Source organism: Paenibacillus tritici (assembly GCF_018207515.1).
Classification (GTDB): domain Bacteria; phylum Bacillota; class Bacilli; order Paenibacillales; family Paenibacillaceae; genus Paenibacillus_AQ; species Paenibacillus_AQ tritici.
The window spans coordinates 3,113,589-3,228,931 of record NZ_CP073365.1; the positions used below are offsets into that span (position 1 = coordinate 3,113,589).

Sequence of the window (115,343 nt, forward strand, 5' to 3'; positions counted from 1 at the left end):
GCAAAGGCGAAGACGGCTACCATCCAGAAGGATGATGTAAAGGTTATTTTCACCATTGGTTCAAAGAATGTTTCGGTTAACGGGGTTGCCGGGTCGATGGACACGGTTCCGGTGATGGAGCAAAATTCGATGTTCATCCCGGTCAGTGTGCTGGCCGGCCGTTTGGGAATTACGAATAAATGGGATCAGGCGAACCGGCTGTATACGCTGACGGGTGAATCCTTAATGCAGACGGATATGATTAAATATACCTTGGAGGATATGGAAGGAGGACCATTTACAGCACCCCCGGGAAAGATTATCAGTAACGATGCCTTCCGGCCAGTCTCGTACACCTATGATTCCGGGAAAGGCAGCTTTACAGTGAAGTCGAAGAATATAACCGGAAAGGATATTCCGGCCGGGGCAGCAGATGTAGCGGCTTATATCCTTTATGATGATACGCTTCAGTTCCCTCCGCAGGAGCGCCAAAGACCGGCTGTCCGCAAGGAGGGTACCCTGGAGGTTACGGTTAAGACCGAAACGCCGAAGGCTCCTGCTTATTTACTTGTAAAAGGCCGGCTGCTCGATGGCTCCGGGAAATAAAGTTCAAGTCTGAGGTGAATGTGAATGAAAGATATACTGGCGATCAAAAAAGCTGTGAGCACTTTGAGGGAAGATGAAGTGAAGCTGTATCTGATTCGGATTCTGGCGCAGATCGGACGGGTAAAGGAGCAGAGTAAGCTGCTTGAAGAGCCGCTTGAACAACAGATTGCAGAACCCGTTGCCTCACTGCTGGAATACTACACAAGTCTGATGGAGCTTCCGGCCAAACGGGCATTCTGGGACCCCTCGCCGGATTGTACCCATGTACATATCTTGTGCGGCGACTCTTTCACCGGCAGTATGAAGCAGGCATTGAGAGGACTTAGCTGGATGGATACGCACAAGCTTGTAACGATGCGGGAGAATTACGCTATAGGTCTGCTGGGCCAGTTGGACACGCCGGCGGGCAGGAAGCTCAGGAGCGATTGGTTCCGCCAGCATATCCAGGAATATTTCACTATCTCTGATGAGTATGAACGGGAGTATACAGAGCTTCTCGGCAACCTGGAGCTGATCCCCGAACAGGCCAAGGTCGTCATCTGGACGAGCAGAAGTGCTTCCGAGCAGACGGCGCTGCGTCTTGCTGTGCATCTGCTCGGGAGCAGACCGAACGAAATTATAGTGTGTGATGCCAGTGCAATCTGCGAGGAGCTGTATAACCGTCCGGATGCCTCCTGTATCTACCGTAGTTCAAGTGAGATTCCGGCTGACAAGCTGCGGGAAGCCCTGCTGCGAATCGGTGCAGGCAGCAGACTGGCTTCTGCAGATATCGCAAGGCTCACGCGGGAATGGCAGGAGATGTCGGAGCAGTCCGGCGTACTGCGGATTTGGCAGGATGAGGCTGTACTTGAGGTGCCTGCTGATTATTATGACAGCTACCTGCTGGAGAAGCTGGACTCGCTGAATCCGCCGCCAGGGGAAGACGGTTTTCTGAAATCGGCCCGGCTGGTGGGAGAGGCGCTTGGAAACTGTGAGCAGGATATTGGTGACGCTTATTATGAGTCCAGGGTAAGAGAACTGATCTATAGCGGGGTTCTGGAGATCAAGGGCGTCCCGACTGCGATGAGATTCTACAGCATTAGACGGAAGCAGGGCAGGGGCTCATGGGATTGAAGGACGGACATGGGAAGAGAGAGAATGATATAATCATGTGAAACGATAACTATGGAGGAGGCAAACGATGCAAACATTATTCCGGTATAACTGGAGGGTCCGCGAGGAATGGTACAAATGGTGTGAGGAGCTGCCCGAGGAGGAGCTGGTGAAGACACGCATAGGCGGAATGGGCGGGATTCTGCAGACGCTTGTGCATATTGTGGATGTGGAATTAAGCTGGGTCCGGGATATGGAGGGCAAGCCTGATCTGCGGGCGGACTTCACGGAGTATAACAGTCTGCAGAAGATCAGAGAGCTGGATGCACGGTTCCGGCCGGAGGTGGAATCCTTCGTACTGGCCTGGCATGAGGGGCTGGAGCGGAAAATTCTAAGGGACGAGCGGCCGGATGGACGGGTGACAGAAGACGCCTGGGGCGAGATCATGCGTCATATTATCGCTCACGAGATCCATCACATCGGCCAGCTCTCGGTCTGGTCGAGGGAACTCGGCAAGAAGCCGGTATCCGCGAACCTGACCGGCAGAGGGCTGGCAGCGTATTTACCCGGCAAAGTTTAGGTGGACATGTCCTCTATAAAATAACGGCTTATCCGGTCCAGCCTGCCCTGATGGGATTATAACTCCGGCGGGAACCAGAGGTGGCGCAGATCTACCCAGCCCTGGCTGTTGAACGTAACCCCGCGCACGCTGGGCAGATAAGCGGTCTCGGCAGGCCGCTCGTAGAGGATATGCAGCTGATGATCCTGCGTCAGGGTATCTTCAATGACCTTGAAGCCCTCAGCCCGCACTGCGGAGTCGGGCTCCCGGGAGATCAGGTGCAGCCTGCCCTCAATGCTCGCACGGGTGCGCGGTTCAATGTGCTGCGAGAGGGTCAGATACAGATCGTACAGCCGCAGCTGCTCGTCCTGATCGCGGAGCAGCGAGAAGACAATCAGGTCGGACTTCAGACGGATCGGGCCTTTGAATTCCTCTGGCGACACGGATAATACCTTGCAGGAATATCCGTGCTGTGTGAGCCTGGCGGCAATATATTCGGCATCCCCGGTATACTGCGGGATGGTCGCAATCTGGAGTGTCGCAGCCGGAGGCTCCACAGCATGCCGGAAAGGCTCCCGGGGAGTCTCCTGCAGACAGGACAACAGCTCGGCACGGAGAAGGGGATCGCTCAGCGGTCCCTTTTTTTTGGTGTTGCAGGTAACGAATTTGCGTACGAAGGACTCGGAATGGATTCTGCTTAAGGAGCCTGCGCCTGCTGCTGACGGGTTCGGGATGATATGGAAGGCAGAGCTGGTCTCCGGGGATTCCGGTTTCAAACTCCACGGCACATAGATAATCTCCACGCGGTCCAGATGGGCCCGTCCCTGAAAATAATAAGGAAACACCTCCAGCACACAAGTATCCTTGTTCATCTCGACTACCTTGAAGGGGCCGGTTCCTACCGGCCTGCGTCCAAACATATCCTCCCCGATGGATTGCAGATCACGGGGCACAACAGCTGCCCGGCTGGTGCAGAGGAAGGGCAGGAAGAGTTCGTTCGGCTTCTTCAGCAGAATGCGGACGGTAGAGGTATTCAGCGCTTTGACCTCCCGGATTTCCTTGAAAATATAGCTGTACAGCGTGCGCTGCGAGGTAGACATCATTCGTTCAAATGAGTAGACTACATCCTCGGCGGTCAGCACCTTGCCGTGATGGAATAACACTTCCTTGCGCAGGTGAAACGTCCACGCTGTCCGGCTCTCATCGGTCTCCCAGGCATGGGCCAGGCCGGGAATGACCTTGCCCCGTTCACCGCTGCGCCCGACCAGACCGTCGAAGACATGGCTTGCGACAAAGGACTCCGCCAGCAAATTCATATACAGCGGATCGAAGGTATGGAGCTGCTGGGTAACCGGCAGCCGCAGCGTATCAATCCGCTTGTCGCTGTGCATCTCGGCGTGATGCCCGAAATAAGCCAGCAGCCACCCCTGAAGCGTATCCTGCAGCGATGAGGTGCGGGCATGTCCACGGATACCTTCGAGGGCACTGCTGATATCCTTGCTGCTTATGGCCTGCTTCATGGATTCCAGGGCGATGTCCTCGGCGGCCGCGAGGAATACCAGCTTGGAGCGGCGTCCCCGTCCCCGGCTCGGTGTCCAGGTGATCCAGTGGAGATCGGCCATTTTGCGGATCACATGCAGTGCATTACGGTGGGTACAGCCCAGGGTCAAGGCCAGCTCATCCAGGGTGACGGCAGTCTCCGGCGGACCTCCATGATGCGAGTGCAGCTTCAGGTATTGGCTGTGCAGCTTCAAATTGAGTCTCTCCTTTCATTAAAATAGGAAATTAATAATATTATATTTCTCTTTTTCTTCTTATTTTATCAGCTAAAATCAGGATAAGATAGTTAAAAGATGGAGGAATTTACCATGGACGATCAAACCGCTCACAGACCGGGGTTTGCGCGTATGGCCTTACTGGCCGCGTTTCTGCTTGCGCTTGTGCATCAGTACTTGTTCTACGGCAAGATGCCGGGGATTTCTTACCCGATTTTTGTCAGCTTATTCTATACGTTTATATTCTATTTCGCCAAGGAGAGGATGCGTAAGCAGACCTGGTTCAGCTACGTTTGGACGGGCTCGATTGGTCTGTTGTCTCTGACTTATGCGCTATTTGGCAACTGGTTTTTCTTTGTGCTTAATTTCCTGGTCATTCCGGTATTGATTCTATTACATATGACCTATATGTTCAGTTACCGCAAGCCTGCCTGGAGCGGGTTCGGGCTGATCTGGGCTGCCCTTGAGCATCTGTTCCCGCAGAGTCTGCGCAACTGGGGCACTGCACTGAAGCTGATGCGCCGTGGCAAAGGGACCATTCCAAATGAACGCAAGCAGGTGCTGATGCGTGTGCTGATCGGCCTGCTGATTTCCGTTCCGCTGCTGCTGGTTGTCACCTCACTGCTCTCCACCGCTGATGGGGTGTTCAACCGGCTGCTGTCCACGCTCCCGGATTACTTTTACAATATCTCATTGGGAGACTGGATCTTCAGAGCGCTGTGGATTCTGCTGCTTGGCCTTGGCATGTTCGGCTTCGTATGGGGGTTCGTGCACAGCAAGTCTTATATCCGGACGGCTCCTGCCAGTGAATTTGATGCCATGGCAGGGAAGCTGGAAGCAGCTGAAGCAGGGGATGACGGTATCGGTATTGATGATCCGGTTATCATCACTACGGTTCTGGCCGCGATCAATGTCGTGTACATGCTGTTTGTGAGTGTACAGTTCTCTTACCTGTTCGGGGCATGGGAAGGTATTCTGCCCAAGGACAGCACCTATGCGGATTATGCACGGAGCGGTTTTTTTGAGCTGATTCTGGTAACGTCGATCAATTTCGCCATTCTGCTGCTGTCCCTGCTGGCCGTACGCAAAGCGGGCGGTAACCTGAAACGGGCGATCCAGCTCCTGCTGTATATCCTGGTGCTCTGCTCGATGGTCATGCTGTATTCCGCTTACTCCCGGCTGACTCTGTACGAAGAGGCCTACGGATACACCTATATAAGGTTCCTGGTACATGCTTTCATGATCTTCCTCGGACTGCTGCTTATACTCGCTGTAGTGCGGATTAGCCGGGAATCCTTCCCGCTGCTGAAATGCTACATCGTGCTCGGCCTGCTCTCCTACGTGCTGATGAACTATATCGGCATGGATCATATCATTGCGAAGCAGAATATTCAGCGTTATGCCGCAAGCGGCACTCTAGATGCCCCTTATCTGACCGAACTCTCGTCAGATGTGGTTCCTAAGCTGATCGAATTCAGCCAGCGGGAGAAGGGGATTCTGGATGAAGAGCTGCGCAGCCGGCTGTCTGAACGCGCACGGCCGGTGCAGAATTGGCCTTCATTCAATCTGGCGAACTACCGGGAGTGGAGAGCGTTGGAGGATTATTTTGCGGACGGCGCTGTACACTGACTAACTTAGATAGCTTCCTCTCCCGGACTTGTGTTACAGTGATTCCAGAAGGACACATGTCCTACAGCGGCCGAAAGTCCAAATGTTCACCGCAGTGACGACGAAGCTTCAAGTTCAAAACTTAAGTGCGTCTTTTATAGATAGACTTAGAGTGGGAATGACACAAGGAGAGGAAGAGCTTCATGCAGTCGATATTGAATCCAGAGGCCGTGCGCGCGCTTACGGAGCAGAATGGGCTTACAGCGATGTTCAGCAGCGGCGCCATTGCCCGGATGGAGCTGCGGCGTTACGGCGACGGGGAGGCGATCTGCTCCGTGGGCGACCGGCTGGAGCATATGTTCTTTCTGGTACAGGGCAAGCTGAAGATTCATACGCTGCTGCCTAACGGCAAGTCGATGCTGGTCCGGTTCGCCCGGCCGATGTCCGTGATCGGGGATGTGGAGCTGCTGCGCCAATATCCGGTCAAGAATGAGGTGGTCTCTGTAGGGGACAGCCTGCTGCTGGTCGCGGGAAGGAAGCTGCTGCTCCAGGAACTTGAAGACAATACGGCGCTGCTGCGGTTCCTGGTCGGAGAGCTGAGCCACAAAATGTATACGCTGGGCCAGACCTCAGCCCTGAATGTACTCTACCCGGTAGAGAACCGGTTCGCCAGCTATCTGATGTCGCTGTTCTCGGACAACACGGGTGCTCAGCGGGTAGAGGAGATCCGCACCTCCACGCTGACAGAGACCGCCGATCTGCTGGGCACCAGCTACCGCCATCTGAACCGGGTGGTGCGCCGCCTGATCGAAGAAGGAATTATTGAACGCAGGAACGGACGGCTGATTGTGCTGGATGAAGAACGGCTGGCGATGCTGGCTAACGGGAATCTGTATGATTGAATCTGCCGGGCTGCAAAGTCAAGAGGCACGCATATGACCCCCGCCGTAACGAAACGGTGGGGGTCTTTGCTGTGTCTATTATTATAGCTTCATATACTGGCTGTACAGCTCCTCAAAAGTATCGTACCGCGCAACCTTCCGCCCGGCCCGGTGATATTCTTCCAGATATTCATCCATCGCCTTAAGGAACTGCTCCTTAAACAAATCCAGCCGGTCGGCATCGAAATACGGCATGATATCGAATTTCCGGGTTCCCAGTGAATCTGTCATATCATCCAGGAACTCCTGTGCTCCCATTGCGGCATAGAAGGCGTAGGAGGCATCCTTCGCTTCAGTGCTGGCAATCACCTTGTTGCGGTAGTTGCACCATAACTCTTCATAGCTGCCTGCAAGATTATCATAGGTCGGCACAGGCTGATTTGCGTATTCCTGAACCATGGTATGGTATAGATCAAGAATGCTTTTAAGGAGAAGTTGAGAGGTGCTTCTGATCTCATCCACACTTTTGGCGCGAATCACATTCATATAGATCGCTTCATAATTCTCAGGAATATAGCGGTAGGCTGCGCTATCTTCCAGGTATCTCTTCAGTCCTCTTTTGAAATACGTATTATTCATATGCGACAATGCATTAACCAGATTGTATACAACCTCGGCTGAGGCTAGCCTAACGGCCCCGAGATCCTCAGCAAGCAGGGTATTCGCGTATTCCTGTTTGGCAAGGTCAATCCACTTCTTCGCTCTGCCGAGACATTCGCTGCCGATAGGCTTATCCAACGCCTCCAGCGCACGCTGCTGATACGCACTCAGCTTCTCCAGATATTCAGGCTTGGCACAATAGAGGACCTGCAAATCCACCAGACTTGCGATCATCGGATGCTCAAGCGCTGCCTGCTCTTCAATCCTGGTCTCCCACGGTGTGCAGTAGATATCATATCCGACATCACCCAGAATGAAGCAGGAAGAGATGCCCCAGCCTTGGTTGTTATTATTGATGATAATCAGATCCAGGTCGCTTTTGTCATGGAAATCCCCGGTCCGAAAAGACCCCGTAAGCCCAATAATCGCAATCTCCTCCGGATAATCCCGTTTGGCCCGTTCAATCACCATGTTGATGAGTTTTTCATTTTTGGATAATAGCTCCTGCTTGTCCGTAGCATTCATAATTATTCCCCCCTAAGCTGTGTCTTGTTGTATTTATTGTAAAAGGAGCCAGTAACGAAGGATATACCGACTTCAATTAGGTTCATTCTCTGCGGGCCGTATGTACGCACATACTATGCATAGGATACGCCATCGACCTCAGCCAAGCATTATCTTATATTATTACCATTATTAGTTATTATGTAAGCGCATACCTGAAGACGGCACCATAAATTTATTGGGAGGTGGCTGTTAAATGATTAGCAGAACCAAGGCTTTGCTGCAACAGAAATTCCTAATGTACGGTCTGATTCTTGTGTTATGTGTAGGACAGTTAGCGTTGTTTCCGGCAGTGGGGGCGGCGGCAGGCAATCTGGCTCAAGGCAAGACGATCAGCGCAAGCTCTGTCGGTGATGTGTACGTGGCAGCGAATGCCAACGACAGCAACCAGGGCACGTATTGGGAGAGTGCCGGTAATGCTTTTCCGCAATGGATCAAGGTTGATCTCGGTGCCAGCAGCAGTGTGAATCAGGTTGTACTTAAGCTGCCGGCGGCGTGGGAAGCAAGAACACAGACTTTGTCTGTGCAAGGCAGTACGGATGATGTCTCTTACAGCAATCTGGCTGCTTCTGCGGACTATACCTTCAATCCTTCCAGCGGCTCCAACGCCGTCACTATCCCATTCACAGCAGCAACCGCCCGTTATCTGAAAATAAATTTCACCGCCAACACCGGCTGGCCTGCTGCCCAGCTATCCGAACTTGAGGTGTACGGAACCACGGTTTCTCCGCCCGGAACTTATGAAGCGGAAGCAGCCGCCTTATCCGGCGGGGCCAAGACCAACACGGACCACACCGGCTATACCGGTTCGGCGTTTGTTGACGGCTACCTGACTCAGGGAGCAGCCACGACCTTCACCGTATCCGCTGCATCGGCAGGTAATTACAGCGCAGCACTGCGGTACGCCAATGCTTCCGGCAGCACCAGGACGCTGAGTGTTTACGTAAATGGGACGAAGATCAGGCAGACCTCGCTTGCCAATCTGGCGAACTGGGATACCTGGTCCACGCAGGCTGAGACGCTTGCCTTAACTGCCGGAAATAACACGATTGCCTACAAATACGATGTGTCCGACTCCGGCAACGTGAATCTGGATCAGCTGGTCCTGACCGTCTCATCGGCCCCGACCGCTACGGCAACACCCACACCCGTTCCGACAGTAGCGCCGACTGCGGTGCCAACCGCAACACCAATACCGACTAGCGCACCGACGGCAACGCCAACCGTAGCCCCGACTGCTACTGCGACGCCAACACCGGCTGTAACGCCAACGCCTTCACCATCTGCTGCACCGACGGCTACTCCAAGCGCAGGCCCCGGCTCGAACTTAGCCATCGGCAAAACGGTTAATGCCTCCTCTTCCGTCTTCACGTTTGTCCCCGCCAACGCGAATGACGGAGATGTGACCACATACTGGGAGGGAGCAGGGGGAAGTTATCCGAATACGCTGACTGTGAACCTTGGGTCGAACGCCAATGTAACCTCTGTAGTCGTGAAGCTGAATCCTGCAGCGGCCTGGGCTACCCGTACCCAAACCATTCAGGTACTGGGTCATAACCAGTCTACAGGAACCTTCACCAGTCTGGTGGCTGCTGCGGTGTATACCTTCAACCCGGCCAGTGGCAACTCAGTGACCATTCCGGTCTCGGCAACGGCCAGTGAACTGCAACTGAAATTCACTGCGAACTCCGGCTCAAGCGCGGGGCAGGTGGCTGAATTCCAGATTATCGGCACACCGGCTGCGAATCCTGATCTGACGGTAACCGGCATGTCCTGGAGCCCGTCTGCACCGGTAGAGACCAATGCCATTACACTGAATGCCACCGTAAAAAATACCGGGTCTGCTTCTTCGGCAGCAACCACTGTTAGCTTTTACCTTGGCAGCACGCTTGCCGGTACTGCGCCAGTCGGTGCTCTGGCCGCAGGTGCATCGGCTAATATATCGTTCAGTCTCGGGGCGAGGGATTTCGGAACCTATGCCTTAAGTGCCAAGGTTGACGAGAACAACACCGTCATTGAAATGAATGAAGGGAATAACAGCTACAGCCATCCGTCTTCTCTTACCGTAAATCCGGTATCCAGCTCGGATCTGATCGCGTCTCCAGTCAGCTGGTCTCCGGGCAATCCGGCAGAAGGCAACACGGTGAGCTTCACGGTCGCTATTAAAAATCAGGGAACGGCGGCCTCCGCAGGCGGTGCGCATAACATCACGCTGACCCTTACGGATACAACCAGCGGTACAGTTATCACAACACTAACCGGTTCGTATAACGGTGTCATTGCCGCCGGAAGCACTACGGCTCCGGTTGCGCTCGGGACCTGGACAGCAGTGAACGGGAAATACAATGTGAAGACAGACATTGCCGTAGATCAGAACGAACTGGCAGTGAAGCGGGCCAATAATATCCAGAACCAGCCGCTCTACATCGGACGCGGGGCCAATATGCCATACGACATGTATGAAGCGGAGGACGGAGTGACCGGCGGCGGGGCGGTCAAGCTGAATCCGAACCGTACGATCGGCGATCTTGCCGGTGAAGCTTCGGGCAGAAGAGCCGTTACGCTGAATACAACGGGCAGCTACGTCGAATTCACAACCAAAGCCAATACCAATACGCTGGTCACCCGGTTCTCCATCCCGGATTCGGCAAGCGGAGACGGAACAACCGCTACGCTCAATATTTATGTGAATGGTGTTTATAACAAAGCCATTACTCTGACTTCAAAGTACGCCTGGCTCTACGGGTCAGAGGTTAGCCCGGGCAATTCACCAAGCGCAGGCTCACCGCGTCATATCTATGACGAAGCAAATATCATGTTCGACAGCACCATTCCGGCAGGCAGCACGATCCGGCTGCAAAAGGATGCGGCTAATACTTCACAATATGCCATAGACTTCGTCAGCCTGGAGCAGGTAGCTCCGGTTGCCAACCCGGACCCGTCCAAATATACGGTACCTCTTGGATTCACCCACCAGGATGTGCAGAATGCCTTGGATAAGGTGCGTATGGATACTACGGGGAACCTAGTTGGCGTGTATCTTCCTGCGGGAACGTATGAGACCTCGAACAAATTCCAGGTATACGGCAAGGCAGTGAAGATCATTGGAGCCGGCCCGTGGTACACGCGGTTCTATGCTCCAGTCAACCAGTCGAATACGGATATCGGCTTCAGGGCTACTGATTCTGCGAATGGCTCGACATTCTCGGGTTTTGCTTACTTCGGCAACTATACTTCGCGGATTGACGGCCCCGGCAAGGTGTTTGACTTCTCCAATGTGGCGAACATTACGATTGACAACATCTGGACGGAACATCAGGTATGTATGTACTGGGGGGCGAATACCGATTACATGGTGATCCGCAATTCGCGTATCCGCAACACCTTCGCCGACGGCATCAATATGACCAACGGCAGCACCAACAACCTGGTGTCCAACAATGAAGCCCGGGCGACCGGAGATGACAGCTTCGCGCTGTTCTCGGCCATTGATTCCGGGGGCTCTGACATGAAGGACAATGTCTATGAGAATCTGACCTCGATCCTGACCTGGCGTGCAGCCGGTGTTGCCGTCTATGGCGGTTATGCCAATACCTTCCGCAACATTTATATTGCGGATACGCTCTGCTATTCGGGAATCACGATCAGCTCGCTCGACTTCGGCTATGCCATGAACGGGTTCGGGGCTTCCCCGACGACGAACTTCCAGAATATCTCCGTGGTCCGGTCGGGTGGACATTTCTGGGGCGCACAGACTTTTCCGGCCATCTGGGTATTCTCCGCCTCCAAGGTATTCCAGGGTATCCGGGTCAGCGATGTGGATATCCTTGACCCGACCTATCACGGGATCATGTTCCAGACCAATTATGTCGGCAATTCGCCGCAGTTCCCGGTAGCGGATACGATCTTCACGAACATTACGATTTCCGGTGCGCAGAAGAGCGGAGACGCCTTCGACGCCAAGTCCGGGGTCGGCATCTGGGCCAATGAATCGGCCGAAGCGGGTCAAGGCCCTGCGGTAGGCAACGTTGTCTTCAACAACCTGAAGATCCAGAACACAGTCACGCCTATCAAAAACACAACGTCTACGTTCACGATTACGGTGAATCCATAGAGAGAAACATTTATCAGAGCATGTGGCAGAGACTTATAATGCTTATCTGAGAACAGGTTCAGCCGGATACGAATGAGTTGAAAATAGAGCCATCCGTAGCTCAGAGCCGTACAAGAAGCGGCACTCGTAACTCAGGACTGTACAAGAACTTCTTCCCATCACTTAGGACTGCGCAAAGAGCCGCACAACAATCGCCCCCGTATATCCGGGGGCGATTGTTGCGTTGCATGTGCTTCACAGCAGCATTACAGGAACAATCATTGACCGATCTGCTATGGCATCCGGATAGGCGTTATGCGAGATAGGCTTGTAAATGGGGCATGAAGGTAATGCCGGACAAGCTCAAAGAGAGAAGCATCTGAAGCAGTTGGATTTCCTCCATTTACTGCTGAAAGAATGGGCGATGTTGTAACAGCAGTTGGATAAACGGCACTTAAATTCTTCCATTTCATCCATTCCAGCTAAAACCAACCTGATTAGATGTTGTATTTCCACTTGCTTCCGATCATCGCACAGAAATGGAGAATTTAAGATACGTTTTTCCATTTGCTTGGTACAACAGGTATAACCGTTACAATGGTCTGCGAATGTCCCGGAACTCCGTCAAGCCAAGCAAACCCTGCATGTTTTACAACAAATCAATCTTTTCTTAGCCGAATGTAGAGGATTCCTGCACAAAGTGCAGCACTTCGGGTGCTGAGCGGCTGATCTGTAAGCATTTCCTGCAAAATATACAACAATCCCCGGTCTGATTCGATCCCCCGCCGGACATCCTGCATTTACTACAACAATTCCATTTCGATTAGCACCACTTCTAGCACTACTTCAAGCACTATTTCAAATCAAATCCCTATCCGCCAAATCGACAAGCGGCATACGTTAGCGATACAATGGAACCTATATCATATATAAGAACGAGGGAGGCGCGCATATGACGAAGCGGGTAGTTAATAATATCACGGAGCTGATCGGTGGAACGCCGGTGGTACGCTTGAACCGCGTGACCGGACCGGAGGATGCGGAGCTGTATGTGAAGCTGGAGATGTTCAATCCCAGCGGCAGCGTCAAGGACCGGGCAGCCTATAATCTGATCCTGCAGGCGGAGCTGGACGGACGGCTGCAGCCCGGCGGTACGATCATCGAGCCGACGAGCGGCAACACCGGCATCGGTCTGGCGATGAATGCGGCGGCGAAGGGGTATAAGGCAATTCTGATTATGCCGGATAATATGACGAAGGAACGGATCAATATTCTGAAGGCTTACGGTGCGGAAGTGGTGCTGACCCCGGCGGCGGAGCGGATGTCCGGCGCGATTGCCAAGGCGGTGGAGCTGGGGCGTGAGATTGCCGGGAGCTTCATCCCGCAGCAGTTCGAGAACCAGGCGAATCCGGACATTCACCGCACCACCACCGCTCCGGAGATTCTGGAGCAGATGGAGGGCCGGCTGGATGTCTTCGTCGCCACCTCCGGCACCGGCGGGACTATTACCGGCACCGGTGAGGCACTGCGGGAACAATTGCCCGAGCTTCGCATAGTCGTCGTGGAACCGCAGGGTTCACCGGTGTTGTCCGGCGGCCAGCCCGGACCGCATAAGCTGGTGGGAACCAGCCCCGGCTTCGTACCGGCGATTCTGAACACTAGCATCTACAATGAGATCGTGCAGGTATCCGACGAGAATGCCCTGGAGATGGTAAGAGTACTTGCCAGCACCGAAGGAATTCTGATCGGCCCTTCCGGCGGAGCAGCAGTCTGGACGGCATTGCAGGAAGCACGGCGCCAAGGCCGGGGCAAGCGGGTATTGTGTATTGCTCCTGATACTGGAGAACGATATCTCAGTATGGGGATTTTTGACTAAATTTCACTGGAGGTACGCTATGAATCAAGTGAAGGGCCGCAACCGGTACCGGGTCAGAGCGGCCGGAACCCTTATTCTTGCAGCAGCAGTTGTCTTAGTCTTCAGCCTATCCGGGTGTTCCAGGCCGGGCGGCAATGACGATACAAGCGGTGCAGAAGCTTCGGCCATGCCATCCCCTGCCGTGACGCAGCCCCCTTCACCTGCCGCCGGGCAGACGGATGCCCCGGAAGGGACGGAGCCTGCTGCAAGCGCCCCGGATTCCAGTCCGTCCGTACTGACGGCATTCATGGACCCTGACAAGCTGCAGCCTGTTTTCGGATTTGCCGACGAGACCGGGAGTCATATTCTTGTAACCAGGGAAGAGGAGGGGAATGAACAGCAGATGCAATCCCTGAATACAGCGATCGGCAACGGAGGCCAGGAGCTGGCCGTGAAGTTCGAGAAGTGGCAGGCGGGGAGTGAGGACAGCAACGGACGGGAGCTGGCGAATAATATTCCCCATCTGTCCGGTTATCTGTTCAAGGTTGAGGGTGGCTCGGCTGAACAGAATGAAACCTATTATCTGGCCGATTCTGCCCAGTTCCCTCAGGCTGCCTTGCTGGCGATTCAGCCCGCCGACCCGGCGGCTCCACAGCTTGCCCCTGAAGATCCTGTGCGACAAAGTATAGCGGCCGTGAAGCAGCGGAAGATTGAGTCGGTGTGGAAGCTGGCTGATCTGGGCCCGGACAGACGGCTCTATGTCGTCCAGTTCGTTAGAATGGATAAGGATATGCTCTTCAGCCTTGTGCTGGAGGAAGACGGGAAGCTCAGCTTCAAGGATTATCCCGCTGTGCTTCAGGACAATGAATATTCAGTCTGGCGGGTCGATGACGGCGGTGAGGTGATTCCGCAGATGTTCTCCTTGTTGTTCGCGGCGCAAGCAGCAGACGGATTGCTGATTGGGCTGAACTGGTGGGGAGCGGAGGGAGTAAGCAGCTTTTTCCTGTCCCAGGAAGGTGGTGGCTTCACAGAACTGAAGATCGAGTACAGCCGTTATATCTCTCCCTTGTAGAGCAGAGGGAACGGCAAGCAGACAAGGCTCCCCGTCACTTCTGGGTGACGGAGGAGCCTTGTCTGCTTGTCATATAAATACTCATTAAAGGGCGGATCAACAGATAGCCGAGCAGCCCGCCGAACGTATTCAGGAGCAGATCGTCCACATCCAAGGTTCCGATATAAAAGACTGACTGGGCCCCTTCCAGCACGGCGCTTAATGCGAAGGACCAGAGCAGCACACCGCTGAAGGAGCCGCTGCCTTTTCCAGTTGGGGACAAGAGCACCAGGAATATGCCAAAAGGTATAAACAAAGCGATATTTCCCGCGAAATTAACAAAGCTGTGAGGGGTGACATGGTGATAGGTGCTGGACAGCGTAGCAAGCGGCGTCAGGTTGCCTCTCTGCAGACTTCCTATAATGTTCTCCGGGCCGTGCTGGAGCTGCTGCCAGAGAAAGCTGAGATCAATCGAACCAAATTTGAACAAAATGATTTTGAACAGGATATAGATATATACGGCTAATAGTGCCTGTACACCGTACATTCTCCGATTATGTGCCGGGTTCATTCCGCATCACCGCTTTCTGCCGTCATAATCACACCGTCCATATTATCTCCAGAGAGCTCTATGTGTTGACCGGCAGGCACAGGAACCGGGGTATTTCCCTTGACCTCTATATAAGAGATCTGATAGTGGGTACCGTTAACGGTAGCGGTGATCGTCTGCTGCTGCTTAAGGAATTCGAGGTACTCTTCCAGGGTGAAATTCTTATCCCGCATAATAATGCTGTGCGGCAGCCCTACATAACGGAAATGCCAAGGCTCATACTGGATGCCGGTAATCTCTGTTTTATCTTCAGGATAGCGCAGAATGAAGCCGTAATCCCATGCGTTATCCCGCAGCCATTGGCCTTCAGGGGCCTGGCTCATGGACATCTGTGAGGAGCCGATGTCGAGCGACAAGCCTAGATTATGTTCGCTGTATCCGGGCGGCAGGGCGTAGTCAGCCCCTTTTTCCTCATAGAGCTGCTTCTGCTTCGCATTGTCCCTATAGCCGCTGCTAATCAGGAAATGGTTGATATCCTCCCCGGAAGCGGCCTGCACCATTTCGGCGAATTTCTCTGCCACTTGCCTGGAGAGCTGTGTTTTGTGGTCCAGCAGCCCGTACCCTGCGGTCAGCTCCTCATGATCCAACAGACTGACAATGTCCTGGCTGACGCCCGTTTCATGTACGGGATAATCCTTGTTGACCAGCAGCAAATCACCTTTGTAGATCTGGCCTTTGGGAATCAGCGTCAGATTCTTTGAACCTTTATCTGTAGAGACTTGCACGGTGCCGATGTTCAGTTCAGCCTTATCATTCTCCCGGTCCCGCGAAGCCCATTCATAACCGGCCAGCCCGACAATTACAATCACTAATAACCACTTCTTCATGTTATCTTCCTCCTTGGCTCTATGAATACAGCATAAGGGAGTGTGTTTAAAAAGAAGTGGGGTAAAGTTAAAGTTTTTCTTAAAAGATGTCCTTACTTGATCAGACCCGGCAGCCGCACCTCGAAAAGCGTACGGATGGTATCACTCTGGACGGAGATCGTCCCCTGATGCTGCTCTACGATATTCTTGGCAATGAACAGGCCCAGGCCGGTGCTGCCTTCCTGATGGGTCCGCGCCCGGTCGCCCGTATAGAACATATCGAATAGAAAAGGCAGGTCCTCCTCAGGAATCCTGTCTCCATAGTTGATAACCTGGACAACGACCTGATCTTCCTCCGGATGGCAGAGGATATCGACGTAACGGCCGTCTTTGCCATAACGCACCGCATTGGTCAACAGGTTCTCGAATACCCGGGCGAGCAGCTCCCCGTCCCCGGTAATCGAAAGGTGCGGGGTCAGCTCAAGGCGGGCCGTCAGCCCGTTGTTCTCCAGCACAGGATATAGCTCCTCGTTCAACTGGACCAGCAGCTTGCTCAGATCGAGCGGGAGCTGTTCCACGGTCATCATGCCGTAATTCATCCGGGTAATCTCAAACAGCTCATCGAGGAGCTTCTCCAGCCGCTGCGATTTGGTATAGGCAATTGTTGTGTAGTGTTTGACCTGTTCATCGGTTAATTGTCCGTCCTTCAGCACCAGATCCAGATAGCCGAGCACGGAGGTCAGCGGGGTCCGCAGATCATGCGCCAGATTAAGCACAAGCTTGTCCTTGCTGTTCTCAGCGAAATCCCCGCGTTCCACCGCTTCCTGGAGCTTATCCTTAGCCAGATTGAGATCGGCGGCAATATCCTCGAATTCATCATTGGATTGAATGCGGATGCGGCTCTTGAAGTCTCCGTTGGCCAACAGGCGGATATGCTGCGAGATTTCTTTGAAATACCGGGCATACGGCTTGGTGAACAGGAAGAAGAACAGCAGCGCCAGCGGGATGAAGAAGATCAGGAAGAAATTGAGGTCCCCGAAGTCGGCAATCAGATAGCGGAAGCGGGTCAGCTTGTCCTCGAACTTCACCTGGGAGGTATAATAGCTTTGCAGGATTTTATACAGTACATAAGTAACAATGCCGGAGCAGGCCATGCTCAGCACAAGCAGAAAGATCATTTTGAAGCGGAAGCTGCGAAAAAGGTTAGCCATTGAACGTATACCCTACCCCCCAGATCGTTTTGATCCACGTATTTTTGGTCTGCTCTTCCCCCAGCTTTTTGCGCAAGGTGCGGATATGTACCATCACAGTGTTCCCGCCTTCATAATAAGCCTCACCCCAGACCTGGCGGAACAGATGCTCTGCACTGAATACTTTTTTGGGGTAGCTGGCGAGCAGATACAGAATATCGAATTCCTTCGGCGTCAGCTCAACGGGATTCCCGTACAGCGTCACCGAGCGGCGGTCCGGATCAATCGTCAGTCCACCGGCTTCCACCACGGCCTTCTGCTCGGCAACCGGCTGATTCAGCTGCATGGAACGTCTAAGGTGCGCATTCACTCGGGCCACCAGCTCCATGGGGTTGAAGGGCTTGGTCATATAGTCGTCGGCGCCGATGACAAGTCCGGTGATTTTATCCAGATCCGAAGTCTTCGCGCTCAGAAAAATAATCGGCAGCCCATGCTGTTCACGGATCTGCCGGGTCACCTCATACCCGTCCAGCCCGGGCATCATGATATCCAGAATAGCCAGGTCGATATGCCTGGACTGGACCACCTGCACAGCCGCTGTGCCATTCGTAACCTTGATGGGATGATAGCCTTCCTTTTCCAAATGCAGTCCGATCAGATCGGCAATTTCCGCATCGTCATCGGCGACAAGAATCGTAATTCGTTTCATTTCATTATCTCTCCTGTAGTGTCAGCATGAAATTATCCTTGATTGTGCGTCAATCCTAGTGTAACCTATCGGATATTGTTTCGCTAACTGCTATGATAGTAAGACTAACATTTTAAATACTTAATTTCGTAACAATTACCTGCGGGTATAGCCCGAAAGAGTCATGCCGGAGCATGTCCGGGAATGATAAAGTAATCCATAGTAATTAGGGAGGGGACAGTGACGTATACCCGGATTAAAGTGCTCATCCTGCTGATTCCGACCGTGATGGTCGGCATATGGGAATGGGTGCGGCATCAGTTCCTGATGTCGTACATTTCCATGGACACGGGAAACTACTTAACACCTGTATTGGTTTTTATGTTCAGTATTATTCTGCTGCTGCCGCTCTTTCGGATCATGGAGCGGAACCAGCGGGAGCTGGAGCAGGAGCGGGCGGCAACAGGGGCGATGGAAGCGCGGGAGGCTCTGGCCAAGGAGCTGCATGACGGGATGGCGCAATCCCTGTTCCTGCTCTCCGTGCGGATTGACCGTCTGGAGCAGAGCCGTAAGGACGGCAGCGTCAGCGCGGACAGTGTGGATCAGATCAAGAAGACCGTCCATGAGGTCAACCGTTATGTTCGTCAGGCCATTGCCAATCTGAAGGTGCCGGTCAGCGGTGAAGAGAGCTTTTCGCTGGAGCGGTCCATTAAGGAGCAACTGGCCGGAATTGCCGGAGAAGTCATGATTGAGGTGTCGCTGGACTGGCATCTGGAGGAGCAGGCGCTGACGGCGGCGGAACAAGCGGAGCTGTTATCCTGTATCCGCGAAGCGATTATCAATGTGCGCAAGCATACACGTGCAGGCAGGGTGTCCGTGTCCGGACAGGGCAATGAACTCCATTGGACGGTGACCATTGCCGACAACGGTGCCGGGATTCAGCATGACGATCCTTTTGCGGTGATCGGGAGCTATGGCTTGCAGATTATGAGGGAACGGTCCCGCAGTATGGGCTGGAGGCTAGACATACAGTCAGGGAGTGACGGAACCACCGTGGAAATTGCCAAAGGAGGTGCGCAGAATGGAACGCTGCCGGGTACTGATCGTCGATGACCATGCACATGCACGGGAAGCGATGAGTGAGATTGTGGCGCTGGATGAACGGTTCGAAGTGATCGGCGCGGTTGCCAGCGGAGCGGAGGCCATCGTCTGGACCGGGCAATGGATGCCGGACCTGATCCTGATTGATATCGAAATGCCGGGAATGGATGGTCTGGAGACCACGCGCCGCATTAAGCTGGAATATCCGTATGTGAAGATCGTCATCGTCACTGTATCGGATGAGATCTCGTATTTGTTTGAAGCGCTCAAGCAGGGGGCTCAGGGGTATCTCCTGAAGAATCTGGCTCCGTCCACCTGGATTGAATATTTGCTGGCTATTGTAAGTGAGGAGGTGCCGCTGAGCCGGGAGCTGGCTTTTCAGATTCTCAAGGAGTTCGCTGTTACCTCCGTCAAGGAGGAGCGGGAGGCATTAACGGCGCGGGAGAAGGAGATACTGGGCTGTGTGTCTTCAGGGTCCACCAATAAAGAGATTGCGGCCACCCTCGGCATCTCCGAGCATACGGTCAAGAATCATCTTAAGAATATACTTCAAAAGCTTCAGCTTCAGAACCGCACGCAGCTTACCAGATACGCGATGGAGCAGGGGCTGGCTTCGCGGGAGCGGGATTTTCCGGGGAAAAGATAGAGCTTAAGATAGCGTAGACAGTCCCAATATCCATTATTAGAGAATAGGGGAGATTTCATTGAATAGAATGTTTCGCAAAATAGCAGCACTGGCTGCACCGGCAGCCGCAGCACTGATGCTGTTCGCCGCCGTGGCGAGTGCCCATGTAACCGTCAGTCCTGCACAGTCCGGTACGGGGGCTTGGGAGACGTATACACTGAAAGTACCGTCTGAAAAAGAAAGCGCCACCGTCCAGGTGGATCTGCGGATTCCGGCAGGCGCAGAGTTCAAGCAATACGAGGCCACACCCGGCTGGGAGGTAACGATTGAGGGGAATAAGGTGAGCTGGATTGCGAAGGATGGCGGCATTCAGGCCGGACAGTTCCAGCGCTTCTACTTCACAGCCAAGAACCCGGACTCCGCAGGCGATATCGCCTGGGATGCCTATCAGCACTATGCCGATGGCAGCCTCGTGCAATGGTCCGGCGAACCCGGCTCGGAATCCCCGCATTCCATCACCGCCATCGCTGAAGCCTCCGGCAGCGCCGATGGCGGTCACGGCCACGGTGCCGCAGACAAGGCTAGCAATGATACCATGACAATGGACGAGCATCAGGCCATTGTGGACAATGAAGGCGCCAGCACCGGCACCTCGCCGATGCTCTATATTACCCTCGGCATCTCGCTGGTGTCCTTCCTGCTGGCAGCAATAGCCTTGCTTCGGGGGCGGAAGGAGTAGGCGGAGTTTTGGAGTACAAAGAACCCCATACCGGATGGTGGGATTGTTCACCAACCGGCATGGGGTATTTTCCAGGGCTTAAACCAGAAAGTTGGTTGTCACAAAAAGCAAAAGTATCTGGTCCGAGACAGTTTATTATTTACAAATTGGATCTCTAGAAATACCTTGTCCGTGTTCATTACATCTAAATCTTTTACTGGCCCTTGCTACTTACATCCAGTGCACTTGATGATGTTATCTATGTTATCTAAAATGGATCTAAAGTTAGTAAAATCAATAGAGGAGTAGTTTTTTGAAATGTATTTGGAGAATATTTCTTTCCCATAGTATTTCGAAATATCATACTCATCCTTTTTTGTGAATTCTCTGCCTTCAATTTTATGCGAAATAACACTGTCCTCAAACAAGTCTTCTATATCACATTCGGATTTACCACCAATTAAAGGTATGGTTAAAAGATACAAGTTGTCAATAATGTTAATAAAGTATTTTTGTTTTAGATCCATCTTTGTTCTATCATCTGCTTTTGTATGATTAAGGAAGTTACCTATCGGTTTCTTATTCCCACTTTCGATTTCATTATCAAACATTAAAATTACAGGATTATTTGGTGATTTATTACTTGTTTTTTTGAAATAACTCAAATAGTTGATGTTAGACTTACTGGAAGCGAAGAAGTCATATATATTCTTTAATGCAGTACCGCCGTCCTGGAAAATACCCATAAAGTGTTTTAATCTTTTCGTTTTATTAAGAAAGGATACCTTGAATTCAAATTCTTCATTACTTTTTTTTATAATTAAACTAGGATAATCTTTATGGAGCTTTTTTAAAGCTGATTTTAAATAAACCACATCTGTTTTCCCTTCAGTTACAATCAGTGGCTTAGGGTTAGCGAAGAAATATTTATAAAATAGAAACTTTTGATATTGTCGTTCTCTTGAGCATAAGTGTTGGAAGTGATGTTTTTCTCCATCAATTTTATTATTATACCAGGTTAATTGATTAATAAATGAAAGTCTGCCTTCTAATTGTTTTAGAGTAGCGAGATTACCATTAATATTAAACTCACCATACTTATAGAGGTTATGAGCCATTGCCCTAGTCTCTTTATAATAAACGCTACTTACATTTATCTTCTTATTCACGACAAGTCCTGTAACGACTTGTTGTGAATCTTTATGTTGTAACCTGGTCTTTTTATCATTTATTTTAAATCCAGCACGATTGATCTCTTCAGATATTCTTTTATATAATTCAGTTTGCGACTCCAGAAAGGTTTTGTCATTGGTTGAAAATGTTAAATCATCTGCATAACGAGTGTAATCCAATCTATATTGTTTTGTAATTTTCAATATCCTGTGGTCTAGTATCTCGCAAATTAAGTTCGTAATTATAGGGGAACTAGGTGAACCTTGAGGTAAACTTCCTTCATAGCAAGATATTTGTGCTATAGCTGTAGCAACTTCTAGAGGTAGTGAAAAATGGTCATTTTTGTGAAAATATCCCCTGACACGTCCAAAGTGAAAACTATCAAAGAAGTCCTCTAAATCAATATTTAAAACAAAACGTTTATTTCGATGATTTTCAGCATTAGTTATTATGCCTTTGTCTATTTCAAAAGCATGCGAAATTTTCTCTAAACTCCCCCGCTGCTTCTTTTTCTTATGATTATATAGAGCCTCAGCAAGTTTTTTTTGAATATCCTTGAGTTCTTCCGATGGAGCATTAATTTTACGAGTGCCACCATTTTTCTTGTTGATCTCAAATGAAGAATATAAATTGTTAGTGCCTTTTACAAATAATATGTAGCTAAGTTTCTTCCTAGGGACTTTCAGGAAATCTGCGAGTCCATTACGTGTTTTTATATTATTAAATTCGCCCACATGAAACTCTCCCTAATCTCATAAGTACGTGCGGCTACTCCTTATGCGATGAAAACGCGATGATAAGAGATGACTATTACGGCTAATACTAATATGAGAGGAAGCAAACAATCCCACCATTTATGCCAACACTTGCGAAGCACAAGTGAAAAATCTAGCCGCACGTTTATAAAATTATATAGTAAATTTAAGCAAATTAAAACAAAATCTCTTTATTGATAAAATTAGCAGTGTGAGCCGTAATATATTTTACATAATTTTTTGCTTTTATTATGAGGAATGATACGTTTGAGAGGAGTAATAGATCTGACTTGGATTTCAGAGAGAAATAATGATGTTTGGTGATATAGTAATAAATTTTGACTATGGGAAGCGAATGCAACAGTAGCCTCCAGCAACTTCCCAGTTGGACTGATGAAGGCAAAATTCTACTTATTCGCTCCCAACTTTTTTTGCCGGTAAATTTTCAGAAGAGATCTGTGAAACATTTGTCAGACTTATTGTTATCTTCCGAACTAGTGAATGATTTCCTTGTTGCTGCATTAGGTGTCGAAGTGATGGTAGACTACGACACCGACACAAATAAGATGATGCGCAATAGCCACAATGTGCTTAAGTGGGTATTTGAACCATAAAAGGAGGCCCCCAAAATTTCCCTAACCCGACAACAACTTATCGAACTCGTCACCCGGATCGTTAACGCCGAAGGAACAGAGGCAGAGCTGGATCAATGGCTGGAGATCGTTGTGAGAAACGTGCCTCACCCTGGCGTGAGTGATCTGATCTTCTGGAATGAGCCGGAGCTGACGCCGGAGGAGATTATAGATGCTGCGTTAGTGTATCAGCCGATTGTGCTGTCGCCCCCAATGGAGAACTAGCGCTAGAACTGCCTTGCGATTGCTGATCGCGAGGTTTTTTTGTGTACTGCTCTATCGCAAATATCGTCAAATGAGAAAACGGTACGATAACAGATGACAATTTTCACACATAATCAACCGTTTTCTCTCACGGGACGGGTAGGACAGGTTTTATAATGAAAGCGTTATCAAAGTATGCTATGGGAGGTAGGAATCATGACTCGAAAACGTATCCGAAGACTAGGAATACTCGTCCTGCTGACAGCGATGTCAGGCTCTTTGTTTAACGTTGCTCCCGCTGTAACCCATGCCGCAGCCAGTGAAGACTACAGCTGGAACAGTGTGGTTACCGGGGCGGGCGGCGGTTTTGTGCCGGGGATTATTTTCAACCAGAGTGAACCGGATCTGATCTATGCGCGGACGGATATTGGCGGGGCTTACCGCTGGAATGAGACGAGCGGGAGCTGGATTCCGTTGAATGATACCGTCGGCTGGGTGGACTGGAACAAGAATGGTGTAGACGCGCTGGCTACCGATCCGGTTGATCCGGACAAGGTGTATATGGCAACCGGGACGTACACGAATTCCTGGGATGGCAATGGTCAAATTATGCGCTCCGACGACCGGGGGGATACCTGGCAATCCACGCCGCTTCCGTTCAAGGTGGGAGGTAATATGCCTGGACGTTCAGCCGGAGAACGGCTGGTGATTGACCCGAATAAGAACAGTATCCTGTTCTTCGGGGCGCGGAGCGGGAACGGTCTGTGGAAGAGTGTGGACTCCGGGGTGACCTGGTCCAAGGTTACCTCCTTCACTAACGTTGGGACGTATGTCCAGAATCCTGCGAATGAGTATCAGAGTGATATCGTGGGCCTGTCCTGGATTACTTTTGATAAAAGCACGGGCTCTGCTGGACAAGCTACCCAGACGATCTATGTCGGAGTCGCAGATACCGCCAAAAGTGTGTTCCGCAGCACAGATGGAGGTGCAACCTGGTCTGCGTTGCCGGGTCAGCCGGTAGGCTTGCTTCCGCATCATGGGGAGCTGTCCGCAACCGGCGATCTGTACCTTACCTACAGTGACGGGGTCGGGCCGTATGACGGACGCAAGGGCGAGGTCTGGAAATACAACACAACCAGCGGCGTCTGGAAAAACATCAGCCCGTCGACCGGAGCAGACAACTTCTACGGCTTCGGGGGACTTGCGCTGGATGCCCAGCATCCGAATACGCTTATGGTCGCCAGCCTCAATGCCTGGTGGCCGGACGAAGTGATCTTCCGCAGCAAGGACGGCGGGGAGACCTGGAGCCGGATCTGGGACTGGGGCAGTTATCCGGAACGTAATTATAAGTTCGAGATGGATATCACGGCGGCCCCGTGGCTTGATCACGGATTGACCTCAACTTCCCTTGATCCCGCGCCGAAGCTGGGCTGGATGATGGGGGATCTGGAGATTGACCCGTTCAACTCGGATCGGATGATGTACGGTACAGGTGCTACAATCTACGGTACGAATAATCTGGGGGCCTGGGATACCGGCGGCAAGGTTAAAATATCCGTGATGGCCAAGGGAGTAGAAGAGACTGCGGTGCTGGGGCTGATCAGCCCGCCAGCGGGTGCCCACTTGATTACCGCGCTTGGCGATGTATCCGGCTTCCGGTATGAGGATCTAACAGCGGCACCAGTCAAGTTCCAAACCAGCCCTTCCTGGGCCAGCACGAACAGTATCGATTATGCGGAGCTGGACCCGGCCTATGTTGTCCGCGTCGGCGGTGTGGACAAAGAGAAATATCCGAACGGTAAGTCGATTGGGATCTCGAATGACAACGGAAAAAACTGGTACATGCCGAATGCAGAACCCTCCAAAGGAGGCAGTACCACGGTAGGGCAGGGTCAGGTAGCTGTATCTGCCAGTGGGAATGCGCTTCTGTGGAGCACCTCGGATATCGGAGTCTTTTACTCCAAGTCAGGCGGCAACTCCTGGACAGCGAGCAGCGGAATTCCTGCCGGAGCGAAGATAGCATCCGACCGGGTGAATCCGAATAAATTCTATGGCTTCTATGAGGGCAAGCTCTATGTCAGTACAGATAGCGGAGCCGCCTTCACAGCTACGGCTGCGACCGGCTTGCCAGCTAATAACGAGAACGGCCTCCAGCCGGGCCAGGCGCAAGTAAGCCTGAAGGCCATGCCGGGCGTGGAAGGCGATATCTGGTTTGCCGGCGGACATCCGCAGGATAAGTATGGCATATGGCATTCTACAAACTCCGGGGCAAGCTTCACTAAGCTGGGCAATGTGGAAGAAGCGGACCTGATCGGGTTCGGAAAGGCCGCGCCGGGTGAGAATTATATGGCACTCTATACGGTAGCCCAGATTGATGGCGTTAGAGGAGTCTTCCGTTCGGATGACGCTGGAGCCAACTGGGTGTGGATTAATGATGATAATCATCAGTATGCCAGAATCAACATGGCGATTACAGGAGATCCGCGGATCTATGGACGCGTGTATCTGGGAACCAACGGACGCGGAACCTTATACGCTGACCCGGTGAACGCACCGGTTACAGGCGCTACCATTACGCCAGTCAGCGCGGGTTTTGACAAGAAGAGCGGGAATCAGAGCGATATCGAAGTGACGATGACGCTGAACGGGAACACCTTAACCTCTATTAAGAACGGAACGGCAACGTTAACAGCCGGAACGGATTACACGGTCACTGGTTCGGCAGTGACCATTCACAAGGCCTATCTGGCCGCGCAGGCTGTGGGTACAACCACGCTGAGCTTTCACTTCAGCGCCGGAGCCTCTAAGACCCTGGCGGTTACGGTAGTGGATACGTCCACAACAGCCACAGATTCAGCGATTACGCCAGTCAGCACGGGTTTTGACAAGAAGAGCGGGAATCAGAGCGACATCGAAGTGACGATGACGCTGAACGGGAACAACTTAACCTCTATCAAGAACGGAACGGCAACGTTAACAGCCGGAACGGATTACACCGTGAGCGGTTCGGCAGTGACGATTCACAAGGCCTATCTGGCCGCGCAGGCTGTGGGCACAACCACGCTGAGCTTCAACTTCAGCACCGGAGCCGCGAAGACCTTGGTGGTTACGATCGCAGATACGACAGCGCCAGCGGATGGCGGACTTAAAGTTCAGATGTACAATAGCAGCCAGGCGGCTGCGGTTAATGCGCTGAGCCCGCGGATTAAGCTGGTGAATATCGGAACGGCTGCGGTATCACTGGGGGATGTGAAGCTGAGATACTATTACACCATTGACGGCGAGCAGGCCCAGAGCTTCTTCTGTGACTGGTCACAGGTGGGAAGTGAGAATGTCACGGGAACGTTTGTGAAGCTTCCGGCTTCCTTGAGCGGAGCGGATTATTATATGGAGCTTGGCTTCAAGAGTGCCGCTGGCTCACTGGCCCCGGGAGCAAGCATAGATATTCAACTGCGTGCGTCCAAAGCGGATTGGAGCAATTATACCCAGACGGGGGATTATTCCTTCAATACGGCGGGTACGGCTTATGCAGATTGGGCCAAGCTTCCGGCTTATATCTCGGGCAGTCTCGTATGGGGCAACGAACCGTCTTAATCTGGATCACGGACCTTCAGCACCAGTGATCGTGTCATGCCTGATTGTTTAGTACAAAGAGCCGTCTGCCCATGAGATTGATCATGGGCAGACGGCTTTTTTTGTGAATAGATAGAATGGATGTATTTCACTCTGCATCAAGGGAACCTTCGTCCTCAAGCGGACCAATATAGATTGAATCCAGACAGAGAGGAGAGGGAGAGATGACCGAAGAAGAGCTTCACGATTGTCTGTACAGGCTGGGCAATGGAGATAATGAAGCCTTTACCTTACTACATAACAGTATCAGGCAGCAGGTGTACGGGACGGTCTGTCTGCTGGTTAACCGGCAGGCGGATGTGGCCGATGTCGTCAATGAAATCTACATCGAGCTGTTCCGCAGTCTACAGAAGTATGACGGCAAGCGGCCGTTCGGGGCATGGCTGAACGGAATGATCGTGAGACAATGCAGCAATTGGAAGCGGAGGAGCTGGCGCAGGCTGCGCATTGTTATCCGCAGCAGGGAGAACGCGTCAGAGGTATTGTTTCCGGGAGCAGACATATCGCTCCTGAAGCAGGAACAGCGCGGAGCACTGCTGGAGCTTGTAGCCGGACTGTCCCCCAAGCTGCGCAGTGTAATTGTACTGCGTTATTATGGGGAATGCAGCTTCGATGATATTGCATCCGCTCTGGATATTCCGCTGGGCACTGCGAAATCCAGGCATCACAAGGCGCTGCGCAAGCTGCGGCAGAACGCTGCACTTACAGAGGAAGAGGAGCTGAAGGGGGAATGGGCATGTCTGTCGAGGATCAACTGAAACGGGATTTTGACTTCTATAAACAAACGGCAATCGTACCGGAACAACTGGACAGGCGGTTATCTGCCAGCTTCGCACAATATTATAGCCAGGAGATAGCTAGCGGCTCCAAAAGGCCGGTGCGCGGAACCGTCCGGATCGCGCTCGTACTCTGCGGCCTGATGCTGTTCGGAGGTGTTGTTTATGGTGCAGAGAGGTTATGGGCCATCAGCTATGGTTCTACCGGGATTGAGGTGAATGTCCATCAGGGGATTATTGAAACAGCGGCATTTGGCAACAAGACCCGGCAGGTGATTGAAGAGATTCAGTCCCAGTTGGCGGTGAACGAATCGGCTATCCTGTATATTACTGAGCCTAACGTCGGTCATTCATTGCGTATGATCAACCGCCCGCAGGTGTTCACAGATATAGAGAGCTGGAAGAAGATCATGGAGCCGATCACGGGCACTTTGGCAGTACCGGGCAGATTACCCGAAGGGTATCATTTCTCCGAAGGGAGATCTGACAGCACAGTGGGGATCACAGATGGCTCCTGGGTGAAAAAATACACCAATGTACTCACAAAGCGACTACAGCCCGGTGAGCATTACGCCTGGATCAAGAGCTTCAATGTTCCCAATCTGCTGGCCGGAACCGTAAGCCCCGAGCTGGTATACCAAGGCCCTAAGGGGGAGGAGGACGCGATTACGGTTAGTTATTCCCCCCTTGGCCCTGAATCACAGCTTCAATCCGATGTTGGAGCCGATTCAACGGTTAAGCAGTTGAAGGTGGGTTCGGTAAAAGCATTGTATGTGGTGTCCCGGCAAGCTTATGAAGCAAGCAGCACCGGCTATTATGCGTATATCCGCTGGATTGAGCTACGGGAGAATGAGGATAAGAATATTCTGCACCAGGTGAGCACGGAATCGAAGGATGTATCCAGAGAGACTTTACTTACAATAGCTAAGGGGCTGCGTTAGGTCCGCATAACACATATAAACCTCTATTGTCGATTAATACATCAACAATAGAGGTTTATATTATTACCACTATACCCATGTTTCTTCTCAGACTCCTTATCCTATCCTTTGTACTCAGCCGGGTAGAAATCGTCCGAGGCGGCAGTTGATTTGCCTATCCTGCACATTAGATCTGCTCTATTTCATCCGCTGCCCACGATAGGAAGGGTTGTTAGACTTGTGAGCTTTAAGAAGCTCATACCGTTTCGTGTAGGGAGAGATAGATGGAAGCCTTTAATGTCAGGATCAAAGATATAGTCTCAGCCCTCAAGATTTCTTTGAGCTGATACCTGAATTATACCGTCCTGCGCGTGAATAGTAAAAAGTCAAAACGCTCAAATTTGTGCTTATTTGCTGCAGAATTTTAATGTAAGCGCTATTATTCTGCTGTTTCCTTAGTTTTTATAAAAATTCAAAAGGGATATCACTTGCTGTATAATTTACAAGATGATTACGTTACGGAAGGGGAAGAACGGAATGAGACTGTTTGGAATCAATCTTGCGGAGACCGGCAGCGAAGGGCTGAAGTCTTTTCTGGAGGATAATTATATCACTGCGGGTTATCCCGGCCTCGGTGATCTGGAGAATAACAGCAGGGAAGAGATATGCAGCAAGCTGATGGCGGCCGCTTACCATGGGCAGGAGCTGGAGCAAGCACTGGGAAGCCTGGACTGCTTCGTAAATGCAATGCAGGATGGGGACTATGTGCTGATGGCAGATGAAGAGTGGGTGTATCTCGGGGACCTGGGCGATTATTTCTATGATGCCCGGCTTGACAGAAGCGAGGACGGAACAGTCCACCGGCGGGGAGTAACCTGGCTGAAGAGTCTGCCCCGTGCTGCGGTCAACCCGGCTGTAACAGAGCTGCTTGCAGCTGACGGCAGGGTCACGGAGTATTCCGGAGTGCTCCCCGCAGCCAGAATAGATCTGTGGTTCGGGGAGCAGGGTGCGGATGGCGGGAGTGCCGCCGGTACCGGCCCGGTTCAGGTGGATGAGGCCACAGTATCGAAGGCACTGGCTATTCTTACAGCAGCCCTGCACAGTCCGGATGTGGAGCGGCAGGAGCGCGCGGCAGTGGCTATTCTGCAATATGCCAAATGAATGATTTCAAAAAGGGTCTTTCCGGCTGAAACGCCGGAAAGACCCTTTTATATCCTATGCCAGGTTTAGATGAATTCAACGAACTCATTCACAGGCTTGCGATAACCGCGCGGTCTGATCTTCTGCTGGTTGTCTTTGCCGATGGTGATCAGCATCACCGGAACCAGATGGTCGGCGAGACCGAGGGAGGCCTTCACCGCATCTGGATCGAAGCCGATCATAGGGCAGGTATCCCAGCCCTTATCCTTGGCAATCAGCATGAACTGCATGGCTGACAGAGAGGCGTTGCGGATTGCTTCATCGCGCTGAAAAGCATCATTACCGGTATAAGAGCCGTTGATGGCTTGGATCGTCTGATCATAAGCCTCTTCGCTAATGGCGCCCAGCAGCTTAAGTCCGCTATAGATTTCGGGCGCCTGCAGATAAGCATTCTTATCACCCAGGACAACGATAACAGCGGAAGCGGTATGGATTTTGTATTGGCCGTAGGCGGCATTGCGGATTTCTTCCTTCACCGTATCGTCGCTGATGACTTTGTAGTGGGTATGCTGCAGGTTAAAGGCTGAGGGGGCCAGGCGGGCCAGCGAGAACATCTCTTCGAGTTCACTTTGCGGAATCTTGACCCCTTCCACGAAATTATTGGCCGATCTGCGGGACTGCACCAATTCGGAAAAAGCACTCATTATTCATTACCTCCATCGTAATATGTATGCTGCTTAGTTATAATCAATTGCTGATATATTTAAATGTACTTACATTAAGTTACTTGCTTAAGATATCACGACTATTCCCATCCGTCAATGAGAAAACACAATAAATTTATAAATTCTGTTCAAATTGCCGATTGCGATAGATAAACGAAGAAAAGAAGTGATTATTATCACATAATTAGGCTATAAAGCCAAAAAGATTGTGACATTTATAACAAACACAGTGTTATAATAGTCACATAGTTTCATTGGATGAAATTTCACCAGCAATACCATCGTAAAGGAGACTTTGATATGTCAGAAACCGTTACTCAAACCCCACTTGAGCAAGAAAAACCAGCAGCAGCCCTCCCCAGAGAGGATATTCTGCAAGAGCTTTTGAAGCCGGAGGTTCAGCAATCTCTGATTCTTCTGGTCGAGCAGCTTCCGCAGATTACTCAACTCGTCAGCACATTGAGCAAATCGCTGGACTTCGTGCAGTCGGTTGCCACAGATGAAGTATTGAAGAATGATACAGTAGGTGCAATCCAGGAGATGGCGGGTCCTGTGGTTGGCACGGTCAAGAACCTGGCGGCTACCGCCATTGAAGCGAAGGACCGCGCGGATGCAAGCACAGAAACAATCAGCCTGTTCGGGATGATGAAGATGATCAAGGACCCGCAGGTGCAGAAGGCGCTCCGGTTCATGAATGCTTATCTGCAGGTCAGCGGCGAACGTCAATCCGGTAAATAATCTGTTCAACTCTTAATTGTAAGGATGGAGGAATTCTCATGTCAAAACATATCGTTATCCTAGGTGCAGGTTACGGCGGCCTGTTGAGTGCACTAACCGTACGTAAATATATGAGTAAAGCTGAAGCCAGAGTTACTGTAGTCAATCAATATCCTACGCACCAGATTATTACGGAATTGCACCGGCTTGCTGCGGGCAGTGCGTCGGAACAGGCGGTGGCGATGCCGCTTGCTAAGCTGTTTGCCGGTAAGGACATCGACCTGAAGATTGCCAAGGTCAATTCCTTCTCCGTGGAGAACAAGCAAGTCATCCTCTCGGACGGCGTGATGTTGACTTATGACGCACTGGTGGTCGGACTCGGCAGCACGACAGCCTACTTCGGTATTCCCGGACTAGAGGAGCACAGCATGGTTCTGAAATCAGCAGCGGATGCGCTCAAGATTCATGCACATATTGAAGACCGGATTCGCCAGTATGCTGCAACCCGCAACGTCGCGGATGCCACTATTCTTATCGGCGGCGGCGGTCTGACAGGAGTAGAGCTGGTAGGTGAGATTGCTGACGTACTGCCTAAGCTGACTAAAAAGTACGGAGTCGATCCAAAAGAAATCCGGCTCCTGCTCGTTGAAGCCGGTCCTAAGATCCTGCCGGTGCTGCCGGATCATCTGATTGAGCGCGCTACAGCCAGCCTGGAGAAACGTGGCGTTCAGTTCCTGACCGGTCTTCCCGTTACCAATGTGGCCGGCAATACCATTGACCTGAAGGATGGTCAGCAGATCGTGGCGAATACCTTCGTCTGGACGGGCGGCGTACAGGGGAATCCGCTGGTCGGCGAATCCGGACTTGAAGTGAACCGCGGCCGGGCAACGGTGAATGAGTTCCTGCAGTCCACTTCACACCAGAATGTATTTGTAGCCGGCGACAGTGCGGTATACTTCGCGCCGGACGGCCGCCCATATCCGCCAACCGCACAAATTGCCTGGCAGATGGGTGAACTGATCGGCTACAATCTGTTTGCTTATCTGAATGATAAAGCTCCGGAAGCCTTCAGCCCGGTCAATTCCGGCACACTTGCCAGTCTGGGACGCAAGGACGGGGTAGCCATTGTCGGCGGTAACTCCACCCCGCTGAAGGGGATGCCGGCTACGCTGATGAAGGAAGCCAGCAATATCCGTTATTTGACCCATATTCACGGGTTGTTCAGTCTGGCTTATTGATCTCTTATTAATTGTTATCCCCCTCTCGCCTTGAACTGGCGCGGAGGGGGATTTTTTTGCAAGGAAAAATATACAATGAAAACGTGTTCGCAGGAAAGCCTATTTGCTATAATGATCATGTTTATACTATTAAGAGGTGTTCATAGGAGGATTTAGGCATGCCATTTCAAAAGAACGATATCATCTTGTTCCAGGGGGATAGTATCACGGATTGCGGACGTAATTACGCTGACGCTGCATCGCTGGGTGTAGGTTACGCGCTGATGGCGGGCGCCCGTCTGGGGCTGCAGTATCCGGAGAAGAACCTTACGTTCATCAACCGGGGGATCAGCGGCAACCGTGCAGTGGATCTGCAGGAGCGCTGGGGTAGGGATTGTCTGGAGCTGAAGCCGACCTGGGCATCCATTTATATTGGAGTCAATGATACTTGGCGGCGGTATGATTCCGGGCAGGAGACAACAGCGGCTGAATTCGAGGCCTCCTACCGCGACCTGATTGAACGCACGAAGCAGCATCTGGATGCCAGGCTGGTGCTGGTTGAGCCGTTCGTATTGCCGGTGCCGGAAGACCGCAAGGGCTGGCGCCAGGATCTGGACCCGAAAATTCATGTAGTGCGTGAGCTGGCCCGTGAATATGGCGCTGTGCTCGTACCGCTGGACGGCTTGTTCGCAGCGGCTTCCGTTAAGGCTGAGCCTGCCTTCTGGGCTGGCGACGGTGTCCATCCTTCGCCTGCCGGACATGCGCTGATCGCAGATGCCTGGATGAGAGCAGTAGGAGCTATAAGCTAAAGTGGAATAGCGGGAGAACTGCTACATATCGAAATTGCCGCACAACCGGTTCCTGCGAATAGGGGACCGGTTGTTGTTATCTGTCCGGGGGTTCATTTCACTCTGCGTAATAAGACTGTTATACTTGTATCATACATAAGAATCGGCGGAACCATTGGCAGCGGAGCTGCACAGGATGAAGAAGCCCGGAAATACGAGAGGAATGTGAACAGGAATGACGAGCGAGACGCTCCAGGATATGCAAGGACTGAAGGCAGCCGGTAAAGTAGTAGGCCATACCATCGCAGAGATGAAGAAGAGTGTAGTCCCCGGAATGACGACTGCGGAGCTGGATGAAGTAGGGGCGAAGATTCTGAACCATTTTGGCGCAAAATCAGCTCCAAAGGTGACATACAATTTCCCCGGAACCACCTGTATCAGTGTGAATGAAGAGGTGGCCCATGGAATTCCGGGACAACGGGTGATTCAGGCCGGGGATCTGATCAATATTGATGTCTCAGCCGAGCTGAACGGTTATTACGGCGATGCCGGAGTATCCTTCCAGCTCCCTCCTTATAATGAGAAGCTGATTCATCTCTGCCGGAGCACGGAAGAAACAATGATGAGTGTGATTAATCATCTCAGAGCGGGAATGAAGGTTAACGAGATCGGCCGGGTGATGGAGTCGGAAGCACGGAGACGCGGCTATAAGGTGGTGCGTAATCTGTGCAGCCATGGCATCGGCAAGGCCTTGCATGAGAAGCCTTTTGAAATTCTGCCCTTTTATAATCCGCGGGTGACCACAGTTCTGAAAGAAGGCCAGGTCATTACGATAGAGCCGTTTCTGTCCACGGGCGCTGACTTTGTAGAACAGCAGTCGGATGGATGGACGCTCAGTGTGGCCGATAACAGCCGGGTGGCCCAGTATGAACATACGATTGTGGTAACCAAGGGCAAGCCTATTATTCTGACCAGCGCCTGAGGCGTACAGAATATTGTAACAGCGGCAATGTATGCCTTACGAATTCGATTCCCATAATAAATAAAGTGATGTGAATATGCAAAGGATCTGTTTCTAGAATCGGAGGGTTAATGATAGTGGATAATGTATCGCATGTCAGTCAAGCATTTATGACGTTTATGAAGGAAGCGCCGGAGCAGCAAAAGGCTTTTGGGGAGGTAGTGCAGAAGCTGGATGCTGCAAGCAGTCTGGATGCCAAAACCGAAGAGATTGCCTATATCTCCGTACTTGCGGCGGTCAGACTGGAGAGCGGACTGCCTTTTCATGTCAAACACGCCAAAGCGCTTGGTGCTACCCGCGAGGAGATTATCAGCGCCGTGCTGCTGCCTTTTCCGGCCGTAGGTAATGTGGTGATTCAGGCCTTGCCAGTGGCATTGCAGGCATATGACAGCGAGTAGTGGCCCGAAGCCTGCTTAAGGACAACGTGAACCGGAGTAGCCGGGAAGTACATCTTAGAGCTTGCCAGACTCCCCCTGAGGATTGACAACGGCCTGGAATGTAACTATTATAGTTGCATCTGGCGGAAAGCTTCCGGTCAGTGCGAAGGAGAGATTGTCATGAACATTAGCACCCGGTTTGCGGTAGCTATTCATATTCTAACTTTAATCGACAGCAACAAAGACGGCAAAAGCACCTCCGAGTGGATTGCCGGCAGTGTCAATACGAATCCGGTGGTCATCCGCCGTCTCACAGGGATGCTGAATAAGGCCGGTCTGGTGGAGGTCCGCCCCGGCGTAGCGGGAGCGAAGCTTACCCGCAGCGCAGCCGACATCACGCTGCTGCAGATCTATCGGGCGGTCAATGCAGTGGAAGAGGATTCGCTGTTCTCTGTCCACGAGCATCCGAATCCCGAGTGTCCGGTCGGCAAGAACATTGCCGGTGCCATTGTTCCCGTATTCTCGCTCGCGCAGAAGGCGATGGAGAATGTGCTGCAGGAGGTCACTCTGGATCAGATCGTACATCAGATTCCTGTTTCGTGAGGCAGCTATGTGAGACCCCGCCGTGCCCCGGCGGGGTCTTTCTTTTGATATATCATTTTCATCAAACCTTTATGTGGTTTTCATCTGGCGTTAAGCTTCGCTAGGTATATTAGTCACATGACCCCCTTACAATAGACTTTGGCCCTGCCGGATACCGGCAGGGCCGCTTTTTTATGACGGACTGGATTACCCGGCCTATTCTTTACACCTAATTCCGGATCGTTTAGACTGACAACATACATACGATCTAAGGAGATGTTGTTCATGAAGAATCATTATACTATCCTGGGAGCGGCACTGATTCTGGGTCTTTGCGGTGTGGCAGGCAGCTTCGTTATCAGCAATGAGCTTACACCCGGCTATGAGATGCGGCAGCCGACTATAGCGGAGACGCAGAAGGAAATGCAAGATACGGACCACCCGTTAATGACGCTCACAGAGACTGCGCAATTCCTGCGTCTGAGTGAGGAGCAGGTCATGAATATTATGAAGGCAGAGAATGCCGTTCTGAGGAATGACGGACCGTTCGAGGGCAAGAAGCTCCCTTATCTCAGGGTGGACAATGAATTCCTGTTCAACAAGCAGCAACTGCTGAATTGGATTCAGCTGGCTTCTGTGGAGAACAGGGTATACAATGGCACGAAATTAATGGTTAAATAATGTTTACCAGTGATGGGAGGAGAGCTGCAATGAAATTTTTCACCATACCCTGGTATGAGGAAATGCAGGTGCGCGGGTTCATGGTATTCCCAGAGACGGAGCAGGATTGGCTGGAGGATGTGGCCTGGCATGTTGCGGAGGGAATCAGCTATGAGGAGCGGGCGAAGGATTTCCTGGAGTATATGAAAGCGGACTTGCTTAAGTATCTTCCTGAGTACTTCCACTCCTCTATATATGATGGAACGATAAAATCCATCTATCCGGGTCCTGAATTCAAGGAAAAGGCATTGCAGTGGGGCAGGGATTATGATGAACGGATTCAGGCGAATTATCGGGAATACCGTCAGGGCTTCAAGGCCATTAAGGATCTTCTCCCGGCCCCTGCCTTGCAGCTAGTCGAGAAGAATCTGCATGATTCGCGAGTAATCTCTTATGTAGTTCCTGAAGATGGAGTGATGGAGATGACTCTGGACTGTAGCGGTGCCATGCATTATCAATGTGATATTCGGCTCAGATTCACCGGTGTGACCGGACTCATGCTGCCGGAGCAGCTAGAGAAGAAATATTGGCTGTATGATGAGATCTATGCGGTGGAGCAAGGATTCGAGCTCCGGGTTCTGATGGATTCCCCGCCGAGTGAGTTGAGAATTACGGCGCAGGATGTCTCGATAGAGATCCTTGGTGAACCGAATTACTGAATAACTGCTTCGGAGCCTGGCCCATGGGCCGGGCTATTTTTATGGGTGAACGGCGTATTAAGCGATTTGTAAAAGTAATTGACAAACATATAGATCGCTACTATAATTAAGTTAGTTAGTGTGTAACGGGAATAGTTACAAGCACGGAATGGACATTATCATAACAGTTAACACTATAGCATCAGCAATTATTCAGGAGGGGTTATTATGTCAGTAACAGCAGCACTGCCGCAAGCGCTGGAAATCGGACTTGTACAGATCCGGGTAAGTAATTTGGAGCGTTCGCTCAACTTTTATCAGAATGTCATCGGACTGCAGATTTTGCGCCAGCAGGGGCGTGAGGCAGAGATGACGGCCGATGGCAAGCAGGTGCTGCTTGTTCTGCGGGAGATTGACCACGCCCGGATTCTGCGCAGCAATTCAGCAGCCGGTTTGTACCATTTTGCGATTCTGCTGCCGGACCGGCCCAGTCTGGGACTCGTGCTGCGCAATCTGATCAATTCAGGCATTCATGTCGGGCAGGGGGATCATCTGGTCAGTGAGGCATTGTACATCCAGGACCCTGATAATAACGGGATTGAGCTGTACCGTGACCGGCCCCGCGACACCTGGAAGTATGATGCGGTGGGGCATGTCGTTATGACCACCGATCCGGTGGATGTGGACGGACTGCTTGCCGCGTCAGAGGGACTGAGCTGGACCGGACTGCCCTCCGGCACAGTGATTGGCCATGTTCATTTGCATGTTGGCGATCTGGCGGAGGCCAAGAGATTCTATGTAGATGCGCTTGGCTTCACTGCGACTGCCCATTACGGGGATGCGGCAATGTTCATATCGGCCGGCGGGTATCACCACCACATGGGGCTGAATACCTGGGCTGGACAGGGCGCTCCTGCTGCTCCTGCCGACGCTGCGGGCATCGACTACTTCACTCTGCTGCTGCCTGACAGCCGGGATGTGTATGAAGTAGCTGAACGTGTGAAGCGCGCAGGATACCAGGTTGAAGAAGAGGGCGGCATCGTTACGCTGAAGGCCCCGTGGAACATCGGGATTCAACTGCTGGTGAAGCACTAAAATCATAAATATCCAGTTCCGGAAGTAACCGGCGAGGCCTAAGAGAACTGGAGTATAGCGGGAGGTACGTGCGGATGATTTTAATTCCGCAGTGCCTTCCGTTTATTGACGTTTGGCGTTATCATAGGATATCAATATGCTCAAATATAAATCGGGAGATGATGGACTTGGAGACTTTTCTTGCTGTATTGCTGATGCTCGGACTGATCGCGGTCTCGAATATCGTGAACCGCTTCATTCCGTTTGTCCCGATTCCCCTGATTCAGATCGGACTTGGGATTATTGCTGCACTTGTTCCAACCGGCATACATATGCACTTTGAGCCTGAGCTGTTCTTCGTGTTATTCATTGCGCCTCTGCTGTTCAATGACGGGCGGCGGACACCGCGGGATGAGCTATGGAACCTCAGAGCGCCTATTCTGCTGCTGGCACTGGGACTTGTATTTGTAACGGTATTTGTCGCAGGTTACGCGATCAACTGGATGATTCCTTCCATTCCGCTGGCCGCCTCCTTCGCACTGGCCGCGATTCTCTCCCCTACCGATGCCGTAGCCGTTGGAGCGCTGGCTGGAAAGGTCCATCTGCCGAAGAGTATTCACCGTATTCTTGAAGGGGAATCGCTGATGAATGATGCGTCCGGCCTGGTTGCTTTTAAATTTGCGATTGCAGCCATGGTTACCGGAGTGTTCTCTCTTCCCAAGGCCTCGCTCAGCTTCGTGCTGATTGCCGCCGGTGGACTGCTGCTCGGTGCGGTGCTGTCGTTCCTGCTGATCCGGCTCAGCGTGTTCATCCGCAGGTTCGGCATGGAGGATGTCACGATTCATGTGCTGCTGCAGATTCTTACGCCGTTTATCATTTATCTGGTCAGCGAAGAGATCGGAGTCTCCGGTATCCTCGCTGTTGTAGCAGGCGGCGTGATGTTCGCCATTGAGAAGGACCGGGCTGTCTCCCCCCAATATAAGCTGCAGCTTGTATCAGCCAGCACCTGGTCGGTACTGCTGCTGGTGCTGAACGGACTGGTATTTCTCATGCTTGGCGTGTCCGTCCCGGATGTGGTTGAAGTCATCTATCGGGATCAGACGCTCAATAATTTCATGGTTGCCGGGTATGTCCTGGCGATTACGGCGCTGCTTATTGTGCTGCGGTTCCTGTGGGTCTATGCCTATTCCTTATGGGAGAGCAAGCGCCTCAAGGCAGAGAAGGCTCCGCTGAAGTCCCAGATTATCACTTCAATCTCCGGCGTGCGGGGAGCCGTAACCCTTGCGGGTGCCTTCTCCATTCCGCTGGTGCTGGGTGACGGGATCACGCCCTTCCCTGAACGGGACTTAATAATTGCGCTTGCTGCTGGTGTCATTCTAATGTCGCTGATCATTGCCAGCATCTTCCTGCCGCTGCTCGCCGACCAGGAAGAGACTGTAGTTCAGACCATCGGAGCCGGCCACGGGAGCACAGAGCTGGCGGCCAGAAATGTAGTGATTGACGCCGGGATGTCCATGCTGCGCAGCCTGGTTGCTGAGAATCCAGAGCGGTCGACGCAGCCCGTCCTGCTGGAGTTCACAGATAAGGTTGACAGACTGTGTGCTGCGAGAGCAGACAAGGATTCAGCCAATGAGCAGTTTCGTCGTCTGGGAGTCGAAGCGCGTATGAATGCTATTGAAGCAGAACGTACAGAGCTGCGGCGGATCATGGAGAAGGGGGCGCTGCCGGCGCCGGTCGCCGTGAAGATGGAAGAGCTGCTGGATCATACGGAATCTCTGCTGTGCAAACGGCTTGACACACAGATCAAATTCTCGCTTACGGAAATTCAGCGCTTGTTCTCGGGCCTTTTCTCCGGCAAGCTCAGCGGGGAAGAGGGACGCCTCGCCGTGCAGAATGCCGAAAGCGCCCGGACGGCGAAGATTGCGATGTGCCAGGCGGCCGTCTCCGCCGTCAGTGCGGGAATGAGTGAGGAGAACCGGCTGGCTTCGCAGAAGGTCATCGACAAGTACGAACGGCTGGAATCCCGGCTGGAGCAGGGGGAAGGCTGGAGCAAAGACGGCGTCGTGGATGATGAGAAGCTGGAGCTGAAGCTGCAGGCGATTCAGGAGCAGCGGAACACGGTACAGGAGATGTACCAGAACGGGGCGATTAATCTTAAGATTGCCGGCAGGCTGCGGCGGTTCGTGGATCAGCTGGAAACCTCGATCTGGGAGGATTAAGGTTAGGAGAGGCACCCGCTTCAACCTATTGAATGCAAACAAACCCGCATACTGCCAGGACCAGTCCTGTAGTATGCGGGTTTGTTAATCTTATGGGAGCATCCGGTCAGATTCCTGAACGTCTTGTCCGGCGAAGAAACATCTGTCCCATCACCTCGCTCAGCACCAGTCCGGCAGCAATGGCTCCGGACAGGAGCAGGGCCTGGACCGCAAGCTGAATCCCATGGTTATTGTCATTCTCCACGAACCTGCGCATGGCGTCATAAGCGAGACCGCCCGGTACGAGCGGAATGATGCCGCCGACACTGAATATAATGACCGGCATCTTGAAGGAACGCGCAAAAAACTGGCTGATCACTCCAACCACCAGGGTAGCCCCGAAGGTGGCAACGACCGTATCCCACTCGTAATCGAGCTGCAGATACAGCATCCAGCCGATCATCCCGGCGAAGCCGCATTGGAGCAGCGCGCGTGCCGGTGCATTGAACAGGATGCAGAAGGAGGCAGCGGCAATAAAACTGGTTATAAGTTGCAAAATCATGGAAGAACTACCTCTTTCACATGGGTGTTAGAAAAGGGACAACACAAGACCTATACCGGTTCCTATGGCAAAGGCGGTCAGAAATGCGTCCGCCCCCTTGGAGAGACCGGAGACCAGATGACCTGCCATCAGGTCACGGACCGCATTGGTGATGAGCAGCCCCGGCACGAGCGGCATGACACAACCGATGATAATCTTGTCCATCTCGCGTCCCACACCGAACTTGACGGAGAAGAAGGCCAGGAGGCCGATGATAAAGGAGGCGATGAATTCCGCGAAGAAGCGGACCTGTACCAGACGGTGAAGATAGATGACGGCGGCGAAGCCTGCCCCGGATATCGGCAGGGACGGCAGCGCATCCCACAGGCTGCCCTTGAACATGACGGTGAAGCAGGCTCCGGTCAGAGCGGCGGCTGCAATCTGCAGCCATACCGGGTAAGCGTGAGCTGCATCATCGACAATGCCCAGGCGCTCCCGGGCTTCTGCGGCAGTCAGCTGGCGTTCACTCAGCCGCCGGGAGATGTCGTTGACCTCGGATACCTTTTGCAGATCGGTCGTCCGCTCGGCGATCCGGAACAGCTTCACCGGCTCGGTCCGGCTGGTGGTGAACATAATGACCGTCGGGGTAACGTAGCTATGCGCACCGGGGAAGCCGAGGGCTGCTGCCATCCGGCTCATGGTGTCCTCCACGCGGTAGGTTTCGGCGCCGCTTTGCAGCATGATTTTGCCTGCCAGCAGGCACAGATCAATAATGTCATGCGTGGAAGTGTTACTGTTGATGCTTGTGTTATCGGTGCTTGGGCTATCCAACTTCGTCGATCCTCCCCGGGAATGTTATCTACTGATTGTCGCCCGAAAGCCTGAAAATTTCAACCTTTATTCCTGGTATTCACTGAAATGAATCAATTCATATCACCAAAGCCTTATCAGGCTTGAGTTCTATTCTATATTATTAACTGGGAGTTCCAGCGCTATCCGGTGCTATAATGTTCTCCTGGCCCTGGATGCAGGCACAGGAGTGTGACCTATAAGTTATAATGAAGCCATGAATGGATAGAGGGGAATAGTGACTATGAACAATGATCTTCACCTGCAGCTTTGGGACCAGGTACTTCTGAGGGTGCTCGATATACGGCTGCGGCGGGTGGAAGCAGATGAGTATCCTTTGCCATATATCCTTCCGGCAAGCTCGTTTATATTGTGTACGCACGGCAGCGGTGAGCTATGGCTGGATGATGAGATCTGGCTGGCTGACGGCTTTTATCTGCTGCACTCAGGCAAAGGCCGGAGGCTTAGAATAAATACGGAGAAGGGAATGGAGCTGTATTTCATTTTCTATAAAGCTGTTCTGCCGCAAAACACCCTGCGTGAATTCCATATCCTGCTGCAAACGGACAGCCCCTTCGATCAAATATGGGGGATTACTCCGGCCGGGCCGCTGGAGCTGCTCAGTCTTGCCCGTCAGATGCTGGAGGGTTGGCATACCGGCAAAAGCCCGATAGGCAGGCTGCAGGTGAAAGGGGTATTTATGCAATTCCTCCATCACGTTTTGCAGGATAAGCAGTCCCCGGGAGCAGTCAAGCCATCAGTAGCGGAGCAGGCTATGCGCTATTTGTCACAGCATTATCGCAGTCCGGTATCCATTGAACATCTTTCACGGCAGCTTAATTACACTCCGCAGTATGTCTCAAGGAAGTTCAAGGAGCTGACCGGTTACAGCCCGCTTGACTATGTCATCAGACTGCGTCTGGGCAGAGCGCAAGAGCTGCTGCTGGCTACCCACGCTTCTTTGCAGGAAATCGCTGCGTATGTTGGTTATAGTGACATTGTATATTTCAACCGCCTATTCAAAAAAAACACTGGTGTTTCGCCCGGAATGTTCAGAGCACAAATTCAAGCAGGACACAACGGAGTTTCGGATAATGCTATTAAACGGTTAAATACGTCTCTTGTTATGAAGGTGATACAAAGTTATCATATTAATGATAATGAAAATCATTATCAATACATAGAGGACGGAGAGATTGATGTGCATAACCATAGTAAGAACCTGACAACCCTGCTTAGTTTATGTATTATGCTGCTGCTTGCCGCATGCGGAACTGCTCAAAGCGGCTCACAGGCTGCAGGGGGCGGCCTGAAAGTAAATGAACAACGTAACAATGCAGCGGAGCCTCAGACTCATGAGGGACTGCCGGAGGAGACGCGCAGGGTTGATACTGCATTTGGGGAAGTGGAGATTCCCGCTCAGCCGCAACGGGTCGCCGCCATATCCTATCTGGGAACTGTACTTGCCCTTGATGTCAAGCCTGTGGCCGGAGAGAAGTTATTAATGTCCAGTCCATATCTTGAAGGAATGCTGGGCGGTGTGGCGGATGTGAGCGAATCACTGGAGAAGCTGCTTGAACTGGAGCCTGACCTGATTATTACTCATAATACAGATCAGGAAATCTATGATAAGTATAAACAGATTGCTCCTACCGTTGCGATGCCGTACAATTCGTTTGAATCCGTACAAGCCGAGATGGAGTATTTCGGAAAAGTACTGGGTAAAGAGGAAGAAAGCCGGATATGGGAGGAGCAATTCGACAAGCAGGTTGCCAGTGCGAGGCAACAGGTGCAAGGTGCTGTATCCGGGAAGGCAACGCTGTCTGTCATGCAAGAATTCGATGGTCTTGTGTACTTATTCGGCAGTAAGTCCGGAAGAGGCGGACGAATCATGTACGAGCTGTTAGGGATGAGCCCTCCTGCTGCGGTACCGGACGAACTGCTTCAGGAGTCCTTTGCTGAATTCTCTCTGGAGCTGTTACCGGAGTACACAGGTGATTACCTTCTCCTGACAACCGAATCCTCATTAGAGGAGCTGCAGGCAGATCCGATCTGGGGAGTTCTTCCTGCGGTCAAGGAGGGAAGGGTGTATTTGTGGAGTGAATCCCGCTCCTGGTTCCGCGATCCCATTGCCATGCTTAATCAAATCAACGATCTGGCCGATTGGCTGGTTGCAGCAGCGAAAGCTAAATAATTACGGTGCCGAGACCCTGTCCTGAAGGAGGGGTTTCTTTGCGAAATATTTCCCGCTGGAATGGAGCTGTCCTGGAAAGGACGGCAAAGCCGTTTCCACTTGTATGCTGCTGTATCCCGCTTCATTGCTCCAGCGTGCATAATCCCGTAGCCACACCGCCAGAGATAATGGTCAGAATCGAATGGAAAAAGGTCTCCTTGGAGATCAGCAAACCTCCGGCACCGATAATGAGGAAGTCCGTCAGGAAGATGATCAGCCCGATATTGAGCGGAAGATAACGCTGGATGTATTTGGCCAGCAGATCTGTGCCGCCTGTACTGGCTTTGAACCGGAGCATAAGGCCGAGTCCGGTGCCCATCAGGAAGCCGCCGATGATGGCGCTTGAGATAGAGCCCAGCTCAATGTAGTACAGGAAATAATATTGCAGCGGAAAGAGCAGCTCAATCAAGAGGGACGAAGCCAGCAGACCCATAATGCTGTTGTAGAAGATATCCCTTTCCCGGAACCAGGCCAGCAGGAAGATAGGCAGACTGCATAGCATAATGCACAGTCCGATTTTGGTGCCGGAGATATAATTAATGATGAGGGCGATGCCAATAATTCCTCCATCGAGGATTTTATAGGGGACCAGGAAGAAGTTAGTTCCTGTTGCAATCAGCAGGCTGGCCAGCAGAATAATAACGTAGCTTGGATAGGACCGCATATTCAACATCTCCGGATTTGAGGCATGTCTTAATAACTATGCGTCTATCTGGAAAAAAATAGCTAAAATTTCCTATTTGTCAGAATTCATTGACAGCAGAGCAGGAGAGGTCTGAGGGGATTATTTCTATATACTACAATGCTGTAGCCAACCTCCCCTCTCTCTAGGCAAGTAAGTGGAAAAATGTATTTTAATTTCGCTGTTTTGGTTTCCCTGAGGGATTTAGTTGGATAAAAGTGATTTAATTCTTGGCGTTTCCCGCATTTTGAACTGTTTTGCTAAGTTTAAGTGCTCTTTTTCCAATTGCTGCCCCGGTATTGCTTCTTTCGTACTTTAGCAAGTGGAGAAAATCCATTTATTTACGGCTGCCGCAGTAGAGCGGCGCGCATGATAGTGGCTTCAAGCGGCTTTGGCCGCCCTCTTCCTCCTTATCGCCTCTTTTCCTGTTATATAATTTCCTGAACAACAAGGAAGCCCCCGGCTGCACCGCTTAGGCGGAACAACCGGGGGCTATTGTCAATAATGCTAACTATAATGCTGACTAACCCAATACAACAACAACCTGGTGAACCGCACCGTCGCCCACAGGAGCGATGATGTTGCCTTCCACAGCAGCGCCGTCAAGGGTCAGGCTGGCTACGCCTTTGGAGACATGGTTCGGGTTCTGAATCGAGATCACATAAGTGTCTCCACGGAAGACGCGGGTAATCTCAAAGCCATCCCACTCCGCAGGGATACAAGGATCTACCTTGAGACCGGCAAAGTCAGCCTGAATACCGAGAATGGACTGAGTAATCGCTACATAGTTCCATGCAGCTGTGCCTGTCAGCCAGGAGTTTTTCGCCTCGCCGTGACGTACCGCGTCTTTACCGGCGATCATCTGGGAATACACGTAAGGCTCCATCCGGTGCACTTCGCTGATGTCCTCCAGGTAAGCCGGGGCGATTTTTTTGTAGATTTCAAAAGCTCTGTCGCCGTGTCCAAGCACCGTTTCAGCGATCATGATCCAAGGGTTGTTGTGGCAGAAAATACCGGCATTTTCTTTGTAGCCCGGAGGGTACGTAGAAATTTCACCCAGGTTCAGATAGTACTTGGAATACGGAGGCTGCTGCAATACGATACCGTAGTCCGTATCCAGACGTTCCTGCACGGAAGTCAGGGCGCGGGCCGCTTCACCGTTCTCTACACCGATACCGGCCATTACGCACATGCCCTGCGGCTCGATGAAGATCTGGCCTTCTTCGTTCTCCTTGCTGCCGATCTTGTCGCCATAGTGGTCGTAAGCGCGCAGGAACCAGTCGCCGTCGAAGCCGTGGGACAGAGTAATGGCACTCATGTTCTCGATCTTCGCTACTGCATCTGCAGCGACATCATCCAGTCCGCGCATGCGGCAGATCTCGGCATAGTCCGGTCCGACGAAGACGAACAGGCCTGCGATGAACACAGATTCGGCTACGCCGCCTGCGATATTCTCGGTGGTCTGGAACGATTCACCCGGCTCGGTGGAGAAGCAGTTCAGGTTCAGACAGTCATTCCAGTCCGCGCGTCCGATCAGCGGCAGGCCGTGAGGTCCGAGGTTGTTCGTTACATGCTCGAAGCTGAGCTTCAAATGCTCGAACAGGGTAGCGGTGTGATCCGGATTGCTGTCAAAAGGAACCTGCTCATCGAGGATCGAATAATCGCCGGTTTCCTTGATGTAGGCCGCTGTACCCGAGATCAGCCATAGCGGATCATCGTTGAAGCCGGAGCCGACTTCGTTGTTGCCTTTTTTGGTAAGCGGCTGATACTGGTGATATGCACTGCCGTCAGGGAACTGGGTGGCGGCGATATCGAGAATACGTTCTCTGGCACGCTCAGGAATCTGATGCACGAAGCCGAGAAGATCCTGGTTAGAGTCGCGGAAGCCCATGCCGCGGCCGATCCCGGATTCGAAGTACGAAGCAGAACGGGACATGTTGAAGGTAACCATACACTGGTACGGGTTCCAGATGTTAACCATCCGGTTCAGCTTGTCGTCACCGCTCTTAATCTGGTATTTGGACAGCAGGTTATCCCAGTGCGCAGCCAGAGCCGCGAGGGCGGCATCCACCTGGGCATCTGTGGCGAATTGATCAATTACAGCCTGTGCAGGCTTCTTGTTGATGACGTTCAGGGATTCCCATTTCTCATCTTCAGGGTTCTCGATGTAGCCGAGTACGAAGATGAAGCTTTGTTCTTCGCCTGGTTCCAGCGTGATGTTGAGGGCGTGGGAGCCGATTGGCGACCATCCGCTGGCTACGGAGTTGGTAGCTTCACCGGCAGCAACGGCCTGCGGAGCGTCCAGACCATTGTACATGCCCACGAAGGATTCGCGGTCGGTATCGAAGCCGGCGATTTCTTTATTTACCGAATAGAAGGCGTAGTGGTTTCTGCGCTCGCGGTATTCGGTTTTGTGATAGATAACGGAATCCTTCACTTCAACTTCGCCGGTGCTGAGGTTACGCTGGAAGTTGGTCATATCATCATTGGCATTCCACAGACAAAACTCGGCAAAGGAGAACAGCTTAACGGTCTTCTTCGTATCGCCGGTGTTCTTAACGACAAGGCGGTGTACTTCAGCGTTATGGCCCATCGGTACAAAAGCAAGCTGGTTCACGGAAATGCCGTTACGCTCGCCTGTAATGGAAGTGTAGCCCAGACCATGACGGCATTCGTAGAAGTCCAGATCGCGCTTCACCGGCATCCAGCCCGGGGTCCAGAAATCACCGTCATCGTACAGGTAGTAGTAGCGGCCGCCTGTATCCAGCGGAATATTGTTATACCGGTAACGGGTAAGTCTTCTCATGCGCGCATCGCGGTAGAAGGTGTAACCACCAGCAGTATTAGAGATCAGGCCGAAAAATTGCTCGTTGCCGAGATAGTTAATCCACGGGTAAGGGGTTTTGGGGGTGTTGATTACATACTCTTTGCGTGTGTCGTCAAAAGTTCCGAATTTCATGAGAGACAAGTCTCCTTTCAATTGTGAACGCGCGTTTACAAGACGGAGAAAAAATTCCCTCGGGGGCAAGGGAGTTTTCTGTATCCTGAAATATTACTTCTTCGGCGGCTGGCACGAATCTCTTGTGATCAGACGCGCCGGGAAACTGATGGTGCTGAAGGTCGGCTGCTGCGAATCGCACAGCTCAATGACCTTCTCGACAGCAGCCTTGGACATCTCGTAGATCGGCAGACGGACAGAGGTCAGCTTGGGATGAATTCGCGCGGCAAGCTGCACATCATCGAACCCCGCGATGGATATATCCTCCGGCACGGAAATGCCATGCTCGGCGAACGCTTCCATCGCCGAAATAGCCATGTCATCATTGGAGGAGAAGAAGGCTGTCGGCAGCGGGCCGCCGGAGCTCAGCAGCTTCTTAACCTCTTCATAGGCGGTTTCCTTAAGGAAATCGCCTTGCAGGATGAAGTCCTCATTCAGTGCAAGTCCATGACGCTTCAGCGTATCCTCGTAAGCCGTGTAGCGTTCCCGGCCGGAGTAGGTGTTCATCCGTCCGCTGATGATGCCGATCTCCTGATGGCCGAGACCGATCAGGTACTCAATGGCTTCAGCCGTGCCTTCATAATCCTTGGAATTTACAATAGCCAGATGATTGCGGTCCAGATGCTCCGACATAATCTCCGAAATGTCATAATCAATCAGCACAAGCGGCGAGTCGAGACCGACCATCTCCCTGACAATGCCGATATCCTTCTGCGTGCCGACGATAATGCCGCCGTCAATCCGTTTCTGCAGGAAAGCCTGCTTCACCTTCAGGAAATCGTCGGGAGAATAGACGGTATGGATCAGAACATAACAGCCGCGGGCGTTCGCCGTGTCCACAACGGCATCGACGAACGGGGCGAAGTAGTTATTCTGATAGATCCGGGTCGCATTCTCTTTCTCGTTCATGCTGATGGCAAACAAACCGATCGTATCGGTCTTCTTGCCGGCCAGAGCCCGGGCGAAGCTGTTCGGCTCGTACTGGTGCTGCTCAATGATCTTCAGCACCTTGGCCCGGGTCTCCTCAGGGACATTGGAATAGTTGTTGATCACACGGGATACGGTGCTTCGCGAAACCCCGGCTAGCTTGGCAATATCTTCGCTTCGCATGATGTACCCCCTCTAGTGTAAACGCGCGTTTATGGATTCATTGTAAAATAAACCGCTCCAGAAATCAATCGTCTGTCCAAAGAAACTTGCTTTGAAAGATAAGAAAGACTCGCCTGAACAAGCGCTGGATATCGGAGTGTTATATTCTAAATATTTACAAGGGAAAATATACCTGATATATTAAAAATGCTCATAAAACCATTTTGAGAGGGAAGGAGACTTGCGTATAGACTCCAATTTGCCGGATAGTGTGAAGTGCAAATAGTCTGCTGCTCTGCTCAGCCGGACTTCGCCAAGCGAGTGCTGTGCGTTTCGTTCAGACCGATTCCCCTATACCCGAAGAATTAAGGAGGATATTGATACATGCGACAATTAAAAACGTTGATCGTGTTTCTCTTCGCAGCAAGTTTCTTATGGGTCTCCGCTCCTTCTGCGCATGCCCTTTCTCTGGCCCCTGGGTTTAATTCGCCAGTAACCCTGACTCTGCAGCCGGGACAAACCACATATTCGCTCTGTACAGCTTACGCCAAAACGATTAAAGCCGTTGTGGAAAAGCAATCGGGTACGGGTAAAGTGACGGGAGCTTATTATTTCAACATGAGCAACCGCGGCCAGATCCAAATGGGCACTATGAGTGGTGCCAGTGCTGTTCAGGATCTGTATTTCAGCTATTGGGACGGCAGTGCCGGAAATGCGCTGCTCTATCTGAATGCAACGGATACAACGGCTCCTATTCAGGTGAAAGTGACCTTTTATAATTTAAGCAACTAATATAAGAACAGGCGATAAGCCGTCAAAAGAAAAGATTGCTATTCCGCGATGGAATAGCAATCTTTGTATGGTTATAGAAGCTTATTCAATGTTAATGCTCCATTGTCCGTCTGCTTCAACGGCAAAGACATAGGTTCCTTCTGAATCTATGGCTTCGGCCGTTGAGCCGGAATAGTTACCCACTTCATTGACCAGCAGGAGGCTGTCATTCACTTTGACAGCAAAATTGGATTTTCCCACATGCTTGGATGTGAACCGGGTCAGCTTGCTTTGCAGCTTGGCGAAGACAACATCGTTACCCTTGCCGGATAATTTGACTGGAGCGCTCTTAATGTTATCAGGTATGGTCTGAGTGATATCAGCCTTCCAGGAGCCATCTGATTCTACCTTTAGCATGTATTTCCCGTCTTCCGGAATGACCACTAAGGATTTTCCCTTGTAAGGTCCAATTTCATTCACCAGCATTTCCTTGGAATCTCCTGCTTCATTGTACAGGTAAATAACGAAATTCGAGTCCCCGGCATCGGTTGCTTCCACAATGGCAATACCGCTCTTTAGATTGAAGAAGTCAGTTGCCTGATCGCTTTTTCCTTTGAGATGAAGGATATCGTCCTTGGCCGCCGCAGGCTCAGGCGCAGCCGTTGCCGCAGCTGAATCAGATTTGCCTTGGTATAACGGCAACAGTTCACCGTAGAGCTTCTCGACAGTAGCCTCATCATCCTTTTGTATCGCAATGGCCATTTCCTTGAATTTGCTTTGATTCTCCTTGACTATAAACTCCAGGCTTTTGAGAATAACCGCTAAAGCTTCGTCTCTAATTTCTTGGGAAAGGTCCTTTTCCAGATAATTTCTGGCTAGATTAAGCGCTCTAGCTCCTAATTCCTGATCTGCATCGGCAAATGTTGTAATCTCCGGCGCTTCTGTCGGATCAGGTTCAGGTGTGGGATCTGGATAGCGGCCGGCGACTGACGCAGGCAGAACTCCTCCTATTTTTGTGAAAAGCTTCTTAACATTTTGGACATCGCCTTTTTCGATAGAATCGGCAATCTCCAGATAAGTAAATGTATTCTCCTTATCTTCTCTGGCCTTCATGCGTATTTTCTCAGCGATATCTTTGGAGTTCTCATTATTCCAGGAATTGGTGCCAAAGCTCGTGAGATATTCCAGCGTCTTATCCTTCACAGAGAAATTCTCAAGCTGCGGCGCAGGAGTAGGAGTGGCAGTCGCAGCAGGAGTTGCAGTTGCCTCTGGCGCAACCTCGGCAGACTCGCCGCAACCGGTTAATGCAACCGGTAAGGTCAAGAGAGCAAGGGCCAAAGTGATTGTTGTTAATTTTGTGTACATCAGTAATTTCCCCCAATTTCGTATTCATACCTGGCTATTATATCAAAAATGGAATATTTTACGTTGAATTTTAATAGAATATTCCATTACATATACAAAATGTTCCAAACCCTTTATGATCAGGTTAAATATTCTGTTTCATCAGGAGAGGAGCGCTGAGAAATGTCGACAATAGGATTGGGGTCCTTGCTTGCCGGAGGGTTCAGCATATTTGCATTTGTACTCTGGCTGGCTTGTCTGGGGCTTGGGATTTATTTATTTGTTCTGGTGGTCAAGCTTGCACGCAGGGGGATTATTGCACTGGATCTGTACAATCATGCCAAGAATCTGGAGATCCGCGAACGTCATGAATCGTATCACCGGAGGGATGAACTCTAAACCTGCGGTTATACATCAGATTGTATTAAGATCCCTTGCCGGAATGGCGGGGTTTTTGTGAAAATATAAGAATTTATAGGTTGCACACGATAACTTATCCTTCTATTTCTCGCTGAAACGGTACCGTCCTTTAAAAGGACGGCAAAGCCGTTTCCACTTGTAGCGGACTACCGCGGCAATGTTGCATCTGAAGGAAGGATTGTTTATACTCTCAACAAGGATTATTAAAATTTGTTATATTGGGAGAGGAGTTTGATCGAATGAAAAAGAAGATGACTGCTGCACTGACTGCTTTTGCCGTACTTGGAGGGATGGGCACGGGGGTGTATGCCGGAGCTAACCTGCAGGAGATCAAAGCGTATCTGAATCCGGGAATCAAATTCAAGGTGGATGGCCAGCCTGTGCAGCTCAAGAACGGCAGCGGTGCAGTGATTGCTCCGATCTCCTACAAGGACACAACTTATCTGCCAGTCCGTTCCGTATCCGATCTTCTCGGGGTTACAGTCAAATTCGATGCCGCCTCCAACACTATAAGTCTAGGAGAGCAGACGGCGGGTGTGTCTATTGCTGCCGGTTTCGACGACATGTATCACACGAAGGACCCTGGCAAAACCGTCTACAAAGACAAGGACTACAAGGACGTCTTCTTCGATAACGCCAGCGGTGACCGCGGCACTTCATTCATGCTCTACCCGAATAAAAAATACCAGAAGCTCTATCTCCAGGTGGCAGCGATCGGTGGAGATATTAAAGATTTCGCTGTACAGGACAGTGATACCAACACCGTACTGAAGAAGCAAACCGTTACCACGGCTGATGGCCTCACAACTATAGAAGTGGACATTGCCGGAGTCAGCAAGCTGTATGTAAACGGGGATGTGAAGGACGGGACAACGGTCTTTGTTCCACTTACGACTTCATATTATAAATAACTCTACGCAATTATAAGGAATTCTACCAACTACCCGGAAAGCTCCAGCCTTCCGGGTAGCTTTTTGTCGATGGGGACGTCTGTTTATAAGAATGGCATATGGGGTATTATCGGGTAAGCCAAGGGCTTAGTGATCTTAAGAGGAGTGAGTAAATGTATACGAAAAAAATAATCATGACATTGTCCTTAATCTTGTCCATGTTGGCTCTGAGTGCCTGCGGTAACGCAGCCGATACACCGTCAACCGAATCCATGCAGACCGTTGCGCCGTCAGCCGAATCGGTGCAGACGCCAGCACCTTCAGCGGAGCCGGAGCAGACACCTGCACCAACGACAGAGCCGGAGCAGACGCCTGAGCCGTCAACCGGAGGTAACGACACAGCCGCAGGTTCCACGGAGCTTCCGAAATATCTGCCGGAGGATTTCCCGATGCCGAAGGATGTGAAGATCGGACTGTCCCGCTCGGAGGAGACTGAGGGACGGAAGACAGCAATGCTGATTTTTACAACCACCGAAAGTATGGAGTCGGTAACGAAGCTCTATGATGATTACCTGGCCTCCAAGCTGGGGAGTGAGTCCGCGAAGACGGTTGATCCCAAGAATCTGATTATCCAGGGCACGACCAAGGACAACAAGCAGAGCTGGTCGATTATTGGTGGCCCGCTGGCATCCCAGGAGGGTGTCGTGGAACTGACTGTAAGCTGGTCGGAATTATAAATTGAACAGCAGCATCCCCGTATAATGACGAACATCCGTTGAAGATCTATCCAGATCTCAACGGATGTCCTCTAGATATTTACCCCCTTAATTCCGCTGGAGTAACAAATATCCGCTGATGCTTGAGGTTTTTTTGCGGTACACAATTTTGAAACCGATGTCGTGATCTTGCAGACAAGCCAAGGCTGTACTAAGCAATCCATTGGTTCTCAAGCTGCGCACACAGGGCTCAGCATTTCCAATAACCCGGCTGGCGGTAATTCTGCGCGCTGATCCGGGAATCAGCGGGTTGCGGCTCCAATTAATCAATACCAGATCCGGCTGACGAGTAGCCATGCCAATCTACCCCTTTCTCTTAAGGCTCTCTATATAGAATGCTGGCTGGAAGGTTATGTGCTAGACCATGGCGGAGGAAGGCGCGGTATGCGGTGAACTCGAATTTTACACAGTTAAAAAACGTGTCGAATATTGTAAAAAAGTAGTATACGGTAAGGCGTAGGCAGATATATAATTAAGCTTGTGAACGAATAATAGTCAGGCGGTGTAATTGGTTTGTCATGGGAACCTGTAGGATTTATGTTATTTTCAACGATAGAAACGCTAGCTTTGTATTATCTGATAATGTCGCTCTACCGGTTTAAGTGGAGATGGTACATATGGCAGGCCTTATTCGTTATCTTGCTGAACAATCTGCAGAGCTATCTGTTAAGAAATGAACTGGGGATGTCGAATGTAGCGCCTCTCGTTTTAATCCTGATTTTTATTATGTTTTTTACTGCTGTGGTCCGGATGCCTCTGATTCTGTCCATCATCGCGACCATTTCCGGCTACGTCATTTTTGCTGTAATCCAGACAATTATCGTCCTGTTGGTGTTTGGCTCGATATCGAACATAGATGGGGTAGGGAATGGATATTTTCTTCAGCTAATGACTGCGGCCGTAGTGTTTGTAGTCTTCGGTTATTCTTATCGCAAAGGGAAGGGCTTCACGTTCGATCTGGATAAACTGCGGTTTAAATTAGAGGACATCCTTCTGTCGGTGTTGATTTTTGCCTTCGTGATAGGGATATCCGTCCTGCTCTACTATAATGAGATTCTGCTAAATGCGCTGATCTTCCTGGTTATGTCTGCATTTCTTCTATACTACTCCACCCGAAAGGAGAAGGAAGATGCTTGAACTCATGTCCGGTAAGCTTGCAGTCGGCATCAAAAATATCGTTCCGGACCATCCGGCGTCCTATGCCGTCTTGAAATTCTCCATAAGCGTAGTACTTAATGTGGTATTCATTATTGGTCTTACCCTGGTGGTATCGCTTCTGACGGATCGGACGGGGGAAGCCCTGCAGATTCTAATTTCCTTTGCATTATTACGTCAGGTATCCGGTGGAGCGCACCTTAAGTCCGGGATGGCATGTGTTTTTTTTACGGCAACGTTATTCACACTCTTGTCCTATGTGGAGGTAAGCTCCGAATATGTTCTGCTTATGAACGGGATTAGTCTATTGGTGGTTCTATGGCGGGCACCGATTGGAATTGAACGTCAGACCCGGATTCCTCAGCGGCACTGGCCTAAGTTGAAAATCATCGCTGCCCTGCTTGTAGCTGCAAACCTTCTGATAGGCTCACCAGTCATTGCGGCCAGCTTGTTGGCCCAATCCATAAGCCTGCTGATCGCAAGAAGGGAGGTGAAGAGCTTATGATGAAATACTGGCAACGTAAAGCCGTCTACAAGCTTGCTTCTGGTTTATCCGCCCTGGCTGCTATTCTTGTGCTGGTTACTGCCAGTGTATTGTACATTAACCAACCGGAAGTCCCTGAAGAGTTACTCAAATAACATTGGAGTTGATCCCTTTGAGCACTATATCTGTTACTAGAGACACAGAGGGAAACACTGGTGTATTCTCACTCGATATTGCAAAAATAACCTATATGGAATTTGAACGAACGATCTATAGGATAATCGTCCATACGTACGATCAAACCTTTTACACAGTAGGTACGCTGAAATATTGGTTCAATACCCTGGCCAGTTCAGGATTTAATTTCGTTCTAGCGGATAGAAACACGTTAATTCAGGTTTCTAATATTATCCAGTTGGATAAAACATTTCATATTGCATATTTCGGGGAAGACCACAGAGGAGTCGAACAAAAGTGTTTTCTCTCAGAAAAGGGTTATAAACAAATTCTCAAAAATGTGAAGACCTCTGAAACAGAAATTAAATTAGTCGAGCTGCCTCAGTGGTAGCTCTATTTTTTTGTTCAACCCATTAAAACTGACCCCCGGAACGGTTGAAAGACTTTTTTTGTATTTCTTCTCATGGTAAGCTTTAGGTAAATCATCTAGGAGGCCTGACATGAGGAAAAGTATATTAAGCATATTGTTTGTGTTGTTATTGACTGCTTGTGGATCTTCAAAGGATGGACTCACCGTGAAGGATCTGGCTATACACAAGTCAAACGATGATAAAGTGGTGGTTCAATACGGAATGAGTCGTGCGGATGCGGAGAAGGTGCTGGGTACAGGCGAAGATATGAAAATTGGCCATACATTCACTTATAGCGATGGAGTCAAGATTATGTACCGGGAGGATAAAGTGGCGGGGATTTATTTGACCGAAGAATCGAAAGATGTATATGAAACGGCTCAAGGGATGAAAATAGGAATGTCCAAAGATGATTTCAAGAAAAAATATGGAGATCAATATCTGGCGGATCTGGAGAAAAACTTGGATTATGCATACGATACAGACAGCAAGCAGTATATAAAAGAAGCGGAATGGGCAAAGAATTTTGAGGACAGCACAAAAATCTATTTGATTTCAATGTTGTTTGATAGTGACGGAATTGCACAAACCATTCTATTAACAGATAGGCAAATGGCGATCATGTATAAATAAACTCTTGCCATACCCTGACCTCCTGTGGTATTATAAATCTCGTTGCAGGACGGTAGCTCAGCGGGAGAGCACTATCTTGACAGGGTAGGGGTCATGGGTTCGAACCCCATCCGTCCTATATGTTCAATTGTAGCAAGGGTTTGAAGCATATTCTTCCCTTATCTATAATTAGTGGTCACACTGTGACACGTTTATAACTGAAAAAGCCATCATCTTTAAGGACACAATTCCTTTAAGGTGGTGGCTTTTCGCATGTTAATGAAGTTTGCATTATCTGAGTTTAAATCTGACCGCGAATATCGCAATGTATCTGATCGTACCCTTGCCGCTTATATGGCTGAAATGGGAAAGTTTCATGAGTACTGTATCAATAATGAAATTATTAATGTCGAAGACTGTACAGCATCCCTCGTTAAGCAATATCTCCTTGCTGCTAAGGAAAAAGGTAATAATCCCACGACTATAAACACCAAGTTGCATATCCTCAAGATATTTTTTAATTACTTTGAATCTGAAATGGAACTCTTCACCCCTAAAACTAATCCTACAAAACGAATTACCTTTGCAAAAGAGAACGTGAAAATTGAAGTTTTTACAGACGAACAACTCAAGCAGATGCTTCGGTTTTATCAGAAATTGAAATTCCGTGATAAATCCCTCTACTCCTATCGTGACTACTTTCTAATCATCTTCCTAATCGGTTCTGCCTGTCGTTTAGGCGAAACTGTAAATTTGAGGTGGTCAGATGTTGATCTTACAAATCAAATCATCACTGTTAATGGCAAAAAGAAAGTTGCCAGCAGCATTCCAATGACGGACAAATTAAAGCGTGAATTTGTTGAATACCGGATGTTTACGGAAAAGTACTTCCCTTCTCTCCCTGAGTATGTTTTTACAGACAGAGACGGAAAGCAACTTACTGATAATGCTTTAAAAATGGTATTCAAACATCTTAAAGCAATCATGAACTTCAAAAATGTGAGATTATCTGCTCATACATTCAGACATACAGCAGCCCACCGCATGATTGTTTCAGGTTGTGATATCGGAACTGTGCAAAAAATCCTCAGACATACCAATGTTTCTATGACCCTTCGGTATTTTGCTCTTTGGGGAACGGCTCTGGCTGAACAAAATGAGAAATACAATCCATTAAACTCCATTGATATATAAATAGTTGAAAATAGCGACATCATTCGACACAGCAACATATCTCCATATTTATATCAAGACTGTAAATTTACTTTTTTTAGTAATATGCTTTGTTAAGCAAATAACTTATAGGGAGAGAATTAAAAATGACAACTACATTTAAGCCAGCCAAGGAAATTACAATTGAGTACATTATGGGTATGACGGACACTAAAAAATCAGCAATCATTGTAATTGAGTATCTTAAACATTTTCTCCTAACACAGGAGGATCGTCAGGAATTCATTTCCCGTTGGCTTGATGGATACACATATCATGGTAAACGTTTTGGCATAGCGATGATTCATCTTGCTCAGGAAATTGGTGCTTATCACTATGAATATGAGGATCTTGAGCAATTGGAACTTATGGAACCACAAAAAGCTCTCGAACGTCTCTTTTTACAACCAATCAATTATGGCGCAATGCTCCAATTTAAAGAATCTGGAGCAAGCCTAAAGCGACTTTACGAGCTTAAACAAGCTAACCCTAAGTATTACTTTATGGAAGTTCTTATGTACGTTTAATTCGCCTGATGATTGCTCCAGGGGCGCAATAGAAGCCGGAACTCATTTCCATTCTAATTGGGAGTGAATTTTGGATATCCTTAAAATTTGGATATCCTTAAAATATTGATAACCAATTATAAAAAAGCGAGTTCCACCCTCTTGTTTTATAATAAAACAAAGTTATTGCTTTTTGAGTTTGTCTGTTGTATATTGAATACACAAGTTGTTTTATTATAAAACAAAGGATGGTTATCTTGGCAATTGGATTACAGTTTATATGTGAAACCTATGGCATGGAGTATAAAGAACTTGCTCAAAGGATAAACACCTCACCACAAAACATTAATGCTTGGCTTCGTGAAAAACGCAACATTCCACCGAAAAGATTGGATCAACTAATTCGCATATTCCCCAATATTTCAAGTGAATTATTCGGGAAAGAACTACGGTCATCTGAAAAATTATTAATACAGGAAATATTTTATGAAGAGACGGATGAACATGAAGTGGTGGAGTATGATGATAGCGATAATGAGGGGAATAAGTTCACAGCCTCACACGTACTACGACTTCATGAAGGAATCATTAGTCATTTAAGAACTCAACGCGAAAGACAAGAATTACTTGAGGAATATGAAAGTTTAATATTTGATGAAGGAGGAGAATTTCATCTAAATGAAAAATTGCTTCAAAGGTTTTTAGATATTCTACAGGACAGCAGAGATTCGAAACAATTCCAGCTATTAAAACTGATGTTCTATTATCTGCAGCCTTATGATAAGGGTTTTGGCTTTGGTTCAGATCCAGACCTAAAGCCAAAAGAAGAACAAAAAGAAATGTATAGGGAGTTTGGAAGTATACTCAAGAAATATGATTTTATAGATGAATTCTGAGGAGGAAATTATGGAAATTACAAACTTTGCTGAAAAAGCTCAATACGCTTTGATTACTGAAAATCCATTTGGTTTATCCCTGTCTGTAGGGAAGGAATACATTATCTATCATAATGAAAACGACCCTTATGGCCAGTGTGAGTATGTAATTGATGATGCTGGTGTACCCCTATACGCTTTTGATTTGGTATGTAACTGTATCATGTATCAATAGTTTTACTTATTGTAACTATCGGGGAAGTCATCTAGGATGATTGTAAATTAATTTGTCTTCATCTTTACGAGTTGACTCCCTTTGAATTAGAATGTACCAAGAGGATGTAAAAAATAAATAACGCTAGACTTTTATTAGTCAGCGTAGTATGTTTAAAAATGATATAGTTTGCATTTTTTCAGTAACTCTATCAATAATAATAATTACGAAAGGAGGTGGTATTATTGATTTTATTTTCGCTAAATAGCACATAAATCCAATTGTTTACTATCTACGTTTTATATCTTACCATGTGTTAAAAAGTAAAGCAAGGACTTTACTAAAAGCAAAACTAAAACATAAGGAGCAATTTAATTTGAAACTTAATATTATTTGTAATTGCGGAAACCATTTAGAACTTAATCCAACAACTGTTGGAAATCACGCCTATTTTTCAAACCAATCTCATGGGAAGTTTAGAGTAGATACCGATATTGAAATTGATCAAACGGTTTATCTTGATGATACGGTGGTTAGTACCTTGGCTGAAACTGAAGATAACAGCACAATTGCTGAAATTCTTGAAGATCAAATTATAGATATGGTGAGTACGGATAAATCACTTAATGAACTTAGATTTACATGCTCTAACTGCGGAGATTACATAAATTTAACAAGTTTCTAATTTACTTAATTGAGGGGAATTAAAATCCCCTCTTCTCTTAAATTTTTCAAACATTACCTCAAAGGCAAAATAAGATAAGACCTAAAAGAAGCGCATTTTAGCGCGGAAATGGCAGGTAAGCAAAGATGAAAAAACTAAAACGAAAAAAATATTTTAAATTTAAAGGAGATTATCATAATATTGCAAAAAACAAAATACCGCTGGGATATCAAGACCAAACAATGGCAATATCTCAATACTAAATATATTCCTTCTCGCTCTCTCCGACCTGACGAAAATCGAGAACGGCAATGGGAAAACGTCCCTATTAACGAAATCGATATTATTCCAGATGATGTACGGCGTAAAAACCAAACACTAATTGATCGTCACACTACTAAATCAATTATAGATCAGTATACAGGCAAAAAGGTTCTAAATAAAAATTCTGAACTAAAATCTAAACATAAAACTGTTCCCCTCTACTATGTCCATCAGGTAATTAGAGAATTTTTACAGTATTATGCCCAAAAGGATATGAAGACAAAAGAAGAACGACTGCAAATTGTAAAATTGATTTTCGACCCTTATACAACGTTCGGGAGCCTTAAACCAGCTAATAGCAAAATTAGTACTACATATGATGATAGCCTTGTAGATGAATTTTTCACTGATTACATAACGAATTACCTGTATCAATTTTTAGTGAAGGGTAGCGGTAAGATACCTGCTCAAGGAGAAGGGCTGAATCTCTGGGGTCATAAACAGAATGGTTATACATACGCCTTACATGAAATCACTACATATTTGGTAAAAGTTATAGGGGAGGACGAAACAGAGTATCGCTGCAAGCAATACAACAAATTAGTTTCTTCCTATGAAGACATAGTTGGTCTATCTGATTTAGATAGCCCTGATTGGAGTATAGATGATTACGTAAAACCAAAGTCCGAAACTGGTTCTCAAAGAGTGGATTATTGCTACATTAAACAAAAAAAGAGCAAACGTCATCCTCTGGCTCCATCATGGGAGGAAGTAAACGAAGAAAAAACGCCTTACCTAGATATGCTCATTGAACAGCGGGAACTGTACGATGAGACGAAACAGATTCGTTTAATTGCCGCATCTTTGCCAAGAGGAAGCAAACAGCAGCGGGAAGTCTACAAAATAGCGAACGAATTGCAATACAAATATACATTAATGTATGAGCCTAGAACTGTCAACCACAGTCCGAATAAAAACAGAGCTAACGATGATGAGAGTTTGAATGTCTGTGTAGATACAATTTTAGATATCTTAGATTATACTAATCCCTTACATATTCATGCTCTAATTCTAAATTATCATACACTTTGGACTAAATACAGATACTTAACAGACAGCCCTCTCTATACGATTCTTAAGGAGTTTGAGGCAAATACTCAGAATGTTGAATTTGGAAATCCATCACATAGGGATATTTTAGAATCATTTTTATATAATTCGTCTCTCTGCAAAAAGAACTCACAATACTTAAATCTGGACACTGAAAAGATGAATCGGACGCTTAAAAGAAGCATTTCAAAAAAAATCGCTACGCATTTCAGAAAACATGTCGGCTTTTAGAGTTTGCTCACCATACCATATGGAAGGTAAAACTTCTAACCAGTTCAATAATGTTTTATTCATTTAATTTTAAATCCCCTTTTCCCCTCGTCGGTGTTTAAAAACGCCGATACCCTTTTATACGGGATTTAACAACTTAAACAAAGAAAGGAGAAAATGAAATGGAGATCACCCCTGAGATTCAAGCACATATTGATCAAATGCTTACAGATGCCAAAGCAAGTTGGGAGACAGATGTCTTGATTCCACTAACTGCTGAACGTGATCAATTGCTTCAGTTCAAACCTGTTGACAAGTCCGATGCAGAGAAAGCACTAGAACAACGTGAACAAGAATTATTTAAAAAGGAATTCACAATTGAGCTCAAGGCTAACAAGTTGGAAGATTTCGTAGAGCTTTTGAATGTATCCAATTCCGAAGAACTGAAAGACAAGGTAGCACAACTGGCCAAGATTCTTGAAGCCCGAAAACTCAATAATAGCTATATCCCTAGCAATCATAAACAAACGGACAAGTATGAACAAGCTCTAAAATCAGGCAATATTACTGAAGCAATTGATGTCAAGTTGTCAAAGCTATTCAATTAATTAAGGAGAATGAAAATTGATTAAATCTAATAACTATTTTACGCAACACGAGGCTATTAGCCTCTCTAAGGAAATCGTATCAATCGCCCCTACTGATACGCCATTGACATCGCTTCTACTCAATCGAGGATTGACTGAAAAAGCTTCCTCTACCATTCATACGTGGAGAGAGCGTTCGCTGTCTCTTGATGAAGATATCAGCACAATTGAAGGCAATAAAGATGTTCAAACATATCAAACAGGCAGAGCAGAGCTTAACAATGCATTGGAGCTGTTCCAAAAAGGGGCGGAGGTCTCAGGTACTGCTATGGCTATGAAGTCAACCACCCTATCCCAAGAAGTAACTGACCGCCTAACGGAACTGAAAACGAATCTCGAACGTGCCATAACTCGTTCAGCCCGTAATGATGGAAGCACAACTCCTTTCATTCGCCGAATGCAAGGATTAGAATCTTGGGTTGACCCATCCAATATTGTTACTGCTTCCACTCCTACAATTTCAGAAGCAGATGTAAAGGCTGTTGTTAAAAAGCTGTGGGATGCTGGTTTGCCAAGTGGTGAATATTTCGGCCTGGTGAATGCCGATCTGAAAGAACAGATTGATGAGCTATACAAAGATAAGTATTCATACATAGCGCAACAAAATGTGTTTGGTATTATCGTTGATACCATTCGAACAAATTATGGTAACTTGAATTTGATTTTGTCTCGTCATGCCTCCCCCGATAAGCTTACAGTTTTTGAGCCGAGTTTTTTGAAAATCGCATATCTTCGTGAACCGCAGTTCGAAGCATTAGCCAAAACAGGCGATGCTGTTTCAGGAATGGTACTTGCAGAAGCTACTTTGAAAGTGGCTTCGAAAAAGGCTCTGGCTCAACTTACGATCTAAATTCAATCTACTACATAACCGAAGGGGATATTATTCCCCTTCTCTAACATTTAGAAAGGAGCATACATATGAATAAGGACGAACGGATGGAATGGAAAATCCTTCGTATCCGAAAAAATATTAAAGCCAAGGAGGTTGCCAACGCTATGAAAATCAGTGCAGCTTATGTTTCGAGATTTGAAAATGGAGCTTTTGATTGGGATCATGTCTTGATTAGAAGATATAAAAATTTCATTAATAACAATTAAAATTAAAATCAGGGGAGATAAAAAATGTCCGTATTCATTGCAACAATTTTAGAAAATGATAAAATCGCTTTTGCCGCAGATAGTCGTGTGTGTGAAATTGTTAACGGTGAGACTTTCTGGAGTAACGACAATGCAACAAAGCTTTATCATCATGGAAAGGTTTGGTTTTATTGTTCAGGCGTTATGTCTATGGCGGAAGATGCTGCAAAAGATATTATGTCACAACCAGTGGAGCAATTGTCTCCACAAAGTATTATTAAGGCTCTTAAAAAATCCTATAACAAGCATATTACCAAACTTTCTCCTGATATTAAAAAAATGAAGTATCTACTGCAATTTGTTATTCCCTTCAATGGAGAAAATGGTGACTGGGAAATCCATTATTATGATAGTGAATTTGACTTTGAGCCTCAAATATACAAGCCTGAGCCTAATGAGATGCCTTACGTTTGGGGAATTGGAAAAGGTGCAAACATTATCAACCCTTATTTAAAAGAAGCCTATACAACCTATAAAAATGTTGATGGTGAGTATAATATCACAAAGCTGTATATTGAAGCTTTTGAGAAAGCAGCCGCAGAAAACTGTGGTGGAGAAATGACATTTGTTTATTCGGATGGTATTGAGTGTCTACATGGAAAAACAACCATTAAGGATAGCCGCGCACTGCGTAAGCGGTATCTAGAAGCCGTTAAACACGGTGAGGGCGATGGAGTTATCGTATCTACATCAGGTAAAAATATCAGCGGTGTTGCAGAACTAAGTAAACCAAATGGTTCATATGATACCATTTACAGAAACAGTAATTACGCCCAGGAACGTCGATTGCTCTTAAAAGACGAGGGTATTGAACTTTCTACGGAAACTGGAGATTTAGTTATTGGACATGATAATGGTTCCTTTATCAAACTAAAATCAGGTGGCGACATTGAAATAAAAGCCATCGGGAAAATCTACTTTAATGGAGTTGAATTTAACTTTGACAATTGATTATAGTGATGGGTTTTATTACATAACCGATTCGAACTTGAAGATTGAATTACATAATCAAGGTTTTGATCCTTATGATGAAGGTGTTGGCAAACATAACAATCAACAATATTGGCGCTACAAAGCAGAAGCAGCAAATATTATCCATGCATGGCAAGATGAACAGCGAAACAAAAAATATAGCCTTAACCGCTGGCAACTATAAATAGAGATCATAAAGGGGAAATTAATTTAGAATGAAATATGAGCTTGGAGAAATTACATATGATGGATATGGAAATAAATACAAAGTTGGGGATTTTCGAAAAAACTCCAATAGCGATAAAGAATATTGGAATGGTGAACGCTGGATTGAAGATTTTTTGTGGAGTGAAGATGACTATACTGTGCCCTTCTTGGATGATTCTTTTGAAAACTGGGCTAACAATCACACAATAGTGGAACCTGACAATCCATTTTATCAAGCTCTTCCGAGAGAGCGTCAGCTTATTGCAGAGCTAAAAGAGCTTACAATATTACAGCAGGACACAATGACAGAGATTAAAAAACGACAGGATGAGTTGTTTCGCTTGATTGGCGGTGCTAAGTTTGAGTAAAACTGCCTCAGAGCTACAGAAGAAACTCGACAAACTAAAGGGGAATACTAAAACTGAAATTCTTTCTAAGAAGAATGAAAACCAAATTGAAACCCAGCTAATGCCTTTATACTTCATTGACAAGAAATTTCAGCATGCCAAGCATAGCGAGGACATGATTGCAAGGTTCAATTTTGTCTATGATGGGCAAATTCTTTGGCGTTACCATCCAGATGGTTATTATAAACCCGATGGCGAGGCCTATTACCGAGCTATTGGTCAAGAATTAATTGGCTCAAGCAGTAGACGGAACTACATAAGCGAATCACTATATTACGCTCAAAATCAGAGGCAACTACTAGAAGGCCAGGCGATGAACCCCCCCTCTAATTGGATTAATGTTAAGAATGGAATGCTTGAACCTCTTACTGGCAAGCTACTCCCTCATTCTCCTCAGTACTTGAGTACATATCAATTGCCTGTTACATATAATCCAAAAGCAAATAATCCCTTAATACATAATTTTGTTGCAAGTGTCCTACCCGAAGATTCACATAACGCTTTTTATGAAATGATAGGATATATATTGACTAACGATTTACATATGGAAAAGGCCTTTATGTTTACTGGAGTTGGTTCTAACGGTAAGTCAGTTGCTATAGATTTGATCTCTTCCTTAATCGGCAAGGAAAATGTATCCAATATATCTCTTCAAGACCTTGACCATAGATTCAGAGTTGCAGGGTTAGAGGGTAAACTCTTAAATGCATTCTCAGACCTACCGCAAAAGCCCATTGAGGATACTGGAGCGTTTAAGGCAATTACTTCCAATGAAGCTATTACAATAGAACGCAAAAACAAAGACCCTAAGTCATTTAGAGCTTCAACCAAACTACTCTTCTCCTCAAATCACATGGTTGTGACTCCAGATATGTCAGATGGCTACTTTCGCCGCTGGCTAATATTCGATTTCTGTAATAAATTCACGGATGAAAATAGAGATATTAACTTGTTAGGAAAATTGACTACAGATAATGCTCTTTCAACTTTATTGAATTTGGCGATCCAAGGAATACATAGGCTTCATCAAAACAAGAAATTTACAACTGGAGAAAGTATTACGAAGGCTATCAATCAATATCGAATCAACGCTGATTCTGTAGCTGGCTTTTTGGAAGCCAATTGTGTAATAGCAGATGGACACTCTCTCTACACAAAAGATGTTTACAGGGCATATCGGCAATGGTGTGAGGATAGTGGTCTAAGACCTGTTAGCACAATTAAATTCAGTCAGCGACTAGCGTTAAAAAAAGGACGGAAATACAAGCAGCCTGAACATTGGGAAGGTATTAGATGGTCGGAGGATAGTGAATTTCCACGTTCTCCATTTTGAAACTCATACACTACTTTTCATATCATACACTACTCATACACCCTTTTAAAAAAGTAGTGTATGGAAAAACCCTTGATACATATAGCTTTTTTGCACCTCATACAACCATACACTACTTTTAATGATTTTCTGAGAAAATTTTAAAATTGATAATTATAGATTGTGTATACAGTTAAGTAAAATCTATAGAAATGGGTGTATGAGTGTATGCATGGTACAGTAACAGCCGAAAACCCTTGATACATATAACTTTTCTTGTTCGAAACTCATACACTACTTTTTTCAATATACACCAAAGTAGTGTATGGAATCTAAAACTGGTGTATGGGAAGGAACAAATCAAATTTGAATAACATTTATGAAGCGCTAAAAAATATCCCACCAAAAAAGAAATTATACTTTTTATGGAAACATAATCTTTCCTTTGATCAGACAAAGGCTCCAAAATCTGAATCTGAGTTTTTGCAAACGGTTGGTCTTTCTACTCTCAATACATATATTAGATGGGAACGCTCAGAAGAGTATAGAAATCTGGTTGCTATATTGCTTAACACTCGCTTTGATGGGGATCTAGAGCAAATATATGATTCGTTAGCCGTAAAGGCCAAAGAAGGCGATGAGAAGAGTATTAAGCTGCTCCTGCAAATTGGCAAAGACATTAAAATTTATGCCAAGGATGCAGCAATGCAGTTCAATAAAGATGAGGAAACGGAAGACGATGATTTAGAATTGTGAGTGGCATTTATTGCTACTCTTTTTTGCGTTGTTTTAAATTCAGAAAGGACAGTTTAAATGGCAGTTACATTAACAAAATCTCAGAAAATCAATAAAATAATGAGCACGTTTGAATTATTCTCCAAAAACTTCATAAAAATCATTGACAATGATGGAGAGCTTGTTTCATTTATGTTAAATGATCAGCAACAATATTACATTGATAATGCTGGTAAGTATAACTTGATTCTCAAGCCACGCCAGCTAGGTTTTACAACGGCAAGTTTGGCTTACTGTTTGTGGATGGCTGTAAATAATCCCAATACTAACTATCTGATCGTGTCATACAAAGGCGATTCAGCAAAGGATCTATTTGCCAAACTTAAACGGATGAATCTACATCTGCCGAGAGCAAAGTATGATGTCTTCCCCTCTGTTGTGCGTGATAATCGGGATGAACTGGTATTTAGTAACGGGAGTACTATTCGCAGCACGACAACAGGAAACAAAGATTTGGGACGAGGAATGAATCTGATGTACGTCTTATTGTCTGAAGCTGCCTTCTATGATGACCTAAACGGCATTCTACTCTCTTTGGAACCAGCACTACAGAAGACAGAACGCAGCAAAATCGTCCTTGAGTCTACAGCAAATGGATTTAACGATTTTCAGAAGCTCTATGATCGCGCTAATAAGGGGTCGAGTAAGTATAAAGCGTTCTTCTTCCCCTTTTATGCTTCCGCCTATGAGAAACAGTTCTCCTATGATATCCAAGAAGCTGTGAAATGGTACAAAGCGTCCACCAAAGGACAACGGTTAAGCGCAAAGAATTTAACGTTGGAGCAGAGGCAGCTTCATGAATCTGGTTGCAGCTTGAACATGCTTATGTGGAAAGAATACATACTACAAGACAAGGATAAAAACCAGTTCTATCAGGAGTATCCAGCTACAGACATACAGGCATTTATCAATACCGGACAATCTGTATTTGATCAAACGCTTATTGCAGAAGCAATAAATTACGTCCTCCCTCCAATGCCAAAAGAAGAACTTGAGCATGTCCCCGATATTCTGAAGCAATATATCGGAAAAGGATTAGATATCTTCCGATTGTCTAAGCCGAAACAGAGGATGTTCGCTGGAGTAGACGTAGCATCAGGAAGCGGCAATGATTTCTCTACAATCAGTATATTTGATGGAGATGGACAGCAATATGCTTCATTTTATAGAAATGATGTCCCTGTATATAAATTCGCTGAAATAGTCCGAGAGATCGGGCTGTTTTTTAATTATGCGTTCATAGTGATTGAGCGGAATGGATTTGGGACATCAATTCTTGAGAGACTGCGCGAGGGCGATAACCCGTATCTCAATTTGTTCAAGCATCGGCATTTTGATAAAGGTAAATCTAGGCTTCAATTAGGCTGGAGTAGTAATAGCGTAACCAAGAATAAGGCTGTCACCGATGCTAAGGAAATGTTCGAGTGTCAATTAGTACAGATTGACTGTAAGGAAACCCTGAAGCAGATGCAGACATTCATTGAGAAGGACAACAAAATGGAGAACAAAACTCGATCCAATCATGATGATTTGGTCATATCCTTTATGCTCGCGATTCAGGCAATAAAAGCAAATAAATATTATGTTGAGGTGGCTTAATTGTACGAAAATGAAAATCAATGGTTTGTCGAGGAAGTTAACACAGTTTCAAATCAACAGAGGATTAATGACGTCCTTAATATTAAGGAGTACTTAAGCGGAAAGCATAACATTCTGAAGAAACCGAGTTATAACTACAACGGTCAAGTATATGAACCCCGTAAAATCATTCTCCAGTATGCAAAAACAATTCTTAATTTTAGCGTTGGTTATGTCATGGCTAATCCAATTACACTGACTGGAGATAAAAACGTTACAGACGCATTTAAGCGAGTTTACAAAAGAGGAAAATACAATCAGATTGATTATGATATCCTTGATAAGATGACCAAATATGGATATGTGGCAGAGTACATTTATTTAGACAATGACAAGCAAATTAAATCTAAACTGCTCGATCCTGCTGATTGTTATCCTGTCTTTGATCATCATAATGAGTACACCGCATTGATTGAGCATTATTGTGTAGATAATGTGAGCTACTACAATGTGTATCATCCAGATAGAGTCGAGCAATATACCGATGAAGGCGGAACAATAAGATTGATTAGAAGCTATCACAGCCCTGCTGGACTGCCTGTGCTATATCATAATCAGTGTGAGATCGGTAATCTTGGACGCTCTGACCTGTTAGATATACTACCTATCTTGGATAACATGGAAGACTTGCTCAGTAAGGCTGTGGACGGTTATTATCACCATATTTCAGGTATCCCAGTCCTCAAGGGTCAGCAACTCAAGGGTGACGGGTTACCTAAAGATATTATTGGTGGAGGTATTGTACTTGATGATAATGCGGACTTCTTCTTTGCTAATAATGAGTTTGATCATCAAGCATTTGAAACGTTATATAAGACTCTGACAAGCGCTCTGTTAGATATAGCGAACGTTCCAGCCGTAAGCATGAGTAAGACGGATGTAAGCAATTTGAGCGAGGTTTCTATTCGCCTCCTCTTCTCCCTTGCTGATATGAAAGGTGCTTTGAATAGCAAGTTTTTGCGTGAAGGTATGGAGCAACGATTTGATAAGCTTAGAAAGTTGCTTGAATACAAAGGCAGCACATTCACTGATGAGGGATTTGATACTTTAGGCATTGTGTTCCAATTTGCAAGACCAAGCAATGATAAAGAGATTGTCGATAATCTTCAGGTGTTAAAAGATATCGGCGGTATGAGTCTGGAAAGCATTGTGGAGCGCAATCCTTATGTGACCGATGTTCAAGGGGAAATGGAGAGAATTCGGAGCATGAGCAATGAAGAATAGATATACATAATATTCTATAAATTATAATTATTAAACAATGGTTAATACATATATACATTGAATCAAAAGGGATATGCTATTTCGCGCACACATTAACATGTGTTCAATATTCATAGCCAGCCTATTAATAAATAGTAGTGGGTGCGCGAATTTTTAGATGCGAAAATAACTAAAATTTTTGAGTTTATAATACCAATTTTTGTTAATAATTTTTGTCGGTATACTGTAGACCACTACCTAGTGTAGTTAGTGGTCTACTTTTGCCTGTTTTTGAGTCGATTTTTTGAGTTTTCAGGGGAAATACGGATTATTTGTACTATTTGTATGATTCACAGTGTCGTGGAAAGCTTTAAACTGGTTACGATACCCCTAAATTGGAAAATAGTCCGCTAGCAGGGCGTTGTACACACACCCAAAAAAATTCAGACTTATTAGCGCCTTAAGACCACTATCCATATAATTTCCTAATTCTATAGACCTACTAGAACTGATGGTGGTAGAATTTAGGTAAAATGTATTGTTGGGGGGGGAAGAATTTTGATATTTTCACACGAAGTTGGAATGCATATTATTGGAGAATGTGAACATTGCAATAAAAAGTTGAAGATTCCAAAAAACATGTGCGAAGAAGCCAAAAGTATAGGCATTAGGGTCTCTCAGCCCATCTATTGTTCATGTGGAACATCATCCAACATTATTAAGCCTAAGCGAGAATCAATTAATTTAAACAACATAGAAGAGATTGATGACGACTTAATCAAATGCCCGAAGTGTAAATCAACCCAAATAACTGCAGGAAACAAAGGATTTAGTTTAGGTAAGGCAGCAGTTGGCGGCTTACTTATTGGACCAGCAGGCTTGTTAGGGGGAGTACTTGGCAGTAAAGTTGTAATGGTATCTTGTTTGAAATGTGGACATAAATGGGAAGCAGGAAAATAGTGATAAGTTAAGATCTTGAATCAACTACATATTAAGGAGAAAAAATAATGCACAATTGTCCTAACTGCGGTCAAGAATTGCCAGAAGAAAGTATGTTCTGCAATAAATGCGGTTCGAAGATTCATTTAGAGAGTACAATCTCTGAAGATTTTAATAATGAAGTTGCTGCTACAAGCACAACCTTATCTGATATGGTAGTGATGGATAAACCCAAAAAATCGAAAAAGAAAATATTTATCCCTATGATCGTCTTGATTTTAATTCTAGGTTCAGGCGGTGGATATTGGTATTACACTGACCAACAGAAAAAAGAAGAGGCAAGAATTGAAGCAGCAGAAACAAAATATCAAGAAGATCTATCAACGGCAGTTCTAAAAATGATGGGATTTTCTTTAATTTCTGAAGAAGTTTGTAGTACTTATTCCGATGTTTGGAATCGTGCAATTGAAGCAGACTATGGTATTGAGGTTAATGGAAAACGTGCGTATGATTTTAACGAGGCTATAGTTTATCAAAAGGAAGCATTTGAACAACATGACATTCTAGATGCCATAAAAAAGAATACAGATGAAGTTGATAAACTAATGCAAGGCTTAAATAGTCCTCCTGTCAAATATCAAAAGGCATATGATTTTCTAGTTGAACTTTATGGACTATATACTCAATATACAGATCAGGCTGATTCACCCACTGGCAGTTTGTTAGAGTTTAACAAAAAGACTAATGAGTTATCCTCTGAAATATCAAAGGCTTATAATCAGTTTAAGATACTTTTACCTAATCTGGATGAAAATAAGATAAAAGATTATACAGATTCTGTAACTATTTAATATCTTGTGGATTAGCGCGGCCTACCTTCGGGTAGGTTTTTTTCTTTACCCAATTTACTTAAAAGGAGCAAACAAAATGAAATTCACCGAACGCTTTCAACTTGAAACACAGGGTATCACTTTATCCTCTGCTGAATTGTCCGTGTACCTTGCTGAAGAAGGAGTAATTGATCCTGAAACGGAATATTCTCCATCCTCTAATGTCGATAAACGTAATATTTATTCAGCAGCCCTATCTGTCTTGAACAGTATTGCTAATAATCCCTCTCTGATGAAGACATACAAATCTGACGATATCACTATTTCTGATTTTGCTGATTCGCTTCAGAATCGTATTGACCAGTTAGAACGCAAAATACGCATGATGGCTGTTACAGATGATACAAATAGCAATAGTTCAACGTTCATGTTATTCAACTCTTAATGAAAGGAGTGATCAAATGTTTGATTTATTCAATATCTCCGATACAGCCGATTTTGAATTCATCCAGAGTCAAATTGGTACGGATGTCTACATAAACCAATCTGCAACGCCTACAAGAGTAGTCATTACCAACACGAATCTTAATAGTGGTTATGATGATAAGAAGATTACTTCCCTGTCTCCTATTCATCGTGGCGATACCATTGTTTATGAAGGCAATAAATATATGCTCATCAGTGAAATAAACACCGAACGTTACAACAAATTCAAAGGGATTATACGGAGATTACCGCAAACTATAATTGTCAATTCCTCATGTCGTTTTATTCATGTGGATTGCTTTATTACTGTTGGAGATTTAGGGGTAACATCGGGGAAGGTAATAACTGTAGCAGATGGCAGTATCAATGTTTTTACTAACAATTATTATAAGGATTTGGGGCTAGAAATCGGTAACAGATTCTTTGTCGATGGTCAGATGTTTAAGATTACAGGGATAGATACATTTAGCCAAAAGGGAATTGCAAATTTGTCCTGTGAGAAGGATCTGATTAACAGCAGTACAGATGATGTTGCTAATGGAATCGCTGGCGGCCTTGCATGTCCAGTTGATATTACGACAGAGCCAACTTCTGTAGTTCTCGGTTCTACGCTACAGTTAGTCTATACAAGCACAAGCAATGCACCTGTAACATTTACATCCTCTAATACTGCAATCGCAACTGTGAACGCTACAGGGCTTGTGACAAGCCATTCAGTGGGTAGTGTTACTGTTACAATTGCCAATGCTACGAATGGGCGTATCACAGATACTGTTATTCTAGCGGTTGAAGATGTTCCAGTGTCCAAAACAATTGTATTGACTTCGGATACCTCTCCCATCTCCGAAATAAAAGAAACTCGCTCAAAAACTATGACGGCTAATATCTACGATGGAACCACATTAATTACAAACGGTTCAGAACCTGTCACATGGGGGCTGTATGAAGATGACCTGGTTACTCCATATAATACTGTAAATATGCAAATCACTGCCACTACGGCATCAACAATTACCTTGAAGTGTGTGAAGTATGCACGTCTATATTACGTACAATTAAAGTGTACGCTTAATAGTGATCCTTCAATATTCATATGGCAGCGTATTGCAATAAAATCACTTTATTAGACCACTATCTTCCTTTTTTGGACAAACCACTTTACTTTCAGAATAGACCACCATATAATAACACTATCGAGTTCTTAAATTTGATGGTCGATTAATTATAAACGTTGTCGGAGTAAGGCCGAATCACATTTCCTATCCTTTCTATCTTGACAGGGTAGGGGTCATGGGTTCGAACCCCATCCGTCCTATACGGAAAAAGCCTTGATATTCAAGGCTTTTTTGCTTTTTATGCAGAGAAGTGCGCAAATGCTTCATCCGGGCATCATATTCCATACGTGTAGCGGCTTCCTGACTCAAAAATTCCAGTGTATCCATTGCCTTTTTCAACATCGGTTCATTCATGGTCAACACCTCCCAGCTTGGTTAATTCCATCACATGAATCTCCAGATCAATGTTCAATGGAATTCCGGTGTGATCTTCCCGAAGGCGAAACACATTATGATGGCGGCCATTCGGCAGACAGGAGTAGTTCAATATATTGATCGTCACACATTTCTTCAATTGGCTGTAATCGTTACCTTGTTGTTTGTGGTAGTACATCTCGCTCTAGTAAAAGAGTGTCCGCTTCTCCACCAAAAATAGGTTTTTAGATGATTTTGAAGTGTGAAAATCATCATAATGAAACGAAGCCGATCATAATGACCGGCTTCGTTTTTACTGCAATGATCGTAACTTCTCAATCTCTTCTAAGGACAAACCTGACGCCTCGGCAATAACTGATGACTCTATACCTAGAGCAAGTAACTTATAAGCCATTTCTTTTCGCGCTTTAGCCTTACCCTTAGCCTCACCCCGAGCCTCCCCCTCAGTACGTCCTTTAGCTTCCGCCACCTTAGCTGCTTCATACATCGAGGCTTCATCATGCAGATAGCGTTGACGCGCTTCATACTGCCTGCGGGCTTCATCATTCTGACTCAAAAACTCTAGCGTATTCATGGCCTTCTTCAACACAGGTTCGTTCATCGTCAGCACCTCCCATTTGGATTGGTCTCTACTTCCGCACAGGTCTGATATACTTGAAATGCCGTTCCGGATTGAAATAGAAGTAAATGATTCGTCCGGGAGAAGTGTCGAAGCAGTAACCGGTGTCTGAAAAATCAAAGGTTGCCATTACCCGTTCAATCTTGTCCTCCACGCTGCGGTTCTCCTGCTCATAATCGAAAGGCCCATGTTCAAATACAATGTATTCGTCTTCGGGAACATCAATCATAAGCATCTGCGGGGGGACTTGGCCGTCATATTCCAAAGGTAACCGTACCCCATAACACTCTGTGCGCGGAATCCCCCAATCGCAGAGTCTGCCGTCCGGGTCATTCATGTACGCCATAACCTGGCCTCCGGCTCCGTTAGGTTCGCTTCCGCCATCGTCATCTAGTTTGCCCTTGATGCTATCGAGTAAGCCGCAGATGGTTTCGTAGTCCTGTCCCGGAATGAGATTTTGCTTTTGCCAAAAGTCCCAATACCCGTTACTCTCATAGTTTTTAATGTGCACAAATTTGTGAGCGGGAATGGTTACAAAATAAATTTTTACATCCTCTGTAGATTTGATCATCCCAATCTCTCCCAATCCTAAAAAGTAGCGGTCGAAAGGGTTTAATTTCGTACGAAGAACGACTGGCTTCGGATTTTTCCGGAAATCACTTGGAGTTACAGCATAGGTTCCCTTAAAGGCTCTGGTAAAAGCTTCATGAGAGGAAAATCCGTAATTAAAAGCGATATCTATAAGGCTTTTTTCACTATCCCGGACTTCTTTTAGTGCAAAGGCTAATTTTCTGTGCCGCAGATAATCCCTGAATGGCATACCCGATATTTCTTTGAACTTCCTGGTTGTATAAAATTCGGAATAACCCAGCGTATGGGAAAGATAGCGCAGTGTCAGGGCTTCATCATTATAATTCTTAATACATCTGTCAATTTCATCAACGATGATTTGAATTTGTTTCGGCCACTCGTACATTCGTCAGTTCACCCCGTTTCAATCACTCTATATGTACTATAAATAAATAGAGCTATTGCTGCTTGATTTCACTTGCGGTTCTTTCAGAAACGATCTTATAATACATAATAGCTGTGTTCTGGAAAAAAATCTCACTCCGTCCATTATACATAATGACAAGAAGGAGTTTTGCTAAAATGATAGTAACTTTGCATGAAGCTAAGCGCCCGGAGATTAACCTCAAGTATGTTGTGATTGTCATCAGACAAGGGGAGGACTGGGTGCTGGTGCGGCACCGCGAGCGGTCCACCTGGGAATTTGCCGGCGGGCATATTGAAGCAGGTGAGACTCCGGGTGAAGCTGCCGTTAGGGAGCTGTATGAAGAGACGGGCGCGGAGGAATACAAGCTGCACCCTGTGTGCATCTATTCGGTCGGCAGTGAAGCAACTCCTGAGAGCTTCGGGATGTTGTATTTTGCAGCAGTAGAGAAGTTTGGACCCCTGCCCCAATATGAAATGGAGGAGCGAAGAAGCTTCAGAGAGCTGCCGGAGGCGGTAACGTATCCGGGAATCTACCCCACACTGTTTGCTAAAGTCAATGAAGCTCTTGTATCAAAACCAATGTGACCCCGCACGGGGTGATTATCGGTTGGAGCAGAGGCTTCCTGGATTCCGTTTTGCCGGATACTTCTTCTATATAATAGGGGCCGGACGTAATCCGTGTCATGGCAACTAATATAATCTCTTCGTTGTTATCCCGTACCACCAGCACCGCCACCATGCGAGTGATTAAGCCGCGCCGTCTCTTCCTCAATCCGCTGCACATCAATCCGCTCAAATAACAATACAAGTCCCTGCACCGGCTGGTGCGCGGCAACGGATACCGGCTGCCATGCCGGTTGCTCCAAGGACAGGAATCCTCTGATCTTCTCACAGGAGAAGGGGAGGAACGGGTTCAGCAGGTTAGACAGATTGGCGATGATCTGCACACAGGTATACAGCGTGTTGCCGCCAGCCGCCGGGTCATGCTTAATCTGCAGCCACGGCTGCTGCTGATCGAAATATTTGTTGGCCTGACGAATCTGCGTGAAGATACATTCCAGCGCTTCCTTGAATCGTCCGGCTTCAATCAGGGTCCCGGCCTCCTTATACAGGTTCTTAATGCTGTTACCCCATGCCGCATCCAGTGTCCCTGAGGGTACCTCACCGTCCCAGGACTTGTTGATGAATGCCAGACTGCGGTTGACGAAATTGCCGAAGGCGCCCAGCAGCTCACTGTTATGACTGTAGATGAACTCTCTCCAGGAGAAGTCGGCATCCCGCTTCTCAGGACCGTTCGCAATCAGGAAATAACGGATCGAATCCGGCTCATACCGGCTGAGAATATCCGGCAGCCAGACTGCCCAGTTGCGGCTGGTGGAGAATTTCTGCCCTTCCAGGGTCAAATATTCAGAAGAGAAGAGACGGTCCGGCAGATGCAGATTCTCAGCGCCCAGCAGCAGCGCCGGCCAGATCAGGCTGTGAAAAGGAATATTGTCCTTCCCATGGACATAGTAAGCTGTGATAGGCGGTTGTTCCTGGTGATTTGGCCCGGATGAATCCAGCCAGAAATCTTCCCAGCGGTTACCGGTCTCCGCTGCCCACTGCTTGCTGGCAGACAGGTAGCCGCTGACTGCTTCGATCCATACATAGATTTTCTTGTCGGTGAAGCCGTCTGCCGGCACATCCACGCCCCAGTCTAGGTCACGTGTGGCAGCACGGTCCTGCAGCCCTTCCTGCAGATATCTGCGGGTTAGCCGTACAGCATTATCTCTCCAGCCCTGCGCAGATTCAGCGTATTCTGTGAGTGCATTCTGGAAGCTGGACAGAGATAAATAGTAATGCAGGGTGGGACGCAGCACAGGCGTGGACCCGCAGAGGGCGCAAGTGCGCTCCAGCAGATCAACGGGGTCGAGAATCGTCGAGCAATAGTCGCACTGATCCCCCCGGGCCTGCTGTCCGCAGACCGGGCAGATTCCCTTCACGTAACGGTCCGGCAAGTAACGCCGGTCGTGCTCACAATAGCACTGGAGTGTGGATTTCTGGTACAGGTAACCGTTATCCAGCAGCTTAAGGAACAGCTCCTGCACTGTGCGGTGATGATGCGGCTGATCTGTCCGGGTGTACAAATCATAGGTGAAGCCGAGTGTGCGGAAGTTTTCTGCGAACTCCTGATGATACCGGCTGGCGAATTCACCAGGTGATATGCCTTCCTGCGCCGCCTGCACAGCAACGGGAGTGCCATGGCAGTCGCTTCCCGATACATACAGCACAGTGTCGCCTTTGGCGCGGTGATAGCGGGCCAGAATATCTCCCGGGAGAATACTGGCAAGTCTGCCCAGATGCAGGGAGCCGTTGGCATACGGCCAAGCCCCTCCGATAAAAATATTTGTCATGTCGTCGTCCTCCTGAAGTTTTTTTGGACACAAAAAAGGCACTCATCCCCTAAAGGGACGAGAGCCTGTGCTCACGTGTTACCACCCAAATTCATCAATGCCTTGCGGCATCCACCTTTTCAGGTACGTCCGCAGAAGTCAGCGGGTATACCCTAGCATGGTAACGGATGCGGGTTCCGGCGCAGCCTACGTCCCGTTCATCCGGGCTTCGATGCGCAGCTCTGAGACCATGTTCCCGAGGGTTTTCTTTGCTCCTTTTCAGCGTCCGGAGCTCTCTGTGTAAGAATGGCCAAGGTACTCTTTCTCTTCATAGCTATTGTGGTTATCCTAATTACTGGATATCATATATGCAGGTGCAGGGCAATGTCAATACCGTAAACAAATTTGCAAAATACCATAGCCGTATGCGACAGTAGGGGAAGAGGGAAAACGGAAAACGGGAAGCAGAAGGAATAGCGGCCCGCCCGCCTGAAAGTTGTGAGACAGAGAGATGAAGGGAATGGGGACTATTGCCTGAACAAAAGCAGGAAAAGAAAAACTCGGGTGCATGGGGATGGCTGGGCAGCGGGGCAGTATTGCTGCTGCTTAAAGGCAAAGCCATTATATCTCTGCTCAAGCTGGGGAAGATAGCAGGTCCGCTGATCTCCATGATGGTATCCATCTGGGCTTATGCCCTGATCTCGCCATGGGAATTTGCGGTGGGCTTCGTTGCCTTATTATTCGTTCATGAGATCGGTCATGTGATTGCTGCCAAGCGGATTGGACTGCCGGTGAGCGCGCCGCTGTTTATTCCGTTTATGGGTGCACTCATCACGATGAAGCAGCAGCCGCTGGATGCCAGACAGGAAGCTTATGTAGCGTTTGGCGGCCCTATACTCGGGAGCATCGGAGCGGCTGTAGTATTCGGAGCAGCTTATTATTATCATAGCCCCTTTTTATATTCACTGGCATACGTGGGGTTCTTCCTGAACTTGATTAACCTGCTGCCGATCCATCCGCTGGACGGGGGGCGAATTGCCACAGCTGTAACACGCTGGTTGTGGCTGGTAGGGCTCATTGGCGGCCTGGCTGTAATTATTTATCTGAAGTCTATCCTGTTCTCCATCATCTGGGTGATGTTCGCCTACGATATGTATAAGAAATATATCAGCCGGCGTACGAAGCAGCAGATGCATACCGTGTTAAAAAGCTTCCTGATCCCCATTGAGGATCTGCAGGAGCAAGGCTATCTCATTCCCGGGCCTGAGCATAAGCGGGAGCTGCCATATACCACCTACAGTGATTTGAACCGCCAGCAATTTGTCGGGGTACGCTGGGATAATCTGGATTACTACGGAACTACGACTATGCCGGTGCAGTCTCTGATTGGAAAAGTCAGAATAGTGCAGTTGGACCAGGTGTATGTGGAAGCCAGGCTTCATTTGAAGATGCAGTGTGAGATCAGTTTCACGGTGTATGACAATGATAAGTATTATGAGGTGCCTGCGGCCGTCCGCTGGAGATATGGGGCTGCTTATTTAGTACTGGCAGGCTTTCTGGGGGGCATGATGTACCTTGTTCATGTGGTGGGGAATGTAAATCTGTAAGGATTCGTTTATGAACCTCCCGATTCGTCAAAGCTGTAAAGAGCTGAGAAGGAGAAGGAGGTTGAGCAATGCGCAAGGCAAGAGTAACTCTCCTGTGGATTGGGGCATGTCTCATTATAGGGACGGCCGGATGTACGGCAGGCAAGGAGGTTCCCGAACACACGGGGGTTCACAGGATGAATGAGCTGGACGGGAGCCTGCAATCACGGGATGGCCTGACTTCACCGGTGATGCAGGATGTGTACGACCGTTCGATTCCCGAGGAGGTCTATGACACTCCGTGAGGCCTTTAGCCGTTCCCTGTCCATCAACCCTGCTCTGAAGCTCTAGATCCTATATACAGGATATTAATAATTCTGTATAATGCTTCATATTGATTGGACCTATAGAGAGGAGCCAGGGGGATGGCAGTGGAAATTATTCATGTAACTACAGAGGAGCAGCTTCGACTGGCGCTTGCGATCCGCAAGCAGGTATTTGTGGAAGAGCAGAAGGTGCCGGAAGCAGAAGAAATAGATGAACATGATGTGATCAGTGATGAGGTGTTTCATTTCCTGCTCATGGAGGGCGGGCAGGCGGCTGCTGCCGGACGGATGATCTATTACAAAGCGGAAACCGCCAAAATGCAGCGGATAGCCGTTCGTCAGGAGCACCGCTCCAAAGGATACGGGCGTATTCTGCTGCTGGCTATGGAAGAACGGGCAAGAGAGCTTGGTCTCCAGGGATCAGTCCTGGATGCCCAGTGCCACGCAGAAGCCTTTTACAGCAAGCTGGGGTATGAAGTGATCTCCAAGGAGCCGTTCTATGATGCGGGGATTCTGCATGTGAGAATGCAAAAGATTCTGTAATTCTGCCAAGGTTACATACTCTTTCGATGCGGTGGACAAGCTAGAAGTGAGCCTGATTGATGGCTAATTCAAGTGCGAAGGAGTAGATTCTAAGTGATGAATCAAGAACGAGAACGTTTTGTTGCCGCCAAGCGCAATGGTGACGGGGATTTGACCGAGTTCCAGACCTCTTCCGGGCGTGTACTGGATTACCAGCAGGCACTTCAGGAGGTTCAGTCCGGAAGCATTGAAGGGGTCAACGTATTCAAGGGAAGAGACGGAGAAATGTATATCCGCGGGGATGCTGACGGTGATCCTACGAACAACCTGGATCAGCTTCCGCAATTTTAGCCTGGCATAGAACTCATATAGAAAAGGCCGGACAGGCGTCCATGTGACGCTGTTGTCCGGCTTTTTCTATATGTTGGAGAAGAAGGGAGTCTTCTCCGGGCCGAAACCGGTTGCAGAGAGATGCAATTTTCTTTTCTTCTGCAAAAAGAAATAATTCCCTGAATTCTGCGCAACTTGTCGAAGGGTTAGCAGTATACATTAACAGCATGAATTACTTGGAGGGGCTTTACAATGAGATGGAGAAAAATTGCTCTGTGCGCGGTTGTGTTTTTCATGATGGGAAGCTCCTATTTGTTCGCTGACGCTGTGAACCAGAAGATCAAAGTATGGAGCAATGGAAAGGAAATAGCCGATGGCGGCTATCTGATTGACGGCAAGGCCTACATCCCGGCCAGAGAGGCAGGAGGTGTAATTGGCTGGGACGGCTCGGGTAAAGTGACGATCCTCAAGCCGAATGTTCATATCGTACTCTTCAAAGGCGACACGGTGTTCGGCAATGTCAATACAGGTAAACTTAAGATGAAGATCCTGACGCAGGTGGACAGCCTGAAGGACAGCATTGCTGCCGTGAAGGTGGCGATCACCGATCCCTCGGGGAATGTAAAGGATATACTGGAGGATGCAGGCGGCTCCAAGAATGAGGATTTCTGGTTCTCTACACCGGAATTCACCTATGATTTCAAGGAACCGGGCAAATACAGTGTAGGTTTCTTCGTGAAGGCAGCGAAGAACGGAGATTACATTCTTGTGTCAGAAAAGGTAGTTACGGCCTCGTCCAAGAATTAAGCCCTCTATGCAAATTGACCTGAACTTATCTTACGTGTTACGATACCAAATGTAGGATAATTCAATTAAAGTGAGGTATTACAATGAGCGATCACAAACATGAGCATGGCCATGAACATGGTGAAGCATGCGGTTGCGGACATGATCACGACCATGAGCACGAGGAGTTTGTGCTGACCTTGACGAACGAGCAGGGCGAAGATGTAGAAATGGTACTGGTGGAAACGTTTGATGTAGCCGAGAAATTATACGCTCTGCTGCTCGAACGCGAGAACCCGGAAGCAGACGGGATTATCCTTCGTATGGAAGAAGAAGACGAAGAAATGGTTCTGTACAACATTGAAGATGAAGCTGAATGGAAAGCTGTTGAAGAAGCTTATAACGAGCTGCTTGCCCAGCAAGAATAGATTTCAGGCATTCAATGCAAAACCCCGATACGAATACAGTATCGGGGTTTTGCATTGCCGTATGTCTTACGGACAAGCCGGCTTAGGAGATAGGTTCTGCTTCGACAATAACCTTGATGTTGGTAATGCTGCGGTCCTCGGGGCCTTTGACGGGCAGTCCGATTTCTACATGGTCAATGATATAGTCGATATTATCTTGGGTAATAACTTCACCAGGGAGAAGAATTGGGATTCCCGGCGGGTAGACATAGATGAACTCTGCAATAATATAGCCTGCGGACTCCCGGAAGGGGACCAGCTGGGTGTCAGCGTAGAAGGCGTCTCTCGGGATTAAGGCAAGCTGCGGAATATTCGGCACCTGAACCTTAAGCTCATAGATTTCACCTTTGCTGTAATGAATCGCTGAGAGCACCTGCAGCGCTGCGAGCAGCTTATCTACCGATTCCTGTGTATCACCAGGAGTGATCAGGCAAAGAATATTATACATGTCGCTAAGTTCTACTTCGATGTTATACTTCTGACGGAGCCAGTTCTCGGTCTCGTAACCGGTAATCCCCAGATGGCGGACATGGATGTTCAGCTTGGTCGGATCATGATTGAAGGTGGCTTCTGTTCCGAGAATTTCTTTGCCGAAGCTGTAGAGTCCCTCGATTTCATTAATCGAATTCCGGGCATAATTGGACAGGGCGATGGTTCTCGCCGCCATCTCATGGCCGTTCAGGGCAAGGTTACGTCTGGAGGTATCCAGAGAGGCAAGCAGAATATATGAAGTTGAAGTGGTGGTCAGCATGCTGAGAATGGTCTGTACCCGCTGTGGGTTGACAAGGCCCGTCTTGGCATTGAGATTCAGTACCGAGCTCTGCGTCATGGAGCCGCCTAGCTTATGGACGCTGGTTGCTGCCATATCTGCACCGGCCTGCATAGCCGATACCGGTAAGTCCTCATGAAAATGAATCAGTACTCCATGTGCCTCGTCCACAAGTACGGGAACCCCGTAACTGTGGGCCAGGTCGACAATCGAACGCAGGTCGGCGCACACGCCAAAATACGTCGGATTGATAACGAGGACACCTTTGGCATCCGGATGGCGCCTCAAAGCCCGTTCGAGCGAGCTTGTGGTTATGCCGTGGTCTATCCCAAGATTCTCATCCTGTACAGGAGAGACGAAAATAGGCTTGGCTCCGGAGAAAATAATGGCCGACATCACAGATTTGTGAATATTGCGCGGCACAATAATTTTATCTCCTTCTGAGCAGACAGAGAGGATCATAGTCATGATGGCATTGCTCGTGCCTTGTACACTGAAATACGTGTAATCGGCGCCGAAGGCCTCTGCAGCCAGCTTCTGAGCTTCAAGAATAACCCCGGTGGGCTGATGAAGATCATCAAGCGGTGCAATATTGATCAAATCTATGGATAGAGCGTTATCGCCGATAAACTCACGGAATTCGGCATCGGTTCCTAGCCCCTTCTTATGTCCCGGAATATGGAATTGAACTGGATTTCCGGCGGCATGCTTTTTGAGAGCAGTGAAGAGGGGAGTAGCTTGTTGATTCATTTAATGCTGTCACAACCTTTCGCAAAGATTAGTTTTAGATTTCTCGCTGAAGCGGAAGTACCATCCCTTGGGGACGGAGTAGTCCCTTCTGCTTGAACAAGCAGTCATCAGTATAACAAATCAATCAACATAATACTAGGATGTGATGAAATGTCTGGCAAAGCAGCGCAACGTATGCATATCAGTTTAGCCTCTCCGTTCATTTTAGAAATGTGGATCATTATTTTTCTGGTCGAATTCGTCAAAGGATCGCTGCTGGTCGCCCTGCTGCCGGTCTATATGGAGAATATTCTCGGCCTGTCCGTAACGGTGGTCGGGTTCGCCTTTGCGCTGCAGTATCTTGGGGATAACCTGTTCCGCAGCCCGTTCGGCTGGGTGATGGAACGCATCGGCTACCGCTGGACGATGACAGGGGCACTGCTGCTCCTTGTGGTGGCCGTAGGACTGATTATTTATGCCAAGGATGCAGTAACCTTATCCATCGCTTGTCTGATTCTGGGGATTGGAACCTCCCCGCTGTGGCCTTGTACGATGACTGGCATCACCGAACTGGCAGGCTCTACCCGGAGCGGCAGCAGCGGCGCGGCCATGGGGGCGGTCGAGATGGCTTCCCTGGCCGGAACCGGGGTGGGACCCATTATCGTTAATTTCATGATGGACCATGGCGGACAGGGCTACCGGACGGTCTTCCTGGTGCTGATGGGCTTCGCGGCTGCAGTGGTCATAGTGGCTCTCTTTCTGCCATCAAAGATCGGCGGTCATGCGCCGCGTGTTGTCCGTGAGCTGACGGCTGAGGGGCCTCCGGTGCCGCGTAAGCCGCTGCGCCCCCTGCAGAGTCTGAAGCGGACCTGGCAGCAGGTCACTTCCTCTCTGAAGGTAAGCCGGCTGCTCTTCCCGGCCCTGTTCCTGCAGGCTTTTGCCATCGGGCTTATGACGCCGGTGGTCACCTTGTTCGCCCGGTCGGAGCTGCATGTCACCCCCAACCAGTTCAGCCTTCTGCTGATTGCCGGCGGGGGAATTACGGTGGTGACGCTTATTCCTGCGGGGAAGCTGGTTGACAAGATCGGTACATCTATCTTCCTGAACATCGGCTTTCTCCTCGCAGCCGGCTCCCTGGCATTCTTCTCACAGGTCCGCTGGCTGCCGCTGGCCTTCGTGGCTGTGGCAATGGTCGGGATCAGCTATGCGCTGATTCTTCCGGCATGGAATGCCTTCCTGGCGAAGCAGGTGCCGGAGGGAGAACGAGGAACCGTCTGGGGACTCTTCCTGACGCTGCAAGGCTCGGGGATGGTGGCAGGTCCTGTGCTGTCAGGCAAGCTATGGGATACGGTTAGCCATAGTGCTCCTTTTCTGGCCAGTGCAGGAGTCATGGTTCTGTTATTCGGACTGCATCTCATGATTGTCCACCGGACGAAGCTGAAGCACGGCAGAGCGAACTGAGTACGTCAAGGGCCGGGGAGTGAACCCGGAGTTCACGGAGTCCGGATAAAGTAAGCCGCAGGCAACCTGAATACCAGGCGAATGCGGCTTTTTTGGACCTTACAGACCAGGGAATTCGCTCCGTAGCAGGGTTTGCGTTTGGAAAAGGTGTAAAACGGGTAAAAATAGTCAATAAACCAAGTTACCGCTACATAAAATAAAGTATAAAATAAGTGTAAGCCGAACACAGAATCACAAGGTGCAAGGGGAGGTCCGGCAGTCTGTTCTGCTCTTAAGTTAGGCCGTAAAGCTGACGATGCTTAAATCAAGCAGTTAGGGGGGAGTGCCGTGAACAAAAACGACGAAGTGGAGTACTGCAATCTGGAGCTGCGGTTCGACAGACAACATATCCAGGATTTAATCAAGGATCTGATCAAGGAAGGCTATTCCCTTTACTGGAGTGAGAACGAGAGCGTTTTTCTTATTTCGGTGCGCACCGGCCGCAAGCTTGTGAAGCTGCGCTTCCAGCGGATCAAGGACGGCTTCAAGCTGGTGGGTGATTATATGATCCGTGATGCGCGCCTGGCAGAATGGATGGAGAAGCTGATTGGCGATATGAGAGGTCATGCTGTAGTCAAGCGCTTCCGCGACCGTCAGATCATTATAGAGAATATTTTATTCGGTGAAGTGATCCGCCTGGTGGAGATTTCCGGATACCAGCAGCGGGTACTGTACCAGAAGGGTCCGCTATTGTCGGATCAGGAGCTGACGAAGCTGTTCTACTCCACCCATGGCGAGGAACGGATTCGTGACCACAGGCTTGCGGTTGACGAACAGCTCGACCGGCTGAGTGAAGCCATGCGCGGCAGCGACACCGAAGCGGTGATGGATTGCACGGCCAAGCTGCAGCAATTGACCAGGGAGCTTGCGGCTCTGGAATGGTGATGTGCTAAGCGGGTTATTATATTTCAATTAGGGGCATCCCGCAGCGGGGTGTCCTTTATTCTGTCATTCTTGAGGCCGGGGGGTTCACTTCTGCGGACAAAACCGTTAAAATAGTCATTGTGAGCAATTTCCCTGATAGATCGAACTTTGTCAATGAAATTGATCTCTCTTTCGCAGGCAGAACTTTGCTGTCGCTGACAAAGGGTGGTATTCTTATACTGCGAGAAATGGATTTCACAAAAATACAGGGTGCAAAGGGTGGAGAACCAGATGTCAAAACAACAAATCGGCGTTATTGGCTTGGCGGTAATGGGCAAAAATTTGGCTCTTAACATCGAGAGCAAAGGCTTCAGCGTATCCGTGTTTAACCGTTCCCCGGAGAAGACACATGATCTTGTCGCAGAAGCAGAAGGTAAAAACCTGGTTGGCACGTTCTCCGTTGAAGAGTTTGTGCAATCGCTGGAAGTACCGCGCAAGATTCTGATCATGGTCCAGGCGGGTAAGGCGACAGACTCTACAATTGAGCAGCTGCTTCCATTCTTGGATCAGGGCGATATCATTATTGACGGCGGCAACGCTTATTTCCCTGACACTGTACGCCGCAGCAAAGAGCTTGAAGACAAAGGCTTCCGCTTCATCGGCACCGGCGTTTCCGGCGGTGAAGAAGGCGCACTGAAGGGCCCTTCCATTATGCCTGGCGGTCAAGAAAGCGCGTATAAGCTGGTTGAACCTATTCTTACGGCAATTTCAGCCCATGTGGGCGGAGAGCCTTGCTGTACATATATCGGGCCGGACGGTGCAGGACACTATGTCAAAATGGTGCATAACGGCATTGAGTACGGCGACATGCAGCTGATCGGCGAAGCCTACCATCTGCTGAAGGATGTCCTGGGTCTGGATGCCAAGGAACTGCACAGCACCTTCGCAGAATGGAACAACGGCGAGCTGGACAGTTATCTGATCGAGATTACCAAGGATATCTTCGCACAGTATGACGAAGAGACCGGCAAACCTATGGTTGACGTCATCCTTGATGCTGCCGGCCAAAAGGGTACCGGAAAGTGGACAAGCCAAAGCTCGCTGGATCTCGGCGTGCCGCTGTCCATGATTACCGAATCCGTCTTCTCGCGCTTCCTGTCTGCCATGAAGGAAGAACGCGTTGAAGCCAGCAAAGTGCTGAGCGGACCTGCGGCAGTAGCCTTTGACGGCGACAAGGCAGAATTCATCGAGAACGTACGCAAAGCATTGTTCGCCAGCAAGATTGTATCGTATGCCCAGGGCTTCGCCCAGCTGCGTGTAGCTTCTGACGAATACGGCTGGGATCTGAAATACGGCGAGCTGGCTAAGATCTGGCGCGGTGGCTGCATTATCCGTTCCCGGTTCCTGCAGAACATCACGGATGCTTACGAGAACAATGCCGAGCTGAAGAACCTGCTGCTCGATCCGTTCTTCAAGAATGTTATGGATAATTATCAGTCGGCATGGCGTAAAGTTATCGCTTCGGCTGTCACTCTGGGTATTCCCGTTCCGGGATTCGCCAGTGCCCTTGCCTACTACGACAGCTATCGTACAGAACGTCTTCCGGCGAACCTGCTGCAGGCGCAGCGCGATTATTTCGGTGCCCACACCTTCAAGCGCGTGGACAAAGAAGGCGTATTCCACCACAACTGGCTGGCAGAGTAACAGGCAGCCGTTCCGCTTAACTCACAGGGACCCGAGATGCTTTCCGCTTTATGCGGAGGGCTTTCGGGTTTTTTTGCAAATTTGCCGCCATTGTGCAAACTTTTCACCCTGTGTTATGATATGACAAATGTCGCGGCCTGGAGGTAGTTATGGACGATAGAAATATCATCCTCGTGGGGATGATGGCTACGGGGAAATCAACGGTAGGCGCCATTCTGGCCGAGGAGCTTGACTATGAACTGGTCGATTTGGATGCAGTGATTACCGAGAGCGAAGGCCGGAGTATTGCCGATATTTTTGCACAAGGCGGGGAGCAGGCTTTCCGGGAGATTGAATCGGCTGTACTGAAGAGGATGCTGCAGGGTGAACGCAGAGTGATCTCTACAGGCGGAGGTGCCGTGCTGGCACCGGGGAATGCAGAGGTTATGCTGGAGCATGGCTTCGTTGTGGCGCTAACGGCCACGGAGGAAGCGGTTATTGCCCGGGTCAGCGGGGATGAGAACCGGCCGCTGCTCGCCGGCAATGCCGCAGAACGGGTACGCTCCATTATGGAGCAGCGCCGGGAGGCTTACCGTTTCGCGCATTGCACGGTCGATACAACTGAGCGGAGTGTGGCCGAGGTCTCCGAATATATTTTAATGCATTACCGCGCCTGAGCTTTTAAGCGTGTTGGCGTTCGGGAGTAAGCTGCGGCTTATTCCGTTTCATCCCATTCAATCATGCCGCCGCTGAGGTTCGAGCCTGTAATGCCGAATTGCTGCAGATATTCACAGACACGCTGGCTGCGGCTGCCGGAACGGCAGATGAAGATGATCTCGGTATCAGCCGGAAGCTGCTCCGTCTGCTGCGGGATCTGGCCCATCGGGATGTGCTGCGCACCGGGAATCATGCCGAAGGCAACCTCATCGTCTTCACGGACGTCGATCAGTAGAAGTTCTTCGCCGGAAGCGAGTCGCTTACGCAGCTCCTGCGGTGTAATTTGCGGAATCTCATTCATGGTAGTACCCTCTTTTCTGTCCGAATATTTATGGATTGGCTTCACGCTATGATAACACAACTGCGGATTACCCTGTCAAACAGGGCCGTACATACAGACCACTTTATTTGAAGGAGCGCTTATACTATGGACGTTATTGTTAGGCCCACGCCGACGCTGCAAGGAGAATTCGGAGCCCTGTCATCCAAAAACTATACTACCCGCTATCTGCTGGTAGCCGCTCTGTCTGAAGGAGTCAGTACGATTTACCATCCCGCACACAGCGAGGACAGCGATGCTATCCGCAGATGTATCGCCGATCTCGGCGCTGTGCTGACTGAAGATGAAGAGAAAATTGTAGTTCAAGGGTTCGGGCGCCATCCCCGTGATGTCAAAGAGCTGAATGTCGGGAATGCCGGCGCCGTGCTTCGTTTCCTGATGGCAGTGGCTGCGCTCAGCCCTGAGGTTACGTTCGTGAATACCTACCCGGATTCCCTTGGTAAGCGGCCGCATGATGACCTCATTCAAGCGCTCGGGCAGCTTGGCGTTGAGGTGGAGCATAATCAAGGAAGGCTGCCGATCACCATCCGCGGCGGTAAGCCGCAGGGGGGGCGGATTACCGTCTCTGGTGCCGTAAGCTCACAGTATCTCAGCGCACTCTTGTTCCTGACTCCGCTGCTTGAAGAAGACAGTGAGATCATCGTGCTGGATGATCTGAAATCCAAGGTGGTCATTGGCCAGACGCTAGAGGTCATGGAGCAGGCCGGAATAATTGTACATGCGGCTGAAGATTACATGTCCTTCAAGGTGCCGGGCCGTCAGGCTTATGCCGCCAAGTCCTATACGGTTCAGGGCGATTATCCGGGATCGGCGGCTGTGCTTGCCGCCGCAGCGGTGACGAAATCGGATGTGACGATTCACCGGCTTGCCGAGCAGAGCAAGCAGGGGGAGCGGGCGATTGTCGATGTGCTGCGGATGATGGAGGTGCCGCTCACCCATGAGAACGGAACGGTACATGTGCAGGGGAACGGGGTTCTTAAGGCGGTAGAATTCGACGGAGATGCAGCAACCGATGCTGTACTGGCTATGGTGGCAGCGGCCGTATTCGCTGAAGGCACCTCACGCTTCTATAATGTGGAGAATCTGCGTTATAAGGAATGTGACCGCATCACGGATTATCTGGCCGAGCTGACCCGTGCCGGTGCGAAGGTCGAAGAACGGCGTGACGAGATTATTGTCCATGGCACACCGGAGGGGGTTGAAGGCGGCGTGACGATCAATGCCCACTATGACCACCGTGTGATTATGGCACTTACTGTAGTGGGACTGCGTGCCCGCCAGCCGCTGCTGATTAAGGATGCGCATCATGTAGCGAAGTCTTATCCCCAGTATTTCGATCACTTGCGCTCATTAGGCGCTAATGTGGAATGGGTGGAGTGACGGAGACAGGCCAGTTAAGCATAGCTCTGCTTACCCGGGAGGATGTTACCTCTGTAACGGATCTTTACAGGCTTTCGATTACGGATGCTTTTGAAGGTGAAGGACTGGGTCACTTGGACAGTGACATTCAGCAAGAGATCGAGTCCAAGATACGGATGGTTAACGCTTCACTGAACCCGCAGAACTCAGATACGTATTTCTGGGTGGCCCAGATGGACGGTAAGGTCGTCGGCACCATCTCGTATGCCCCTTGCGGAGAGGATATCCGGGTCTGTACAGGAAATAAGCTTGATGCTGTAGGTGAGCTGGGCAGTCTATATGTTCTGCCGGATTATCAGGGACAAGGGATTGCTTCAGCTTTGATTGCCGAGCTGATGATATTTCTCAGACAACAGGGGATTACTGAGTTCTGCCTGGACAGCGGCTATAGACGCGCGCAAACCAGGTGGCTGCAGAAGTTCGGAGCGCCCTATGCGGTAGTTAAGGATTATTGGGGACCGGATTCTGTTCATATGGTGTGGCTGTGTACGGTGAACGGAACAATATAGCGGGAACATGCGGACGGTTCGGATTTGGAACTTTTCCTGATGCGCGGTATGATGTAGGTATAGCTGAATCTGGTATGTGCCCAGATGCGCAATCAACGGAAGGGGTAATACACATGAGCTTTGAGAATCCTAGCAGGGATCAAATTGGAGACATTCTGGCTGCTGCAGGCAATATTGCCGTAGTGGGCCTGTCCGACAAAACAGACCGCACCTCTTATATGGTAGCCGGCGCTATGCAGAGCCGGGGCTACCGGATTATTCCGGTGAATCCGTCGGTAGACGGGGAGATCCTGGGCGAGAAATGCTACCATACCCTCGCGGAAATTCCTGAGCCGGTGGATATTGTGAATGTATTCCGCCGCAGCGAATATTGTGCAGCTGTAGCGCAGGAGGCAGCTGATATCGGCGCGCGTGTTCTCTGGCTGCAGCAGGGTATTATTAGTCAGGAGGCTGCGGATATCGCCGCTGCCCATGACATGATCGCGATCATGGACCGCTGCATCAAGGTGGAGGAAGCCATTACGATGAAGGGCCGGAGCCGGGAGTAAATGCTTCGAGGACAGCCTTAGGCAGACTTCCGGTTCCATGTGTGATGCACGCGCTCCGGGCTATCATGCGGACCCCGCTGTCTTATCTGGAGGATTTCCGTATTCGCAGAATAATAAGTTTTATTGAGTTTGATTTGCTATACTTTACTTAGACGAAGAACGTCCTTTATCCCATTTCCAGATGGGGAGGACGTTCTTTTTTTATTTTGCGGGAGGAGATTTCTATGGAATTTGAACAGGCACATGGTAACTTTCTGGAGATGCATACTAATGATAGGGGCGGTGAGCGGCGGGGAAGGCTGCTGCGCGGACATAACTATGCGGAGAAGCTGTTTTTGCAAAATGTATGGTGGCCTTTGTTCGAGTCACTGGAGCATTTGCACCCGGAGTATGAAGTTTATGACTGGAACCGGAAGTCACAATTTTTGGACTTTGCTTTTTTACCGCTGAATGGTGCGCGCTTCGGTATCGAATGTGACGGTTATCAGAGCCACATCAAGGATATGGACCGGGAGAGATTCAGCTATGCGCTTAACCGGGATACCTTCTTGACTGGGATGGGCTGGAGACTGCTGCACTTCTCCTTCGACGATATCCAGCAGCGTCCCGAAGTATGCCGGATGCTGCTGCAACTGGCGCTCGCGCCTTATCTGGCCCGGAACAGGGCAGGCGGGGAGCACCTGTTGTCAAAAGAAAAAGAAGTCCTGCGTCTGGCGTGGCAGCTTGGCAGGCCGGTTCGGCCTAAGGATGTTACGGACAATCTGCAAATAAATTTCCGGACGGCACGTAAACTACTGGTAACCTTGAGTGATAATGGCTTGATCAAACCAGTAGCATCTAATGAACGGGTTCGATACTACGAAGTTAGCTCCATGCGGCCAGATCAAATCTGGTGATGAAAGAGGGGGCGTTCGATAAGATCTGGTAGCGACGGATTATAAGTGTAGTTCGTACAACTAAAATGTGCTAAATAAGGTGTTTATCAGGGTTAACTGCACTTCATACAATTAAAAATGCCTATTATTGCGATTAAAGCAAAATCGGGCCAAAATAGCTGTACAGAATGCAGTTAGAGTAAAAAGTAAAGTCGTATTGCCAAATATAGTTGTACAAACTACACTTATCCAGTCGCAGTAGTCGCAGTAGTCGCAGTAGTCGCAGTAGTCGCAGTAGTCGCAGTAGTCGCAGTAGTCGCAGTAGTCGCAGTAGTCGCAGTAGTCGCAGTAGTCGCAGTAGTCGCAGTAGTCGCAGTAGTCGCAGTAGTCGCAGTAGTCGCAGTAGTCGCAGTAGTCGCAGTAGTCGCAGTAGTCGCAGTAGTCGCAGTAGTCGCAGTAGTCGCAGTAGTCGCAGTAGTCGCAGTAGTCGCAGTAGTCGCAGCGCAGCAGCGTTGTTTTCTTAAGACGGATAGTGTTAGTCCGGTAGGGTTTAGTTCACACGGATTCTTTTGACAAAAACTGCTGCAGCGCTTACCATTCAATATAGAAAGAAAGGAGAGGGTCGCCTTGAATTGGCTCGGATCTTTGCAGCAGTTGGGCAGAGCCATTATGCTTCCTACCATGGTGCTTCCGGCGGCAGCTATTCTGCTGAGTCTGGGCAGCTTGCCATGGTCTGCATGGGGACTTTCTTCGGTATCCGAAGTGACGACGTACGCGGGGCAAGGAATATTCTATTTCATGCCTTATTTGTTTGCTGTCGGTGTGGCGTGGGGATTGTCCAATCAGGCCGGACCGGCCGGACTGGCCGCACTCGCAGGGATGTTCACTTATGACCGGATTGTTTCCAATATGGGAGACGGGGCTGTACAGCCTGCAACATTAATTGGTATTATCCTTGGAATTGTAGCCGGTGTGGCGCATAACCGGTTTAAGAATATCAAGCTGCCGGAGGCGATCCAGTTTTTTGGAGGGTCGCGTTTTGTTTTGCTGTTCATGGGCTTATTCTCGGCGCTGTTCGCCTGGGTCATGCTCGGAGTATCACCGCTCCTGCAGGAGCTGCTGAATGAACTCTTCAGGGTGGTGCAGGTTACCGGCGGATATGGAGTGTTTGTCTACGGGGTACTGTACAGGGTGCTGACGGCCTTCGGCCTGCATCATATCCTCAATAATGTATTCTGGTTCCAGCTTGGCTCCTTCACGACGCCTGACGGCAGCGCTGTGGTGCAGGGGGATTTGCCGCGCTTTTTTGCCGGAGATCCTACAGCGGGTGTGTTCATGGCCGGACTGTTCCCGATTATGATGTTCGCCCTGCCGGCTATTGCGTTTGCGATCATCCAGGAAGCGCGCGAAGACCTCAAGCCTAAGATAAAGAAGACTTTTTTGCGTGCAGCCCTGGTATGCTTTCTGACCGGCGTGTCGGAGCAGATTGAATTCGCCTTCCTGTTCGCGTCGCCGTATTTGTTTGCGCTGCATGTAGTCATGTCTGGGCTTGCGATGGTGCTGACCTACTCGCTCGGAATTCATCACGGCTTCTCCTATTCGGCGGGGACCATCGACTTCTTCCTCAACATGCATCTGTCCCAGCGGGCTTGGCTGCTGATTCCGATCGGGATCGGCTATGGCATTGTCTATTATAACGTGTTCCGCTGGGCGATCCGCCGGTTCCAGATTCCTACGCCGGGCCGTGAAGAAGGCTCTGAGCTTGGGGACTGGGCGGGGAATATTCCGTATCAGGCTCCGCTGATTCTGGAGGCGCTGGGCGGCAAGGAGAACATTGTGCAGGTGCAGGCCTGCATAACCCGGCTGAGATTAACGGTGCATAACGACCGTTTCATAGATACAGGGGCGCTTAAGGGACTTGGCTCCGCAGGCATTATCAAGCTGGGCGGCGGCAATGTGCAGGTCGTGTTCGGTACCTATTCAGAGCTGATCCGCGAAGAGATTGACAAGCTGATGCTGCGCGATCTGCCGCAGGTGCTGTTCAGCTCGCCCATCCAGGGGCGGATGATGCCGATCGAAGAAGTGCCTGACCATATTTTTGCCGCGAAGCTGGTTGGAGATGGAGTGGCCTTTTTCCCGGAAAAAGGAGAGCTGGTCTCGCCCGTATTCGGCAAGGTAATGCACGTATACCCTACGATGCACGCAGTGGGCATTGCTACGCCCGAAGGCCTGGAGGTGCTGATGCATATAGGGATCGATACCTCGCAGCTTAAGGGGCCGTTCGAGGCGCTTGTACAGGAAGGTGACAGTGTGGAGCCGGGGCAGCTGCTGGTCCGGTTTGATCTGGCCTACTTGAAGGAGCATGCCGCTTCACTGGCGACACCGATGGTGATCACCAATCCTGACCGGGTCAAATCCTGGAGCTATGCTCCATTCAAAAACGTTAAAAAGGGGCAGTCTTCCGTTATGTCCGTGGTATTACATGAGAGCAATGTTGGAGGGATCGAAGCATGATACAAGGCATAGGCGCTGCAGCAGGTGTTGCCATCGGGAAGGCCTTTGTTTTGCCGAACTGGGAATGGAGTCTGCCGGACACTCAGGTGAACCCGGTGGATCTGGCCAAGGAGTTTGAACGTCTGTATGAAGGGATCCGTACCTCCAAGGACGAAATCGAGTTTATCAAAAAAGAATTCCGGGAGGTTGTCGGACCGGAGGAATCGAGTATTTTCGATGCCCATCTGGCGATTCTGGATGATCCTGTGTTCATGAGCGAAATCCGCGGCATTATCGAACGACAATATAAAGCGGCCGAGGTGGCAGTGAAGGAAGCGATAGACCACTTTGTAGCGATGTTCGATCTGCTGGACGATGAATATATGAAGGAACGGGCCGTGGACATTAAGGATGTCGGCAACCGTCTGCTGAAGCATCTTCTGGGTGCGCCCGAGGTAACGCTGCCGTCTGATACCCAGCCCTATATCCTTGTGGCTAAGGAACTGTCCCCCTCACAGCTGGCCCATTTGAATCCGGCTTATGTGCTGGGCATCGTTACGATGATGGGCGGCAAAACCTCGCACTCCTCCATCATGGCCCGGGCGCTGGGCATTCCGCTGGTAGCAGGGCTGGAGAACAAGATCCTGACCCCGATCCAGACCGGGGACATGCTGGTGCTGGACGGAGAGACCGGAGCGGTGATGCTCCATCCCGATGAATCTACATTAAGAGACTTCACCTCCAGACGCGCGAAGCAGCAGAGGAAGCGGGAGCAGCTTGAACTGCTTGCTACAGTCGAGGCAGTTACCAAGGACGGTGTATCGCTGCGGCTGGCCGGTAATATCAGTTCGGTGAAGGAGCTGAACATGGCGCTGAAATATGGGGCCGAGGGAGTGGGGCTGTTCCGCACGGAGTTCCTCTATATGGACCGCAGCTCCTTCCCGACAGAAGATGAGCAATTTGAGGTGTACAAGCTGGTCGCGGAAAAAGTCGGCAAGGAGACCGTTGTCATCCGTACGCTTGATATCGGGGGGGACAAGCACCTGGATTACTTCCAGCTGCCGGAGGAGCAGAATCCGTTCCTCGGCTACCGGGCAATCCGGATCAGTCTGGACCGCAAGGACATGTTCAAAACACAGATAGCGGCGATTCTGCGGGCCAGCCATTACGGTAATGTCCGAATGATGTTCCCGATGATCTCCTCTGTCGAAGAGGTTCAGGCCGCCAAAGCGGTGCTGAATGAAGTGAAGAACGAGCTGGACAGCCGGGGGGTTCCGTATAACCGCGAGATGAAGGTAGGGATTATGATTGAAGTTCCGGCCGCTGTAATGATTGCCGATCTGCTGGCGGAGGAAGTGGACTTCTTCAGTATCGGCACGAATGATCTGGTGCAGTATGTACTCGCAGTGGACCGGATGAATGAGCAGATTGCCCACATGTATCATCCTTACCATCCGGGCGTGCTGCGCATGATCCGCATGACGGTAGATGCGGCACATAGCGTGGGCATCGACGTCAGTGTATGCGGTGAGATGGCAGCGGACGAGCGTTCGCTCCCGCTCTGGCTGGAGCTTGGCATCGGCGTGCTGAGCATGTCGCCGCAGGCGTTGCTGAAGGTCAAGCACCGCACGCTGAACACGCTGGCTTCCGAGGCGAGGGAGATTGCGAAGGTGTGCTTCCGCAACCGGACCAGCACGGAGACGGAGGAGCAGCTCAGTGCTTATGTAGGGCGCAGCGGGTTCACCTTGGGCGGCGGCGGAGATTCCAAAGAAAAGACATCATAGCCTTAACGGCCGCATGTTAAAGGCTGAATTGAATATAAAGTCCGGCGTGGGGGTCAAGCGAGCCCAGACACACCGGGCTTTTTGCTGTACAGATCGGCGGAGGATCGTTCGCTGCACGGCGGATTGCTCCTATAACCCGGCCTTCTTTTCAAAAAAAGTAAAACCGTTTGGACTGCCGGACAGTCAGTATATACAGAAGTCAAAAAAGAAGGGGAGAGAGTTCCGGGATGGAGAATACGTGGGAAGGCGAGCGGGTGCGCCTCTTGAGTCAACAGGAACAGCTGTTTATCGGCCGGGTGCTGGAACAGAAAAAAATACTCTACAGCATCGCATACAGCTACTTACGGAGCGAAGCGGAGGCGCTTGAAATGGTACAGGAGACTACATACAGAGCCTGGGTCAAGCGTTACAGCCTGAAAGACAGGGACCGGTTTGCACCGTGGCTGACCCGCATTCTGATCAACTGCTGCAAGGATGAACTGAAGCGGAGGAAGCGGCTGGCTGCTCCTGTGCCGGATCGGGCGGGCGGCGGACTGCAGGAGATGACCAGTGACCGTAAGCTGGATATGGAGCGGGCACTCGAAGGGGTCAAGCCGAAATACCGTCAGGTTCTTGTGCTGAAGTATTACCGGGACATGACGCTGACTGAGATTGCGGCGGTGCTGGGCAAGCCGGAAGGAACGGTCAAGACCTGGCTGAACAAGGGACTGAAGCAGCTGCGCGACAAAATGAGAATAAGAGGGGGACTATAGAATGGTCAGAACGGAAGAAGAATTGCTGAAGGAGTATTATCAGAGTCTGTCAGCAGAAGCAGAAGAGATCGCTGAAATGAAGCTGAATACGGCGATTCGCAGCGGGTTAACCCGCTCTGCTAGAACCGCCCGGCCCCTAAGGAACCGTTATGTTCTGGCTACAGCGGCTGTAATGGCACTTGTGCTGCTGTTCGTTCTCCCTTGGGAAAGCGAGGCTCTGAAACCGCGAGGCGCTGCTCTGAGTGCGCAAGTCCCGGCGCTGAATTCGGAATGGCTTGGGGATTACAGTAATATTGCTGGGAGTGACTCTACCGTGATCTCGGCATTCGAGGCAGGGCTTATTAAGCGGCTAAGCGGTGCAACTGCAGAGAAAGATGGTTATGTCTTGACGGTAGACGGTTTCGCTGCAGACAGGATGGGGATTATCCTGCTCTATACACTGGAGAATAAGAATGAGCAGGCGCTGGATTATACATTTTCCGTAACGGATAACAAGGATAGGGTATTGGGACAGGGGCGAATGTCCGGCGGAGAACAAAATACAAGAAAAACGCGGATTAACCGCGGTTATCGAATTATGCAATGGAACACAAACTACACGAAGCTGCCTGAACAGATTATGCTGAAAGCTTCTGTGTTCGCTGCGGAACCGGCGGGCGAGATAGAAGAGGGGGTATTGCATTATGAGACCGTTACAGAAATATCTGTACCTGTGGCGCTTGATCTGAATGCCGTTGCAAACGCGGGAGAAACCCTTGCTGTCAACAAAACGTTAACTATGGCTGGACAGCGTATTACGATCGGGGATGCCTATCTGGCTGCATCAGGAATGTATGTGGAGACTGAATTCAGTTCACAGAATTCCATAGATATCTTTAGGCTGGCCAGTCCGCATATCCTGATTGGCAGCGGCAATGATTTTACCGCATTGTATTCAAAAGCATCGCTTGATGTTGAGGGCAAAAGGTATCTCCTCTTCCCTGGCAACGGGTTATCACAGAGTACCATGAAGATTCAGATTGACGGAATTATTGGACTTGAGAAATCTGCACAGGAGCTGGTCATTGATACGGACAAGAGAAAAATCATCAAGGGAGCTGATAAGCGTCTGCGAATCACCGCTGCGTCTACCCCCAACAGCCTGATTCTTGAATATCAACGTCAAGGCAATTATAGCGCTGCCAATACTGTAAATGTAATTCTGGATCAGACATTTAAGGACGGAGCGGGTAAACTGCATACGGCTGTGTATAATTCCTCGGTGCCTGTCATTGATCCAGGTCATGCCAACGATAAGGTTCCACCGTTTCAGTTCGCGTACAAACTGGGAACAGCGGAGTTGCAGCAGCCTTTGACTTTTAAGGTCATTAGTTATCCCAACCTGATCAAAGATTCAGCGGAGCTTATTCTGCGCAAGTAACGGTATATATTTGAAAAAAAAAACCTGCTCACCGCCAGGACGGGGAGCAGGGCATTTGAATGTTCTTGGACTATTCCCCCGCCAACGCGTCGCAGAACGCCTTGCCGTAAGGCGGGAGATCCGGCGGACGGCGGGCGGAGATGATGTGTCCGTCTGTTACCACAGGCTCGTCCTTCCAGATGGCCCCGGCATTCTCCATATCGTCGCGGATACCAGGTGTGGAGGTGACCGTTACACCTTCCAGGATTTTGGCAGAGATGAGGACCCAGCCCGCATGGCAGATCTGGCCAATCGGCTTCTTCGCGGCATGGAAATCCTGCACCAGCTTCAGCACTGCGCTGTACCGGCGGATTTTGTCGGGGGCCCAGCCTCCGGGAACCAGTATGCCGTCATAGTCAGCAGCATTCAGCTCGTCCCAACTGTATTCTGCGGTGGCGGGTACGCCATATTTGCCCACATAAGTCTTGTTCTTCGTAAGGCCAGCCAGATGAACTTCGGCCCCTTCTTCACGTACACGGTACACAGGATACCATAGCTCCAGATCTTCGAATTCTTCGTCTACAAGCGCAATGACCTTTTTACCGGCCAGTCTCATGCCTTACACTCCCTTCGGAATTCACAAACTGATTTCTATGTCATTCTAACAAAAGAAAAACTTGAAGTCACTTTGGATATGGTAATTCCTAAGTCAATTGCCAATTAAAACATTATATGCAAACTTGCAGGGATTCGCAGGAACAAAGTCGAATAGTAGAATACGTAGTAGAGAAAAGGCAAAACTATGCGTTTTGTAAAAGATCATTCTGAGGTGTGGGAGATGTATAAGGATAACTTAATGAAGAAGTCATGTGGCTGCGGCGGGGTCATGACCATACATATGCATACGCTGATTTATAGTGCAAAGATCAAAATCACTCATGTTCCTGTATATACTTGCGGGGAATGCTCCCGTTATGAGCCTCTGCCGGTCATCAAGCGGGAACTTGGTCTGCTGATCAGGGAACTCGGGGAGCGCCCGTCCGGGCAACAGCAATTGTCCTTTGCGGACCGTAACGAGTGGGCCAGTGTGCTGAAGGATATCTTTGCTGCAGGTTTGTTCGCCGGCGGCTTGCCGGAGCTGGAAGAGTCGATTCGCAGGTCTATTCAGGGGCGGATTGATCTGCTGCTGGATGTCTATCGCACGGCGGCTGATCTGTCCGACAGGAAATGGATGGAAGAAATCGGCCTCCGGCTCTCCCAGTTGACGGCGCATTCGGCAGAAAGTGCCAAATAAAGAGCATTTTTTGACATTTAAAAAAATTTTCTGCAAAAACAATGAAAAACTTTCATCGAATGTTGGATTTTTCACGCGCTTTTTGATACGATAGAGGAAGATTACAGAATTCTTGAAATCTGAAGTGTTTCCACTTGAAATCTAAAGTGCTTTCAACTGGAAGCTGCTGGAGGACTAAGGATTGGCTGAAGGCGTACAAGCCCGCGCCAGGACTGGCGTTTCAACCTTTGAAAGAAATTTTGAAAGGAAAATGAAGCGTTATCATTGCACAATTGTACAAAGTGTCGTATCATAATTTTAATTAGTCGAACGATAAAATTTATCGCAATGGAGAGAGTAATTTGACGGTAACCATTTACGATGTAGCTCGAGAAGCAGGCGTATCTATGGCTACGGTATCACGGGTTGTGAATAATAACCCCAACGTGAAACCGCAGACCCGGAAGAAGGTTTTTGAAGCGATTGAGCGTTTGGGCTATCGTCCGAATGCTGTGGCGAGAGGGCTCGCCAGCAAGAAAACGACAACCGTAGGGGTTGTTATCCCTGATATCTCCAACTCGATTTTTGCGGAAATTGCACGCGGGATTGAAGATATTGCCAATATGTATCACTACAATATTATTTTGTGTAATGCGGATAAGCGCAAGGAGAAGGAGATCCGTGTAATTAACACATTGCTAGAGAAGCAAGTGGACGGATTGCTCTTCATGGGCGGAACGGTTACGGATGAGCATATTCAGGCTTTCCAGACTTCCGCAGTGCCTATCGTTCTCTGTGCGACCCGCGATGAGAAGGGCACCTATCCTTCCGTGGATATCGACCATGAGACAGCTGCGTTCGATGCCGTGAATACGCTTATCCGCCACGGACACCGTGAGATCGCTATGATCAGCGGCACTCTGCAGGACCCTGCGAACGGTTATGCACGGTTCCACGGGTATAAGAAGGCGCTGGAAGCGGCAGGTATCGAATATCAGGAGGATCTGGTCCGTATCGGTAACTATCGTTACGAATCCGGTGTCGAAGCCATGAAGTATTTCCTCGGTCTTAAGAAGAAGCCGACAGCTGTCTTTGCGGCTACCGACGAGATGGCTATTGGCGCTATTCACAGTATTCAGGATGAAGGACTCAAGGTACCGGATGATTTCTCGATTATCAGTGTAGACAACATCCGTATGGCTTCCATGGTTCGTCCGTTGCTTACAACTGTAGCACAGCCGATGTACGATCTCGGAGCCGTAGCGATGAGATTGCTGACGAAGCTGATGAAGAAGGAGACGGTCGAGAATCCGCGGGTTATTTTGCCGCATGAGACGATTCTGCGTCTGTCCGTCAATCATGTCAACAAATAAAAGCCTGTAGGTTCAGCTTAGATACAGGTTTCCTAAGAAGCTCCTTCGGGGGCTTTTTATGTTTCCGTGAAGAGAAATGGAGGATAAGCAAATGAGCGGGATTCTGGGTTTGATTGGCGCAATGGATGAGGAAATCAGGCTGCTGCTTGAAGAGATGGACAATCAGCAGGTGACGGTGAAGGCGGGGATAACCTTTTACACTGGAACGGTGTTCGGTAAAAAGGCCGTAGTCTGCAAATCAGGTGTCGGCAAGGTGAACGCTGCTGTCACGACACAGATTCTGCTGGACAGCTTCGACGTTGAGCAGGTGCTGTTCACTGGGGTGGCCGGTGCGCTGCATCCTGATCTGGATATCGGAGATATTGTTATTTCATCACAGTGTATTCAGCATGATATGGATGTTACAGCCCTTGGCTATCCCAGAGGAGTGATCCCATATCAGGAGATCTCTGTCTTTCGGGCAGATCCCCTGCTGGTGAAGCTGGCGGAGGAGGCCTGCAGAGAGCTGAATCAGAAGTCTGTCACAGGCATTGTGTTGTCCGGGGATCAATTCATTGCCAGCAGGGAGGCAGTGGCTAAGCTGCGGGAGGAGCTGGACGGGGCCTGTGCGGAGATGGAGGGGGCAGCGGTTGCCCAGGTCTGCAATATGAACGGGACATCTTTTGTAATCGTCCGCTCCATGTCTGACAAAGCCGATGGCTCAGCCCATGTGAATTACAGTGAGTTCACGGTGACCGCCTCGCAGCATTCGCATGCCATCCTTGAACACATGCTTAAGGCTATGTGAGGGATAAGGAATCTGAGCCGGTTAATAGGCTAATACATAAACCGCTGTCTGAAGCGAACCCGGTCGAAGGTCTCGCGGGAGGACAGCGGCACAGCCTGGCCCATGCGGACCATCAGACAATTGGCCGGGTGTGAGCAGATTTCCGGATCATCAGTGGCATACCACACCATATCTACCGTCTTCATCAGCTTCTCCATCATCTGGCGGTACTCCCATACCGTAAGACCGCTCCCCTTCAGGTCCCAGTGCCAATAATACTCCGTGGTGAACACGATGCAATTCTCCAGCTGCTCCTCTTCAAAAGCACTGGTCACCAGCAGCTTGCCCAGTCCGCTCCCCCGGTACTCGTCAGCTACTTCAATCGCCCCCAGCTCAATCAGATCGTCCATCCCGCCCTGAGACCAAAGCTCCAGCTCATCCGGATAATGAAAGGTGACATACCCCACTATAACGTCTGAGGCTACTGCTGCAACGATGCGCCCTTCCGGCAACCCGGAGATCTCAATTAATGCTTCGAGCTGCTCCCGCGGCTTACGGAAGGCATCCAGATCGCTATGTATGCTTAACGCCCGGAGGGTATCAGGCGATAAGGGCCCACTGACCGTTATAAGCTGTCCTTTGTGCTCTACGGTATGGGAAACGGGGATTTTACGATGCTCCATGGTCAGGGCTCCCTCCGGTTCACTATAATATGGAATGTAACCGCTTCCTGTGATATACTGATTCCGACACGGAATATTCACAAATGAAACATTGACAGAAATGAATAGAAACAGGTTCTTACCCTTAAAGCTTAAAGCAAACCAGTAGGGGAGGCAAGAGGAATGGGGCAAGTCCACAACGAAATTTTGCAGAAACGCGTGGAGCAGGCGAATATGGCCGATTATTCCCGGGCCGTTGACGAATTCCGGTGGGAGGATGTCGAGCGAAACTTCTCCTGGTATGAGACCGGCAAGGTCAATATGGCTCATGAAGCTGTGGACCGTCATGTGCTGGAAGGGCGGGGGGCAGCTACGGCCCTGATCTACAGCGATGCAGTGCGCGAGGAGCGTTACACCTTCGGGGACTTGCGGGAACGGTCGAACAAGTTCGGCAATGTACTCCGCAAATACGGAATCGGCAAAGGAGACCGGGTATTCATCTTCATGCCGCGCACCCCGGAGCTGTATTTCAGTCTGCTTGGTATTCTGAAGACGGGAGCAGTGGCAGGACCGCTGTTCGAGGCATTCATGGAGACGGCGGTGAAGGACCGTCTGGAGGACAGCGGGGCGGTGGCGCTGGTGACTACGCCTGAGCTGCTGCACCGGGTAAAACGTGAGCAGCTTCCCGGTTTGCGTCATATTTTTCTGGTCGGAGGAGAGGTGTCTGAGGATTCCGGTCTGCTGGATTATGGAACGGAAATGGCCGCAGCCTCTGCGGAGCTGGAACCGGAATGGCTGAGTCTGGATGACGGTCTGATCATGCACTATACCTCCGGTTCCACCGGGAAGCCCAAAGGTATCTACCATGTGCAGAGAGCCATGATCCAGCACTATTATACGGGGCAGGTAGTTTTGGACCTGCGGCCGGACGATGTGTACTGGTGCACGGCAGATCCGGGCTGGGTGACCGGCACCTCTTACGGTATTTTTGCCCCCTGGCTGAATGGTGTAGCCAATGTAGTACGGGGAGGCCGCTTCAGTCCGCAGGACTGGTATAAGACGATTGAACGCTTCGGAGTTACGGTGTGGTATAGTGCGCCTACGGCTTTTCGGATGCTGATGGGAGCAGGCAAGGAGACCTTGGAAGGCATAGATCTGAGCAGCCTGCGGCATGTCCTGTCTGTCGGAGAGCCGCTGAACCCGGAAGTTGTACGCTGGGGGGATAAAATCTATCACCAGCGTATTCATGATACTTGGTGGATGACAGAGACGGGTGCCCAGCTCATTTGCAATTACCCGGGAATGGACATCAAGCCCGGCTCCATGGGACGGCCGCTGCCGGGGATAGAGGCGGCTATCCTGGATGACCGCGGCAACGTGTTGCCTCCATATGCCATGGGCAATCTCGCTATCAGAACGCCCTGGCCATCCATGATGGGCAAGGTGTGGAACAACCCCGCCAAATATGAGGAGTATTTCAGGATTGCCGGCTGGTATATCTCCGGGGATTCGGCGTATATGGATGAAGACGGGTACTTCTGGTTCCAGGGGCGGATTGATGATGTGATCAATTCCTCCGGAGAGCGGATCGGCCCCTTCGAGGTGGAGAGCAAGCTGGTGGAGCATCCCGCTGTTGCAGAGGCAGGGGTTATCGGCAAACCGGATGTCATGCGCGGCGAAATTATCAAAGCCTTCATCTCGCTGCGTGACGGGTATTCCCCGACAACCGAGCTGAAGGAGGAGATTGCGGCATTTGTCAAAGCAGGCTTGTCTGCCCACGCTGCGCCGCGCGAGATTGAATTCAAGGATAAGCTGCCCAAGACCCGGTCCGGCAAAATTATGCGCCGTGTCCTGAAGGCCTGGGAGCTGCATCTGCCGGAAGGCGATCTGTCTACCATTGAGGACTGATGATATATTCTTAATCTTGCAGCTCTTTATTTTTCAGCTGGATCAACGTAAGCACTTGGATGGACGCTAAGCAGCAATGGATCAAAAACAGAAAGCAGCGATTCACTCCCGTTATTGGAGTGAATCGCTGCTTTTTTGACGTTTGAAGCTTTTGAGAATTTTGAGCATCTGATTTGCCGCAACCCTTATCCGCCGGTATTGCCGGCCGGCTTATTGGTGGCTTTCCCGCCAGTGTTAGTGCTGCCGTTGCCGCTGTTGCCCCCGGCTCCGTTAGTTCCGCCTACGGGAGCCGGATCATTGTTAGCTGTTGGCTGAACAATGATCATGCCGGGCTCCTCGGTGTTATCCGGGATGATTCCGGCGTCCGGTGTCGGCGGAGTGACCGGAGGCTGTTCCGGAGAAGGCGTTGGCTCCGGGGTAGGCTTAGTGCCGCCGGCTATAACGCTGGAGGCTGTCTCGTGCCCGGCTACGTCCACCGCTGCAACATAGAAGCTGGCGCTCACACCGTCTGGTGTTCCAGGCTTGAAGACGGTACTTTCTCCAGCCGAGAGAACGTCCTGCTTTTTGAAGGAACCTCCGTTAAGGGAACGGTACAGACGGTAGCCAACCACATCGGGAGAACCGCTTGGAGTGAAGGTGACTACAGCCTTGCCGCTGCTGTAAGAGACCATTACTTCTCCGGGAGCGCTTGGTCCGTTGCCGTCATCCACCCGTGGATCGACCTCGGAAGGGTAGTCGGTTTTGGCATCCCGCGGCATGTAGTAACTGAGTGATTCGTGTGACCTCATAGCCGGGAAGGCTGCACGCAGCTCTTTTACCAGCTCCTGAATGGGCTTCTCGCGCTTGACTACGATCTTCTCCTTCAGGAAATCTTCAGGAGTGCCTTCAAGGGGAATGTAATTCACCCCGTTATAAGTGATATATCTGGCCTTGGAAATACCGTCGTCGCTCTCTGTAGGGACAAATTTCGCATTGAACAGATCCGTTGTATATCTGTCTGTCAGCCTGGAGGGCTTCTTGCCGCTGTAAGCAGATACTGTCGCTTTGACGATACCCTCGGGCTTGGAGAATTCCTTCGTTACAAACAGCTCGGGACGCTTGTCGATTACAGTATTCATAACCTTGGTCCACAAGGTCTGTGCTTGACGTTTCTGTGAATCACCCTGGAGTGTGTTGATCTGCTCTTTGTAGCCCACCCATATACCGAGTGTGACATCCGGAGAATAACCCATGAACCAGACATCCCCGTAGTTCTGGGTGGAACCGGTTTTGCCGACAATCGGCACCTCTTTGAAATGCTTGTAATTCCTCTTCACCGTACTTGCCGTACCGTCAGTTATTACAGTACGCAGCATATCAGTCATCAGATAAGCCGTCTGTTTGGAGAAGACCTGTTCCGGATTGACTTTATGCTGGTAGACGATTTTACCTTGCGAGTCCACGATCTTCTCGATCATATACGCATCAGTGAAGGCACCCTGATTGCCGATAGAGGCATAGGCATTGGTCAGCTCTTCCACCGAAACCCCGTAACGCAGACCCCCGATAACCCCGGTCTGTGCGTTATAATCATTCTCCTCTATTGTAGTGATCCCCAGCTTCTTGGAGAAGGCCCAGGCTTTCTCGATCCCGACCTTGTCATTGAACAGCTTAAGGGCCGGGAGGTTCAGGGATTTGTTCAAGGCATACCGGGCGGTAACCAGACCCTGATAGCGGTTGTTGGCATTCTTGGGAATATGGTAACCCTTGCCCCCATCCTTCATAACTACCGGTGCATCGTCCAGAATGCCGGCAGGCTGAATCAGTCCTGCATCCAGCGCAGGCAGATAGGCTGCGATCGGCTTCATGGTGGAGCCGGGCTGGCGGATCATCTGGGTAGCGTAGTTCATTTGCTCGATGTTGAAATCGCGTCCTTCAATCATGCCGAGGATCGCTCCGGTTTTATTGTTAATCATAATGCCCGCAGTCTGTTCCTTGCCTCTGGCCTTACTATCCTTCGTGAAGTTACTGCTGTCTTCGGAGATGGTGTGCATGGCACTGTACACTTTCTTGTCAATGGTAGTGTACACCCGGTAGCCGCCGGTCATCAGCTGCTGGCGGGCTTCCTCCAGAAGCTGAGCAGAATTGGTTGTCTTGGCAGTATTGCTGGCGGCGTTCTCTTCCTTCAGCTTTAGCAGAATTTCAGACGCCTTGCGTTCAGTCTCCATCATAAGATAAGGGAAGGTGGCATAAGCCTTCTTCGTATGTGGAGCAAGGGAGCCCTTGATGTCGAAGAGCAGGGCTTCATCGTACTGGGAGGTGGTAATCTTGTTCTCCTCCAGCATCCGCCGCAGCACCAGCCGCTGACGGTCCATCGCCCGTCCGAAGGCCGTCTCGTTGAATTCGCCCACACCATTGAACGCGGAGTACTTAGAAGGGAGCTGAGGCAGGCCCGCGAGGTATGCCGCTTGGGCCACATTCAGCTTCTCCAGATCATTAATACCGAAGATGCCCTTGGCGGCAGCCTTGATGCCGAATACATTATAGCCGTTGGAACCGTTCCCGAAAGGAACCTTGTTTAAATAAGCCGTTAATATTTCCTGCTTGGACAAGAAGCGCTCCAGCCGCAGGGACAGCAGGATTTCCTTCACCTTACGGTCTTCCGTACGATCCAGGTTCAGGAACACACGCCGGGCAAGCTGCTGGGTAAGGGTACTGCCCCCGGTCTGAGTGGATTCATTCAGCACCTTTTGCTTGACGGCACGCAGGGTGCCGCTGACATCCACCCCTTTATGATTGTAGAAATTATTGTCCTCTATAGCGAGAACGGCATCAATCACAAGCTGTGGAATATCGTTGAATTCAATAATTCTGCGGTCTTCTTCCGTCCGGAGCTGGCCGATCGGCTGCCCGTCACTGAAGTAGGCAAAGCCGGTAATGGCGTTCAGCCCAACTTGCTGCTGGATCAATTCTTCATTCCGGACCGGATCATCCTTCACTATCGAAGTGACGTACCCTGCAACGGCGCCTCCGGCAAACAGAAAGCCGAGTATACCGAGTATGAACATCCACTTCACGACTGAACCGAACCTGCGGAGCCAGGATCTGCGCGGTGGACGCTGTTTTGCGGTCTTCTTTTTGTTCTCCTCAACCATCGACGATAATCCTCCTTTTAACGGAACTATTATAGCACAATTTGGCGATTTTGAATGCGCTTCTGCTGCAGAGGATTTTCAGCAGGGGCGTATGCATCATATAATTCCCTTATATTTGAACAAAAAAAGCTCCCGGATAAAAATCCGGGAGCTTTGATCAGATTCTGCTTGCAGCGGAATCTTAACGGTTGTAGAACTCGACGATTTGCTTCTCATCGATATCCTGGGACAGCTCGGCACGTTCAGGCAAACGAAGGAATTTACCTTCGAACGATCCGTCAGCATATTCCAGATAACCTGGAAGGTGGGAGCGGTTGTCAAGAGCTTCTTTGATAGAACCCATAGCGCGGCTTCTTTCGCGAAGTCCGATAACGTCGCCCACGCTTACGCGGTAAGAAGCGATGTCAACTTTTTTGCCGTTAACGGTTACGTGGCCGTGGGATACCAACTGGCGTGCGCCTGCACGGGAGTTAGCGAATCCAAGACGGTAAACCAGGTTGTCCAGGCGGCTCTCAAGCAAGAACATGAAGTTTTCGCCCGCGATACCCTGAAGCTTTTGTGCTTTGGTGAAAAGAGTTTTAAACTGCTTTTCGCCCAAGCCGTACATGTGACGCAGTTTTTGTTTTTCCAAAAGCTGCATGCCGTAGTTACTTACTTTTCTGCGTTGGTTAGCGCCGTGCTGTCCTGGTGGGAAAGGGCGTTTCAGGTCTTTGCCTGTACCGCTTAGGGAAATGCCCAGACGGCGGCTGAGTTTGAATTTAGGTCCGGTGTAACGTGCCATTATAGTAGACTCCTTTTAATTAAGAAAATTTATTGTAGGGCCTATTTGCGCCGCAATTCGTATCCGTGAAAGCGTTAAATGGTTTCACACTGCACAGGGAAGTTCAGCCGCTGCCCTGGCAGTAACGAAATGCGTAGAGGGTGACACAACGTTACGCCCAATGAAGACTTGTTACAGTCTTGTTCAACAATAAATATTATATGAAAATGACAGTGAAAGTCAAGCGCAAGTTAAAAGAGTTTTTGTCTTTCTTTGTCGTTAGTTCTTTGGTCCTAAAAAAAATCCCGGTTTTGCGGAAAATATAATGCAATACCTAAGGAAAGGGAGTAAAATATAGCTAATTGGATGTTATCGGAAAATGTGATTTCAAATATCCTTACTATTATCCTTACTATATAGAATCAGGGGGCGTGCTCCGGCCCTAGCCTGATTGAAGATGCAAAGGGGGTCCTCTTTATGTCAGAGCAGGAGGCATACGGTCATAAGGATATGGACAGCCGTATGCTGTTACAGGACAAGAGGCATTCTGGCGGTGAATCAGAAGATCCCGCCGCCTGGCTGCGGGAGACGGATATCGTATCTCACGATTTCCCCTATGCAGCCAGCTTGATTGCCGATAGTTTCAGAGAGTGGCAGGGACAGGGAGTGCCCTCCTTCACGGAGAGCTGGAGCTGGTGTGTGCTGAATTTTGAAGGTGACTGGATTGAATCTGACTCCGAATTCCGGCAGGGGCGCTGGAGATCGGAGTGGGAGGCGGCAGCCGGAGTCTGCTTGCAGACAGGAAGTATACATACCGCTGAGATCGTGGAAGAAGGACAGGCCTATACATTACTGGTTTTGCCCATATTTACCCGCGGGCACGGAGAAATATTTGCAGTGCTTGGCTGCAGGATGCCGGCTGAGCAGTATGACATGGGCGGAAGACATACGGCAGAAGCCATGTCGATGCACTTCCAGACCTGCTTTTATCATACATTTGAACATGTATTTGTCTCGGACCTTGCAGGTGTGCATCTGCATGCCGAACGGGAGGGCAGCCGCCGGTCGCTGCTTTTTCAGATTGTCCAGCGCATGCATGACAACATTGATGTGGATGCTGTGCTGACAGAGGTCATTGACAGCATTGCGGCGATGTATCCGGGGGCACGGCTGGATCTGTTCATGTCCCAGGACCACCGCAGCACTCATCCGCAGGTCAAGCCGCTTCCGCGGCAATGGGCAAGCAATGATGTCTGTGCCAGAGCGTTCAAGGACGGGAAGGTGATCCTTCACACCGGGCGTGAAGACAACGCGACCGTTGAGGTGGGGCTTCCGCTCGGCGGCAAGCAGGGGGTCTACGGTGTATTTCATATGCTGCTGGACAAGCGCTCCTTCCATGAACTGGATCTGAGCTTTCTGTCTATGGTCGCCGATACAGCGGGTACCGCCTTCGAGAATGCGAAGCTGTATGAGCGCTCCAACCAGCTCATCAGAGAGCTGCGCATGAGCAATGAGCTTACCCAGCGGCTCAATCAGAGCCTGCGTCTGGGCGATATTTTTCAGTTTGCCTTTGAAGAGCTGCTGGCTATGTTCGAAGCGGATTACTGCTGCATTCTGCATAAGAATGAAGAACGCGGCGGCCTGGAGGTCATTGCCTGCAATCATCTCCCGCTGCTGGGTGAACTGGTTGAAACCGGGCAGGGACTCGGCAGCAAGGTATACGGCTCAGGAGAGCCGCTGCTCATGTCCGATTACAAATATGCGGTCGGGCAGACTTCAGCGCTAATGGATGCTACCGGTTCACAGTCGCTGATCGCAACTCCGCTATGTGTTGGCGGTGAGGTCCGGGGGGCTATTATGCTTGCGCATAAGGAGGCTCATTTCTTCTCTTATGACAGCTACAGGCTGCTGCAGGCGATGGCAGGCCATATCGGGCTGGCTGTCGGGAATGCCAGGCTGCACGCTGAAGTGCGCCGTCTCGCCAACCGGGATACGCTGACAGGACTTTTCGCCCGGCACTATCTGGATGAAGAGATCAAGCAGCGGCAGTCCAAGGATTTCTGCGGAACGCTGATTGTTGTGGACATTGACCAGTTCAAGATGGTCAATGATACCTATGGGCACCAGAAGGGTGACAAGATCCTGCGACAGGTCAGCGAAATCGTCAAATCCTCGATCCGTCAGGGGGATGTTGCCGCCAGATGGGGCGGAGAAGAGCTTGCCGTGTATCTGCCCCAGCTTGGAGTCCAGCAGGCAGTATTTGTGGGCGAGCGTATCCGCAAGCGGGTGATGGGCGAGACAGAGCCTTGCGTGACCGTATCCTGCGGGATTGCCGAGTGGAGCTGGACCGATGAGCGGGTGAGCGTGGAATCGCTGTTCTACCGGGCGGATATGGCACTGTATGAAGCCAAGAACAACGGGCGCAATCAGGTAGTGATTGATAACAAAATGCTGGAGAACACCTCGAAGAATCCTTGGGCATAGACCTGGGGATTCTTTTATTTTTGCGGGGTGGATTCGCGTATAAGCCCAGCATTCAAGGAGACCCTAGGAAGAATGTATGTATACCCGCTTATTGCAGAAAGGGCTTGGTTGCCATGATGAAATTGCTGCGGCTGCGCACGGGAATCCTGATATTGCTGATGCTCTGTGTTCTTCCGTTCACCGGGTGCGCGGTTATGAAAGACAAACCGGCGGCGGAGGACCTCAGTCTAGTTATGGCCGGTATGGATGGCAGCGACGGCGTATCTTTTGAAGGAGCGGCTGCTCTGCTGGTCGGCGGCAAGGCGGTCCCGGAATCTTCGATCTACTATGGGGGCAAGGTGGCAGATCATAACAAGATCAGCCTGTATTCCCTCCTGCCGGACGGGGGCCATCCCGCTTCTGCGGCAGAGTCCGGTCCGCATCCACTCGGGCAAGGCCCGGGAGAGGCTCCGGTCTATTATACCCGGCTGGTGAAGGAAGACGGTACATGGACGATGAAGCAGGGCTCCCCGGCCTTGGCCGGGAGCAATCCGCTGGAGGCATTGAACCCGCTGCGGCAGCTGGAGGACCTGGAGAGGCTGGATAAGAAGGTGACCGAGGAAGCGGGAAGCGCACGGGGAACCCGGGTCCTGCGGATTGAGCTTACGGCAGAGGCGGCGCGCAGTCAGCTCTCGGCAGAGCTGGAACGCGAGATGCAGGCGATACGTCCGGTTGCCGGGAGCGGAGCAGTTACGGCTGCTGGCACGCACGCTAAGGCGCTGGAAGCAAAGACTGCATTATGGGAGCAGAAGCAGTCGGAGCTGCAGCAGAGACTGGATCAGGCGGATATCCGGACGATTTATTACCTCAAGGTGGATCCGAAGCGGAATCTGCCTGCACGGCTGACCTGGAACCGCACGCTGACCTATCTCGGCAAGGCAGGAACGACCACTGAAGAGACCTATATCACCCAGGTTGATTTCTATGGTTATCAATGAGTATTCGCTTCCCGTAATGGCTTGCGCTCTATAGCAGGCGTGCTACAATATAACGGTATGTTTATTTTCTGTATCAGGAAGGAAGAGAGAGAAAGATGAATGATCCCCGGATTCAAAAACTCGCGGCGAACCTTGTAGGTTATTCCGTAAATGTTCAGCCCGGCGAGAATGTACTCGTCGAAATGATCGGCAGTGAAAGAGATTTGATCAAAGCCGTTGTGGAGGAAGTGGGCAAAGCCGGAGGCCGTGCATTTGTACAGCTGACCGACCGTACCGTTCTGCGCAGTATGCTCAAATATGCAACACCTGAAGGAATGAAGGTCTGGGCAGACATCGACCTGAACCGGATGAAGCAGATGGACTGCTATATCGGCATCCGTGCCGGTGAGAATGTCAATGATCTGTCCGATGTGCCGGAAGAGAACATGAAGCTCTACAATTCCCTGTATTCCCACCCGGTACATAGCGAAGAGCGCGTCAAGCACACCAAATGGGTCGTTCTGCGCTACCCTAACGCCAGCATGGCCCAGCTTGCCAATACAAGCACTGAGGCCTTTGAGGACTTTTATTTTGAAGTCTGCAATCTGGATTATGCCAAAATGGACAAGGCCCAGGATTCGCTGGCTGAGCTTATGCGCAGAACCGACAAGGTGCGTATCTCCGGTCCCGGAACCGATCTCACCTTCTCCATCAAGGGAATCGGGGCTGAGAAATGCTCCGGCCAAAAAAACATTCCGGACGGGGAAGTGTACAGCGCACCTGTGCGTGATTCGGTGAACGGAACGATCAGCTATAATGCTGCGTCGATCTATAACGGCGTGACCTTCGAGAATGTGAAGTTTACGTTCGAGAACGGCCGGATCGTGGAGGCTTCCAGCAATGATACGCCGCGCCTGAATGAAATTCTGGATTCCGACGACGGGGCGCGCCATATCGGTGAGTTCGCTATCGGCTTCAACCCGTATATTCTTCATCCCATGAAGGATATTCTGTTCGACGAGAAGATTGCCGGCAGCCTGCACTTTACGCCGGGCCAGGCTTATGATGTGACTGACAACGGCAACCGTTCGTCCATTCACTGGGACCTGGTGCTCATTCAGCGTCCCGATTACGGCGGCGGAGAGATCTACTTCGATGATGTGCTGATCCGCAAGGATGGAATTTTTGTACTGCCGGAGCTGGAAGGTCTGAATCCGGAGAACCTGAAATAAAATGATATAAAAGCGGTGAGCAACGATACGCACAGGCTTGTTTTTAAGAAACACCTTGCGTGGGTAAGCGGATTCAATGTATCATGGAATTGGTTACAGATGAACATAAGTTCATAATCAAGTTGCGGAGGGATTCCTATGTCCAACAATGCGGCAATCGTGGATATTGCACAGACAGCAAGCCAGTTTAACTCATCTATCGTTCTTCAAGCGGACAACAAGTACATTGATGTCAAGAGCATCCTTGGCTTGTTCACTACCCTGGTATCCAGCCAAAGCTACGAACTGCACGTACATGGAACAGATGCCGAAGAAGCTAAGAAAGCTATGAGTGAAGTTTTTGCCAAGCACAATTTGAATTTCACTGTTGTAGCAGAGTAATTTGAGATTCCCCTAAGACGTCTGGCCCTGCGGCTGGGCGTCTTTGCTGTGAATAACGTTGTTTTTGCAGGAACTTCGGGAATAACCATAACTGAAATCTTGTATTAGGTCCTAATTTCGACTAATATTAAGAATAATAAGCATTAGCAGCTGTAACTTTGGGACATGGGGGGGAAAATGCATGACTTCATCGGATTTGCAGGAACAGCTTAATATCAAAGCAATCAATCTTCTTCAAGAAGATGCCGATAAAATTCAGAAGCTTATTGAAGTACAGATGGAGAATTTGGCGACCCGTTACTGCCCTCTCTATGAGGAAGTGCTGGATACCCAGATGTATGGCTTCTCGAGAGAGGTCGATTTTGCGGTCAGGGCGGGACTGGTACCGGAATTTACAGGCAAGCAGGTGCTGAGCAAGCTGGAGCGTAATTTGGCTGTATTGTACGAGGCGCTGAACAAGAAGGCTGAGGAGCGGGAGATGTAAGTCCCGGTCATCAAGTGGAAACGGCTTTGCCGTCCTTTTAAGGACGGTACCGTTTCAGCGAGAAATAGAAGGATAATGTATAGCGTGAAACATATAATTCTTATATTTTCATAAAAACGCACACGAAAGACCCCAGGGTCGATCGTGTGCGTTTTTTTTAGAATCTAAACCAGATAGAACGATACGCCCAGAATCAAGTAGACCGCCAGCAGCAGGAGGCCTTCGTACCAGTTGGTGGAACCGTCCTGAATAATCGACTTGGCGATGAACACGGATACGGCAATTGCTACAATCTCAATCGTTGTGAAGACAATAGACATGGTGTTGCCCATGAAATAACTGGCGAAGATCAGCACAGGGGCGACGAACAGGGCGATCTGCAGACTGCTTCCTACGGCAATCTCAACGGCGGCACCGATCTTGTTCTTCATGGCCAGCATAATTGCGGCACTGTGTTCTGCGGCGTTACCGATAATCGCTACGAGGAAGGCGCCGACGAACAGCTCGCTGAAGCCGAAGCGTTCCGTCAGGGTCTCCAGGGTACCGACCAGCCATTCGCTGACGAACGCGACCATCACTGTAGCAATCACCAGATAGAGGATCGAACGGTTTCTGGACCACACAGGAGCTTGTTCGTTCGGAAGCTCCTCTGCGTTATCCTCAGTGACGTCGGCCAGATATTTCTTGTGCGTAATCATGGAGAAGACCAGCCACGCCAGGTAGGCGGCGATCAGCAGACCTGCGACGACAAGGCTCAGCACATCCGTGTCCTTCTCGGTGATGGAGTGCGTATTGAAGAACATGGCAGGAACGAACAGAGCGATGACTGCAACAATCATCAGCGAGCCGTTCAGACCGGCGAGTGTGACATTGAAGTTCTGAACCTTGAACTTCATGCCCCCGGCAAAAATACTGAGTCCGAGCACCAGCAGCAGGTTGCCGATGATCGAGCCGGTAAGACTTGCTTTGACCATGTCGAACAGTCCTTCCTTGACCAGGAAGAAGGCGATGATCAGCTCGGCCGCATTGCCGAATGTGGCGTTAAGGAAGCCGCCCAGCCGCTGTCCGGCATAGTGGGCTACGCTCTCTGTGGCCCGGCCGAGGAAGCCGGCCACGAAGATGACAGAAACAGCGGACAATACGAACTGAAGGGTATGATCCCAGTCCGCGTAGTGCCCTATGGCGCTGAGGATGAAGCTGATGACCAGCAGCGCCGGAGAGATCCATTTTTTCAAGGTACAGCACACTCCAGTCTCTATATGTAGGTTGATTTCATAATCAATATACCCAAATTGTTCAGGGCTGTAAACGGGGCTGAGAGAAAGTGATTTGCTTTTTAGCCTGTTTTGGAATTACAATAATTGATAATGAGAGTAGGGGGGATATGGCATGGCAGAACAGCTTCAACTTGAAATGGGAAATATACGGATATCCAATGACGTTGTCTCAAAAATTGCCGGCTTGGCAGCACTTGAGACTCCCGGAATTGCAGCCATGTCTGGCGGTTTGTCAGAGGGCTGGGCGAAACGCCTGAGCGGCAAGAATGTGCAGAAGGGTGTTACGGTCGAGGTAGGCCAATTGGAAGCTGCGGTAGATCTGCGCATTATCGTCCTGTATGAAACGCCGATTCATGAAGTGTGCCGCATGCTTCAGCAGAATGTCCGCGAGGCCGTGGAGAGTATGACAGGGCTTCACATCGTAGAGGTAAATGTTAAGGTCGAAGGCGTAGCGTTCAAGAACGACGAGATTTCTTAAGCCCAATTATATTAGACATCCATGCAAAAGGCAGTCCGGATATTCCGGACTGCCTTTTAATTTCCTCATACATCATCTGTATGTAGCCTCTTAGCGTGCACGGGTACCGGCACTTCTGTTGTTGCGGACCTGTCTGACGGTAGTCACAGACTTCACGACTTCCTCTTTGGCAGGGCGGTTGGTCTCTCTGGAGATGCTGAGAATGATCCCCATGCAGAGCATGGTGACGAGCAAGGAGGAGCCGCCGTAGCTGATAAAGGGTAGTGTGACCCCTGTAAGCGGGATGGTGTTGGTTACACCGCCAATATTGATGAAGGCCTGAATGGCGATGAGTCCCATGATCCCGATGCCGACGAGTGTGCCAAAGGGATCAGTACAGCGCAGTGAGATCAGAATCCCCCGCCAGATAAAATACAGGTATAGCAGGAGAAACAGAGCCGTTCCCACAAAGCCCAGCTCCTCACCGATCACGGCGAAGATAAAGTCGGTATACGGATACGGCAGATAATGCAGCTTTTGGATGCTCTGGCCGAACCCGGAGCCTTGCGTGCCTCCTTCGCCCAGGGCGATTAAGGATTGCATAATTTGATAACCGGAGCCGTCAGCATTGCCCTCAGGGTCCAGGAAGGCTTCAATACGGCCCTGTCTGTAATCCTGCGTAACTTCGGCCTTCTCGGACGGCGGCGATAAGGAATCAATGGCGGTCTTGGCTCCCATGACGAGGGCCACCCCCAGCACAAGCAGGCCGATTGAGCCCATAATATGCTTCATGCTGGCGCCGCCGGCATAGATGACAAGTCCGCTGGTAGCAACGAGAATGAGGCAGGAGCCGAGATCGGGCTGCATCATAATCAGTCCGGCGACAATCCCGACGATAATCATCACAGGGATATATCCTGTCCGTAAATCGCGCAGGCGTTCGCCTTTTTTGGTGATCAGGGCAGCCAGATACAGGATGATGGAGATCTTGGCCAGCTCGGTAGGCTGAATCCCAAGGGTTCCGATGCTCATCCAGCTCTTGGCGCCGTTTATCCCCTCTGTGGTCGCAACGAACAGCAGCAGGACTAGTGTAATTACGAAGATCGGGGCGTACCACTTCTTGAACTTGCTGTAGTGAATATTCATCACGATGAACATGATGAAGGTGCCCAGCACAGCCCAGACCAACTGGCGCTTCACGAAAAAGAAGGCATCATAACTGAATAACTTGTTCGCAAGGGTTAAGCTGGAGCTGGAGCTGAACACCATTAGCACGCCGAAACCGACGAATAGCAGGGTGAGAATAAGCATCTGGAAGTCGGGCGTCCCTCTTTTGGGCGGGCTGGATTTAGCAGCCGTTCTTCCCTTCATGGTACTCAAGCTTCCAGCAGCGCTTTCAATTCATGGATATGCTTCTTGGCGGCATCCAGCACCGGCTGAGGCACCGGAGATTCGTAATCCAGCCCGTGGGGGAAAGTCGCTTTGCCCAGGTAGACGGCTTCAATGGCCAG

114 protein-coding genes, 1 tRNA gene and 1 pseudogene (2 of these 116 cut by a window edge) are annotated in these 115,343 nt (G+C 49.4%); 87 read left to right on the forward strand and 29 right to left on the reverse strand.

Going from position 1 to position 115,343, the window contains the following annotated elements; translation table 11 throughout:
• From KDC22_RS12960 to KDC22_RS12970, 3 genes are all read left to right on the forward strand, one after another.
• Positions 1-585: the 3' portion of a copper amine oxidase N-terminal domain-containing protein gene (locus KDC22_RS12960; RefSeq protein ID WP_211723322.1), read on the forward strand. 252 nt of this gene lie to the left of the window's left edge; the window shows 585 of its 837 coding nt (coding positions 253-837); the start codon falls outside the window, past its left edge; the stop codon is at positions 583-585.
• Between the two features lie 24 nt (positions 586-609).
• A complete protein-coding gene (locus KDC22_RS12965; RefSeq protein WP_246553547.1) occupies positions 610-1,698 on the forward strand; it encodes a DUF1835 domain-containing protein in 1,089 nt (362 codons plus the stop codon).
• A gap of 67 nt (positions 1,699-1,765) precedes the next feature.
• Complete coding sequence (locus KDC22_RS12970; RefSeq protein ID WP_211723323.1) at positions 1,766-2,257, forward strand: DinB family protein; 492 nt, start codon at positions 1,766-1,768, stop codon at positions 2,255-2,257.
• 56 nt (positions 2,258-2,313) lie between these two features.
• Here KDC22_RS12970 and KDC22_RS12975 read toward each other — a convergent pair whose 3' ends face one another.
• A complete protein-coding gene (locus KDC22_RS12975) occupies positions 2,314-3,990 on the reverse strand; it encodes an ABC transporter substrate-binding protein (RefSeq protein ID WP_211723324.1) in 1,677 nt (558 codons plus the stop codon).
• Positions 3,991-4,104: 114 nt separating this feature from the next.
• Here KDC22_RS12975 and KDC22_RS12980 point away from each other — a divergent pair, with 114 nt between their 5' ends.
• Together KDC22_RS12980 and KDC22_RS12985 are read left to right on the forward strand one after the other, a co-directional pair.
• Complete coding sequence (locus KDC22_RS12980) at positions 4,105-5,640, forward strand: DUF4153 domain-containing protein (RefSeq protein ID WP_211723325.1); 1,536 nt, start codon at positions 4,105-4,107, stop codon at positions 5,638-5,640.
• Between the two features lie 182 nt (positions 5,641-5,822).
• Complete coding sequence (locus KDC22_RS12985) at positions 5,823-6,521, forward strand: Crp/Fnr family transcriptional regulator (protein ID WP_211723326.1); 699 nt, start codon at positions 5,823-5,825, stop codon at positions 6,519-6,521.
• Positions 6,522-6,602: 81 nt separating this feature from the next.
• On the opposite strand, the gene KDC22_RS12990 is transcribed toward KDC22_RS12985, so the two are convergent.
• Positions 6,603-7,685, reverse strand: a complete 1,083-nt coding sequence (locus KDC22_RS12990) for a nucleotidyltransferase domain-containing protein (protein ID WP_211723327.1) — start codon at positions 7,683-7,685, stop codon at positions 6,603-6,605.
• 235 nt (positions 7,686-7,920) lie between these two features.
• Here KDC22_RS12990 and KDC22_RS12995 point away from each other — a divergent pair, with 235 nt between their 5' ends.
• The 3 genes from KDC22_RS12995 (at position 7,921) to KDC22_RS13005 (ending at position 14,744) form a co-directional block, all read left to right on the forward strand.
• The gene (locus KDC22_RS12995; RefSeq protein WP_211723328.1) at positions 7,921-11,838 is read left to right on the forward strand and encodes a galactose-binding domain-containing protein; all 3,918 of its coding nucleotides are present in this window, start codon (positions 7,921-7,923) and stop codon (positions 11,836-11,838) included.
• Positions 11,839-12,769: 931 nt separating this feature from the next.
• Entirely contained in the window at positions 12,770-13,693 is a 924-nt protein-coding gene (cysK, locus tag KDC22_RS13000) for a cysteine synthase A (RefSeq protein ID WP_211723329.1), read from the forward strand.
• Between the two features lie 19 nt (positions 13,694-13,712).
• Positions 13,713-14,744 carry a hypothetical protein gene (locus KDC22_RS13005; RefSeq protein ID WP_211723330.1) on the forward strand — a complete coding sequence of 344 codons (1,032 nt, stop codon included), beginning with the start codon at positions 13,713-13,715 and terminating at the stop codon, positions 14,742-14,744.
• A 34-nt stretch (positions 14,745-14,778) separates the two neighbouring features.
• Here KDC22_RS13005 and KDC22_RS13010 read toward each other — a convergent pair whose 3' ends face one another.
• The 4 genes from KDC22_RS13010 to KDC22_RS13025 all read right to left on the reverse strand — a co-directional run bounded on the left by KDC22_RS13010 (position 14,779) and on the right by KDC22_RS13025 (position 18,038).
• Positions 14,779-15,270, reverse strand: a complete 492-nt coding sequence (locus KDC22_RS13010) for a VanZ family protein (protein WP_211723331.1) — start codon at positions 15,268-15,270, stop codon at positions 14,779-14,781.
• A gap of 20 nt (positions 15,271-15,290) precedes the next feature.
• The gene (locus KDC22_RS13015) at positions 15,291-16,160 is read right to left on the reverse strand and encodes a M15 family metallopeptidase (RefSeq protein WP_211723332.1); all 870 of its coding nucleotides are present in this window, start codon (positions 16,158-16,160) and stop codon (positions 15,291-15,293) included.
• Between the two features lie 92 nt (positions 16,161-16,252).
• Complete coding sequence (locus KDC22_RS13020) at positions 16,253-17,350, reverse strand: sensor histidine kinase (RefSeq protein WP_211723333.1); 1,098 nt, start codon at positions 17,348-17,350, stop codon at positions 16,253-16,255.
• Entirely contained in the window at positions 17,343-18,038 is a 696-nt protein-coding gene (locus KDC22_RS13025; RefSeq protein WP_211723334.1) for a response regulator transcription factor, read from the reverse strand. The genes KDC22_RS13020 and KDC22_RS13025 overlap by 8 nt, the downstream gene beginning before the upstream one ends.
• Positions 18,039-18,257: 219 nt before the next feature.
• Here KDC22_RS13025 and KDC22_RS13030 point away from each other — a divergent pair, with 219 nt between their 5' ends.
• The 4 genes from KDC22_RS13030 to KDC22_RS13045 all read left to right on the forward strand — a co-directional run bounded on the left by KDC22_RS13030 (position 18,258) and on the right by KDC22_RS13045 (position 20,640).
• Positions 18,258-19,130, forward strand: a complete 873-nt coding sequence (locus KDC22_RS13030) for a sensor histidine kinase (RefSeq protein WP_173125986.1) — start codon at positions 18,258-18,260, stop codon at positions 19,128-19,130.
• A complete protein-coding gene (locus tag KDC22_RS13035) occupies positions 19,099-19,764 on the forward strand; it encodes a response regulator (RefSeq protein WP_039297122.1) in 666 nt (221 codons plus the stop codon). Before KDC22_RS13030 ends, KDC22_RS13035 begins: the two co-directional genes overlap by 32 nt.
• Positions 19,765-19,831: 67 nt before the next feature.
• Entirely contained in the window at positions 19,832-20,482 is a 651-nt protein-coding gene (locus KDC22_RS13040; RefSeq protein ID WP_211724029.1) for a DUF1775 domain-containing protein, read from the forward strand.
• 8 nt (positions 20,483-20,490) lie between these two features.
• Positions 20,491-20,640, forward strand: coding sequence for a hypothetical protein (locus KDC22_RS13045; protein ID WP_211723335.1), 150 nt, complete (start codon positions 20,491-20,493; stop codon positions 20,638-20,640).
• Positions 20,641-20,688: 48 nt separating this feature from the next.
• Here KDC22_RS13045 and KDC22_RS13050 read toward each other — a convergent pair whose 3' ends face one another.
• Complete coding sequence (locus KDC22_RS13050; RefSeq protein WP_211723336.1) at positions 20,689-22,368, reverse strand: retron Ec67 family RNA-directed DNA polymerase/endonuclease; 1,680 nt, start codon at positions 22,366-22,368, stop codon at positions 20,689-20,691.
• Positions 22,369-23,018: 650 nt separating this feature from the next.
• On the opposite strand from KDC22_RS13050, the gene KDC22_RS34035 reads away from it, so the two are divergent.
• The 5 genes from KDC22_RS34035 to KDC22_RS13075 all read left to right on the forward strand — a co-directional run bounded on the left by KDC22_RS34035 (position 23,019) and on the right by KDC22_RS13075 (position 29,715).
• Positions 23,019-23,246: a bacteriocin immunity protein gene (locus KDC22_RS34035; RefSeq protein ID WP_211724030.1), complete on the forward strand. Its 228-nt coding sequence runs from the start codon at positions 23,019-23,021 to the stop codon at positions 23,244-23,246.
• A gap of 195 nt (positions 23,247-23,441) precedes the next feature.
• The gene (locus KDC22_RS13060; protein ID WP_211723337.1) at positions 23,442-26,819 is read left to right on the forward strand and encodes a X2-like carbohydrate binding domain-containing protein; all 3,378 of its coding nucleotides are present in this window, start codon (positions 23,442-23,444) and stop codon (positions 26,817-26,819) included.
• A 203-nt stretch (positions 26,820-27,022) separates the two neighbouring features.
• Entirely contained in the window at positions 27,023-27,616 is a 594-nt protein-coding gene (locus KDC22_RS13065; protein WP_211723338.1) for a sigma-70 family RNA polymerase sigma factor, read from the forward strand.
• Complete coding sequence (locus KDC22_RS13070; RefSeq protein WP_211723339.1) at positions 27,595-28,575, forward strand: hypothetical protein; 981 nt, start codon at positions 27,595-27,597, stop codon at positions 28,573-28,575. The genes KDC22_RS13065 and KDC22_RS13070 overlap by 22 nt, the downstream gene beginning before the upstream one ends.
• Positions 28,576-29,061: 486 nt before the next feature.
• Positions 29,062-29,715, forward strand: coding sequence for a hypothetical protein (locus tag KDC22_RS13075; RefSeq protein WP_211723340.1), 654 nt, complete (start codon positions 29,062-29,064; stop codon positions 29,713-29,715).
• A 65-nt stretch (positions 29,716-29,780) separates the two neighbouring features.
• On the opposite strand, the gene KDC22_RS13080 is transcribed toward KDC22_RS13075, so the two are convergent.
• On the reverse strand, positions 29,781-30,398 hold the full coding sequence (locus tag KDC22_RS13080) for a nitroreductase family protein (RefSeq protein WP_211723341.1): 618 nt from the start codon (positions 30,396-30,398) through the stop codon (positions 29,781-29,783).
• A gap of 321 nt (positions 30,399-30,719) precedes the next feature.
• Here KDC22_RS13080 and KDC22_RS13085 point away from each other — a divergent pair, with 321 nt between their 5' ends.
• The 10 genes from KDC22_RS13085 to KDC22_RS13130 all read left to right on the forward strand — a co-directional run bounded on the left by KDC22_RS13085 (position 30,720) and on the right by KDC22_RS13130 (position 39,772).
• The gene (locus KDC22_RS13085; RefSeq protein ID WP_211723342.1) at positions 30,720-31,157 is read left to right on the forward strand and encodes a DUF1641 domain-containing protein; all 438 of its coding nucleotides are present in this window, start codon (positions 30,720-30,722) and stop codon (positions 31,155-31,157) included.
• 38 nt (positions 31,158-31,195) lie between these two features.
• On the forward strand, positions 31,196-32,374 hold the full coding sequence (locus KDC22_RS13090) for an NAD(P)/FAD-dependent oxidoreductase (protein WP_211723343.1): 1,179 nt from the start codon (positions 31,196-31,198) through the stop codon (positions 32,372-32,374).
• Positions 32,375-32,532: 158 nt separating this feature from the next.
• Positions 32,533-33,162 (forward strand): SGNH/GDSL hydrolase family protein, encoded by a 630-nt coding sequence (locus KDC22_RS13095; RefSeq protein WP_211723344.1) that lies wholly within the window; start codon positions 32,533-32,535, stop codon positions 33,160-33,162.
• 214 nt (positions 33,163-33,376) lie between these two features.
• Positions 33,377-34,123 (forward strand): type I methionyl aminopeptidase, encoded by a 747-nt coding sequence (map, locus tag KDC22_RS13100; protein ID WP_211723345.1) that lies wholly within the window; start codon positions 33,377-33,379, stop codon positions 34,121-34,123.
• Between the two features lie 110 nt (positions 34,124-34,233).
• Positions 34,234-34,560 carry a carboxymuconolactone decarboxylase family protein gene (locus KDC22_RS13105; protein ID WP_173126032.1) on the forward strand — a complete coding sequence of 109 codons (327 nt, stop codon included), beginning with the start codon at positions 34,234-34,236 and terminating at the stop codon, positions 34,558-34,560.
• Between the two features lie 159 nt (positions 34,561-34,719).
• A complete protein-coding gene (locus KDC22_RS13110) occupies positions 34,720-35,142 on the forward strand; it encodes an Rrf2 family transcriptional regulator (RefSeq protein ID WP_211723346.1) in 423 nt (140 codons plus the stop codon).
• Positions 35,143-35,406: 264 nt separating this feature from the next.
• A complete protein-coding gene (locus tag KDC22_RS13115) occupies positions 35,407-35,802 on the forward strand; it encodes a MerR family transcriptional regulator (protein WP_211723347.1) in 396 nt (131 codons plus the stop codon).
• Positions 35,803-35,831: 29 nt separating this feature from the next.
• Complete coding sequence (locus tag KDC22_RS13120; protein ID WP_211723348.1) at positions 35,832-36,500, forward strand: DUF4085 family protein; 669 nt, start codon at positions 35,832-35,834, stop codon at positions 36,498-36,500.
• A 207-nt stretch (positions 36,501-36,707) separates the two neighbouring features.
• Complete coding sequence (locus KDC22_RS13125; protein ID WP_211723349.1) at positions 36,708-37,574, forward strand: VOC family protein; 867 nt, start codon at positions 36,708-36,710, stop codon at positions 37,572-37,574.
• Positions 37,575-37,741: 167 nt separating this feature from the next.
• Positions 37,742-39,772 (forward strand): Na+/H+ antiporter, encoded by a 2,031-nt coding sequence (locus KDC22_RS13130; protein WP_211723350.1) that lies wholly within the window; start codon positions 37,742-37,744, stop codon positions 39,770-39,772.
• Positions 39,773-39,878: 106 nt separating this feature from the next.
• On the opposite strand, the gene KDC22_RS13135 is transcribed toward KDC22_RS13130, so the two are convergent.
• Together KDC22_RS13135 and KDC22_RS13140 are read right to left on the reverse strand one after the other, a co-directional pair.
• A complete protein-coding gene (locus tag KDC22_RS13135) occupies positions 39,879-40,313 on the reverse strand; it encodes a threonine/serine exporter family protein (RefSeq protein ID WP_173126051.1) in 435 nt (144 codons plus the stop codon).
• Positions 40,314-40,340: 27 nt separating this feature from the next.
• A complete protein-coding gene (locus KDC22_RS13140; RefSeq protein ID WP_216857087.1) occupies positions 40,341-41,123 on the reverse strand; it encodes a threonine/serine exporter family protein in 783 nt (260 codons plus the stop codon).
• Between the two features lie 262 nt (positions 41,124-41,385).
• Here KDC22_RS13140 and KDC22_RS13145 point away from each other — a divergent pair, with 262 nt between their 5' ends.
• Positions 41,386-43,335, forward strand: coding sequence for an AraC family transcriptional regulator (locus KDC22_RS13145; RefSeq protein ID WP_211723351.1), 1,950 nt, complete (start codon positions 41,386-41,388; stop codon positions 43,333-43,335).
• Between the two features lie 121 nt (positions 43,336-43,456).
• Here KDC22_RS13145 and KDC22_RS13150 read toward each other — a convergent pair whose 3' ends face one another.
• The 3 genes from KDC22_RS13150 to KDC22_RS13160 form a co-directional block, all read right to left on the reverse strand.
• Complete coding sequence (locus KDC22_RS13150) at positions 43,457-44,038, reverse strand: YitT family protein (protein WP_173126054.1); 582 nt, start codon at positions 44,036-44,038, stop codon at positions 43,457-43,459.
• A gap of 541 nt (positions 44,039-44,579) precedes the next feature.
• Entirely contained in the window at positions 44,580-47,015 is a 2,436-nt protein-coding gene (locus KDC22_RS13155; protein ID WP_211723352.1) for a glycoside hydrolase family 94 protein, read from the reverse strand.
• A 93-nt stretch (positions 47,016-47,108) separates the two neighbouring features.
• Entirely contained in the window at positions 47,109-48,164 is a 1,056-nt protein-coding gene (locus tag KDC22_RS13160) for a LacI family DNA-binding transcriptional regulator (RefSeq protein ID WP_211723353.1), read from the reverse strand.
• A gap of 363 nt (positions 48,165-48,527) precedes the next feature.
• Here KDC22_RS13160 and KDC22_RS13165 point away from each other — a divergent pair, with 363 nt between their 5' ends.
• On the forward strand, positions 48,528-48,935 hold the full coding sequence (locus KDC22_RS13165) for a hypothetical protein (protein WP_211723354.1): 408 nt from the start codon (positions 48,528-48,530) through the stop codon (positions 48,933-48,935).
• Between the two features lie 81 nt (positions 48,936-49,016).
• Here the strand turns inward: KDC22_RS13165 and KDC22_RS13170 are convergent, their stop codons facing one another.
• Positions 49,017-50,279, reverse strand: a complete 1,263-nt coding sequence (locus KDC22_RS13170; protein ID WP_211723355.1) for a hypothetical protein — start codon at positions 50,277-50,279, stop codon at positions 49,017-49,019.
• A gap of 162 nt (positions 50,280-50,441) precedes the next feature.
• Between KDC22_RS13170 and KDC22_RS13175 the strand changes: the two genes are divergently transcribed.
• The 3 genes from KDC22_RS13175 to KDC22_RS13185 all read left to right on the forward strand — a co-directional run bounded on the left by KDC22_RS13175 (position 50,442) and on the right by KDC22_RS13185 (position 52,305).
• Positions 50,442-50,657: a hypothetical protein gene (locus tag KDC22_RS13175; RefSeq protein ID WP_173126074.1), complete on the forward strand. Its 216-nt coding sequence runs from the start codon at positions 50,442-50,444 to the stop codon at positions 50,655-50,657.
• 260 nt (positions 50,658-50,917) lie between these two features.
• Positions 50,918-51,589 (forward strand): stalk domain-containing protein, encoded by a 672-nt coding sequence (locus tag KDC22_RS13180; protein WP_211723356.1) that lies wholly within the window; start codon positions 50,918-50,920, stop codon positions 51,587-51,589.
• Positions 51,590-51,762: 173 nt separating this feature from the next.
• Positions 51,763-52,305 (forward strand): hypothetical protein, encoded by a 543-nt coding sequence (locus KDC22_RS13185; protein ID WP_211723357.1) that lies wholly within the window; start codon positions 51,763-51,765, stop codon positions 52,303-52,305.
• Between the two features lie 87 nt (positions 52,306-52,392).
• Here the strand turns inward: KDC22_RS13185 and KDC22_RS13190 are convergent, their stop codons facing one another.
• Positions 52,393-52,641: a hypothetical protein gene (locus KDC22_RS13190; protein WP_173126083.1), complete on the reverse strand. Its 249-nt coding sequence runs from the start codon at positions 52,639-52,641 to the stop codon at positions 52,393-52,395.
• A 240-nt stretch (positions 52,642-52,881) separates the two neighbouring features.
• On the opposite strand from KDC22_RS13190, the gene KDC22_RS13195 reads away from it, so the two are divergent.
• From KDC22_RS13195 to KDC22_RS13320, 26 genes are all read left to right on the forward strand, one after another.
• Positions 52,882-53,481 carry a hypothetical protein gene (locus tag KDC22_RS13195; protein WP_211723358.1) on the forward strand — a complete coding sequence of 200 codons (600 nt, stop codon included), beginning with the start codon at positions 52,882-52,884 and terminating at the stop codon, positions 53,479-53,481.
• The gene (locus tag KDC22_RS13200) at positions 53,474-54,004 is read left to right on the forward strand and encodes an accessory gene regulator ArgB-like protein (protein ID WP_211723359.1); all 531 of its coding nucleotides are present in this window, start codon (positions 53,474-53,476) and stop codon (positions 54,002-54,004) included. The genes KDC22_RS13195 and KDC22_RS13200 overlap by 8 nt, the downstream gene beginning before the upstream one ends.
• Complete coding sequence (locus KDC22_RS13205) at positions 54,001-54,138, forward strand: cyclic lactone autoinducer peptide (protein WP_211723360.1); 138 nt, start codon at positions 54,001-54,003, stop codon at positions 54,136-54,138. Before KDC22_RS13200 ends, KDC22_RS13205 begins: the two co-directional genes overlap by 4 nt.
• 17 nt (positions 54,139-54,155) lie before the next feature.
• A complete protein-coding gene (locus KDC22_RS13210) occupies positions 54,156-54,551 on the forward strand; it encodes a LytTR family transcriptional regulator DNA-binding domain-containing protein (protein WP_211723361.1) in 396 nt (131 codons plus the stop codon).
• 109 nt (positions 54,552-54,660) lie between these two features.
• Positions 54,661-55,203 carry a hypothetical protein gene (locus KDC22_RS13215; protein ID WP_211723362.1) on the forward strand — a complete coding sequence of 181 codons (543 nt, stop codon included), beginning with the start codon at positions 54,661-54,663 and terminating at the stop codon, positions 55,201-55,203.
• A 46-nt stretch (positions 55,204-55,249) separates the two neighbouring features.
• Positions 55,250-55,321 (forward strand) — tRNA-Val (locus KDC22_RS13220).
• A 140-nt stretch (positions 55,322-55,461) separates the two neighbouring features.
• Entirely contained in the window at positions 55,462-56,376 is a 915-nt protein-coding gene (locus tag KDC22_RS13225) for a tyrosine-type recombinase/integrase (protein ID WP_246553549.1), read from the forward strand.
• Positions 56,377-56,501: 125 nt separating this feature from the next.
• A complete protein-coding gene (locus KDC22_RS13230; RefSeq protein WP_211723364.1) occupies positions 56,502-56,921 on the forward strand; it encodes a hypothetical protein in 420 nt (139 codons plus the stop codon).
• A 236-nt stretch (positions 56,922-57,157) separates the two neighbouring features.
• Positions 57,158-57,796 carry a helix-turn-helix domain-containing protein gene (locus KDC22_RS13235; protein ID WP_211723365.1) on the forward strand — a complete coding sequence of 213 codons (639 nt, stop codon included), beginning with the start codon at positions 57,158-57,160 and terminating at the stop codon, positions 57,794-57,796.
• Positions 57,797-57,806: 10 nt separating this feature from the next.
• A complete protein-coding gene (locus tag KDC22_RS13240; protein WP_211723366.1) occupies positions 57,807-58,010 on the forward strand; it encodes a hypothetical protein in 204 nt (67 codons plus the stop codon).
• Positions 58,011-58,365: 355 nt separating this feature from the next.
• Positions 58,366-58,674: a hypothetical protein gene (locus KDC22_RS13245; protein ID WP_211723367.1), complete on the forward strand. Its 309-nt coding sequence runs from the start codon at positions 58,366-58,368 to the stop codon at positions 58,672-58,674.
• A gap of 180 nt (positions 58,675-58,854) precedes the next feature.
• Positions 58,855-60,258 carry a hypothetical protein gene (locus tag KDC22_RS13250; protein WP_211723368.1) on the forward strand — a complete coding sequence of 468 codons (1,404 nt, stop codon included), beginning with the start codon at positions 58,855-58,857 and terminating at the stop codon, positions 60,256-60,258.
• Positions 60,259-60,419: 161 nt separating this feature from the next.
• Entirely contained in the window at positions 60,420-60,845 is a 426-nt protein-coding gene (locus tag KDC22_RS13255; protein ID WP_211723369.1) for a hypothetical protein, read from the forward strand.
• 16 nt (positions 60,846-60,861) lie between these two features.
• Positions 60,862-61,734 (forward strand): SU10 major capsid protein, encoded by an 873-nt coding sequence (locus tag KDC22_RS13260; RefSeq protein ID WP_211723370.1) that lies wholly within the window; start codon positions 60,862-60,864, stop codon positions 61,732-61,734.
• A gap of 68 nt (positions 61,735-61,802) precedes the next feature.
• The gene (locus KDC22_RS13265; protein ID WP_211723371.1) at positions 61,803-61,982 is read left to right on the forward strand and encodes a helix-turn-helix domain-containing protein; all 180 of its coding nucleotides are present in this window, start codon (positions 61,803-61,805) and stop codon (positions 61,980-61,982) included.
• Between the two features lie 24 nt (positions 61,983-62,006).
• On the forward strand, positions 62,007-62,972 hold the full coding sequence (locus KDC22_RS13270; RefSeq protein ID WP_211723372.1) for a hypothetical protein: 966 nt from the start codon (positions 62,007-62,009) through the stop codon (positions 62,970-62,972).
• Positions 62,962-63,177: a hypothetical protein gene (locus KDC22_RS13275; RefSeq protein ID WP_211723373.1), complete on the forward strand. Its 216-nt coding sequence runs from the start codon at positions 62,962-62,964 to the stop codon at positions 63,175-63,177. Before KDC22_RS13270 ends, KDC22_RS13275 begins: the two co-directional genes overlap by 11 nt.
• A 31-nt stretch (positions 63,178-63,208) precedes the next feature.
• Positions 63,209-63,568: a hypothetical protein gene (locus tag KDC22_RS13280; RefSeq protein WP_211723374.1), complete on the forward strand. Its 360-nt coding sequence runs from the start codon at positions 63,209-63,211 to the stop codon at positions 63,566-63,568.
• On the forward strand, positions 63,561-64,940 hold the full coding sequence (locus tag KDC22_RS13285; RefSeq protein ID WP_211723375.1) for a DNA primase family protein: 1,380 nt from the start codon (positions 63,561-63,563) through the stop codon (positions 64,938-64,940). The genes KDC22_RS13280 and KDC22_RS13285 overlap by 8 nt, the downstream gene beginning before the upstream one ends.
• Positions 64,941-65,285: 345 nt before the next feature.
• The gene (locus KDC22_RS13290) at positions 65,286-65,675 is read left to right on the forward strand and encodes a hypothetical protein (protein WP_246553551.1); all 390 of its coding nucleotides are present in this window, start codon (positions 65,286-65,288) and stop codon (positions 65,673-65,675) included.
• Positions 65,676-65,732: 57 nt separating this feature from the next.
• Positions 65,733-67,313, forward strand: a complete 1,581-nt coding sequence (locus KDC22_RS13295) for a terminase large subunit domain-containing protein (RefSeq protein ID WP_211723377.1) — start codon at positions 65,733-65,735, stop codon at positions 67,311-67,313.
• A complete protein-coding gene (locus KDC22_RS13300; RefSeq protein ID WP_211723378.1) occupies positions 67,314-68,576 on the forward strand; it encodes a phage portal protein in 1,263 nt (420 codons plus the stop codon).
• 537 nt (positions 68,577-69,113) lie between these two features.
• Complete coding sequence (locus KDC22_RS13305; RefSeq protein ID WP_211723379.1) at positions 69,114-69,515, forward strand: hypothetical protein; 402 nt, start codon at positions 69,114-69,116, stop codon at positions 69,513-69,515.
• A gap of 47 nt (positions 69,516-69,562) precedes the next feature.
• Positions 69,563-70,345, forward strand: a complete 783-nt coding sequence (locus KDC22_RS13310) for a zinc-ribbon domain-containing protein (protein ID WP_211723380.1) — start codon at positions 69,563-69,565, stop codon at positions 70,343-70,345.
• Between the two features lie 76 nt (positions 70,346-70,421).
• On the forward strand, positions 70,422-70,769 hold the full coding sequence (locus KDC22_RS13315) for a hypothetical protein (RefSeq protein WP_211723381.1): 348 nt from the start codon (positions 70,422-70,424) through the stop codon (positions 70,767-70,769).
• A 16-nt stretch (positions 70,770-70,785) separates the two neighbouring features.
• Positions 70,786-71,937 carry an Ig-like domain-containing protein gene (locus KDC22_RS13320; RefSeq protein WP_211723382.1) on the forward strand — a complete coding sequence of 384 codons (1,152 nt, stop codon included), beginning with the start codon at positions 70,786-70,788 and terminating at the stop codon, positions 71,935-71,937.
• Positions 71,938-72,180: 243 nt separating this feature from the next.
• On the opposite strand, the pseudogene KDC22_RS13325 reads toward KDC22_RS13320, so the two are convergent.
• From KDC22_RS13325 to KDC22_RS13335, 3 genes and pseudogenes are all read right to left on the reverse strand, one after another.
• Positions 72,181-72,523: pseudogene (locus KDC22_RS13325) on the reverse strand (PD-(D/E)XK nuclease family transposase); the annotation flags it as partial.
• A 69-nt stretch (positions 72,524-72,592) separates the two neighbouring features.
• Complete coding sequence (locus KDC22_RS13330; protein WP_211723383.1) at positions 72,593-72,901, reverse strand: hypothetical protein; 309 nt, start codon at positions 72,899-72,901, stop codon at positions 72,593-72,595.
• 28 nt (positions 72,902-72,929) lie between these two features.
• Entirely contained in the window at positions 72,930-73,895 is a 966-nt protein-coding gene (locus KDC22_RS13335; protein ID WP_211723384.1) for a helix-turn-helix transcriptional regulator, read from the reverse strand.
• Positions 73,896-74,071: 176 nt separating this feature from the next.
• On the opposite strand from KDC22_RS13335, the gene KDC22_RS13340 reads away from it, so the two are divergent.
• Positions 74,072-74,500: an NUDIX hydrolase gene (locus KDC22_RS13340; RefSeq protein WP_211723385.1), complete on the forward strand. Its 429-nt coding sequence runs from the start codon at positions 74,072-74,074 to the stop codon at positions 74,498-74,500.
• 125 nt (positions 74,501-74,625) lie between these two features.
• Here the strand turns inward: KDC22_RS13340 and metG are convergent, their stop codons facing one another.
• Positions 74,626-76,308, reverse strand: a complete 1,683-nt coding sequence (gene metG, locus KDC22_RS13345) for a methionine--tRNA ligase (RefSeq protein ID WP_211723386.1) — start codon at positions 76,306-76,308, stop codon at positions 74,626-74,628.
• A gap of 509 nt (positions 76,309-76,817) precedes the next feature.
• Here metG and KDC22_RS13350 point away from each other — a divergent pair.
• From KDC22_RS13350 to KDC22_RS13375, 6 genes are all read left to right on the forward strand, one after another.
• Positions 76,818-77,894, forward strand: a complete 1,077-nt coding sequence (locus KDC22_RS13350; protein WP_211723387.1) for a site-2 protease family protein — start codon at positions 76,818-76,820, stop codon at positions 77,892-77,894.
• Positions 77,895-77,962: 68 nt separating this feature from the next.
• Complete coding sequence (locus KDC22_RS13355; RefSeq protein ID WP_211723388.1) at positions 77,963-78,178, forward strand: hypothetical protein; 216 nt, start codon at positions 77,963-77,965, stop codon at positions 78,176-78,178.
• 120 nt (positions 78,179-78,298) lie between these two features.
• Positions 78,299-78,742 carry a GNAT family N-acetyltransferase gene (locus KDC22_RS13360; RefSeq protein ID WP_211723389.1) on the forward strand — a complete coding sequence of 148 codons (444 nt, stop codon included), beginning with the start codon at positions 78,299-78,301 and terminating at the stop codon, positions 78,740-78,742.
• A gap of 93 nt (positions 78,743-78,835) precedes the next feature.
• Positions 78,836-79,072 carry a DUF3892 domain-containing protein gene (locus KDC22_RS13365; protein WP_173126119.1) on the forward strand — a complete coding sequence of 79 codons (237 nt, stop codon included), beginning with the start codon at positions 78,836-78,838 and terminating at the stop codon, positions 79,070-79,072.
• A gap of 231 nt (positions 79,073-79,303) precedes the next feature.
• Positions 79,304-79,858, forward strand: coding sequence for a copper amine oxidase (locus tag KDC22_RS13370; protein ID WP_211723390.1), 555 nt, complete (start codon positions 79,304-79,306; stop codon positions 79,856-79,858).
• 83 nt (positions 79,859-79,941) lie between these two features.
• Entirely contained in the window at positions 79,942-80,265 is a 324-nt protein-coding gene (locus KDC22_RS13375; protein WP_173126126.1) for a DUF1292 domain-containing protein, read from the forward strand.
• 82 nt (positions 80,266-80,347) lie between these two features.
• On the opposite strand, the gene KDC22_RS13380 is transcribed toward KDC22_RS13375, so the two are convergent.
• A complete protein-coding gene (locus tag KDC22_RS13380; RefSeq protein ID WP_173126129.1) occupies positions 80,348-81,823 on the reverse strand; it encodes an aminotransferase class I/II-fold pyridoxal phosphate-dependent enzyme in 1,476 nt (491 codons plus the stop codon).
• A gap of 210 nt (positions 81,824-82,033) precedes the next feature.
• Between KDC22_RS13380 and KDC22_RS13385 the strand changes: the two genes are divergently transcribed.
• The 4 genes from KDC22_RS13385 to KDC22_RS13400 all read left to right on the forward strand — a co-directional run bounded on the left by KDC22_RS13385 (position 82,034) and on the right by KDC22_RS13400 (position 86,526).
• Positions 82,034-83,263 carry an MFS transporter gene (locus KDC22_RS13385; protein WP_246553553.1) on the forward strand — a complete coding sequence of 410 codons (1,230 nt, stop codon included), beginning with the start codon at positions 82,034-82,036 and terminating at the stop codon, positions 83,261-83,263.
• Positions 83,264-83,590: 327 nt separating this feature from the next.
• On the forward strand, positions 83,591-84,187 hold the full coding sequence (locus KDC22_RS13390; RefSeq protein ID WP_211723392.1) for a hypothetical protein: 597 nt from the start codon (positions 83,591-83,593) through the stop codon (positions 84,185-84,187).
• A gap of 270 nt (positions 84,188-84,457) precedes the next feature.
• Complete coding sequence (gene gndA, locus KDC22_RS13395) at positions 84,458-85,870, forward strand: NADP-dependent phosphogluconate dehydrogenase (protein WP_173126138.1); 1,413 nt, start codon at positions 84,458-84,460, stop codon at positions 85,868-85,870.
• Between the two features lie 149 nt (positions 85,871-86,019).
• Positions 86,020-86,526 (forward strand): shikimate kinase, encoded by a 507-nt coding sequence (locus KDC22_RS13400; RefSeq protein WP_211723393.1) that lies wholly within the window; start codon positions 86,020-86,022, stop codon positions 86,524-86,526.
• Positions 86,527-86,564: 38 nt separating this feature from the next.
• Here KDC22_RS13400 and KDC22_RS13405 read toward each other — a convergent pair whose 3' ends face one another.
• Positions 86,565-86,867, reverse strand: coding sequence for a rhodanese-like domain-containing protein (locus tag KDC22_RS13405; RefSeq protein WP_173126144.1), 303 nt, complete (start codon positions 86,865-86,867; stop codon positions 86,565-86,567).
• Between the two features lie 126 nt (positions 86,868-86,993).
• On the opposite strand from KDC22_RS13405, the gene aroA reads away from it, so the two are divergent.
• From aroA to KDC22_RS13425, 4 genes are all read left to right on the forward strand, one after another.
• Positions 86,994-88,286 carry a 3-phosphoshikimate 1-carboxyvinyltransferase gene (gene aroA / locus KDC22_RS13410; protein ID WP_211723394.1) on the forward strand — a complete coding sequence of 431 codons (1,293 nt, stop codon included), beginning with the start codon at positions 86,994-86,996 and terminating at the stop codon, positions 88,284-88,286.
• Entirely contained in the window at positions 88,274-88,834 is a 561-nt protein-coding gene (locus KDC22_RS13415) for a GNAT family N-acetyltransferase (RefSeq protein ID WP_211723395.1), read from the forward strand. Before aroA ends, KDC22_RS13415 begins: the two co-directional genes overlap by 13 nt.
• A gap of 113 nt (positions 88,835-88,947) precedes the next feature.
• Entirely contained in the window at positions 88,948-89,382 is a 435-nt protein-coding gene (locus KDC22_RS13420) for a CoA-binding protein (RefSeq protein WP_211723396.1), read from the forward strand.
• A gap of 224 nt (positions 89,383-89,606) precedes the next feature.
• Positions 89,607-90,278, forward strand: a complete 672-nt coding sequence (locus tag KDC22_RS13425; protein WP_211723397.1) for a PDDEXK family nuclease — start codon at positions 89,607-89,609, stop codon at positions 90,276-90,278.
• A gap of 224 nt (positions 90,279-90,502) precedes the next feature.
• Here the strand turns inward: KDC22_RS13425 and KDC22_RS13430 are convergent, their stop codons facing one another.
• The gene (locus tag KDC22_RS13430) at positions 90,503-90,925 is read right to left on the reverse strand and encodes a hypothetical protein (RefSeq protein ID WP_211723398.1); all 423 of its coding nucleotides are present in this window, start codon (positions 90,923-90,925) and stop codon (positions 90,503-90,505) included.
• Between KDC22_RS13430 and KDC22_RS13435 the strand changes: the two genes are divergently transcribed.
• From KDC22_RS13435 to KDC22_RS13450, 4 genes are all read left to right on the forward strand, one after another.
• On the forward strand, positions 90,885-92,771 hold the full coding sequence (locus KDC22_RS13435; protein ID WP_211723399.1) for a glucose PTS transporter subunit IIA: 1,887 nt from the start codon (positions 90,885-90,887) through the stop codon (positions 92,769-92,771). The genes KDC22_RS13430 and KDC22_RS13435 overlap by 41 nt on opposite strands.
• Positions 92,768-94,534, forward strand: a complete 1,767-nt coding sequence (ptsP, locus tag KDC22_RS13440; RefSeq protein WP_211723400.1) for a phosphoenolpyruvate--protein phosphotransferase — start codon at positions 92,768-92,770, stop codon at positions 94,532-94,534. The genes KDC22_RS13435 and ptsP overlap by 4 nt, the downstream gene beginning before the upstream one ends.
• 227 nt (positions 94,535-94,761) lie before the next feature.
• Entirely contained in the window at positions 94,762-95,286 is a 525-nt protein-coding gene (locus KDC22_RS13445; RefSeq protein ID WP_211723401.1) for a sigma-70 family RNA polymerase sigma factor, read from the forward strand.
• A gap of 1 nt (position 95,287) precedes the next feature.
• Complete coding sequence (locus KDC22_RS13450) at positions 95,288-96,706, forward strand: DUF4179 domain-containing protein (RefSeq protein ID WP_211723402.1); 1,419 nt, start codon at positions 95,288-95,290, stop codon at positions 96,704-96,706.
• 70 nt (positions 96,707-96,776) lie between these two features.
• On the opposite strand, the gene KDC22_RS13455 is transcribed toward KDC22_RS13450, so the two are convergent.
• Positions 96,777-97,301 carry a type 1 glutamine amidotransferase domain-containing protein gene (locus KDC22_RS13455; protein ID WP_173126173.1) on the reverse strand — a complete coding sequence of 175 codons (525 nt, stop codon included), beginning with the start codon at positions 97,299-97,301 and terminating at the stop codon, positions 96,777-96,779.
• A gap of 240 nt (positions 97,302-97,541) precedes the next feature.
• On the opposite strand from KDC22_RS13455, the gene KDC22_RS13460 reads away from it, so the two are divergent.
• From KDC22_RS13460 to KDC22_RS13470, 3 genes are all read left to right on the forward strand, one after another.
• Positions 97,542-97,979, forward strand: a complete 438-nt coding sequence (locus tag KDC22_RS13460) for a hypothetical protein (protein ID WP_173126176.1) — start codon at positions 97,542-97,544, stop codon at positions 97,977-97,979.
• Positions 97,980-98,320: 341 nt separating this feature from the next.
• Positions 98,321-99,331: a catabolite control protein A gene (gene ccpA, locus KDC22_RS13465; protein ID WP_173126179.1), complete on the forward strand. Its 1,011-nt coding sequence runs from the start codon at positions 98,321-98,323 to the stop codon at positions 99,329-99,331.
• Positions 99,332-99,422: 91 nt separating this feature from the next.
• Positions 99,423-100,118 (forward strand): 5'-methylthioadenosine/adenosylhomocysteine nucleosidase, encoded by a 696-nt coding sequence (locus KDC22_RS13470; RefSeq protein WP_211723403.1) that lies wholly within the window; start codon positions 99,423-99,425, stop codon positions 100,116-100,118.
• A gap of 29 nt (positions 100,119-100,147) precedes the next feature.
• Here KDC22_RS13470 and KDC22_RS13475 read toward each other — a convergent pair whose 3' ends face one another.
• Positions 100,148-100,780 carry a GNAT family N-acetyltransferase gene (locus KDC22_RS13475; RefSeq protein ID WP_211723404.1) on the reverse strand — a complete coding sequence of 211 codons (633 nt, stop codon included), beginning with the start codon at positions 100,778-100,780 and terminating at the stop codon, positions 100,148-100,150.
• Between the two features lie 162 nt (positions 100,781-100,942).
• Here KDC22_RS13475 and acsA point away from each other — a divergent pair, with 162 nt between their 5' ends.
• The gene (acsA, locus tag KDC22_RS13480; protein WP_173126188.1) at positions 100,943-102,667 is read left to right on the forward strand and encodes an acetate--CoA ligase; all 1,725 of its coding nucleotides are present in this window, start codon (positions 100,943-100,945) and stop codon (positions 102,665-102,667) included.
• 185 nt (positions 102,668-102,852) lie between these two features.
• Here acsA and KDC22_RS13485 read toward each other — a convergent pair whose 3' ends face one another.
• Together KDC22_RS13485 and rpsD are read right to left on the reverse strand one after the other, a co-directional pair.
• Entirely contained in the window at positions 102,853-105,801 is a 2,949-nt protein-coding gene (locus KDC22_RS13485) for a transglycosylase domain-containing protein (RefSeq protein WP_211723405.1), read from the reverse strand.
• Between the two features lie 181 nt (positions 105,802-105,982).
• Positions 105,983-106,582 (reverse strand): 30S ribosomal protein S4, encoded by a 600-nt coding sequence (gene rpsD, locus KDC22_RS13490; RefSeq protein ID WP_173126195.1) that lies wholly within the window; start codon positions 106,580-106,582, stop codon positions 105,983-105,985.
• Positions 106,583-107,038: 456 nt separating this feature from the next.
• Here rpsD and KDC22_RS13495 point away from each other — a divergent pair, with 456 nt between their 5' ends.
• The 5 genes from KDC22_RS13495 (at position 107,039) to KDC22_RS13515 (ending at position 112,098) form a co-directional block, all read left to right on the forward strand.
• Positions 107,039-109,045, forward strand: coding sequence for a sensor domain-containing diguanylate cyclase (locus tag KDC22_RS13495; RefSeq protein WP_211723406.1), 2,007 nt, complete (start codon positions 107,039-107,041; stop codon positions 109,043-109,045).
• 113 nt (positions 109,046-109,158) lie between these two features.
• Positions 109,159-110,022 (forward strand): hypothetical protein, encoded by an 864-nt coding sequence (locus KDC22_RS13500; protein WP_211723407.1) that lies wholly within the window; start codon positions 109,159-109,161, stop codon positions 110,020-110,022.
• A 95-nt stretch (positions 110,023-110,117) separates the two neighbouring features.
• Positions 110,118-111,233, forward strand: a complete 1,116-nt coding sequence (locus KDC22_RS13505) for an aminopeptidase (protein WP_211723409.1) — start codon at positions 110,118-110,120, stop codon at positions 111,231-111,233.
• Positions 111,234-111,371: 138 nt separating this feature from the next.
• Entirely contained in the window at positions 111,372-111,614 is a 243-nt protein-coding gene (locus KDC22_RS13510) for an HPr family phosphocarrier protein (RefSeq protein ID WP_036695008.1), read from the forward strand.
• Between the two features lie 181 nt (positions 111,615-111,795).
• Positions 111,796-112,098 carry an Fpa/YlaN family protein gene (locus tag KDC22_RS13515; RefSeq protein ID WP_173126212.1) on the forward strand — a complete coding sequence of 101 codons (303 nt, stop codon included), beginning with the start codon at positions 111,796-111,798 and terminating at the stop codon, positions 112,096-112,098.
• A gap of 164 nt (positions 112,099-112,262) precedes the next feature.
• Here KDC22_RS13515 and cax read toward each other — a convergent pair whose 3' ends face one another.
• A complete protein-coding gene (gene cax / locus KDC22_RS13520) occupies positions 112,263-113,333 on the reverse strand; it encodes a calcium/proton exchanger (protein ID WP_211723410.1) in 1,071 nt (356 codons plus the stop codon).
• 154 nt (positions 113,334-113,487) lie between these two features.
• On the opposite strand from cax, the gene KDC22_RS13525 reads away from it, so the two are divergent.
• A complete protein-coding gene (locus KDC22_RS13525) occupies positions 113,488-113,853 on the forward strand; it encodes an Asp23/Gls24 family envelope stress response protein (RefSeq protein ID WP_019911482.1) in 366 nt (121 codons plus the stop codon).
• A 90-nt stretch (positions 113,854-113,943) separates the two neighbouring features.
• Here the strand turns inward: KDC22_RS13525 and ftsW are convergent, their stop codons facing one another.
• Both ftsW and KDC22_RS13535 read right to left on the reverse strand, forming a co-directional pair.
• Entirely contained in the window at positions 113,944-115,203 is a 1,260-nt protein-coding gene (gene ftsW, locus KDC22_RS13530; protein ID WP_173126220.1) for a putative lipid II flippase FtsW, read from the reverse strand.
• 5 nt (positions 115,204-115,208) lie between these two features.
• Positions 115,209-115,343: the final stretch of a YugN family protein gene (locus tag KDC22_RS13535; RefSeq protein WP_211723412.1), read on the reverse strand. The gene runs 213 nt beyond the window's last position; only the last 135 of its 348 coding nucleotides appear in the window; the start codon falls outside the window, past its right edge; the stop codon is at positions 115,209-115,211.

Excerpts from the sequence above, each read along its gene's own strand:
- KDC22_RS12965 (WP_246553547.1), top strand. The coding sequence starts at position 610 with ATGAAAGATATACTGGCGATCAAAAAAGCTGTGAGCACTTTGAGGGAA.
- KDC22_RS12970 (WP_211723323.1), top strand. The coding sequence starts at position 1,766 with ATGCAAACATTATTCCGGTATAACTGGAGGGTCCGCGAGGAATGGTAC.
- KDC22_RS12980 (WP_211723325.1), top strand. The coding sequence starts at position 4,105 with ATGGACGATCAAACCGCTCACAGACCGGGGTTTGCGCGTATGGCCTTA.
- KDC22_RS12985 (WP_211723326.1), top strand. The coding sequence starts at position 5,823 with ATGCAGTCGATATTGAATCCAGAGGCCGTGCGCGCGCTTACGGAGCAG.
- KDC22_RS12990 (WP_211723327.1), bottom strand. The coding sequence starts at position 7,685 with ATGAATGCTACGGACAAGCAGGAGCTATTATCCAAAAATGAAAAACTC.
- KDC22_RS12995 (WP_211723328.1), top strand. The coding sequence starts at position 7,921 with ATGATTAGCAGAACCAAGGCTTTGCTGCAACAGAAATTCCTAATGTAC.
- cysK (WP_211723329.1), top strand. The coding sequence starts at position 12,770 with ATGACGAAGCGGGTAGTTAATAATATCACGGAGCTGATCGGTGGAACG.
- KDC22_RS13005 (WP_211723330.1), top strand. The coding sequence starts at position 13,713 with ATGAATCAAGTGAAGGGCCGCAACCGGTACCGGGTCAGAGCGGCCGGA.
- KDC22_RS13010 (WP_211723331.1), bottom strand. The coding sequence starts at position 15,270 with ATGTACGGTGTACAGGCACTATTAGCCGTATATATCTATATCCTGTTC.
- KDC22_RS13015 (WP_211723332.1), bottom strand. The coding sequence starts at position 16,160 with ATGAAGAAGTGGTTATTAGTGATTGTAATTGTCGGGCTGGCCGGTTAT.
- KDC22_RS13020 (WP_211723333.1), bottom strand. The coding sequence starts at position 17,350 with ATGGCTAACCTTTTTCGCAGCTTCCGCTTCAAAATGATCTTTCTGCTT.
- KDC22_RS13025 (WP_211723334.1), bottom strand. The coding sequence starts at position 18,038 with ATGAAACGAATTACGATTCTTGTCGCCGATGACGATGCGGAAATTGCC.
- KDC22_RS13035 (WP_039297122.1), top strand. The coding sequence starts at position 19,099 with ATGGAACGCTGCCGGGTACTGATCGTCGATGACCATGCACATGCACGG.
- KDC22_RS13040 (WP_211724029.1), top strand. The coding sequence starts at position 19,832 with ATGTTTCGCAAAATAGCAGCACTGGCTGCACCGGCAGCCGCAGCACTG.
- KDC22_RS13060 (WP_211723337.1), top strand. The coding sequence starts at position 23,442 with ATGACTCGAAAACGTATCCGAAGACTAGGAATACTCGTCCTGCTGACA.
- KDC22_RS13065 (WP_211723338.1), top strand. The coding sequence starts at position 27,023 with ATGACCGAAGAAGAGCTTCACGATTGTCTGTACAGGCTGGGCAATGGA.
- KDC22_RS13070 (WP_211723339.1), top strand. The coding sequence starts at position 27,595 with ATGTCTGTCGAGGATCAACTGAAACGGGATTTTGACTTCTATAAACAA.
- KDC22_RS13075 (WP_211723340.1), top strand. The coding sequence starts at position 29,062 with ATGATTACGTTACGGAAGGGGAAGAACGGAATGAGACTGTTTGGAATC.
- KDC22_RS13080 (WP_211723341.1), bottom strand. The coding sequence starts at position 30,398 with ATGAGTGCTTTTTCCGAATTGGTGCAGTCCCGCAGATCGGCCAATAAT.
- KDC22_RS13085 (WP_211723342.1), top strand. The coding sequence starts at position 30,720 with ATGTCAGAAACCGTTACTCAAACCCCACTTGAGCAAGAAAAACCAGCA.
- KDC22_RS13090 (WP_211723343.1), top strand. The coding sequence starts at position 31,196 with ATGTCAAAACATATCGTTATCCTAGGTGCAGGTTACGGCGGCCTGTTG.
- KDC22_RS13095 (WP_211723344.1), top strand. The coding sequence starts at position 32,533 with ATGCCATTTCAAAAGAACGATATCATCTTGTTCCAGGGGGATAGTATC.
- map (WP_211723345.1), top strand. The coding sequence starts at position 33,377 with ATGACGAGCGAGACGCTCCAGGATATGCAAGGACTGAAGGCAGCCGGT.
- KDC22_RS13105 (WP_173126032.1), top strand. The coding sequence starts at position 34,234 with ATGATAGTGGATAATGTATCGCATGTCAGTCAAGCATTTATGACGTTT.
- KDC22_RS13110 (WP_211723346.1), top strand. The coding sequence starts at position 34,720 with ATGAACATTAGCACCCGGTTTGCGGTAGCTATTCATATTCTAACTTTA.
- KDC22_RS13115 (WP_211723347.1), top strand. The coding sequence starts at position 35,407 with ATGAAGAATCATTATACTATCCTGGGAGCGGCACTGATTCTGGGTCTT.
- KDC22_RS13120 (WP_211723348.1), top strand. The coding sequence starts at position 35,832 with ATGAAATTTTTCACCATACCCTGGTATGAGGAAATGCAGGTGCGCGGG.
- KDC22_RS13125 (WP_211723349.1), top strand. The coding sequence starts at position 36,708 with ATGTCAGTAACAGCAGCACTGCCGCAAGCGCTGGAAATCGGACTTGTA.
- KDC22_RS13135 (WP_173126051.1), bottom strand. The coding sequence starts at position 40,313 with ATGATTTTGCAACTTATAACCAGTTTTATTGCCGCTGCCTCCTTCTGC.
- KDC22_RS13145 (WP_211723351.1), top strand. The coding sequence starts at position 41,386 with ATGAACAATGATCTTCACCTGCAGCTTTGGGACCAGGTACTTCTGAGG.
- KDC22_RS13150 (WP_173126054.1), bottom strand. The coding sequence starts at position 44,038 with ATGCGGTCCTATCCAAGCTACGTTATTATTCTGCTGGCCAGCCTGCTG.
- KDC22_RS13155 (WP_211723352.1), bottom strand. The coding sequence starts at position 47,015 with ATGAAATTCGGAACTTTTGACGACACACGCAAAGAGTATGTAATCAAC.
- KDC22_RS13160 (WP_211723353.1), bottom strand. The coding sequence starts at position 48,164 with ATGCGAAGCGAAGATATTGCCAAGCTAGCCGGGGTTTCGCGAAGCACC.
- KDC22_RS13165 (WP_211723354.1), top strand. The coding sequence starts at position 48,528 with ATGCGACAATTAAAAACGTTGATCGTGTTTCTCTTCGCAGCAAGTTTC.
- KDC22_RS13170 (WP_211723355.1), bottom strand. The coding sequence starts at position 50,279 with ATGTACACAAAATTAACAACAATCACTTTGGCCCTTGCTCTCTTGACC.
- KDC22_RS13175 (WP_173126074.1), top strand. The coding sequence starts at position 50,442 with ATGTCGACAATAGGATTGGGGTCCTTGCTTGCCGGAGGGTTCAGCATA.
- KDC22_RS13180 (WP_211723356.1), top strand. The coding sequence starts at position 50,918 with ATGAAAAAGAAGATGACTGCTGCACTGACTGCTTTTGCCGTACTTGGA.
- KDC22_RS13185 (WP_211723357.1), top strand. The coding sequence starts at position 51,763 with ATGACATTGTCCTTAATCTTGTCCATGTTGGCTCTGAGTGCCTGCGGT.
- KDC22_RS13190 (WP_173126083.1), bottom strand. The coding sequence starts at position 52,641 with ATGGCTACTCGTCAGCCGGATCTGGTATTGATTAATTGGAGCCGCAAC.
- KDC22_RS13195 (WP_211723358.1), top strand. The coding sequence starts at position 52,882 with ATGTTATTTTCAACGATAGAAACGCTAGCTTTGTATTATCTGATAATG.
- KDC22_RS13200 (WP_211723359.1), top strand. The coding sequence starts at position 53,474 with ATGCTTGAACTCATGTCCGGTAAGCTTGCAGTCGGCATCAAAAATATC.
- KDC22_RS13205 (WP_211723360.1), top strand. The coding sequence starts at position 54,001 with ATGATGAAATACTGGCAACGTAAAGCCGTCTACAAGCTTGCTTCTGGT.
- KDC22_RS13215 (WP_211723362.1), top strand. The coding sequence starts at position 54,661 with ATGAGGAAAAGTATATTAAGCATATTGTTTGTGTTGTTATTGACTGCT.
- KDC22_RS13225 (WP_246553549.1), top strand. The coding sequence starts at position 55,462 with ATGAAGTTTGCATTATCTGAGTTTAAATCTGACCGCGAATATCGCAAT.
- KDC22_RS13230 (WP_211723364.1), top strand. The coding sequence starts at position 56,502 with ATGACAACTACATTTAAGCCAGCCAAGGAAATTACAATTGAGTACATT.
- KDC22_RS13240 (WP_211723366.1), top strand. The coding sequence starts at position 57,807 with ATGGAAATTACAAACTTTGCTGAAAAAGCTCAATACGCTTTGATTACT.
- KDC22_RS13255 (WP_211723369.1), top strand. The coding sequence starts at position 60,420 with ATGGAGATCACCCCTGAGATTCAAGCACATATTGATCAAATGCTTACA.
- KDC22_RS13265 (WP_211723371.1), top strand. The coding sequence starts at position 61,803 with ATGAATAAGGACGAACGGATGGAATGGAAAATCCTTCGTATCCGAAAA.
- KDC22_RS13270 (WP_211723372.1), top strand. The coding sequence starts at position 62,007 with ATGTCCGTATTCATTGCAACAATTTTAGAAAATGATAAAATCGCTTTT.
- KDC22_RS13280 (WP_211723374.1), top strand. The coding sequence starts at position 63,209 with ATGAAATATGAGCTTGGAGAAATTACATATGATGGATATGGAAATAAA.
- KDC22_RS13295 (WP_211723377.1), top strand. The coding sequence starts at position 65,733 with ATGGCAGTTACATTAACAAAATCTCAGAAAATCAATAAAATAATGAGC.
- KDC22_RS13310 (WP_211723380.1), top strand. The coding sequence starts at position 69,563 with ATGCACAATTGTCCTAACTGCGGTCAAGAATTGCCAGAAGAAAGTATG.
- KDC22_RS13315 (WP_211723381.1), top strand. The coding sequence starts at position 70,422 with ATGAAATTCACCGAACGCTTTCAACTTGAAACACAGGGTATCACTTTA.
- KDC22_RS13320 (WP_211723382.1), top strand. The coding sequence starts at position 70,786 with ATGTTTGATTTATTCAATATCTCCGATACAGCCGATTTTGAATTCATC.
- KDC22_RS13330 (WP_211723383.1), bottom strand. The coding sequence starts at position 72,901 with ATGAACGAACCTGTGTTGAAGAAGGCCATGAATACGCTAGAGTTTTTG.
- KDC22_RS13335 (WP_211723384.1), bottom strand. The coding sequence starts at position 73,895 with ATGTACGAGTGGCCGAAACAAATTCAAATCATCGTTGATGAAATTGAC.
- KDC22_RS13340 (WP_211723385.1), top strand. The coding sequence starts at position 74,072 with ATGATAGTAACTTTGCATGAAGCTAAGCGCCCGGAGATTAACCTCAAG.
- metG (WP_211723386.1), bottom strand. The coding sequence starts at position 76,308 with ATGACAAATATTTTTATCGGAGGGGCTTGGCCGTATGCCAACGGCTCC.
- KDC22_RS13355 (WP_211723388.1), top strand. The coding sequence starts at position 77,963 with ATGCGCAAGGCAAGAGTAACTCTCCTGTGGATTGGGGCATGTCTCATT.
- KDC22_RS13360 (WP_211723389.1), top strand. The coding sequence starts at position 78,299 with ATGGCAGTGGAAATTATTCATGTAACTACAGAGGAGCAGCTTCGACTG.
- KDC22_RS13370 (WP_211723390.1), top strand. The coding sequence starts at position 79,304 with ATGAGATGGAGAAAAATTGCTCTGTGCGCGGTTGTGTTTTTCATGATG.
- KDC22_RS13375 (WP_173126126.1), top strand. The coding sequence starts at position 79,942 with ATGAGCGATCACAAACATGAGCATGGCCATGAACATGGTGAAGCATGC.
- KDC22_RS13380 (WP_173126129.1), bottom strand. The coding sequence starts at position 81,823 with ATGAATCAACAAGCTACTCCCCTCTTCACTGCTCTCAAAAAGCATGCC.
- KDC22_RS13385 (WP_246553553.1), top strand. The coding sequence starts at position 82,034 with ATGTGGATCATTATTTTTCTGGTCGAATTCGTCAAAGGATCGCTGCTG.
- gndA (WP_173126138.1), top strand. The coding sequence starts at position 84,458 with ATGTCAAAACAACAAATCGGCGTTATTGGCTTGGCGGTAATGGGCAAA.
- KDC22_RS13400 (WP_211723393.1), top strand. The coding sequence starts at position 86,020 with ATGGACGATAGAAATATCATCCTCGTGGGGATGATGGCTACGGGGAAA.
- KDC22_RS13405 (WP_173126144.1), bottom strand. The coding sequence starts at position 86,867 with ATGAATGAGATTCCGCAAATTACACCGCAGGAGCTGCGTAAGCGACTC.
- aroA (WP_211723394.1), top strand. The coding sequence starts at position 86,994 with ATGGACGTTATTGTTAGGCCCACGCCGACGCTGCAAGGAGAATTCGGA.
- KDC22_RS13415 (WP_211723395.1), top strand. The coding sequence starts at position 88,274 with ATGGGTGGAGTGACGGAGACAGGCCAGTTAAGCATAGCTCTGCTTACC.
- KDC22_RS13420 (WP_211723396.1), top strand. The coding sequence starts at position 88,948 with ATGAGCTTTGAGAATCCTAGCAGGGATCAAATTGGAGACATTCTGGCT.
- KDC22_RS13425 (WP_211723397.1), top strand. The coding sequence starts at position 89,607 with ATGGAATTTGAACAGGCACATGGTAACTTTCTGGAGATGCATACTAAT.
- KDC22_RS13430 (WP_211723398.1), bottom strand. The coding sequence starts at position 90,925 with ATGGCTCTGCCCAACTGCTGCAAAGATCCGAGCCAATTCAAGGCGACC.
- ptsP (WP_211723400.1), top strand. The coding sequence starts at position 92,768 with ATGATACAAGGCATAGGCGCTGCAGCAGGTGTTGCCATCGGGAAGGCC.
- KDC22_RS13445 (WP_211723401.1), top strand. The coding sequence starts at position 94,762 with ATGGAGAATACGTGGGAAGGCGAGCGGGTGCGCCTCTTGAGTCAACAG.
- KDC22_RS13450 (WP_211723402.1), top strand. The coding sequence starts at position 95,288 with ATGGTCAGAACGGAAGAAGAATTGCTGAAGGAGTATTATCAGAGTCTG.
- KDC22_RS13455 (WP_173126173.1), bottom strand. The coding sequence starts at position 97,301 with ATGAGACTGGCCGGTAAAAAGGTCATTGCGCTTGTAGACGAAGAATTC.
- KDC22_RS13460 (WP_173126176.1), top strand. The coding sequence starts at position 97,542 with ATGAAGAAGTCATGTGGCTGCGGCGGGGTCATGACCATACATATGCAT.
- KDC22_RS13470 (WP_211723403.1), top strand. The coding sequence starts at position 99,423 with ATGAGCGGGATTCTGGGTTTGATTGGCGCAATGGATGAGGAAATCAGG.
- KDC22_RS13475 (WP_211723404.1), bottom strand. The coding sequence starts at position 100,780 with ATGGAGCATCGTAAAATCCCCGTTTCCCATACCGTAGAGCACAAAGGA.
- acsA (WP_173126188.1), top strand. The coding sequence starts at position 100,943 with ATGGGGCAAGTCCACAACGAAATTTTGCAGAAACGCGTGGAGCAGGCG.
- KDC22_RS13485 (WP_211723405.1), bottom strand. The coding sequence starts at position 105,801 with ATGGTTGAGGAGAACAAAAAGAAGACCGCAAAACAGCGTCCACCGCGC.
- rpsD (WP_173126195.1), bottom strand. The coding sequence starts at position 106,582 with ATGGCACGTTACACCGGACCTAAATTCAAACTCAGCCGCCGTCTGGGC.
- KDC22_RS13495 (WP_211723406.1), top strand. The coding sequence starts at position 107,039 with ATGTCAGAGCAGGAGGCATACGGTCATAAGGATATGGACAGCCGTATG.
- KDC22_RS13500 (WP_211723407.1), top strand. The coding sequence starts at position 109,159 with ATGATGAAATTGCTGCGGCTGCGCACGGGAATCCTGATATTGCTGATG.
- KDC22_RS13505 (WP_211723409.1), top strand. The coding sequence starts at position 110,118 with ATGAATGATCCCCGGATTCAAAAACTCGCGGCGAACCTTGTAGGTTAT.
- KDC22_RS13510 (WP_036695008.1), top strand. The coding sequence starts at position 111,372 with ATGTCCAACAATGCGGCAATCGTGGATATTGCACAGACAGCAAGCCAG.
- KDC22_RS13515 (WP_173126212.1), top strand. The coding sequence starts at position 111,796 with ATGACTTCATCGGATTTGCAGGAACAGCTTAATATCAAAGCAATCAAT.
- KDC22_RS13525 (WP_019911482.1), top strand. The coding sequence starts at position 113,488 with ATGGCAGAACAGCTTCAACTTGAAATGGGAAATATACGGATATCCAAT.
- ftsW (WP_173126220.1), bottom strand. The coding sequence starts at position 115,203 with ATGAAGGGAAGAACGGCTGCTAAATCCAGCCCGCCCAAAAGAGGGACG.